Annotated in this window: 102 protein-coding genes, 2 tRNA genes and 2 pseudogenes (2 of these 106 cut by a window edge); 67 read left to right on the forward strand and 39 right to left on the reverse strand. The window is 66.5% G+C overall.

Translation table 11 applies throughout. The features are described 5' to 3' along the window. The 19 genes from U6958_RS26830 to U6958_RS26920 form a co-directional block, all read left to right on the forward strand. Nucleotides 1–3,154, forward strand: the 3' portion of a protein-coding gene (locus U6958_RS26830) for a Mur ligase (protein ID WP_074921708.1). 8 nt of this gene lie to the left of the window's left edge; 3,154 of the gene's 3,162 nt are visible here — the last part of the coding sequence; the start codon falls outside the window, past its left edge; the stop codon is at nucleotides 3,152–3,154. A 99-nt stretch (nucleotides 3,155–3,253) separates the two neighbouring features. Then, the gene (locus tag U6958_RS26835) at nucleotides 3,254–5,098 is read left to right on the forward strand and encodes a peptidase domain-containing ABC transporter (RefSeq protein ID WP_074921647.1); all 1,845 of its coding nucleotides are present in this window, start codon (nucleotides 3,254–3,256) and stop codon (nucleotides 5,096–5,098) included. Continuing rightward, nucleotides 5,095–6,492, forward strand: a complete 1,398-nt coding sequence (locus U6958_RS26840; RefSeq protein ID WP_016454541.1) for an HlyD family type I secretion periplasmic adaptor subunit — start codon at nucleotides 5,095–5,097, stop codon at nucleotides 6,490–6,492. Before U6958_RS26835 ends, U6958_RS26840 begins: the two co-directional genes overlap by 4 nt. Continuing rightward, entirely contained in the window at nucleotides 6,492–8,219 is a 1,728-nt protein-coding gene (locus U6958_RS26845) for a TolC family protein (RefSeq protein ID WP_074921649.1), read from the forward strand. Before U6958_RS26840 ends, U6958_RS26845 begins: the two co-directional genes overlap by 1 nt. Before the next feature lie 98 nt (nucleotides 8,220–8,317). Beyond that, nucleotides 8,318–8,494 (forward strand): Flp family type IVb pilin, encoded by a 177-nt coding sequence (locus tag U6958_RS26850; protein WP_074921711.1) that lies wholly within the window; start codon nucleotides 8,318–8,320, stop codon nucleotides 8,492–8,494. A gap of 4 nt (nucleotides 8,495–8,498) precedes the next feature. Continuing rightward, a complete protein-coding gene (locus tag U6958_RS26855) occupies nucleotides 8,499–9,065 on the forward strand; it encodes a prepilin peptidase (RefSeq protein ID WP_074921650.1) in 567 nt (188 codons plus the stop codon). 63 nt (nucleotides 9,066–9,128) lie between these two features. Then, a complete protein-coding gene (cpaB, locus tag U6958_RS26860; protein WP_244160473.1) occupies nucleotides 9,129–10,247 on the forward strand; it encodes a Flp pilus assembly protein CpaB in 1,119 nt (372 codons plus the stop codon). Nucleotides 10,248–10,271: 24 nt separating this feature from the next. After that, nucleotides 10,272–11,708: a type II and III secretion system protein family protein gene (locus tag U6958_RS26865; RefSeq protein WP_074921654.1), complete on the forward strand. Its 1,437-nt coding sequence runs from the start codon at nucleotides 10,272–10,274 to the stop codon at nucleotides 11,706–11,708. A 5-nt stretch (nucleotides 11,709–11,713) separates the two neighbouring features. Then, nucleotides 11,714–13,171 (forward strand): pilus assembly protein CpaE, encoded by a 1,458-nt coding sequence (locus U6958_RS26870; protein WP_074921713.1) that lies wholly within the window; start codon nucleotides 11,714–11,716, stop codon nucleotides 13,169–13,171. Between the two features lie 7 nt (nucleotides 13,172–13,178). Further along, nucleotides 13,179–14,501: a CpaF family protein gene (locus U6958_RS26875; RefSeq protein WP_074921656.1), complete on the forward strand. Its 1,323-nt coding sequence runs from the start codon at nucleotides 13,179–13,181 to the stop codon at nucleotides 14,499–14,501. Then, complete coding sequence (locus U6958_RS26880; protein WP_074921658.1) at nucleotides 14,498–15,460, forward strand: type II secretion system F family protein; 963 nt, start codon at nucleotides 14,498–14,500, stop codon at nucleotides 15,458–15,460. Before U6958_RS26875 ends, U6958_RS26880 begins: the two co-directional genes overlap by 4 nt. An 88-nt stretch (nucleotides 15,461–15,548) precedes the next feature. Next, on the forward strand, nucleotides 15,549–16,559 hold the full coding sequence (locus tag U6958_RS26885; protein ID WP_074921660.1) for a type II secretion system F family protein: 1,011 nt from the start codon (nucleotides 15,549–15,551) through the stop codon (nucleotides 16,557–16,559). After that, entirely contained in the window at nucleotides 16,556–17,473 is a 918-nt protein-coding gene (locus tag U6958_RS26890; protein WP_237426805.1) for a hypothetical protein, read from the forward strand. Before U6958_RS26885 ends, U6958_RS26890 begins: the two co-directional genes overlap by 4 nt. A gap of 10 nt (nucleotides 17,474–17,483) precedes the next feature. Then, a complete protein-coding gene (locus tag U6958_RS26895; RefSeq protein ID WP_074921663.1) occupies nucleotides 17,484–17,915 on the forward strand; it encodes a DUF3613 domain-containing protein in 432 nt (143 codons plus the stop codon). Between the two features lie 30 nt (nucleotides 17,916–17,945). Beyond that, a complete protein-coding gene (locus U6958_RS26900) occupies nucleotides 17,946–18,479 on the forward strand; it encodes a TadE/TadG family type IV pilus assembly protein (RefSeq protein WP_074921666.1) in 534 nt (177 codons plus the stop codon). Then, nucleotides 18,479–18,967 carry a TadE family protein gene (locus U6958_RS26905; RefSeq protein ID WP_074921668.1) on the forward strand — a complete coding sequence of 163 codons (489 nt, stop codon included), beginning with the start codon at nucleotides 18,479–18,481 and terminating at the stop codon, nucleotides 18,965–18,967. Before U6958_RS26900 ends, U6958_RS26905 begins: the two co-directional genes overlap by 1 nt. Nucleotides 18,968–18,979: 12 nt before the next feature. After that, nucleotides 18,980–20,884: a pilus assembly protein TadG-related protein gene (locus U6958_RS26910; RefSeq protein WP_074921671.1), complete on the forward strand. Its 1,905-nt coding sequence runs from the start codon at nucleotides 18,980–18,982 to the stop codon at nucleotides 20,882–20,884. Between the two features lie 42 nt (nucleotides 20,885–20,926). Further along, nucleotides 20,927–22,321, forward strand: coding sequence for a sigma 54-interacting transcriptional regulator (locus tag U6958_RS26915; protein WP_016450343.1), 1,395 nt, complete (start codon nucleotides 20,927–20,929; stop codon nucleotides 22,319–22,321). Nucleotides 22,322–22,355: 34 nt separating this feature from the next. Then, the gene (locus U6958_RS26920) at nucleotides 22,356–23,630 is read left to right on the forward strand and encodes a glycosyltransferase (RefSeq protein WP_203399850.1); all 1,275 of its coding nucleotides are present in this window, start codon (nucleotides 22,356–22,358) and stop codon (nucleotides 23,628–23,630) included. Nucleotides 23,631–23,682: 52 nt separating this feature from the next. Here the strand turns inward: U6958_RS26920 and U6958_RS26925 are convergent, their stop codons facing one another. Together U6958_RS26925 and U6958_RS26930 are read right to left on the reverse strand one after the other, a co-directional pair. Continuing rightward, nucleotides 23,683–25,125, reverse strand: coding sequence for an EAL domain-containing protein (locus U6958_RS26925; RefSeq protein WP_074921674.1), 1,443 nt, complete (start codon nucleotides 25,123–25,125; stop codon nucleotides 23,683–23,685). 15 nt (nucleotides 25,126–25,140) lie between these two features. After that, nucleotides 25,141–25,695, reverse strand: a complete 555-nt coding sequence (locus U6958_RS26930) for a hypothetical protein (RefSeq protein WP_074921677.1) — start codon at nucleotides 25,693–25,695, stop codon at nucleotides 25,141–25,143. A gap of 368 nt (nucleotides 25,696–26,063) precedes the next feature. Here U6958_RS26930 and U6958_RS26935 point away from each other — a divergent pair, with 368 nt between their 5' ends. The 7 genes from U6958_RS26935 (at nucleotide 26,064) to U6958_RS26965 (ending at nucleotide 33,788) form a co-directional block, all read left to right on the forward strand. Then, nucleotides 26,064–27,416, forward strand: coding sequence for a PAS domain-containing sensor histidine kinase (locus U6958_RS26935; RefSeq protein ID WP_074921679.1), 1,353 nt, complete (start codon nucleotides 26,064–26,066; stop codon nucleotides 27,414–27,416). Continuing rightward, nucleotides 27,401–28,735 carry a sigma-54 dependent transcriptional regulator gene (locus U6958_RS26940; RefSeq protein WP_074921682.1) on the forward strand — a complete coding sequence of 445 codons (1,335 nt, stop codon included), beginning with the start codon at nucleotides 27,401–27,403 and terminating at the stop codon, nucleotides 28,733–28,735. Before U6958_RS26935 ends, U6958_RS26940 begins: the two co-directional genes overlap by 16 nt. 173 nt (nucleotides 28,736–28,908) lie before the next feature. Then, nucleotides 28,909–29,577, forward strand: a complete 669-nt coding sequence (locus U6958_RS26945; RefSeq protein WP_074921716.1) for a hypothetical protein — start codon at nucleotides 28,909–28,911, stop codon at nucleotides 29,575–29,577. A gap of 96 nt (nucleotides 29,578–29,673) precedes the next feature. Beyond that, a complete protein-coding gene (locus U6958_RS26950) occupies nucleotides 29,674–30,021 on the forward strand; it encodes a DMT family protein (protein ID WP_012203978.1) in 348 nt (115 codons plus the stop codon). A gap of 11 nt (nucleotides 30,022–30,032) precedes the next feature. Beyond that, nucleotides 30,033–31,244, forward strand: coding sequence for an MFS transporter (locus U6958_RS26955; RefSeq protein WP_046987240.1), 1,212 nt, complete (start codon nucleotides 30,033–30,035; stop codon nucleotides 31,242–31,244). A 140-nt stretch (nucleotides 31,245–31,384) separates the two neighbouring features. Further along, on the forward strand, nucleotides 31,385–32,359 hold the full coding sequence (locus U6958_RS26960) for a DNA/RNA non-specific endonuclease (RefSeq protein ID WP_074921685.1): 975 nt from the start codon (nucleotides 31,385–31,387) through the stop codon (nucleotides 32,357–32,359). A 241-nt stretch (nucleotides 32,360–32,600) separates the two neighbouring features. Continuing rightward, nucleotides 32,601–33,788: an IS481 family transposase gene (locus U6958_RS26965; protein ID WP_012202818.1), complete on the forward strand. Its 1,188-nt coding sequence runs from the start codon at nucleotides 32,601–32,603 to the stop codon at nucleotides 33,786–33,788. Nucleotides 33,789–34,050: 262 nt separating this feature from the next. Here the strand turns inward: U6958_RS26965 and U6958_RS26970 are convergent, their stop codons facing one another. The 3 genes from U6958_RS26970 to U6958_RS26980 all read right to left on the reverse strand — a co-directional run bounded on the left by U6958_RS26970 (nucleotide 34,051) and on the right by U6958_RS26980 (nucleotide 35,414). Then, nucleotides 34,051–34,656: an ATP-dependent Clp protease proteolytic subunit gene (locus U6958_RS26970; protein WP_012203975.1), complete on the reverse strand. Its 606-nt coding sequence runs from the start codon at nucleotides 34,654–34,656 to the stop codon at nucleotides 34,051–34,053. A gap of 90 nt (nucleotides 34,657–34,746) precedes the next feature. Then, nucleotides 34,747–35,103 (reverse strand): SRPBCC domain-containing protein, encoded by a 357-nt coding sequence (locus tag U6958_RS26975; protein WP_034391021.1) that lies wholly within the window; start codon nucleotides 35,101–35,103, stop codon nucleotides 34,747–34,749. Further along, complete coding sequence (locus U6958_RS26980) at nucleotides 35,100–35,414, reverse strand: helix-turn-helix transcriptional regulator (protein WP_074924417.1); 315 nt, start codon at nucleotides 35,412–35,414, stop codon at nucleotides 35,100–35,102. Before U6958_RS26980 ends, U6958_RS26975 begins: the two co-directional genes overlap by 4 nt. 238 nt (nucleotides 35,415–35,652) lie before the next feature. Between U6958_RS26980 and U6958_RS26985 the strand changes: the two genes are divergently transcribed. Together U6958_RS26985 and U6958_RS26990 are read left to right on the forward strand one after the other, a co-directional pair. Continuing rightward, nucleotides 35,653–36,237, forward strand: a complete 585-nt coding sequence (locus tag U6958_RS26985; RefSeq protein WP_046240533.1) for a DUF4124 domain-containing protein — start codon at nucleotides 35,653–35,655, stop codon at nucleotides 36,235–36,237. Continuing rightward, nucleotides 36,238–36,537 carry a hypothetical protein gene (locus U6958_RS26990; RefSeq protein WP_074924420.1) on the forward strand — a complete coding sequence of 100 codons (300 nt, stop codon included), beginning with the start codon at nucleotides 36,238–36,240 and terminating at the stop codon, nucleotides 36,535–36,537. Between the two features lie 205 nt (nucleotides 36,538–36,742). Here the strand turns inward: U6958_RS26990 and U6958_RS26995 are convergent, their stop codons facing one another. After that, nucleotides 36,743–37,129, reverse strand: a complete 387-nt coding sequence (locus tag U6958_RS26995) for a hypothetical protein (protein ID WP_074924421.1) — start codon at nucleotides 37,127–37,129, stop codon at nucleotides 36,743–36,745. Between the two features lie 107 nt (nucleotides 37,130–37,236). On the opposite strand from U6958_RS26995, the gene U6958_RS27000 reads away from it, so the two are divergent. From U6958_RS27000 to U6958_RS27020, 5 genes and pseudogenes are all read left to right on the forward strand, one after another. Next, nucleotides 37,237–37,524 carry a hypothetical protein gene (locus U6958_RS27000; protein WP_208607097.1) on the forward strand — a complete coding sequence of 96 codons (288 nt, stop codon included), beginning with the start codon at nucleotides 37,237–37,239 and terminating at the stop codon, nucleotides 37,522–37,524. Between the two features lie 54 nt (nucleotides 37,525–37,578). Then, nucleotides 37,579–37,833: pseudogene (locus U6958_RS27005) on the forward strand (IS30 family transposase); the annotation flags it as partial. 52 nt (nucleotides 37,834–37,885) lie between these two features. Next, nucleotides 37,886–39,033, forward strand: a protein-coding gene (locus U6958_RS27010) for an IS3 family transposase (protein WP_089577556.1) whose coding sequence is annotated in 2 segments (ribosomal slippage) — nucleotides 37,886–38,147 and nucleotides 38,147–39,033 — 1,149 coding nt in all. Because the reading frame shifts where the segments join, the coding sequence is not laid out codon by codon here. Nucleotides 39,034–39,069: 36 nt separating this feature from the next. Continuing rightward, a pseudogene (locus U6958_RS27015) lies at nucleotides 39,070–39,981 on the forward strand (IS30 family transposase); the annotation flags it as partial. A 54-nt stretch (nucleotides 39,982–40,035) separates the two neighbouring features. After that, a complete protein-coding gene (locus U6958_RS27020) occupies nucleotides 40,036–40,293 on the forward strand; it encodes a hypothetical protein (RefSeq protein ID WP_143044709.1) in 258 nt (85 codons plus the stop codon). A gap of 594 nt (nucleotides 40,294–40,887) precedes the next feature. Here U6958_RS27020 and U6958_RS27025 read toward each other — a convergent pair. Then, on the reverse strand, nucleotides 40,888–41,052 hold the full coding sequence (locus tag U6958_RS27025) for a hypothetical protein (protein WP_350337290.1): 165 nt from the start codon (nucleotides 41,050–41,052) through the stop codon (nucleotides 40,888–40,890). An 819-nt stretch (nucleotides 41,053–41,871) separates the two neighbouring features. Here U6958_RS27025 and U6958_RS27030 point away from each other — a divergent pair. Then, a complete protein-coding gene (locus U6958_RS27030; protein WP_143044711.1) occupies nucleotides 41,872–42,207 on the forward strand; it encodes a hypothetical protein in 336 nt (111 codons plus the stop codon). A gap of 1,045 nt (nucleotides 42,208–43,252) precedes the next feature. After that, nucleotides 43,253–44,653: an ATP-dependent RNA helicase DbpA gene (gene dbpA, locus U6958_RS27040; RefSeq protein WP_074924129.1), complete on the forward strand. Its 1,401-nt coding sequence runs from the start codon at nucleotides 43,253–43,255 to the stop codon at nucleotides 44,651–44,653. A 162-nt stretch (nucleotides 44,654–44,815) separates the two neighbouring features. Here dbpA and U6958_RS27045 read toward each other — a convergent pair whose 3' ends face one another. Continuing rightward, complete coding sequence (locus U6958_RS27045) at nucleotides 44,816–45,763, reverse strand: LysR family transcriptional regulator (RefSeq protein ID WP_074924132.1); 948 nt, start codon at nucleotides 45,761–45,763, stop codon at nucleotides 44,816–44,818. A 66-nt stretch (nucleotides 45,764–45,829) separates the two neighbouring features. On the opposite strand from U6958_RS27045, the gene U6958_RS27050 reads away from it, so the two are divergent. The 3 genes from U6958_RS27050 (at nucleotide 45,830) to U6958_RS27060 (ending at nucleotide 47,612) form a co-directional block, all read left to right on the forward strand. Continuing rightward, the gene (locus tag U6958_RS27050; RefSeq protein WP_016450326.1) at nucleotides 45,830–46,612 is read left to right on the forward strand and encodes an SDR family oxidoreductase; all 783 of its coding nucleotides are present in this window, start codon (nucleotides 45,830–45,832) and stop codon (nucleotides 46,610–46,612) included. 84 nt (nucleotides 46,613–46,696) lie between these two features. Then, nucleotides 46,697–47,164, forward strand: coding sequence for a MerR family DNA-binding transcriptional regulator (locus tag U6958_RS27055; protein ID WP_074924135.1), 468 nt, complete (start codon nucleotides 46,697–46,699; stop codon nucleotides 47,162–47,164). After that, a complete protein-coding gene (locus U6958_RS27060; RefSeq protein WP_016450324.1) occupies nucleotides 47,157–47,612 on the forward strand; it encodes a PaaI family thioesterase in 456 nt (151 codons plus the stop codon). Before U6958_RS27055 ends, U6958_RS27060 begins: the two co-directional genes overlap by 8 nt. Before the next feature lie 99 nt (nucleotides 47,613–47,711). Here U6958_RS27060 and U6958_RS27065 read toward each other — a convergent pair whose 3' ends face one another. The 3 genes from U6958_RS27065 to U6958_RS27075 all read right to left on the reverse strand — a co-directional run bounded on the left by U6958_RS27065 (nucleotide 47,712) and on the right by U6958_RS27075 (nucleotide 52,904). Further along, nucleotides 47,712–48,944 (reverse strand): multidrug transporter MatE, encoded by a 1,233-nt coding sequence (locus tag U6958_RS27065; RefSeq protein WP_350337292.1) that lies wholly within the window; start codon nucleotides 48,942–48,944, stop codon nucleotides 47,712–47,714. A 504-nt stretch (nucleotides 48,945–49,448) separates the two neighbouring features. Then, on the reverse strand, nucleotides 49,449–50,564 hold the full coding sequence (locus U6958_RS27070) for a 3-deoxy-7-phosphoheptulonate synthase (RefSeq protein WP_043825515.1): 1,116 nt from the start codon (nucleotides 50,562–50,564) through the stop codon (nucleotides 49,449–49,451). Nucleotides 50,565–50,636: 72 nt separating this feature from the next. After that, the gene (locus U6958_RS27075; RefSeq protein WP_074924140.1) at nucleotides 50,637–52,904 is read right to left on the reverse strand and encodes a hypothetical protein; all 2,268 of its coding nucleotides are present in this window, start codon (nucleotides 52,902–52,904) and stop codon (nucleotides 50,637–50,639) included. A 176-nt stretch (nucleotides 52,905–53,080) separates the two neighbouring features. Between U6958_RS27075 and U6958_RS27080 the strand changes: the two genes are divergently transcribed. The 5 genes from U6958_RS27080 (at nucleotide 53,081) to U6958_RS27100 (ending at nucleotide 58,239) form a co-directional block, all read left to right on the forward strand. Then, entirely contained in the window at nucleotides 53,081–53,824 is a 744-nt protein-coding gene (locus tag U6958_RS27080; protein ID WP_016450321.1) for a GntR family transcriptional regulator, read from the forward strand. Further along, nucleotides 53,821–54,639, forward strand: coding sequence for a 3-hydroxybutyrate dehydrogenase (locus tag U6958_RS27085; RefSeq protein WP_017407177.1), 819 nt, complete (start codon nucleotides 53,821–53,823; stop codon nucleotides 54,637–54,639). The genes U6958_RS27080 and U6958_RS27085 overlap by 4 nt, the downstream gene beginning before the upstream one ends. Nucleotides 54,640–54,714: 75 nt before the next feature. Further along, nucleotides 54,715–56,031: a fumarylacetoacetase gene (gene fahA / locus U6958_RS27090; RefSeq protein WP_074924143.1), complete on the forward strand. Its 1,317-nt coding sequence runs from the start codon at nucleotides 54,715–54,717 to the stop codon at nucleotides 56,029–56,031. A 98-nt stretch (nucleotides 56,032–56,129) separates the two neighbouring features. Continuing rightward, nucleotides 56,130–57,710 carry an SPOR domain-containing protein gene (locus tag U6958_RS27095; RefSeq protein ID WP_074924145.1) on the forward strand — a complete coding sequence of 527 codons (1,581 nt, stop codon included), beginning with the start codon at nucleotides 56,130–56,132 and terminating at the stop codon, nucleotides 57,708–57,710. A 175-nt stretch (nucleotides 57,711–57,885) separates the two neighbouring features. Further along, nucleotides 57,886–58,239 (forward strand): I78 family peptidase inhibitor, encoded by a 354-nt coding sequence (locus U6958_RS27100; RefSeq protein ID WP_043792526.1) that lies wholly within the window; start codon nucleotides 57,886–57,888, stop codon nucleotides 58,237–58,239. 76 nt (nucleotides 58,240–58,315) lie between these two features. Here U6958_RS27100 and hemW read toward each other — a convergent pair whose 3' ends face one another. The 4 genes from hemW to U6958_RS27120 form a co-directional block, all read right to left on the reverse strand. Then, entirely contained in the window at nucleotides 58,316–59,560 is a 1,245-nt protein-coding gene (gene hemW / locus U6958_RS27105; RefSeq protein ID WP_046987791.1) for a radical SAM family heme chaperone HemW, read from the reverse strand. Next, nucleotides 59,557–60,159, reverse strand: a complete 603-nt coding sequence (rdgB, locus tag U6958_RS27110) for an RdgB/HAM1 family non-canonical purine NTP pyrophosphatase (protein ID WP_016450315.1) — start codon at nucleotides 60,157–60,159, stop codon at nucleotides 59,557–59,559. Before rdgB ends, hemW begins: the two co-directional genes overlap by 4 nt. A 99-nt stretch (nucleotides 60,160–60,258) precedes the next feature. Beyond that, a complete protein-coding gene (locus tag U6958_RS27115; RefSeq protein WP_016450314.1) occupies nucleotides 60,259–61,164 on the reverse strand; it encodes a PP2C family serine/threonine-protein phosphatase in 906 nt (301 codons plus the stop codon). Beyond that, a complete protein-coding gene (locus tag U6958_RS27120; RefSeq protein ID WP_016450313.1) occupies nucleotides 61,161–62,192 on the reverse strand; it encodes a serine/threonine-protein kinase in 1,032 nt (343 codons plus the stop codon). Before U6958_RS27120 ends, U6958_RS27115 begins: the two co-directional genes overlap by 4 nt. 89 nt (nucleotides 62,193–62,281) lie before the next feature. On the opposite strand from U6958_RS27120, the gene U6958_RS27125 reads away from it, so the two are divergent. The 4 genes from U6958_RS27125 (at nucleotide 62,282) to U6958_RS27140 (ending at nucleotide 66,440) form a co-directional block, all read left to right on the forward strand. Continuing rightward, the gene (locus tag U6958_RS27125) at nucleotides 62,282–63,175 is read left to right on the forward strand and encodes a YicC/YloC family endoribonuclease (RefSeq protein ID WP_017407182.1); all 894 of its coding nucleotides are present in this window, start codon (nucleotides 62,282–62,284) and stop codon (nucleotides 63,173–63,175) included. Nucleotides 63,176–63,219: 44 nt separating this feature from the next. Further along, entirely contained in the window at nucleotides 63,220–63,849 is a 630-nt protein-coding gene (gene gmk / locus U6958_RS27130; protein ID WP_016450311.1) for a guanylate kinase, read from the forward strand. A gap of 18 nt (nucleotides 63,850–63,867) precedes the next feature. Continuing rightward, nucleotides 63,868–64,071 (forward strand): DNA-directed RNA polymerase subunit omega, encoded by a 204-nt coding sequence (gene rpoZ, locus U6958_RS27135; RefSeq protein WP_016450310.1) that lies wholly within the window; start codon nucleotides 63,868–63,870, stop codon nucleotides 64,069–64,071. A 101-nt stretch (nucleotides 64,072–64,172) separates the two neighbouring features. Next, complete coding sequence (locus U6958_RS27140; RefSeq protein ID WP_016450309.1) at nucleotides 64,173–66,440, forward strand: bifunctional (p)ppGpp synthetase/guanosine-3',5'-bis(diphosphate) 3'-pyrophosphohydrolase; 2,268 nt, start codon at nucleotides 64,173–64,175, stop codon at nucleotides 66,438–66,440. 27 nt (nucleotides 66,441–66,467) lie between these two features. On the opposite strand, the gene U6958_RS27145 is transcribed toward U6958_RS27140, so the two are convergent. Then, the gene (locus tag U6958_RS27145; protein WP_074924147.1) at nucleotides 66,468–67,331 is read right to left on the reverse strand and encodes an NAD-dependent protein deacetylase; all 864 of its coding nucleotides are present in this window, start codon (nucleotides 67,329–67,331) and stop codon (nucleotides 66,468–66,470) included. Nucleotides 67,332–67,419: 88 nt separating this feature from the next. Between U6958_RS27145 and U6958_RS27150 the strand changes: the two genes are divergently transcribed. Further along, nucleotides 67,420–68,805: a lytic murein transglycosylase gene (locus U6958_RS27150; RefSeq protein ID WP_074924150.1), complete on the forward strand. Its 1,386-nt coding sequence runs from the start codon at nucleotides 67,420–67,422 to the stop codon at nucleotides 68,803–68,805. Between the two features lie 4 nt (nucleotides 68,806–68,809). On the opposite strand, the gene greB is transcribed toward U6958_RS27150, so the two are convergent. From greB to U6958_RS27165, 3 genes are all read right to left on the reverse strand, one after another. Further along, nucleotides 68,810–69,376, reverse strand: coding sequence for a transcription elongation factor GreB (gene greB / locus U6958_RS27155; RefSeq protein WP_016450306.1), 567 nt, complete (start codon nucleotides 69,374–69,376; stop codon nucleotides 68,810–68,812). Nucleotides 69,377–69,493: 117 nt separating this feature from the next. After that, nucleotides 69,494–69,570 (reverse strand) — tRNA-Arg (locus U6958_RS27160). Between the two features lie 169 nt (nucleotides 69,571–69,739). Next, nucleotides 69,740–69,816, reverse strand: a tRNA-Arg gene (locus U6958_RS27165). Nucleotides 69,817–69,999: 183 nt separating this feature from the next. Here U6958_RS27165 and U6958_RS27170 point away from each other — a divergent pair. Next, nucleotides 70,000–71,523: a PLP-dependent aminotransferase family protein gene (locus tag U6958_RS27170; protein WP_074924153.1), complete on the forward strand. Its 1,524-nt coding sequence runs from the start codon at nucleotides 70,000–70,002 to the stop codon at nucleotides 71,521–71,523. Between the two features lie 47 nt (nucleotides 71,524–71,570). Here U6958_RS27170 and U6958_RS27175 read toward each other — a convergent pair whose 3' ends face one another. Together U6958_RS27175 and U6958_RS27180 are read right to left on the reverse strand one after the other, a co-directional pair. Then, nucleotides 71,571–73,013 carry an amino acid permease gene (locus U6958_RS27175; RefSeq protein WP_016450754.1) on the reverse strand — a complete coding sequence of 481 codons (1,443 nt, stop codon included), beginning with the start codon at nucleotides 73,011–73,013 and terminating at the stop codon, nucleotides 71,571–71,573. Between the two features lie 124 nt (nucleotides 73,014–73,137). Then, entirely contained in the window at nucleotides 73,138–73,536 is a 399-nt protein-coding gene (locus U6958_RS27180) for a nuclear transport factor 2 family protein (protein WP_016450755.1), read from the reverse strand. A gap of 334 nt (nucleotides 73,537–73,870) precedes the next feature. Here U6958_RS27180 and U6958_RS27185 point away from each other — a divergent pair, with 334 nt between their 5' ends. Further along, nucleotides 73,871–75,292 (forward strand): FAD-binding oxidoreductase, encoded by a 1,422-nt coding sequence (locus U6958_RS27185; RefSeq protein WP_012203944.1) that lies wholly within the window; start codon nucleotides 73,871–73,873, stop codon nucleotides 75,290–75,292. A gap of 80 nt (nucleotides 75,293–75,372) precedes the next feature. Here U6958_RS27185 and U6958_RS27190 read toward each other — a convergent pair whose 3' ends face one another. Next, nucleotides 75,373–75,774 (reverse strand): group II truncated hemoglobin, encoded by a 402-nt coding sequence (locus tag U6958_RS27190; protein WP_047325961.1) that lies wholly within the window; start codon nucleotides 75,772–75,774, stop codon nucleotides 75,373–75,375. A 39-nt stretch (nucleotides 75,775–75,813) separates the two neighbouring features. Further along, a complete protein-coding gene (locus U6958_RS27195; RefSeq protein ID WP_074924155.1) occupies nucleotides 75,814–77,328 on the reverse strand; it encodes an MFS transporter in 1,515 nt (504 codons plus the stop codon). Nucleotides 77,329–77,533: 205 nt separating this feature from the next. Here U6958_RS27195 and U6958_RS27200 point away from each other — a divergent pair, with 205 nt between their 5' ends. Further along, the gene (locus U6958_RS27200) at nucleotides 77,534–78,415 is read left to right on the forward strand and encodes a LysR family transcriptional regulator (protein WP_047473008.1); all 882 of its coding nucleotides are present in this window, start codon (nucleotides 77,534–77,536) and stop codon (nucleotides 78,413–78,415) included. Nucleotides 78,416–79,189: 774 nt separating this feature from the next. Here the strand turns inward: U6958_RS27200 and U6958_RS27205 are convergent. Next, a complete protein-coding gene (locus U6958_RS27205) occupies nucleotides 79,190–81,724 on the reverse strand; it encodes an ABC transporter permease (RefSeq protein WP_074924161.1) in 2,535 nt (844 codons plus the stop codon). 84 nt (nucleotides 81,725–81,808) lie between these two features. Continuing rightward, on the reverse strand, nucleotides 81,809–83,029 hold the full coding sequence (locus U6958_RS27210; protein ID WP_043781105.1) for a porin: 1,221 nt from the start codon (nucleotides 83,027–83,029) through the stop codon (nucleotides 81,809–81,811). Between the two features lie 247 nt (nucleotides 83,030–83,276). Here U6958_RS27210 and U6958_RS27215 point away from each other — a divergent pair, with 247 nt between their 5' ends. The 3 genes from U6958_RS27215 to U6958_RS27225 are packed head-to-tail and all read left to right on the forward strand — an operon-like array spanning nucleotide 83,277 to nucleotide 86,221. Then, complete coding sequence (locus U6958_RS27215; RefSeq protein ID WP_074924158.1) at nucleotides 83,277–84,239, forward strand: tripartite tricarboxylate transporter substrate binding protein; 963 nt, start codon at nucleotides 83,277–83,279, stop codon at nucleotides 84,237–84,239. A 20-nt stretch (nucleotides 84,240–84,259) separates the two neighbouring features. After that, nucleotides 84,260–85,105, forward strand: coding sequence for a TauD/TfdA family dioxygenase (locus U6958_RS27220; RefSeq protein WP_016450763.1), 846 nt, complete (start codon nucleotides 84,260–84,262; stop codon nucleotides 85,103–85,105). Between the two features lie 57 nt (nucleotides 85,106–85,162). Beyond that, entirely contained in the window at nucleotides 85,163–86,221 is a 1,059-nt protein-coding gene (locus U6958_RS27225; protein WP_252653118.1) for a 3-keto-5-aminohexanoate cleavage protein, read from the forward strand. A gap of 4 nt (nucleotides 86,222–86,225) precedes the next feature. On the opposite strand, the gene U6958_RS27230 is transcribed toward U6958_RS27225, so the two are convergent. Genes U6958_RS27230 through U6958_RS27250 form a run of 5 tightly spaced genes read right to left on the reverse strand, consistent with a single transcriptional unit; the run spans nucleotide 86,226 to nucleotide 91,251 of the window. Further along, nucleotides 86,226–87,308 carry an AraC family transcriptional regulator gene (locus tag U6958_RS27230; RefSeq protein WP_046240896.1) on the reverse strand — a complete coding sequence of 361 codons (1,083 nt, stop codon included), beginning with the start codon at nucleotides 87,306–87,308 and terminating at the stop codon, nucleotides 86,226–86,228. Nucleotides 87,309–87,320: 12 nt separating this feature from the next. After that, a complete protein-coding gene (locus U6958_RS27235) occupies nucleotides 87,321–88,292 on the reverse strand; it encodes a quinone oxidoreductase (protein ID WP_074924423.1) in 972 nt (323 codons plus the stop codon). Nucleotides 88,293–88,331: 39 nt separating this feature from the next. Beyond that, nucleotides 88,332–89,300: a tripartite tricarboxylate transporter substrate binding protein gene (locus U6958_RS27240; RefSeq protein ID WP_047326123.1), complete on the reverse strand. Its 969-nt coding sequence runs from the start codon at nucleotides 89,298–89,300 to the stop codon at nucleotides 88,332–88,334. A gap of 14 nt (nucleotides 89,301–89,314) precedes the next feature. Then, entirely contained in the window at nucleotides 89,315–90,373 is a 1,059-nt protein-coding gene (locus U6958_RS27245; protein ID WP_350337293.1) for a 3-keto-5-aminohexanoate cleavage protein, read from the reverse strand. 29 nt (nucleotides 90,374–90,402) lie between these two features. Further along, on the reverse strand, nucleotides 90,403–91,251 hold the full coding sequence (locus U6958_RS27250) for a TauD/TfdA family dioxygenase (RefSeq protein ID WP_016454322.1): 849 nt from the start codon (nucleotides 91,249–91,251) through the stop codon (nucleotides 90,403–90,405). A 162-nt stretch (nucleotides 91,252–91,413) separates the two neighbouring features. On the opposite strand from U6958_RS27250, the gene U6958_RS27255 reads away from it, so the two are divergent. From U6958_RS27255 to nirD, 3 genes are all read left to right on the forward strand, one after another. Then, the gene (locus tag U6958_RS27255; RefSeq protein WP_016450063.1) at nucleotides 91,414–92,421 is read left to right on the forward strand and encodes an AraC family transcriptional regulator; all 1,008 of its coding nucleotides are present in this window, start codon (nucleotides 91,414–91,416) and stop codon (nucleotides 92,419–92,421) included. A gap of 251 nt (nucleotides 92,422–92,672) precedes the next feature. Next, nucleotides 92,673–95,189 carry a nitrite reductase large subunit NirB gene (nirB, locus tag U6958_RS27260; protein ID WP_074923674.1) on the forward strand — a complete coding sequence of 839 codons (2,517 nt, stop codon included), beginning with the start codon at nucleotides 92,673–92,675 and terminating at the stop codon, nucleotides 95,187–95,189. A 32-nt stretch (nucleotides 95,190–95,221) separates the two neighbouring features. Further along, nucleotides 95,222–95,563: a nitrite reductase small subunit NirD gene (nirD, locus tag U6958_RS27265; RefSeq protein WP_047468008.1), complete on the forward strand. Its 342-nt coding sequence runs from the start codon at nucleotides 95,222–95,224 to the stop codon at nucleotides 95,561–95,563. 41 nt (nucleotides 95,564–95,604) lie between these two features. Here nirD and U6958_RS27270 read toward each other — a convergent pair whose 3' ends face one another. Further along, a complete protein-coding gene (locus U6958_RS27270) occupies nucleotides 95,605–96,288 on the reverse strand; it encodes a hypothetical protein (protein ID WP_074923673.1) in 684 nt (227 codons plus the stop codon). A gap of 312 nt (nucleotides 96,289–96,600) precedes the next feature. Between U6958_RS27270 and U6958_RS27275 the strand changes: the two genes are divergently transcribed. Genes U6958_RS27275 through U6958_RS27285 form a run of 3 tightly spaced genes read left to right on the forward strand, consistent with a single transcriptional unit; the run spans nucleotide 96,601 to nucleotide 97,943 of the window. Next, nucleotides 96,601–97,200, forward strand: a complete 600-nt coding sequence (locus U6958_RS27275; RefSeq protein WP_350337294.1) for a hypothetical protein — start codon at nucleotides 96,601–96,603, stop codon at nucleotides 97,198–97,200. After that, nucleotides 97,184–97,594, forward strand: a complete 411-nt coding sequence (locus U6958_RS27280) for a GNAT family N-acetyltransferase (protein WP_046240900.1) — start codon at nucleotides 97,184–97,186, stop codon at nucleotides 97,592–97,594. Before U6958_RS27275 ends, U6958_RS27280 begins: the two co-directional genes overlap by 17 nt. Before the next feature lie 25 nt (nucleotides 97,595–97,619). After that, nucleotides 97,620–97,943, forward strand: a complete 324-nt coding sequence (locus U6958_RS27285; protein WP_046240901.1) for a hypothetical protein — start codon at nucleotides 97,620–97,622, stop codon at nucleotides 97,941–97,943. A gap of 121 nt (nucleotides 97,944–98,064) precedes the next feature. Here the strand turns inward: U6958_RS27285 and U6958_RS27290 are convergent, their stop codons facing one another. Continuing rightward, nucleotides 98,065–98,325, reverse strand: coding sequence for a hypothetical protein (locus U6958_RS27290; protein WP_350337295.1), 261 nt, complete (start codon nucleotides 98,323–98,325; stop codon nucleotides 98,065–98,067). A gap of 73 nt (nucleotides 98,326–98,398) precedes the next feature. Here U6958_RS27290 and U6958_RS27295 point away from each other — a divergent pair, with 73 nt between their 5' ends. The 3 genes from U6958_RS27295 (at nucleotide 98,399) to U6958_RS27305 (ending at nucleotide 100,579) form a co-directional block, all read left to right on the forward strand. After that, the gene (locus U6958_RS27295) at nucleotides 98,399–98,863 is read left to right on the forward strand and encodes a low molecular weight protein-tyrosine-phosphatase (RefSeq protein ID WP_046240902.1); all 465 of its coding nucleotides are present in this window, start codon (nucleotides 98,399–98,401) and stop codon (nucleotides 98,861–98,863) included. A 22-nt stretch (nucleotides 98,864–98,885) separates the two neighbouring features. Next, entirely contained in the window at nucleotides 98,886–99,653 is a 768-nt protein-coding gene (locus U6958_RS27300) for a hypothetical protein (RefSeq protein ID WP_074923671.1), read from the forward strand. A 248-nt stretch (nucleotides 99,654–99,901) separates the two neighbouring features. Beyond that, nucleotides 99,902–100,579, forward strand: coding sequence for a hypothetical protein (locus tag U6958_RS27305; RefSeq protein ID WP_244160562.1), 678 nt, complete (start codon nucleotides 99,902–99,904; stop codon nucleotides 100,577–100,579). 181 nt (nucleotides 100,580–100,760) lie between these two features. On the opposite strand, the gene U6958_RS27310 is transcribed toward U6958_RS27305, so the two are convergent. The 4 genes from U6958_RS27310 to U6958_RS27325 all read right to left on the reverse strand — a co-directional run bounded on the left by U6958_RS27310 (nucleotide 100,761) and on the right by U6958_RS27325 (nucleotide 104,746). Further along, on the reverse strand, nucleotides 100,761–102,599 hold the full coding sequence (locus U6958_RS27310; RefSeq protein ID WP_074923669.1) for a diguanylate cyclase domain-containing protein: 1,839 nt from the start codon (nucleotides 102,597–102,599) through the stop codon (nucleotides 100,761–100,763). Nucleotides 102,600–102,825: 226 nt separating this feature from the next. Beyond that, entirely contained in the window at nucleotides 102,826–103,491 is a 666-nt protein-coding gene (locus U6958_RS27315) for an SCO family protein (RefSeq protein WP_074923668.1), read from the reverse strand. A gap of 123 nt (nucleotides 103,492–103,614) precedes the next feature. Next, on the reverse strand, nucleotides 103,615–103,983 hold the full coding sequence (locus U6958_RS27320) for a DUF2946 family protein (protein WP_046240907.1): 369 nt from the start codon (nucleotides 103,981–103,983) through the stop codon (nucleotides 103,615–103,617). A 25-nt stretch (nucleotides 103,984–104,008) separates the two neighbouring features. Further along, a complete protein-coding gene (locus U6958_RS27325) occupies nucleotides 104,009–104,746 on the reverse strand; it encodes a YafY family protein (protein ID WP_244160561.1) in 738 nt (245 codons plus the stop codon). Nucleotides 104,747–104,832: 86 nt separating this feature from the next. Between U6958_RS27325 and U6958_RS27330 the strand changes: the two genes are divergently transcribed. Both U6958_RS27330 and pcaD read left to right on the forward strand, forming a co-directional pair. Then, on the forward strand, nucleotides 104,833–105,453 hold the full coding sequence (locus tag U6958_RS27330; RefSeq protein WP_046240915.1) for a hypothetical protein: 621 nt from the start codon (nucleotides 104,833–104,835) through the stop codon (nucleotides 105,451–105,453). A gap of 108 nt (nucleotides 105,454–105,561) precedes the next feature. Beyond that, nucleotides 105,562–106,326 (forward strand): 3-oxoadipate enol-lactonase, encoded by a 765-nt coding sequence (gene pcaD / locus U6958_RS27335; protein ID WP_074923666.1) that lies wholly within the window; start codon nucleotides 105,562–105,564, stop codon nucleotides 106,324–106,326. A gap of 57 nt (nucleotides 106,327–106,383) precedes the next feature. On the opposite strand, the gene U6958_RS27340 is transcribed toward pcaD, so the two are convergent. Genes U6958_RS27340 through U6958_RS27350 form a run of 3 tightly spaced genes read right to left on the reverse strand, consistent with a single transcriptional unit; the run spans nucleotide 106,384 to nucleotide 109,862 of the window. Beyond that, complete coding sequence (locus tag U6958_RS27340) at nucleotides 106,384–108,075, reverse strand: cobaltochelatase CobT-related protein (protein ID WP_074923665.1); 1,692 nt, start codon at nucleotides 108,073–108,075, stop codon at nucleotides 106,384–106,386. Further along, a complete protein-coding gene (locus U6958_RS27345) occupies nucleotides 108,065–109,042 on the reverse strand; it encodes an AAA family ATPase (RefSeq protein WP_074923664.1) in 978 nt (325 codons plus the stop codon). Before U6958_RS27345 ends, U6958_RS27340 begins: the two co-directional genes overlap by 11 nt. After that, nucleotides 109,035–109,862, reverse strand: coding sequence for an IclR family transcriptional regulator (locus U6958_RS27350; protein WP_016454304.1), 828 nt, complete (start codon nucleotides 109,860–109,862; stop codon nucleotides 109,035–109,037). The genes U6958_RS27345 and U6958_RS27350 overlap by 8 nt, the downstream gene beginning before the upstream one ends. Before the next feature lie 131 nt (nucleotides 109,863–109,993). On the opposite strand from U6958_RS27350, the gene xsc reads away from it, so the two are divergent. Further along, a complete protein-coding gene (gene xsc, locus U6958_RS27355; RefSeq protein ID WP_016454303.1) occupies nucleotides 109,994–111,805 on the forward strand; it encodes a sulfoacetaldehyde acetyltransferase in 1,812 nt (603 codons plus the stop codon). 212 nt (nucleotides 111,806–112,017) lie between these two features. Next, nucleotides 112,018–112,138 carry the 5' portion of a bifunctional enoyl-CoA hydratase/phosphate acetyltransferase gene (locus tag U6958_RS27360; protein ID WP_016450078.1) on the forward strand. 854 nt of this gene lie beyond the right edge of the window, so 121 of the gene's 975 nt are visible here — the first part of the coding sequence; it begins with the start codon at nucleotides 112,018–112,020; its stop codon lies beyond the right edge, outside the window.

A 112,138-nucleotide genomic window follows, 5' to 3' on the forward strand; every position in this document is an offset into this window, starting at 1 on the left:
GCAGCAATTGGCAAATGGCCTGGAGTACCTGGCACGGCACATGGTGTTGCTGCCCGAGCCCTACCCCGGCTGCATTCTTTTCTTCACGGTGGCGGCCGAGAACAAGGCCGCCTCCGTCTTCCATGTACGCGCCACCACGCTGGAGGCCGCCTGGCGCGAGGGGGCGACCCGCGTGCGCCAGTGGGCCTGGGCCCGCAAGCGCGATGAGGTCGATCTGCGCATCGACTGGGTCCAGGACATCACACCCCTGGAGGCGGACAGTCCCCTGCCCGATTGCCGTGCCTGGACCGAGATGCCCCTGCGCTCCCTTGCCCTGGCCGATGCCAGCCTGGAGCGCGCGCAGTTGCTGCACCCCTTGCTGCCCGATCCGCCCCAGGGTGGGGCTGCCGGCGCACCCGACGATGAGCCCCCCCTCCCACGCCCCCTGCATCCCCCCTGCCTGCTGCTGCACCTGCGCGGCATGTACATCAGCGGTGAGCATCCCGCCCTGGCCGTGCCGCGAACCGACCCGCCGCAGCAGCGCCTGTGGCCACACCTCGTGCCCGTGCACGCCGCGGTCCAGCAGCTGCTGGCGCAACAGGGCAAGGAAGGGAGCTGGCCCGGTTGCGAAGACGTGTGCGACCACCTGGGCGTGACCTACGCCCTGCTGCAGGCCCAGCGCCATGCGGGCAGCGCCGCACTGGCGCAGGCCATTGCGCTGGCCATGGGCCACGTGGAGCAGCGGCTGCAGCCGCTGCCCGGCGACTGCCTGTCCGGCGCGCTGGCCATGCTGGTGCTGGCCCGCCACCTGCGCAACAGTTTTGTGCTGGGGCCGGGGGCCGACAGCCAGGCCCGCGCCCGCATTCCGGCGCTGATGGACCCGCTGGCGGAAAGCCTGCTGTCCACCGCGGCCGCGTCGGCCAGCGCCACCAAGGCCGAGGCTGCGGCCCACGCCGATGCATCCCGCAGCGGCCAGCCCCTGCTGAGCTGGGCCGAACTGGCCATGCATGCCTATGCCAGCTCCCGCCCGCCCACCAGCGACAGCCCCACGCTGCGTGCGGCGCGCAGCGCCCTGCCCGAGACGGCCGTCCTGCCCGCCGCCTTCCTGCAGGCCGCGCTGCCGCCGCTGCTGCGCATGCCCGGCGGCCCCGATGACCGCCCTGGCGGGCAGGCCGACGACCCCTGCGCTCGCTGGATAGGCATTGCACTGGTCGAAAGCCTGCAGCTCGACGCTGGCCTGGAGCCACAGCCCACGGACCTGCTGCGCCAGTGGCAGATCGGCCTGCAGCGCCATCTGCAGGCCCTGGCCCAGCGCGCCATCTGGCCGGAACAGGCGCTGTACCTGCCGCCCGCCCGGCGCCGCCATGCCGCCTTTGCCGACGCCAGCCTGCGCCAGGTGCTGCAGTCCCCGCGCGAAATCGCCTGGCTGCTGGCATCCAGCCTGGCCGGCCTGGAGCTGCTGGACGCGCTGGCCCAGGCACTGCGCTCGGCTGCCAGCCACGCAGTGGCCGAAACCGAACCGGAGCACGAAACCGAAGGCGAAGGCGAAGGCGAGGCCGTGCCTGCGCAGGCCGGCAATGGCCCGGATGCGGACGGCAGCCCTGCCAGGGCCTGCTTGCCGGGGGCGCGCGACGGCGAGGCCGCGGGCCGGCCGGCTTTCTCGCCCGCGGCCGGGACCCTGTACCCGTCCATGTCCTGGGAAGGCCATGCACTGGCCGAGCTGATGAACGGACGCTGGCTGGATGCCCCGTCAGCGCAAGGCAGAGGTACCGGCACCTGCTGCGCGGGGCTGGACGCCAGCCGCCTGCACCATCAGCCCGGCGCCGCCGTGCTGGTGCGGCGTGCCGGCATGGCCCTGGGCGTGCAGGCCGCCGCGCTGCCCACGCTGCGGGCCTCGGCCCTGATCAGCAGCAGCCCGCAGGGCCTGCTGCACCATGGCGTGCCCGTGCTGCATGTGCCCGACATACAGGAAGGTTTGCGCAGCCTGGCGCAGGCCGCCCGGCGCCGCATCCAGGCGCCCGTGATCGCGGTCAGCGGCTGCGTGGGCAAGACATCCACCCTGGGCATGCTGCGCCAATGCCTGCAGGACGGCGGCGATGCACGGGGCGACGCCCTGCTGTCCCAGGGCACGGCGCTGCAGATGATCAACTGGAGCGAGGCAGCACCCTGCGCCCTGCTGGAGCTGCCATTGCAGGCACTGCGTGGAGATCTGCCGCTGATTGATCCGGACATTCTGGTTATTACTAATCTTTCAATTAATGACATCCCCAGTACTGGTGATTCCGAGCAGTGCGGACCGGCCGGTCTGTCCGCCTGCCGCAAATACGAGGCGCTGCAGGAAGTCGTGGAAGCCATGCAGCACATGCACAAAGGCAGTGCATTGGTGATCGAACAAGACATAGGTGAAAACCCGTGCATTATTGAGAATGCCCAACGCATGGGAATGCGTCTCATCACCTTCGGTCCGCATTCCAATGCGCAGGTCCGTGAAATGGGGTTTCACAATGGAAATCTGCAAATAAGCATAGACAACCGGCGCCTCGGGATTTCCCTGCAATCGGATGGCCACCACATGGCCCGCAATGCTCAGGCCGCGCTGGCCGCCATGCATGCGCTGGGCTATGCGCCTGCACAGGTCCAGGCCTCGCTCGCGCACTGGCGGCCGCTGATCGGCGCCGGCCAGCCGCAGCTGCTGCCCAGTGGGATCTGCCTGCTGGACCATAGCCTGAGCAACCACTTACTGTCCATGCATGCTGCTTTTTCCCAGCTGCAGGAGCACGCCCCCCATGTCAGCCGCAGGCTGATCGTGCTGGCCGGCATACAGCCGGGCCAGGTCAGCATGGACACTGCACAGCTGGCGCTGGAGCCGCTGGTGCGCGCGGCCCAGGCCCGGCGCGTGCTGCTGTACGGTGAGCCGCTGCGGCAGCTGGCGGCGGCGCTGGCAGATCTTCTGCACGTCAATTGGTATGACGATCTCAATCAATTGATCTGTTCACTTCTTCGTACAACCCATAAAGGCGACACGGTTTTGTTGGCAGGCCGCGCCACTACCAATCTGGCCCTGGCCGCAGATGCCATACGAGACAGTTTCAGTGGACACGGGGCCCACCTAATAGCATCCAGCCCCGCCATCCGCTTTGATCCACATCAAAATCAAATGAACATGCATTATTGATTGAATAAAACTTATAGAGGACTGTATATAACTCGCTACAGTATTTGGGAAACGAGCGCCTTTACATTTTGTAAAGACGTTTACTAAGCCCATCAGAACATGATCCGATACCTTCTTCCCCGCCAGTTGGCCAAGGCCACGGCGATGCCGTCGGGAACGGAGACGGTGGGGGCTTTTGCAACTGCCATCGCCGAGTCCTTCGACCGGGCCGCTCACCAGCTGCGCCGTGCCGCGTGGCTGTCCCTGCCCATCAGTGTGCTGGGCCTGTTGCCATCCATCTTCCTGCTGCAGGTCTACAACCGCGTCATTGCACGCGGCGGCACGGCCACGCTCACGGCCATGGTGGCCGGCGTGCTGTGCTTCCTGGGCCTGGAATGGTGGCTGCGCCGCCAGCGCGCCCGCGCCCTGCGCGAAGCCGGCGCCATGATCGACCGCGATGTCTCCCAGGCGCTGATGCATTCCATGCTGCGCCACCCGCTGGCCGCGCTGGAGCAGCGCTCTTCCAGCCAGTGGCTGCAGCTGTTCCGCGACGTGAGCGCCATGCGCTCGGGCATGTCCGGGGGCCTGGCGACCTCGCTGCTGGACCTGCCCATGGCCCTGCTGGCCCTGGTGGTCATCGGCATCATTGCCTGGCCCGTGCTGCCGGTGATCCTGGTGGCCATGCTCATCATGGGCGTGCTGGCCTGGTGGTGGGCCGACGAGGTGCGCAGCGGCCGCGTGGAGGAAATCGCCCAGGCCCGCATGCTGGACCGGGGCACGGCCGAAGTCTGCAACGCCCGCGCCACGCTGAAGGTGCTGGGCTACGACGCCGCCGCGCGCCAGAACTGGCAAAACGGCTATGACCGCTGGCTGGCCGAGAGCTTCGGCAAGAACGGCGAGATGGAAAACGCGCGCGAAGCCAGCACCGTGCTGCTGACGCTGTTCTCCATCGCGGTGATCACCGTGGGTGCCATTGCCATCAATGCGCAGTGGATGAGCATCGGCAGCCTGATGGCCGTGAACCTGCTGTCGGGCAAGGCGCTGGGCCCCATCTCGCAGCTGGCCAGCAACTGGCGCTCGCTGGCCCAGGCCAACGAGGCCGCACGCCGCCTGCAGTCCGTGCTGGAGGAGCCCGTCGAAATCACGGCCGAGACCGTGGACCTGCCGCGTCCCCAGGGCCGGCTGCGCCTGGACCAGGCCAGCTTCCACTATCCGGGCGGCCATGTGGCGCTGGAGCAGGCCTCGCTGGAGATCGGCCCCGGCGGGCTGCACGCCATCGTGGGGCGCAACGGCGCCGGCAAGTCCACCCTGGCCAAGCTGCTGGCAGGGCTCTACCAGCCCACGCAGGGCCGCATCTTCATCGATGAATACGACATGGCCCAGTTCCCGCGCGCCGAGCTGGGCCGCTGGATAGGCTGCCTGGCCCAGCAGGTGTACTGGTTCAGCGGCCCCATCGTGGACGGGCTACGCATGGTCAACCCCGATGCCGACGACCACAAGATCGTCACCGCCTGCCAGATCTCGGGCGCGCATGGCTTCATCAGCCGCCTGCCCCAGGGCTACCAGACGGTGCTGGGCGAAGGCGGCGCGGGCCTGTCGGCGGGCGAGCTGCGCAAGCTGGCCCTGGCCCAGCTGTTCCTGCGCAACCCCTCCGTGCTGATCCTGGACGAGCCCAGCAACGACCTGGACTTCGAGAGCGAAACCGCCCTGCTGCAGACACTGCGGCAGATTGCGCTCAAGCACACGGTCATCGTCGTCACGCACTCGCTGCGCGTGGCCTCCATGGCCCAGCACCTCTACCATGTGCGCGGCGATGGCGGCATCGAGCATGGCTCGCCCCAGCAACTGCTGCCCCAGCTGTTCGGCACGGCACGCGAGGCCGCCGTGCCCGCAGCGGCCCCCGCACCCGCAGACAAGGCCCCGCACCCCGACCAGCCCGCCGTGGCGCCGGAGCTTGCCTCATGAGAGCCGGCCGCTACGACGATCTGCCCCTGGTGCTGCGCCAGTCGCACCAGCCATCCCGCCCGCTCGAGGCCGGGCCGGCCGGGGCCGGCGCGGATGCATCCGGCGCAACGCCACCCGCAACGCCCCCCGTATCGCGCTGGGCAGGCCTGGCGCGCGGCAAGTGGCTGCTCGCCATCCCGGTCACCGCGCTGGTGATCACCGGCCTGTTCTATCCCGTGGAGAACGTGGTGGTGGCCAGCGGCCAGGTCATCCCCTCCGACCGCGTGCAGACCGTGCAGCATCTGGAAGGCGGCATCGTCACCGCCGTCCATGTGCGCGAAGGCCAGGCCGTGACCCAGGGCCAGCCCCTGCTGGAGATCGACCTGGGCGGCAACAGCCTCAACCTCGAACAGCTCACGGCGCGCATGGCCACGGCCCAGGCGGTCAAGGTACGGCTGGGCGCGGAAAGCCAGGGCAGGCCGCTGCAGCGCGCCAGTTTCCCGGCCGACCTGGACCCGCAGGTGGTCCAGGCCGAGCTGGGCGCCTTCTCGGCCCGCGCGCTGGAACACCAGGGCAGCATTGCCGCGGCCCAGGCCCAGCTGCAGCAGGCACGCGGCGACGTGGCCCAGGTCCAGGCCCGCATCGAGGGGCTGGAGACCAATCTGCGCCTGCACCAGCAGGAAGCCTCCATTGCCGGGCAGCTCGCCGCCGAGCAGCTGATCGGCCAGCTGGAAGTGCTGGACAAGCAGCGGGCGCTGGAGCAGGTCCGCGCCGAGCTGGCGGCATCGCGCCAGACGCTGTTCAGCAACCGCGCCAAGATCGAGCAGGCCCAGGCCAAGCTGCAGGAGACCCAGGGCGCCTTCCGCCGCCGCGCCTCCGACGAACTGGCCCAGACCGAACGCGAGCTGGCCAGCCTCAACGAAGACCTGGTGCGCGCCCGGACCCAGCGCACGCGCACCGCCGTGCTGGCGCCCACCAGCGGCTTCGTCAAGGGACTGCGCAGCTCGGGTGCAGGCTGGGTGGTCAAGCCCGGCGAGCCCATCCTCGAAGTCGTGCCCGACAAGGACGAGGTCATCGTCGAAGCACGCCTGAGCCCCGCCGACCGTGGCTACGTGCGCACCGGCCAGCCCACCCGGGTGAAGATCTCGGCCTACGATTTCCTGCGCTACGGCTCGGTGCCCGGCCAGGTCACCCTGGTGGCCGCCGATGCCGACCGCGACCCCAACCTGGCCGACTCGCCCTCGTACTTCCGCATCCAGGCCAGCCTGGAGCAGCCCTGGGTGGGCCGCACCGACAACCGCATCACCACCGGCATGCAGGCCGAGCTCGACCTGTTGCTGGGCCACGAACCCTTTATCTGGTACTTGCTGCGGCCCGTGCTGCGCATCCAGAGCGAAGCCTTCCGGGAGCCCTGATGCAAGGCCGCCCGTCCACTCCCACCACAGGCTGGCACGCCCGGCTGCGCCAGCTGCTGGCCGCTGCCTGCTGCGTATCGGCCCTGCAGGCGCTGCAGGCTGAGGCCGCGCCCATGGCGGCCGAGGAACCGGACCTGGCCACCACGGCTGCGGCGGGCACGGCGGACTCCGCTCACGCACCCGCACCTTCACCCGAACCCGCATCCGTCCCGGTACCCGACGCCGTGGTCCTGCGCCTGGCCCAGCAGCTCACGCCCGGCACCCTGGCCAGCGACAGCGGGCAGCGCCGCCTGCTCGATGCCCTCTACGCCCTGCTCGACGAATACCCCGACGTGCGCAAGGCGCGCGCCGCGCTGGAATCGGCCGGGCATGACGTGAACACCGCGCGCGGCGCGCGCTGGCCCACCTTCAAGGTGGGCACCAACACGGGCGATGCCAAGCTCCGCCGGGGCCGCGAGTCGTACACCGCCGTCAATGCCGAAGTGCGCATGGCCCTGCTCGATGGCGGAGCCATCGGCGCGGGCATCCGCTCGGCCGAATCGCAGGAAGCGGCCCAGGGCAGCGTACTCTACGGCACGCGCCAGAACGTGCTGCTGGAGGCACTGACCGCCCTGCTGGAGCTGCACCGCTTCGAGGACAAGGCGCGCGTGGCGGCCGAGTCGGCACGCATCATCGGCCAGCTCGCGCGCATCGAGGAGCGCCGCGCCGAACTGGGCGCCGTGGGCCGCAACGACCTGCGCCAGGCCGCCTCGCGCCAGGCCGGCGCCCTGGCCCAGCAGCATGCGCTGGAGTCGCAGCGCATGGATGCGCTGGCCCGCTTCACGCGCTACTTCGGCTTCACGCCCCAGGCCGGCTGGCTGCCCCAGCTCAATGTGCCCGAGCAATGGATGCCGGCCAGCGAAGACTCGGCCCTGCAGGCGTCCGAAGCCGTCAGCCCCGAGCTGCAGGAAATGCAGCAGCAGATCGAGAAGGCCCGCGCCGAAGTCGACCGCAGCAAATCCCAGCGCTTTCCCACCCTTGCCGCCGTGGTGGCCCACACGCGCGACCCCAGCGGCGTGCTCTATGCCGAGGGCACGCGCTACGGCGTGGAGCTGAGCTGGAACTTCGGCAACGGCTTCGAGCTGCGCGACCGCATCCTCAAGGCCATCAACGAACTGCAGGCCCAGGAAGCGCAACAGGAAACCGTGCGCCGCCAGGTGCGCGAGACCGCCTCCGCCGCCTGGGGCCGCACCCAGTCCGGCCGCCAGCGCGAAAGCCAGCTGGCCGACGCCGTGCGCGAGGCGCGCGCCGCCTTCGAGGGCCGCCGGCGCCTGCTCGAAGTCGGCCGCGGCAGCCTGGCCCAGGTGCTGGACGCCCAGCTGGACATGCAGCGCCTGCTGCTGGACGAGGCCGACGCCATCTACGACCAGCGCATCAACGAACTGCGCCTGGCGCGCACCACCGGCCGCCTGCTGCCGCAGGACCCGCCCGACCAATGGCTGAACGCGCTGTTCAGCACGCAAAAACCCATTCCAGCAGGTGGCGGCACGCCGGACCCCTCGCCCGGCACGGTGCCCGGCATGGCTCCCGGCCAGGCCCCCTCGCGCACCCGCCCCGACCCCATGGACGCTGCCGTGGCCACCCTGTCCGCCAGCGCCATGCCCCAACGAATCCAGCTGCGCCTTGAGCAGCAGTTGCGCCCCATTTCAGACGCTTTTCAAACCACCGCCGCGCGACAGCAGTGGTGAAGTGGGAAGCAGGGGTTCCCGTGCAGCGGCCGGCTTGGGCCCATCGCCAGCCGCTGCCATCGACAACGATGGGCTTTTGCAACCGAAAGGACGATGCCATGACCGACATCATCAAGAACTTCTGGAAAGACGAGGAAGGCGCCACCGCCATCGAGTACGGCTTGATCGCCGGCCTCATCGCCGTGGCAATCATCGTCGCCGTCGGCGATATCGGAGAAAAACTCAAAGCCTTCTTCGTCTACATCAACACCCAGCTGGGCACACCTCCAACCTGATGCGATGAACATCGACTGGCTTGCATCCCTGATTCTGCTGCTATGGCTGATCACCGTCGCCGTCATGGACTTGCGATACCGCAAGGTGCGCAACTGGATGGTTGTGCTGGGCCTCTTCGCGGGCACGGCAGCCTTGTTCAGCGGAGGCCAGCCGTTCCAGACGTCTGCTTGGAGCGGCTTGGCAGGCATGCTTGCGGCATTTGCCGCACTGCTGCCCTTCTACGCATTGCGCTGGATGGGCGCCGGGGATGTCAAGTTCGCTGCAGTCATAGGTCTGTGGACGGGGCTGGCCCCCCAACTGCTGTCCATATGGCTGGGAGGCAGCCTGCTGGCAGGCTTTCATGGATTGCTTGTTCTGTTCTGGCGCCGCCTGCAGCGCAGCTCCTGGGGGCTGCGGCTTATGGGCTGGCTGCCCGCGCCGCTGAGTGCCTTGCTTTCAGCGGATGGAAGCGGCCGCGCCTCACCGCCCGGCACGCTTTCACTATATCGGCCCGTACGCAGCATTCCCTACGCAGGCTATCTGTCCATCGCCGCCATCTGGGTGCTGTGGCGCATGGATGTCTCGCTGTAAAAAACACAAAGGCAGCATGACGGCAATACGCATTCCTCCCCTTTCAGGCCTGCAAGGCAGTACATGTCTTCACAGACCGCAGCGGACAGGTCAGCCTGCAGCCCTCTGTCATTTCACCGTTTTCAAGCCGCGGGAGCACAAGCCATGCATCTAACCAGAATTGTTGCTGGACTGCTGATCGTGTTGGCTATCGGTCTCGCATTCCTTGCCTGGATGATGGGCCGCCAACCCCAGCCCTCGCCTTCTGCAGGAGCGCCTGCAGCCAGCCCTCCCTCGTCGGTGGGCGGGAGAGCAGAACCGGCAAAGCAGCATGCCACCGTCGTCACGGCACGGCCCATCGCAGCTGGTCAGCGCATCACGGCCGACGACATCCGTCTGGTGCAGCACCCCTCGGCCACCGCTGACGGATTCAAGGATACGGCTGCCGTGTTGAACCGCACCACACTGGTAGCACTGGCTGCCGATGCACCACTGCTTGAGCAACATTTGATCAGCAGTCTTGCTTTGCAGCTCACTGCTGGACAACGCGCCCTGTCCATTGCCATCAAAGAACAGATGGCCGCTGGCCATCATGTGCGCCCGGGTGACTTCGTCGATGTTTTCTTCACACTGGATGGCCGCGCCGAAAGCTCTCCCGTGGACACACAGACGCGGCTTCTGCTGGCCCGCAGCCGCGTTCTGGCCTACGGTGCATCCAGTGTCGAAAATCCCCCACCTTCTGCAGCACAGCGCAAGGCTCAACAAGAGCAGGAAACCAGCAGCTCCGGAATGCGACGCAACAGCCGCGACGACCAAGGCCAGCGCCCAGAAAGCGCGCAAACGGCAGTTTTGGCAGTGCCACTGGAGGATGTGGAACGCTTGACCCTGGCGGAGAAATACGGCCAGCTCACACTGGCGTTGCGCCACCCGGACGATATGGCGGTGCCTGACCCATCGCTGTTCGCTGCCCTGCCCACGGCGCTGCAGCCGATTACCGGCCGCTCCGCAAAGAACCAGCCGCTCCAGGGTCCAGACCGTGCATTCGCAGGCTTGCGCTTCAAGGATCTGGCCACCGGTACGCCATCACGCGCGGCAGGCCGCACTGCGCCTTTCTCAGGAGGAGCTGCAAAGGTCTCGCAGCAGCCGCGTATTCGGGCCGTCGAGGTACACAGCGGCGCCACCGTACAGACAGTGAACTACTGACAACAGCAAGAAGAGGGAGCAATCATGCAGACGCCACGCCTCTCGCCACCCTTCGCATCCTTCGGCCAGTTCCCCTGGCGAACACAGGCTACCAGGATGCTGTGCTGCGCCACCGTTATGCAGGCCTGCCTGGGTCCGGCAGCGGCCCAAGCACAGGTGGACTCAGCGATGCAAGCGCTTCCTGCAAGCCCAACACAAGGACCACGTACCGACCAAATTCCTTCCAGCGATGCGCTGCAGCTAATAACCGGCCGGCAACATCTGCTGCAGTTGGGCCTGATACCAGGCCGTATCGCTGTCGGCGATCCCAATGTTCTAGATATCAAGGTACTGCGCTCGCCCGCCAGCAGTGGAGCGGACGATGCCCAATTGCTGCTTACACCCAAAGCCGCAGGCAGCACTACGCTGGTGGTCTGGCCCCAACGCAACGGCTCGCCACAAAACTGGCTGGTGCAGATCAAGGGCCAGCACCTGACACTGGACCGGCGCCTGTCATCCCTTCCCGAACATGCGCAAGCCCTGGCAGTGCTACGCCAAAATGCGCCCAGCCAGGCAACGTTGATAGACAACGCACAAATCTCTGTTGCCAGCAACACCGTACAGGTAGATGTCCAGGTGGTGGAATTCAAAAAAGCGGCCATGAGGCGCGCGGGCATCAACCTCACCAGCGGAGGAGCCAATAACCACGGTTTCAGTTTCGGGCTCTACACCCCAGGCACTAGCAGTGCCGGCACCGGCGGCAGCGACTCCGGCTCGTCGGCCATCTCCAGCGCCATGAACCTGGTGATGAATTTCGGCAAGGCCTTCAGTGGTGCGGGCATACGCGCCCAACTGGGCATCCTGGAAGGAAACGGCTTGGCTAGAGTCCTGGCCAAGCCCACTCTGGTGGCTCACACGGGCCAGAACGCCAGCTTCCTGGCGGGCGGCGAGCTGCCAATTCCCGTGCCGGCCCGAGACGGCAATATCGCCATTCGCTACAAAGAATTCGGTATCAAGCTCCAACTGACACCCACCATCCTGTCGGATGAGCGCATTGCGTTGAAGGTCGCACCCGAGGCCAGCGATCTGGACTTCAGTTCGGGCGTCACCATCGCCGGTGTATCCGTTCCCGCCGTACGGACACGCAGGGCTGACACCATGGTGGAACTGGCCAATGGCGAGAGCTTCATCATCGGCGGCCTGGTAAGCCGCTCGACCTCATCCAGCGTCAACAAGGTACCGCTGCTGGGCGATCTGCCGATCCTGGGGACCTTCTTCAAGAACCTCAGCTACTCCCAGGACGAAACGGAACTGGTGATTGTGGTCACGCCGCACCTGGTCCATCCCCTGCCGGCCACTACCAATCTGGACGGCCTGATGCCGGGTACCCAGTCCGAGCAACGCAACGCGTCCCAAGTCTGGGGCCCGTTCATCGCAGGTGGCATGAGTCCCAACTCTGCCCTGCCCGGTTTCTCGTATTGATATCCATGACAAGCAAGCCCATCGTCTCCGATACATCCGTCGCCCCACCAGGTCCGCCGGCCGTCGGCTCGCCCACTTCGCTGGAGACCTTGCTGGGCCTGCGTTCTTCGAATACGCAGACCGGCCAGACGGCAGCCCAGTCACCTCCATCCGTGCAGCCGCTGCAGGCACCGTCCCTGACGAAAATGCCTTCCGACCCCGACCTCCATGTGGAACTGCTGTTCATCCAGGCGGGCACGCCCGAAAGCACGTTGGCGCTGTCCTGGATGCAGCGCATGCTGGACAGCGCCCAGCTGCACACGGCACGCTTCAACGACAACGTGGCAGAGCAAGTTCAGCGCTACATGCCCCACGCGGTCTTCATCCACTTCGATCCCCTGTCCACCGACGAAGCGGCCCAGTTGGCGTCACAGCTGCATGTCTCCCATCCCCATCTGCCTTGCGTGGCAGTGGGTCGCACCAAGTATCCGCAATGCATGCTGGCAGCGTTGCGTGCAGGCGTGCAGGACTTTCTCGATGTGGACGGCCCCGTTCAGGCCGCGCACCAGACGGTGATCGATCTGATCAAGCGCGCGCCGACTTCAATGCCGAGCATGCCCAGCGCACCGCTGACCGCCATCATGTCGGCCCGCGCAGGCTTGGGCAGCAGCCTCATGGCCTCGCACCTGGCGTGGTACCTGCAAAAACGTCTGCACGGCACGACAGCCGTCCCCGGCCAGGACGCCACGCCCCGCGAAATCAGCAACGAGACCTTGGACGGACTGCTCATTGATCTGGGAAGCCCCAGTGGCGACTGCGGGCTGTACCTGGGCACATTGGGCGACTTCGACTTCATCGAGGCCGTCAACAACCTGCGCCGCTTCGACCGGCGCCTGGCCTCCACCGGCCTGTCACGCCACGAAAGCGGCCTGCGCATGCTCACGCTGCCGCGCCAGTCCAGCCGCCTGCGCGATGTCTCGTATGCCGACGTCGATGCCCTGCTGCTGCGCCTGCGCCAGTACTTCCGGCACGTGATTGCCGACCTGGGCGCCGTCGTCCCCACCCACCTGGCCATGCGCGTGGCGCTGCGCGCCAGCCAGGTCTGGGTGGTCTGCGACCAGAGCGTGGCCAGCGTGGTCTCCACCACCGAACTGCTGCGGCAGCTGGACGAGCAAAAGATCGAGCGCGATCGCATGCACCTCATCGTCAGCCGGCACGACAGCCAGCTCGAACTGGAGGCCCAGCAGATCGCCAGGCAGCTGCAGCTGCCGCTGCTGGCCACCATCCCCGAGCGCCGCCGGGAGCTGGCCCAGGCCGTCAACCAGGGCCAGCTGCTGCCCAGCCGCCTGCAGCGGGAGCCCTATGTGCAGGCCGTGGACAAGCTCGCCACCTTGCTGATCACCACCCACCACCAGGCCCATGCGGGCGATCAGGCCGCGCCCGCCCGCGGACTGAACCGTTTCTTCCACCGAACAAGAAGCTGAACGCACCATGACGACCACGGCTTATTCCCATCTGGCGGACGCACAGGCCAGCGAGTTCGAGCAAAGCGCGCTGTTCCTCGACCTGAAGAACCGCACGCACGAGCATTTGCTCAGCCGCATCGAGGAGCTGGGCGCCGAGTTCGGCCGCTGGTCGCAGGCTGCCATCGCGCAGTTCGTGCTGATGGAGCTGGACAGCTTCATCCGCCTGCACTCCGTGCCCGTCAACGAGCAGGAAGCGCTGCAGGTGGCGCGCGCCCTCACGCGCGAACTCACGGGACTGGGACCGCTGCAGCCGCTGCTGGAGGACCCCCGGGTCGAGGACATCCTCATCAACGGCCATGGCAACATCTACGTCTCGCGCGGCGGCGTGCTGCAGCGCGAGACCCTGCACTTCAAGGACGACGAGCATGTGCTGCGCATCGTGCGCCGCATCCTGGCGCCGCTGGGCCGGCGTCTCGATGAATCCAGCCCCATGGTCGATGCCCGCCTGCCCGATGGCGGGCGCATCAACGTCATCATCGAGCCGCTGTCCATCGACGGCCCCTCGGTCTCCATCCGCAAGTTCCGCAAGGACCCGCTGACGCCTTCCGAGCTGGTGCAGCTGGGCACCTTCAACCACGACATCTGCCGCATCCTGGAGATGGCCGTGCAGGCGCGCTGCAACATCCTGGTCAGCGGCGGCACCAGCTCGGGCAAGACCTCGCTGCTCAACGCGCTGGCCAGCTTCATCCCCTCCAGCGAGCGTATCGTCTCCATCGAGGACACGGCCGAGCTGGCCCTCAACCACAACCATGTGGTGCGGCTGGAAAGCCGCCCCGGCGGCTTCGACGGCTCGGGCCACGTCAGCATCCGCGACCTGCTGCGCAACAGCCTGCGCATGCGGCCCGACCGCATCATCGTCGGCGAAGTGCGCGGCGGCGAAGTGCTGGAGCTGCTGCAGGCCATGAACACCGGCCATGACGGCTCCATGGGCACCATCCACGCCAGCTCGCCGCGCGAATGCCTGTACCGCGCCGAAATGCTGGCCGGCTTCGCGGGCTTTCAGGGCAGCGAGGTCAGCCTGCGCCGCCAGATCGCCAATGCCGTGGACTTCATCGTGCAGATCGGCCGCCTGTCCAACGGCCGCCGCCGCCTGCTGTCGCTGACCGAGGTCACGGGCATGACCGACAACATGATCTCCATGCAGGAGCTGTACCGCTACGAGCCCCAGGTGGGCCCTGACGGGCAGGAGATCGACCACTGGGTCTCGCTGGGCATCTCGCCCCACTCGCCCAAGCTGCTGAGCTGGTGGCGCTCGCAGCAGCAGGCCTCAGGAGGAGGTATGAGATGACGACTCCCGCAACCCTGGTCCTAGGCGCCATGGCATGCCTGCTGCTGGCTCTGGCGCTGTGGATGTTCGCCCGCGCACGCCGACGGGAGCATGAGCAAACAATAAGCCGTCACCTAAGGCGCAGTCTTGAACGAGGCCGTGACCGGTCGTCCCCGACGATTAGCACACCCGTGCTTGCGCTGCCCCCCAAGGATGGCGGCTCACAACCTGCGCGCATTCCCGCAGCAGTGCAATGGATACATCGCAAACTGGGCGTGGACGCCTGGGGCCTTTCGCCCCGAACACCCGCAGTGCTGCTCGCCAGCGTTCTTACGCTGTTCCTGCTGGCCACAAGCCAGGGCGGGCTAGCAATCGGCCTGCTGGCCTTGGTGCTCTATGTGCTGCTGCTCATATTCTTCATATGGCGGCGCCTGACCATGCGGCGCAACAAGCTGCTTCAACAATTGCCCGGCTTCCTGGACAACATGGTTCGCATGATCTCGATTGGCAACTCGCCTCATGCTGCCTTCCAGTTGGCTTTGGGTAATGTTCCCGCTCCACTGGGCGATGCGCTTCAGCAAGCAGCCGCCATGCTGAGCGCCTCCCCGGATCTGGGACAAGCCATGGCACAGCTGGAGCGTTCCTGGCGCCTTCCCGAGTTCGGCTTGCTGGCAGCGGTCTTTCGGATGAGTGTGCGCTATGGCGGCCGCGCCGATCTTGTGCTGGAGCGTGTCTCGGCCTACATCCGGGACCGCCAGTCCGCCGAGCGCGAACTGCATGCTCTTTCGTCCGAAATCCGCCTGTCGGCCTGGGTGCTGGCGCTGCTTCCGGTAGGCGTAGGCGCCCTCATCATGATCCTCAATCAGGGCTACTTCCTACGCATGTGGAATGACGCTAGCGGACAGCGCATGGTCTTGCTTGCCATCGGCTTGGAAGGTGTCGGCGCACTGCTGCTGTATCGCCTCGCCCAGCTGAGATGAACCGGACACTGTTCAAGGACGTTGCCATGTGTCGCCCACTCCGCCGCCCCATGCGCTCTGGCCATGCCACATTGGAAAGACGCCGACCATGACTCCACAACAGCTATGGATCGCCAGCCTGTGTTTGGGCTCTCTCGGCACGGTCATGTGGGCCTGCACCATGGTCTGGAAGCTACAGCGCTCGCAGCAGGCTTCCAGTCAAGTCGAGAAGCTGTTGCATGCACGCGAACGCGCTGACGCCAATCCGCACGCAGCCCATGCGCTCTTTGGTTCTGCCACGGCCGACGCCGGACTGCTGAATCCGCCCACAGGGACCACCGTCCGATCCATATCGCCTCAAGCGCTCGCAGCCAGTCTGCAACCGCCGGCCTGGCTACAGACTGGATGGGCCCGGGTACTGCTGGCCGAAGAGGACCGCAAGCTGCTGGATCAGGCTGGTATAGCCCTGCGCAGTGGCAGCGTTTTCTACGTTACAAGCCGTCTTCTGCTGGCTTTGGCTTTTCCGCTGCTGGCTTTGGCCGTTCTGCGGCCCAACGACACCTATGCCGTGTTCTATGGTTTCCTGGGCCTCAGCCTGGGCCTGATGCTTCCCAAATGGCTTGTCCGGGCCAAAGCACGGCAACGGCGCGAGCAAGTCGTCGAGGAGTTGCCATTGTTCGTCGACCTGCTGCGGCTTCTGCAAGGCGTGGGCCTGAGTATTGACCAGAGCCTGCAGATTCTGGCCAGCGAGTTCTGCAGCGTGCTGCGCGTCATCAGCGGCGAGTTGGCCCTGGCCAACCAGCTCTACAGCAGCGGCCGCACGCGTGAGCAGTCATTCCAGCGGCTGGCCAATCTCAGCGCAGATGACGACATGAGCGCCGTGGTCAATCTACTGACCCAGGTGGACCGCCATGGTGGCGCCGTGCAAGAGCCGCTCAAGGAATTCAGCATCCGTTTGCGCGAAAAGCGCCAAGCCCGCTTCAAGGAAAAGATAGGCGCGATCACCGTCAAGATGACCGGTGTCATGGTCCTGACGCTGCTGCCTGCCCTGCTGGTCATCACCGCAGGCCCCGGCTTTTTGGCAGTCATTCGCGCCCTCTCGAGCATAGGAGGAGCATGAACATGTATCCATACAAACAATCCCTTCCGCGCAACTGGGCAGCACTTGCCACAGCCCTGGCGCTCCTGCTAAGCGGGTGTGCCAGCAAGGGGCCCGAGGGCTACGGCGTGGCACCACAGCCAACTTCAGCCGCCCCGACCCCACAACAGACGTCCAACGCGGAGCAGTCGGCTCAAATCGATACTGCCCAGACCTATCTGGATTTGATTGGTCAAATGCAGCAAGCAGGCCAGTGGTATGCGTCGCTTGCACATGCCGATGCATTCGAGCAGCAGTTCGGCGCCAACCCGGAGTCGCGCATGCTGCGCGCGGACGCCATGCGTAATACCGGGCAGTTCACACAGGCAAGGCAAGCCTACATGGCACTGCTCGATGGTGGCTCTGCCGCACGCGCCAGGCGCGGGCTGGGTCTTCTTCATGCCGTCCAGGGTCAATACGCTCAGGCCGTGGATCAACTGGAAAAAGCGCGCCAGCTCAATCCCATAGATGCCAATGTGCTCAGCGATCTGGCCTACGCCCACATGCTTGATGGACAGCTGCCCTTGGCGCAGATGCCCATGCTGCAAGCCGCTCAATTGGCGCCCGGCAATGCTCGCGTGCAACTGAATCTGGCTCTGTACTGGCTGGCCTGCGGCAACCAGGGTGAGGCATCGCGGCTGCTGCAAAAGCTGTCCCAGCCTCCGGCGAGAGGAGCGCTCCCGCTGATCGACCAGGAATCGTTGCAAACGCTGCAGACCCAGTTGGCACAAGTACAGGAGGCGGTACGCGCCCGCGCCATTGCCACCTCACAGCCATCTCACCCGCAGCCCGCTGCTGCGCGCAAACACCCGGCAGCCACCGCACTGCCCATTGCCGCAGGTTCGCCTATCAGCCCTCAGCCTCAACCCGGCACAGCCGGCCCCCCCCCACTGTGAGGAAACAGCCATGCAATGCATTGAACGCAAATTCACCCTTGACGCCAAACGCCTTGCAGGGCTATGTGCCACGCTGCCACTGCTTGGCCTGATGCTGATGTCTCCCAAGGCATTGCAAGCGCAGCAATTGGTTGACCGTACCGTAACCCCTGTGCAAGTGTCTGCCGTGCTCACTGCAGAGAGCACGGCAGCCGCTGCTCCAACTTCCCCAGACACGGCCCCAAAGTCCATGCTGGCGCATCTGCCTATTCGGCAGATCGTCATCGGCGATGCCACGGAACAGCTCCTGGCCCTACAACGCTCCGCCAATGGCGAGCGTCAACGCACCATAGACGCTGCTCAGGCTACGCGTAGCTATCAGCGCTACCTCAAGAGCTTCGAGAGCGAGATACCGGCCAACTACACCACCGGCATAGATACAGGCGTGGCCTCGACACGCTGAGACCGTATATCCCCTTGGGCCACAAGCATCATGACCACGCAAGCGCATCCCCTCTGCATTGACCGGCCTTGCCGGCAGCGCGGCGTGTACGCACTGGAGTGGGCCATCATTTTCCCTGTGTTCTTCGTGCTGCTGTACGCCATCGTCAGCTATGGGTTGACTTTCTTCGTTCGGGAGTCGATGCAGTTCGCCGTCGAGGAAGGGGCGCGTGCCGCGCTCAGATATCCCGTGGGAGTCAACGCGCCGAACTGGCTTCATAGAAAACAGGCCGCCATCGCTTCGGTACAAAAAATGCTGGCTTGGCTTCCGGACGATTTGAAACCTGCAGTAGCGGATATCCAGTTCACGGTGTGCCACCTCAGCGATACCACCTGCTTTCAGAACAGTCCGCTGAACAACAATCTGGCCTGCGATATCGGCACACCCTGCCTCATCCTCATTTCTTACAGGATAGAGAACTACCCCAGCAAAGCCATTGCGCCATCGATTGCCGGAATCAAAATCATTCTTCCCAACAGCCTGACAGCCAGCGCCGCGCTGCTGGCGGACAGGAGGATGCTGTGATGCGCCAACGGTCTGCCAGTCCATCCTTAATCCGGACACAGAGTGGTATCGCCGCACTGGAGTTTGCGTTGATTGCAGCCTTGATGATCTCCATGCTGATGGGCCTCTTGGTCTGGTGGCGCTACTTCCAAGCGCACCAAGCCGTCACCCGTGCCGTGGGAGATGGTGCGCGGATCGCCCATAGCCTGATCTCCACGGGCGCCAACTACCCCTGCACTATTCCCAGTGCTACCGCGAACCGAACCATCATTCAAGACAGGGTCTCGCAAGTGGCGCGCCTGGGATTCCAGAGAAGCTCTCTACCGGATGATTCTCTGGTGATGGGCCCTTTCGAATGGACTTGCCCTTCTTCCGCAAGCTCCCCGCCAGGCAGCTTTTCTTTCAAGATCAGCTACCAGCTTGCCCCTTTGCTTAGCAACACCTTTTTCATCAATGAACCGCAGCGAATCAGCGAACAAAGCGTGGTGCATTTCAGGTATGCGCCATAAAGAGAGGCTGCCATGCGAATCTATCCGCCCTCCATTCAGAAAATAGGCTTGTTCAAAGACAGGGGAACCCTGTTGATACAGTTCGCCCTGCTTCTAGCCGTGCTCATAAGCATTCTCGGAACGGCGCAAATTGGCTACATGTATTACGCCAAGCGCGATCTGCAACGGATCGCGGATCTTGCTGCCCTGGAAGCCATCAGTGCGCTCGTGGACCCCTCCACTTGCACGGCTGCAGAGGCTGCGGGAATGAATAGCATCACCACCCAGTGGAAATGGCCGGCAGGGGTGTCTCCTGCCCCGCTGCAGCAAAGCGTGCGCTGCCTCAAATGGAGCAGGGATGCCGGCCCAGCCTTTGGGGCAGCACCCTTCAATGCAGTACAGGTTCGGCTGAGAGGCAAAAGCCTGCAACTATTGCCTTTCCTGGGCAACAGAGAGATCTATGCCGAATCCATCTCGGCGATTCCAGATGACCCTATTGCGGCTTTTTCCCTAGGTTCCGGCGTGGCCAGGCTGGATGAAGGTGCACTCAATCGTCTGCTCACCATGCTGTTGGGAACGAATGTCAATCTGAGCTTGGCGGACTACCAAGGGCTTGCCAACACCAAGGTCAACCTCCTGGGATTGAAGGAGGCGTTGAACATCTCTGCAGGCACCTATGAGGAGCTGCTTAATGCCGATGTGCTGCTGACCAAACTATTGGAATCCAGCATCAGTGTCATACAGAACTCTCCTGGCAGCGACACCGCAAACATCGCAATAGCTGCGCTGGACAAGCTTCTGACGCTACCCATCGCAGTCAATATCCAAAACACCGTCATCTCCCTGCTGAAGGCTCCTGGCCAGAACGGTTTACTCGACATCGGTCTCTTCAAAGACAATCCGATGTCCGCACTGATCGCTGATGTTAGTGCCCTGAGCCTCCTGATGGTGGGATTGCAGGTGGCCAACGTGGACTCTGCCGCCACTTTGCAGACCGGTATCGACCTGAAGCCGCTGGCCGATGTAGCGATCAAGGCAAAAATCATAGAACCACCAGTCATCGCAGTGGGCCCTCCCGGCTACGACAGCACGGGCAAACCCCGAACCACGGCGCACACTGGTCAGATACGCACCTTCTTGGATATCAAGGCCCTCACGCCGGTGGCGGGTAAAACCAGCCTTCTCGATCTGAACCTGCTGCTGGCCAGCGTCAAGGTATCCATGCCTGCGGGCCAGTTGGTCAACCTACCGCTTTATGTCGAGGTGGGATCGGCAGACGGCAGGCTCGAAGAAGTCATCTGCAGATACGAAGGTAACAAGCACCGTGTCCGCATTGATGCCAGGCCTGGCCTGGCGCATGTGTTCCTGGGCAATGTGCCTGCGGCGCTGACCAACACCACTACGCCATGGGAAAACCTGACCAAGGAAAAATTTCATCTGTTGAGCCTGAAGCTGGATATCAAGCTGCTCCTGGGACTGATCCCCGTGGTCGAAGCACCTATTGCCCTGAAGGCGAAGCTGGACCTCCCTGTCAATGCACCTGGGGCTTATTCCAGCCTTTATTACGACTATGAAAAAAGCAAGCCCCGAGCCGAGCAAACGCTTATCAAAAGCGTGGGTATGAAGCAGCAGCTGGGCCAATCCATCGGTAACGCCATCAATGCAGGTTTGCTGGAAGTGGAGCTCGATACCTCGGGGCTGAAGTTGCTAGGCCTGGACCTGGGACTCGTGAGCAGCATCGTTGATGGCCTGGTCAATGGCCTCGTTGGCATCGTCAGCGGCGTTCTGGGGCTGCTCAATGTGGTGCTGATGCCGGTCCTGGCCTTGTTGGATGGAGTGTTGCTTGGACCGCTGCTTGAAGCGCTTGGGATCCAAGTCGGGTACGCAGACGTCGAGCTGCTTTGGGCCGATTGCAATTACGGCGTCATCGTTCAATAGCAGCGCATTCAATCTTTGAAACAACCAAAAAGCGAGACTCAGGTGAATCTGGACGAGCTGGTCATCTATGTGTGGGAAGGACAGGCCGACATCGCCGAGCGGGTGGAGCGCTGCGTGCTCAACCTGGGCGTGGACGTGGTGCGCGCCGACGGGCTGACCCTGCCCGCCGACACCAGCGAGCTGGGCAATGCGATCGCCGTGGTCAGCGTCTCGGTGCTGGAGGGCGCGCGCTTCACGCGCCAGGGCGTGGAGGGCACCTTCGGCATGCCCGTGCTGTGGGTCAGCGCCAAGCAGCGCGACGCCAACGCCGGCACCTATGCCATGGAGTACTCGCATGTGCTGCCCTTCGACTTCACGGGGGCCGAGCTGCGGGCCATGCTGGTGCGCATACTGCGGCGCATGCAGAGCAACCAGCGCCAGGTGCAGCGCTCGGAGGACATCATCGCCGTGGCCGACTGCATGCAGCGCCTGCTGCGCGACGTGGACACCTTTGCCGACTGCGAGCACAGCGTGCTCATCATCGGCGAGACCGGCGTGGGCAAGGAGCGCATTGCCGAGCGGCTGCACGAGCGCAACAACCGCTACGGCCAGGGCCCCTTCGTGGTGGTCAACTGCGGCGCCATCCCGGACGGGCTGTTCGAGTCCCTGTTCTTCGGCCACGCCAAGGGCTCGTTCACGGGCGCGGTCAATGCCCACAAGGGCTATCTGGAGCAGGCCAACGGCGGCACGCTGTTCCTGGACGAGATCGCGGACCTGCCGCTGTACCAGCAGGTCAAGCTGCTGCGCGTGCTGGAAGAGCGCGCCATCACGCGGCTGGGGTCGGCCGCCGCCGTGCGGCTGGATTTCCGGCTGGTGGCGGCCACCAACAAGCCGCTGCGCGGGCTGGTGCGCGAGGGACGCTTCCGGGCCGACCTGTTCTTCCGCCTGGCCGTGATCGAGCTGCAGATCCCCAGCCTGGAGGAGCGCGGCGAGGCCGACAAGCTGGCCATCTTCCACGCCATCCTGCACAAGGTGGTGGGCGAGGCCACGATGAAGGAGCTGGGCGAGCCGCCCTTCTTCATCCTCGACGCCGTGGCCCAGATGTACTTCCCCGGCAATGTGCGCGAGCTGCGCAACCTGGCCGAGCGCATCGGCGTGGCCGCCCGCCAGACGCGCGACTGGAACGCCGACGGCGCCACGCAGCGCATCCTGCAGCACGCCCAGGCCCTGTCGGCCACCACCTTCCCGCCGGACGCCGGCGCCGCCGAGCCCCTGCTGGCCGACCGCAGCAACTGGGACATGGACGAGCGCAACCGCATCATCGCGGCGCTCAACACCAATGACTGGAAGCGCCAGAACACGGCCCAGCACCTGGGCATCAGCCGCAAGGTGCTCTGGGAAAAGATGCGCAAGTACCAGATCAGCGACGGCGAGCCCGAAGTGCCCGTGCCGGGCTGAGCACGCCCTCCGACACATCCCATCCCCCCACGCCATGGAGACTTCCACGAACATGCAGGACAAGCCGGTCATCATCTTCGTCAGCGCCGTCTACCCCAGCCAGTACAGCCTGCTGTGCAGCCACCTTCGCGCCAGCGGCGCGGCCGACAGCTGGTTCATGACCATGCCCGGCCATGCCGAGAACTACGCCAGCCAGTGCGACCACCTGCTGTCGTTCCGGCCCGATGGCGACATCGTCGGCCCGCAAAGCTACTACTACTCCAGCAAGGTGGAGCGCTCGGCGCGCATAGGCCGCGGCCTGCTGCAGGGCCTGCAGGCCTTCGAGAAGGAAAAGGGCAAGCGCATCGACGTGGTGGTCGCCCACTCGCTGTGGGCCGCGCCCAACCTGCTGTACGGCGAGATCGATGCCGCCATCGTCAGCTACATCGAATTCCCCAGCTACCGCGTGCACGGCAACGAGCCCGACTACCCGCCCGACCTGTCCCAGCGCCTGGCCGACCGCAACATGGAAATGCTGCACTACCACCAGGTGCTGTGCAGCGACCTGACCATCGCGCCCAGCGCCCATGCGCGCTCGCTGTTCCCGCCGCTGCTGCAGGAGCGCGTGGCCGTGCAGTTCGAGGGCTTCGACATCCAGGCCCCTGACGAGCAGGCCGAGCCGGTGCCGCGCCAGGACGCGCGCTTCACCGTGGCCTTCTCATCGCGCGACCTGTCCAGCTCCAAGGGCTTCGAGACCTTCATGCGCCTGGTCGACCGCCTGGTGCGCGAGGGCGATGGCCAGCAGATGCGCTTCATCGCCCTGGGCGACCCCACGGCCGTGACCTACGGTTACGAACAGCAATGGGTGGAGCGCCGCTACCAGGGCAAGGTGGCCAGTTTCCGCGACCATCTGCTGCAGATCCACCCGGCCGCACAGGTGGTGGAGTTCCCGGGCAAGCTGCCGTACGACGAGTTCGCGCGCACCCTGGCCTCGGTGGACCTGTTCCTCTACCCGCTGCGCTACGGCGTGGCCAACTGGGGATTGATGGAGATCCTGGCGCGCGGCGGCTGCGTGATCGGATCGAACTGGGGCTTTGTGCCGGAGCTGGTGCAAAACGACGTCAACGGCCTGCTGCTGCCCGACAGCGACGACGCCTGGATCGGCGCCATCCGCCAGCTGCGCGACGACCCGGCCCGGCGCCAGCGCTACAGCCGGGCCGCGCGCGAGACGGGCAAGCGCTTTCACATCTCCAACGTGGCACCGCGCTTCATGGACCTGTTCCGCCTGGCCATGGCGCGGCGCAAGGCGAGCCCGCTGATGCTGGAGTAAGGTGCAATGCGGGCCGGGCTCGGCCTGCGTTCAGGTGCGGGCCCTTGCGCCCTTAGGCGGCGGACAGCGCCGATGCAGGGGCCCCGACAGTCCCGACAGCCCCGACGGCCCCGCCAGTCCCGCCGTCGGCAGCCGAAAGAGCCGTCACGCGGTCCATGCCACTCCAGCTCAGGGCCATGCTCAGTGCCATGTCCAGCGCGTCGCCCTCCTGCGCCTCGGACGCCTGCAGCACCTCCAGCACATCGGCCACGCACACCACCTGGTCGAGCAGCCCATGCAGCGATGGCCGGGCTATGAAAAACCCCTGCACGCCATGCGCCCCCGCAAGCGCCACGGCCTCCATGCCCTGGGCGGACTCCACGCCTTCCACGATCACGCAGGCGCCGCGGTCGGCGCACAGGCTGATCAGGCCCTGCAGCATCCGGGCCGACGGCCGGGACTGCAGGCTCTGGTCCAGCACGGACTTGTCGATCTTGACGATGTTGGCGCGCAGCTTGCCCAGGATGTCCAGGCCGCCGCGCCGGGGAACGATATCGTCCAGCGCCACGCGCACGCCCAGGATCTGCAGGTGCCGCACCAGGCCCAGCGCGGCCTTCTCGCAGGGGAAGACACCGGTCTCGGTGATCTCCAGCACCAGGCGCTGGGCGATCTCGGGCCGCTCCTCCAGATAGTCGAACACGCCTTCCCACCAGGCCTCGTCGCAGAACGAGGCGGCCGACAGATTGCAGCCCAGGCTGTGGCCGGTCTTCATCTCCAGCGCCCCTATCACCGACCACAGCACGCTGCGGTCCAGCCGCGCGGCCAGGCCCAGCCGCTCCAGCGCCTCGATGGCATGGGGCACGGCATAGTTGTCGTAGGCAGAGAACACGCTGCGGCGCAGCAGGCACTCGTGGTAAAGCGTGCGGCCCGTGCCGGTCCCACTGCCTCCCCCTGCCATGCCCCCGGGCTCCAGCAGCGTCACGGGCTGGAATGCCAGCGCCAGATGGCCCAGCCGCAGATCGTCCAGCAGGCGGCCCGCCAGCTGCATGTCGGCCTGGTAGCCCTTGACGAGCCTGGCGGGCATTCTGCGCACCGCCATGTCCTGGCCGCCCGCCGTGGCGTGGCCCTTGCCGCGTATCTCGTGCAGCCCCGCGAAGGAGACGCAGCCCAGCGCCTGCACCTCGGCCCGCAGATAGGCCTGGCGCGAGCCGTGCACCACGGGCTCGCTCACCAGGGCGGACTCCAGCGCATGCATCCAGCCATGCCGGGCATGATGGCCGGGCAGCACCGTGTCGGCCAGCGTGCGGGGGTCGAACCCGCGAACCAGCAGCGTATCGCCCGCGCGCTCCAGCGATTGGGCATCAATGCCCAGGCCCTTGAGCCGGTCCATGCAGGCCTGCATGGCCTCGTCGCAGAAACCGTTGCCATAGACGCTGCGCCAGGCCTGCAGGGGCGGCAGCCAGATGGCCAGATCCAGGGGCATGTCGCTGTGCGAGGGTTCGATGATGTCGTGCATGGTGAGCGCCTTCGTTCAACGGCCTGCAATGGGTTGTGAATAGCAGTGAAATCCGATCGCCCTGCGCCCCCGGCCGGCCGGCCCGCCGCCGAGCATGCCGGCATCCACGGCCGACAGCGCCAGGTCCACATGGCCGGCCACCAGGTCAAAGACCACCGAGCAGGCATCCGCCTTGCGGCTGAAATACGCCAGCGTGGCATCCGTTCCGCCGGCAAAGCTGCCCAGCAGCGCCTGCCCGTCCTGCTCCTGGAACACCGCCTGCGCGCTGCCCTGCTGCGGCACGATGACCCGGTCGCCCTGCTGCAGCAAGGCGCCGGCCTGCGCCACGATCACATCGCTGCGCCGCACGATGCGCACGCCCTCGCTCACCCGCGTGAGCAGCGCCACCGGCGCCGCCTGCGCCACCTGCGCATTGGGGCTTCCGTCGCCCGCCTCGCGCGCAGCGGTGCGCGGCAAGGCGGCAGACGCAAACGACGCGGGTACGTTCAACGGCTTGCTGCGCGCCCTTTCCGGGTAGGCGCGCAGTCGCGGCAGGGGCATGCCTGCAAACGACAACGAGACAGCGGCCATGGTTTCTCCTCCGAAAGACAGCGATCAATGGGGCGGCCGGCGCAGCACACGGTTTTCCAGACACTGCGACAAGCTTTTTGCATCCTGTTGCAACAAGCGTGCCATGGGCCTGGACGTCTTCATCCAACGCAAAGCCATCTGTAACCTATTGATTTATTTGGGCACCCAAGCACAGCCACCACCGTGTCACCCTGCGGCGTTACGTGCGATGTCACGTAACGCCGGCACGCCACGGCGTTACTTTCACGGCGGCCGCGCAGGACGACGCTGCCCTGGCTGCCAGGCGCGGCCCCCCTTTCGGTGTATGTTCCAGCGCATCACTTCAGGAGCCGGCCCTGTCCCCGCAAAAGTCCATCCAACGGGATCTGGTGATCCTCTGGCTCACCATCTCGGCCGTCGCCCTGGTGCTGGCGTGGCTGCTGTTGCTGTTGACCCGGCAGGGCACCGAACCGCAGATTACCCGCGCCCGCGACGCCGCAGGCGTCAGCTGCAGCGCGCTGCAGGCCGGGGCCGCGCGCATGGGGCTGGCGGGGCTGACGGCAGATACGCCATCTGCCCAGGCCCGGTCCGCCGCGCAGGCCGTGCTGGACCTGGCGCTGCGCGAGCGCCCCGGCATGGAGGGCGGCTTCTGGCGCGAGGGCCCCGGCGTGGTGGCCTATGCGTTTCCCACCTATGACGGCTCCGGCATCAAGCGCGATGCGCCCAGTGCGGAGATGGAGCGCATCGCCTCCACCGCCCAGCGCGCACGGGACAGCGCCGGGCTGGTGACCGACCTGCGCCCCGGCCTGCGCGAGGCGGTGGTCTTTGCCGCCTGCCCGGCCCAGGCGGACGCACCCGGGCTGGTGGCCTGGACACTGATGCGCGTTCCCCTGATCAGCGCCGACGTGGTCAACCCCCTCATCCTTGCCGTGAGCCTGCTGCTGGGCATGGTCCTGGTCTCGGGCCTGTGGCTGGGCAGAATGCTGCGGCGCTGGCAGCGGCAGTCGGCACAGATGGAGCAGCAACTGCTCGGCGCCGAACGGCTGGCCACCCTGGGCCGGCTGTCGGCCGGCCTGGCGCACGAGATCCGCAACCCGCTGGGCACCATGCGCATGAAGGCCGAGAACGCCCTGGCCGCGCCCGAGCCACTGCGGCAGGCCCGCAGCCAGGGCGCCCTGGAGGCCGTGCTGGCCCAGACCGCGCGCCTGGAAGACCTGGTATCGAGCCTGCTGGCCTTGACCCAGCCCTTCCGCGTGCACCCGGAGCCCGTGGACCTGCAGCAGCTGCTGGACGAAAGGCTCCAGGCCCATGCAGAAATGGCCCAGGCCAGCGGCGTGCAGCTGGCAACGGCGGTGTCCGCCGGCCTTGCCCGGGACCTGCGGGAAGGGCGCCGCCCGCTGCTGGACCCCGCACAGATGGCCCGCGCGCTGGACAATCTGCTGCTCAACGCCCTGGCGCACACGGCGGACGGCGGCCGGGTGGAACTGGGCGCGGACCGGGACGCCAAAGGCTGCCTGCGGCTGTGGATTGCCGATGACGGCACCGGCATCGCGGCCGAACTGCGCGACACGCTGTTCGAGCCCTTCACCACCGCACGCCCCGGCGGCACCGGGCTGGGATTGGCGCTGGTGCGCGAAATCGTCCAGGCCCACGGCGGCCGGATCGCCCTGGCCAAGACTGCACAAGGCAAGACTGCACAAGGCACCCGCATAGAAATGGAATTTCCATGGCCCGCATCCTGATCGTGGACGACGACACGGCCTTCCGTGAAAGCCTGGCCGAGATGCTGGGCGACCTGGGCCACGCAGTCAGCGCGGCGCCCACGGTGGCGGCGGGGCTGCAGGTGCTGCAGGGCGGTTCGGTGGATGTGGCCATCGTCGATCTGCGCATGCCCGGCGAGGACGGGCTGGCCTTCCTGCGCAAGGCCCGCGGCCTCTCGCGGGCGCCCTGCATCATGCTCACGGCCTATGCCAGCGGCAGCAACACCATCGAGGCCATGCGCCTGGGCGCTTTCGACCACCTGACCAAGCCCATTGCCAGAACCTCGCTGGTCGAGGTGCTGGAGCGCGCATTGCTCAGTGCCGGCCAGGCCGGCAGCCCCGAGAACGTGGCGCAGAACCAGGAGCCGGAAGGCGATGACGCCGAACTGGTCAGCGGCAGCGAGGCCATGCGGCAGGTCTTCAAGCGCATCGGCCTGGCGGCGGACAGCGACGCCACCGTGCTGGTGCTGGGCGAGACCGGCACGGGCAAGGAACTGGTGGCACGCGCCCTGCACCGCAACAGCGCCCGGGCGGAACGCCCCTTCGTGGCCGTCAACTGCGCCGCCATTCCGGCAGACCTGATGGAAAGCGAACTCTTCGGCCATGTGAAGGGCGCCTTCACGGGCGCTGCCAGCGACCGCGCCGGGCGCTTTCGCGAGGCGCAGGGCGGCACGCTGTTCCTCGATGAAGTGGGCGACATGCCGCTGCCCACGCAGGCCAAGATCCTCCGGGCGCTGCAGGAGCGCGAGATCACGCCCGTGGGCGCCAGCCGGGCGCTGCCCGTGAACGTGCGCATCATCGCGGCCACGCACCGCGACCTGCCGGACGCCGTCAGGCAGGGGCGCTTTCGCGAGGATCTCTGGTACCGGCTCCAGGTCGTGCCCGTGCACCTGCCGCCGCTGCGCGAGCGCCTGGGCGACGTGCTGCTGCTGGCCGAGCATTTCCTGCGCCAAGGCGGCGGCGCCTCGCCCAAGCGCCTGGGGGCCGACGCCGCGCGCCTGCTGCTGGCGCACGACTGGCCCGGCAACGTGCGCGAGCTGCGCAACGCCATGGAGCGCGCGGCCCTGCTGTGCCCCGGGCCGGTCATCGGGCCCGAGCACATCGGCCTGCAGCCTGCGGCGGCGAACGGCCCCGCCATCGACTGGAACGGGCCGCTGGCCCCAGCCGTCGCCCAGCTGGAACGTGAAATGGTCACGCGTGCCCTGGCCGCAACCATGGGCAACCGTGCCGAGGCCGCACGCCGCCTGGGCCTGTCGCGCCAGCAGCTGTACCGCAAGCTCGCGGAGTTCGGCCTGGGTTGAGGCAGCAGCGGGGACAGGCGCCGCCTGCGGTGTCCGGATGGGTGACACCCCCTGTCGCCATCTCGGACACATGGCCCGCTTCAGCGACCGCAAGCCCTTGATTTCATGAAGTTTCCGGATGGCATGGCGCTTGCATTGGACTGTGCATGTCCATCGCCAACCCAGGAGCCATCATGACCCGTCTCACCCTTTCTTCCGCCGCCCTGTGGCTGGGTGCCAGCGCACTGAACGCGCATGCCGCCCCGCCCCTGCCTGCCCACGGCCCTGGCGCGCCCCACGCGGCCATGCCGCACGCGCAGGCCGTGCTCGAGAGCCCAGTCGCCCGGCTGCTCACCAACCCTTACGGGGAAGTGGACGGGCTGCGCCTGACCGATGGCACGGTGGTCCGGTTCCCGCCCCACATGGCCGATGCGCTGACGACCGCCGTGAAGGTGGGCGACACGGTGCGCATCATCGGCCGCAGCGAAGCCGGTGGTGCGGTCAAGGCAGACGCCATCGTGAACACCGCCACCGGCCAGACCGTGTATGACCAGCCACCGGAGCCCGGCCGCGCCCGCCCCATGCCCCCGCACCTGCGCATGGCCGGACTGCAGACGCAGCAGGCCCAGGGCCGCATCGAGGCCGTTCTCACCGGCCCGCGCGGCGATGCCAACGGCGTCATCCTGTCCGACGGCGCCATCGTGCGCTTTGCCCCCCATGCGCTGCAGCAGCCGCTGCAGCCGGGGCAGCTTCTTGCCGCCTCGGGCCTGGGCACGCGCAACGCGCACGGCACCTCGCTGGAGGCCACCAGCATGGGGGCCAGCCTGTCGGACCTGCAGCCGCTGTACGACCGCGCGCGCTGATGCCACCGCCCGGTCCCCGGGGCCGGGCGGGTTCCTGCCCCTTCCTGGTTTCCTGCTTCCCTGCTGCCCTGCTCTCCCGCTTTCACCGAACCCGCCATGTCCCCCAAGATCGCCCCCGTCCTGCTGCTGCTGATCTCCAACGTCTTCATGACCTTCGCCTGGTACGGGCACCTGAAGTTCGAGAACCGCCCGCTGTACCTCGTCATCCTGGTGAGCTGGTTGATCGCGCTGGCCGAGTACTGCTTTGCCGTGCCCGCCAACCGGCTCGGCCATGAGGTCTACAGCGCGGCCGAGCTCAAGACCATCCAGGAGGTGATCACGCTGGTGGTGTTCGCCGTCTTCTCCGTGCTCTACCTGGGCGAGAAGCTCACCCTCAACCACCTGGTGGGCTTCGGCTTCATCTGCCTGGGCGCCTTCTTCGTGTTCAAGGGCCCCTTGCGCTGAAGGAAGCCGCCATGCACCGCACACACCACCATGCGCGGCGCTGGCTGCCGGGGCTCCACTTCTTCCTGGCCGACGTGCGCGACGGCCTGGGCCCCTTCCTGGGCGTCTTCCTGCTCGCCCAGGGCTGGCGGCTGGACGACATCGGCTACGTCATGGCCCTGGGCGGCATCACGGGCATGCTGGCCACCACGCCGCTGGGCGCGCTGGTCGATGCCTCGCGCCGCAAGCGCAGGCTGCTGGCAGCGGCCATCGCCCTGCTGCTGGCGGGCAACCTGGCCATCTGGATCGCACCGTCGCTGGCCGTGACGGCGGCATCGCAGGTCATCACCGGCGTGGTCGCGGCCTTGATCGCCCCCTGCCTGCTGGGCATCACGCTGCAGATCACCGGCCATGCGGACCTGCCCCGGCAACTGGGCATCAACGAAGCCTGGAACCACGCCGGCAACGTGGCCACGGCCGCACTGGCGGGGGCCATGGGCCTGCGCTGGGGACTGCCTTCCGTCTTCGTGCTCATGGCCTTGATGGGCTGCGCCTCGCTGGCCTGCCTGGCGCTGATGCGGCTGGATGAAACCCCGCAAGGCACGCCGCCCCCAGAGCAGGCCGGGCCTTGCGCACCCGGCCTGATGCACGTGCTCACGGGCACGCCGGCGCTGCGGGTGCTGGCCGTGGCCATGCTGCTGTTCCACCTGGGCAATGCCGCCATGCTGCCGCTGCTGGGCCAGGCCGCCGTGGCGCGCGGCCATGCCAACCCCAGCGGCTTCACGGCGCTGACCATCATCGTGGCGCAACTGGTCATGATCCCCATGGCCCTGCTCGCCGGGCGCCACGCCCAGCGCAGCGGCTACTGGCTGCTGGTCAAGGCGGCCCTGCTGTCGCTGCCGCTGCGCGGCCTGGTCGCCGCCACCTGGGATTCGGACTGGGCGCTGATCCCCGTGCAGGTGCTGGACGGCGTGGGCGCCGGGCTGCTGGGCGTTGCCCTGCCGGGCCTGGTCGCGCAGACGCTGCGCGGCACCGGCCACGTCAACGCAGGCCTGGGCGCCGTGATGACGCTGCAGGGCCTGGGCGCGGCCGCCAGCCCGGCACTGGCGGGCTGGATCGCGCAGCGCTTCGGCTTTGATGCGGCCTTTCTTTCGCTGGGCGGCATCGCGGTGCTGGCCCTGGCGCTGTGCTGGTTCGGCGCACCGTCCGAACACCGGGCGGCCCGTCTCCAGCCCAAGGCCTGAGGACCGGCAGCGCACGGCTCGCTTTCGGAGCACCTGGACACATTTGGGGGCCTGGAAACATAGGAGAATTCCTAGGACCCGAACCAGAACCCGCGCCATTGCGGACTTGCCTCCCTGCGGCCAGCGCCTGCCGCCCCCGAATGACAGTCAAGAACAAGAAGCCTTCCGCGCGCAAGCGCAGTTCCTCCCCCGCCTCCAAGAAGAAAGCCTCCGGCCGCAGCGGCCGCAGCGGACTGTGGCGCTCCGTGATCGCCGCCGTGGTCGCGGCAGCGGGCACCTTCCAGATCGCCAGCTGCAGCCTGGACCCGAACTGGCATCCCAAGCTGCCCGAGCCGCCCCTGCTGTCCACCCTGCCCATCCCCGGGCTGGAGCACCTGCGCAAGCAGCCGGAGACAGGTTCGGGCACGGCCTCCGGTGGTGGCAGCCCGCCTGCCGGCAGCCTGGCCACGGGCTTTTCGCACTGCCGCGATTTCTTCCCCGGTGGCGAGCCCCCTGCCCTGCAGGTCCAGCCCCTTCAGCGCGAGCTGTGCTTCAGCGCCTTCGCCGTGCTGCACAGCGGACAGACCAAGACGCCCGTCTTCGTGGTGGAGCGCCTGAACCGCCAGTTGCTGGAGCAGGGCCAGGGCCTCAAGCGCAGCGACAAGTTCTATGCCGATGCCCGCCTGCCCCGCGCCGAGCGTGCCGAACTGGACGACTACCGCCGCTCCGGCTACTCGCGCGGCCACATGGCGCCGGCCGGCGACATGTACTCGCCCGAGGCCATGGCCCAGAGCTTCAGCCTGGCCAACATGGTTCCCCAGGACCAGACCCACAACGGCGGCGTCTGGAGCAAGGTCGAGCAGGACACGCGCCGCTACGCCCAGCGCGCCAAGGGCGATGTCTACGTCTTCACCGGGCCGGTGTTCGACGGCCAGCCGCTGACCATCGGGCCGGGCAAGGTCCATGTGCCCAGCCATATCTTCAAGCTGGTCTACGACGCGAGCACGGGGCGTGCCTGGGCGCACTGGCAGGCCAATAGCCCGGATACGCGGATGAGTGCGCCCATCAGTTATGAGGAGTTCACTCGGAGGACGGGGATGCCGTTGTTGGCGGGGGTGATGAGGGGGCGGGGTTAGCGTTTCGCGCTGGTTGCTGGCGTGGGGTGGGGGTCCTGTTTTTGACCCTGCCGGGGGGGTGTTTTTCGAGGCCGGGTCTCGGCCCGGCTGCCGACTGCCCTTTCTTGATTCGCCAAGAAAGGTCAGATCAAAGAAGGCGACCGGTACGACTCACACTCATAGGTGACACATCAGTACAAGGACATGGGTAACAGATCCAAGCTTGGCAGCTGGAGCCAACAGCAGCCAAGGAGCGATCACCATGCCCTGGAAGGAGTGCGCACCCATGGACGAGAAACTGCTCTTCATAGCCGACCACCTGCGCGGTGGTGCGCCGCTGAGCGAGCTGTGCAGGCGCTACGGCATCAGCCGCAAGACGGCCTACAAGTGGGTTGAGCGTTACCGCCAACTGGGCATGGATGGATTGCAAGAACGCAGTCGCAGGCCCCACGGGAACAATCAGGCGATCAGCTATGCACAGCGCCGGGCCATCATTGAGCTGCGCACGCAGCAAAGGTCACAGATGGGGCCCAAGAAGCTGCACGCTTTGCTCCTGCAGCGCTGGGGCCCACAGGAGACACCCAGCAAAACCACCATCTACAACGTGCTGAAGGCTGAGGGGCTTGTTTGCAGCAGGCGTGTACGCAGACGCTCGGTGCCTACGGCCCAGCCCTTGCGAACGAGCAAGCAGCCCAATGGGGTGTGGAGTGCAGACTACAAAGGCCAGTTCAAGACAGCCGATGGTCACTGGTGCTATCCATTGACCATCATGGACCACGCCAGCCGTTATTTGCTGGCCGTGCATGTCTACGACAGCCCCAACTACGAGGATGCCAAACGCAGCTTCGAACAGGTGTTTCGGCAATACGGACTGCCCGAGCGCATACGCAGTGACAACGGTCCGCCGTTCGCGACTACTGGCGTGGCGGGCCTGTCACGCCTGGCGATATGGTGGATAAGGCTGGGCATCAGGCCGGAGCGCATCGAGAGGGGCAAGCCACAGCAAAACGGTCGCCACGAGCGGATGCACCGCACGCTCAAGCATGCCCTGGGCAAAGAGCCTGCGGCGGACAAAGCGGCATTGCAGATGCAGCTCGATGCCTTTGTGGAGCACTACAACCAGCAGCGCCCGCATGAGGCCTTGCAGCAAAGCATGCCGGCCCAGCATTACAGCGACTCGACCAGGCCATACCCCTCAAAGCTACCCGAGCTGCAGTACCCGAAGCATTGGGAAAGGGTTCGGGTCAGCCACAACGGCTTGATCTACTGGCGAGCGCTGCGGGTCTACATAGGCTACCTGCTGGCGGGGCAGTGGATCGGGATGCAGGAGGTGGCCGCTGGCCAGTGGGATGTGTATCTGGGGCCGGTGCGACTGGGCTGCTTCAACGAAGAGGATGTGCGAGGACCGCAGAAGGACTATGTGAGCTTGAAGTGTTACCCATGTCTGTGAGCTGAGTTGTTACCCATGTCCTTGACACGTACAACCCGGATGTCCGCGACCCTCCGCTTCGCTGCGGGCAACCTGCGTCGTGGCGGTTGCGGGGTTTGCCGCAGAACTCGCTTTGCGCTTCGCGCGCCGCTCAAACAACTGCGGCAAGTCAGTTGACGAAGCAGTCCTGTCCTTCGGCAGGACTGCAACCCCGCAACCACCACGCCGCAGGCGCGGACATACGGGAGTGGGGAGAAAGGCAGCCGCTCGCTGGCGCGGCGGCTCAGGGGGTTGCCGTGCGCCGGTCCAGGACCTTGTCTATCAGGCCCCATTCGCGGGCTTCTTCTGCGGTCATGAAACGGTCGCGGTCCAGGTCGCGTTCCACCTCTTCGTAGCTGCGGCCGCAGTGCTGTGCGTACAGGCGTGTCACGCGGTCCTTGGTGCGCAGCATTTCCTCGGCATGGATGCGGATGTCCGAGGCCTGGCCCTGCACGCCGCCCAGCGGCTGGTGCACGTGCAGGCTGGCGTTGGGCAGGGCCATGCGGTGGCCGGGCTCGCCGGCCATGAGCAGGAAGGATCCCATGGAGCGCGCCGTGCCCATGCACAGCGTGTGCACGGGTGACTTGATGAATTGCATGGTGTCGTACATGGCCAGCCCGCTGGTGATCACCCCGCCCGGCGAGTTGATGTAGAGGTGAATGGGCTTGTCAGGGTTCTCCGCCTCCAGGAACAGCAGCTGCGCGCAGACCAGGGCAGAGACCGCATCGTTGACCTCGCCGTTGAGAAAGATCACGCGGTCGCGCAGCAGGCGCGAGTAGATGTCGAAGGACCGCTCTCCGCGCGCCGACTGTTCGACAACCATGGGGACGAGCATCATCGATTCGCGCATGGGCGAACTCCTGTGTGTGGTGGTGAAAAAAAGAAAGGGCTGCGGCCCTGCGCCGCACGCCCCGTTGCCGGGGCCCTCAGGTCGCGTGTATCAGGTCGCGTACATCAGGAAGCCGCCGTCATTGGCCGCTTCCCTGGCGGGCTGCACCCGCGCGTCGGTCAGCACATGGACGATGCGCAGCAGCGTGCCGCCATCGGCGCCGGGGCTGATCTGCAGGTCCACCGTGCTTTCCAGAAAGGGAGGCTCCGCCTCGCGCAGCCGCAGGCGCAGTTCCTGCTGCGGCACCTGCTGCAAAGGCTCGGCATGCTCGGTGCCCGGCAGCCACTGCGCGCGCAGCTCGGGAATGCTCAGCGCGCGCCAGACCTTCTCGGGCGGGGCGTCCAGCGCGTACTCCTGCACCAGCTCGCGGGCCGCATCGTCGGTGTCCATATTGCTCATCTTGTTCATTGGTCCATGTCCTTGAGCAGGCCCTTGAGTGCATCCACGCGCTGCGGCCAGTAGGCGCGGTACTTCGCCAGCCAGCCCGCAATCTGCGCCAACCCTTCGGGATCGACCTCGTAATGCATGAAGCGCCCCTGCCGCTGCTCGCTCACCAGCCCCGCATTGCGCAACATGGCCAGATGCTGGGACATGGCCGACTGACTGATGTCCATCCCCTCGCGCAGCGCGCTGGCATGCATGCTGCCAGCGGCCAGCTTCTCGAAGATGGAGCGGCGCGTAGGGTCGGCCAGGGCCTTGAAAATGTCGTTCTCGGGCATGGCGACACTTTAGCAACCACTTATTTCAAATGCAAGCGGCCCATGGCAAACGTCACCGACAAGGCCTGCTCAAGGAAATCTGGCTCGGCAGGTGAATTGGTGGGTTGAAGTGGCTGACGTATAACCGCTGCACGGGGCCGAAAAAGAGTCAGGAAACCCGTCATTTCCAGCCCCGCAGCGCATCGGCAATACCGAGGGCAAAGGCTCGCAGCAGCCAGTTCACTTCATTGGAGACTCAATGGCCCATGCATCCATTGGCGGCGGCAATCCTGCAATCCGCACTGCCCTCAAGCCAACCCGAAACAAGACCGCCCTGCTGAAAAGCCTGCTGTGGATGGGGGCAGCAGCCGGCCTGGCCCCCGATGCCCAAGCCGTCATGAAATGCCTTAGCGATGGAAAAACCTGGTACCAGGATGCCCCTTGCCCGCAAGGCACCACCGCCAAGCCCATGCAACTGGACCCGCCCCCTGCATCCTCCAGGCCTTTGCGGGATGCGATGCCGACCGAGCCCGCCACCAAGCCCGCGTCAGCCCCCGCACCACAGGCTGTATCGCCCTCCTCCATGCTGGAGGAAGAAGCGCGCATGTGTCTTGACTGGTACCAGAAAAAGGCCGGCCTGCCCCCGGGCGCCACGTACCTGAGCGCCACCAAGGATCGCCGGGTGGTGACCCTCGTGATTGCCGCCCCCGTTTCCATGACAAACCACACGGGAGCCAGAGTGCAGGGCACGACGCAGACGCCAGCTTCCTGCGAGATCAACGGCGGCAAGATCGATGACGGATGGACGCGCACTCATGCCAGGCGTGGCAACTGGATTCAATGAATGCAGCCCCGCAGCAAAACTTTGAAATTCAACCCAATGGACACGCGCATCCTGCTTTTGCATCTGGAGCACCCGCTGCAAGCCTATTCAGGCAGTGCATCGCCCGTTGAAATCGTCCTGGCCGGCCTGGGCTACGAAGCCTCCGACTACTGGCCGGGCCTGGCCATCGAATGGCTGGAGCAAGGTGCACCAGTGAACGCTGATGTGCTTCAAGCGCTGGCCCGGGTATCTGAAAACAAGCACATTTCCCAACGGATTCGGCATCGCAGCTTCGCCGTTCTGCGCCGACATAAGGCGTAGCTGCATAGGGAACGGTTGCCAACGCCAAGCCTCTAGCGTCGCCAAAAAAAGCCCAATCAGTACGAGCCTGCAGCGACGAGCATGGCTCTGTTCAAAACTCCGTCGCCACAGTGCACGAATTCATGGCTCCGGCGAACTGCAGCCTCCCAACGCACGCAGATTCCCTGCATGTGAAGCGCAGGCAACATGTTCGCGCACTCACCCATCACGACACCGCAGCAGACAAGCCCTCATCCGCAAACCGCTTGGCCGCCTTGAGCAGATAGCTCACGGCATAGAGGATGGGGTCATCGGCCTCATCCCCATTCAGATGGTCCACCACCTCGATGGCATAGCCCAGATTCACCGCCGTGTCGTGCAGCAGGCCCAGCAATTCCTTGTCCTGCGGCTCCAGCGACTGCGCCTGATCGGCCTTCACGTAGTAGATGCGCAGCAGATCGCGGCACACGCAATTGATGGCCGTGACCTTGTGGCGAGCGAGCAGGTCCAGCACATCCAGCGCGGCGCCCATGTGCAGGACGGCGTCAATGGCGAGGTCGTCGAGCCGAGGCGCGGCAGAAGCAGCCGTTGAAGGATCGGGATGATGAGGCATCCTGCGATGCTCGTTGAATCGGCGAGGGGCGTCTCTACGGAATTCGTAGAACGGAAGGCAAGGTGCGATGATTGTTTTCGGCTTGGATGCGACGATGGCGGCCACCCGTGGAAATTTCTCACCGGATTGCGCAAGTCCTCGGCGTGCCGACTGCCTACCTTGACTGCGAGGACGATGATCTTGCTGAAGTGATCCTGGCGTGGAGCAAGCTGGCTCGCTGCGGTCGGGCGCAGGAGAAAAAAGCTGTATTGGGGTTGGTGGCTGGGCGGCAGGGGCGAATCAACTGCAGCCCCGATGACGGCATGTTGGCAGGATTAAGCGGCGAGAGATCGCTGGCTGCGTATCGATATCTCGAAGGGAGGCTGTTCTTCTCAGACGACGGCAAGCCACTGTGAATTCAACCGGTCGATGCAACACAATGACTGCACCTGGCGCAAGGAGTGCTGGCCATGAAGCAACGACCTCGGATCTACTACACCGAAGCACAGAAGGCGATGATGTGGGATCGCTGGAGCAAGGGCGATACCCTGCACCAGATCGGCAAGCTGTTCGATCGGCCACATACCTCCATTCAGAACATCCTGGCCGCAACCGGCGGAATCCGCCCGCCAGCGCGCCATCGATCACGATTGGCACTGACTCTCGCTGAGCGCGAGGAGATCTCGCGGGCATTGGCTGCGGGCGAATCCATCCACTGGGCTGCTGCCGGTTTCGATGACACCTTGTTAAGGTGGCAGATGAAACCGGAGGTGGTTAATGGAGAGAAGAAGGACATTCAGTCGCGAGTTCAAACTCGAGGCGGTCAAACTGGTCGTTGAGCGTGGCGTGTCTGTGGCCCAGGCAGCCAAAGACTTGGACGTTCACGAGAACGTGCTGCGCAAGTGGGTGCGTGAGCTGAGGCAGGAGCCTCAGGAGGCGTTCCCTGGCAACGGCAAACAAAAGGCGCAGGATGCTGAGATAGCACGGCTGCACAAGGAAGTGGCCAAGCTCAAGATGGAGCGCGACATATTGAAAAAAGCCGCGGCCTACTTCGCGAAGGAGTCGATGTGAAGTTCGGCTTCGTGGCGAAACACCGAGGGGCCTGGCCGGTCAATCTGATGTGCGAGGCGCTCGGTGTCTCGCGAGGCGGCTTCTACGCCTGGCTCACACGACCCAGGAGCCGGCGTAGCCTCAGCGACGAGGTGCTGGGTGCGCAAGTGCATCAGAGCTTTGTACGCAGCGACCGCACCTACGGCGCACGCCGTGTGTGGCACGACGTGCTGGAGCAAGGCCAGACCTGTGGGCTGCATCGTATTGAGCGGCTCATGCGGGAGCAGGCGCTGCGTGCGAGACCGCGAAGGCGTGGACTACCCAAGGACCGTGGCGCGCGTGGTGCTGTGGCTGACAACGTGCTGGACCGTCAGTTCCAGGCAGATGGTCCGAACCAGAAATGGGTGGCCGACTTCACCTATATCTGGACGGCAGAAGGCTGGCTTTACGTAGCTGCGGTACTGGACCTGTACTCCCGTCGAATCGTGGGCTGGTCGATGCAGGAGAGCATGACCTCGCAGCTCGTGGTGGACGCGCTGATGATGGCTGTGTGGCGCCGGGGCAGGCCAGTGGCACTGCTGCACCACTCGGACCAGGGTAGCCAATACACAAGCGAGCACTTCCAGAGGCTGCTGGACGAACAGGGCATCACTTGCAGCATGAGTCGGGCTGGCGAGGTCTGGGACAACTCGGCCATGGAGAGCTTCTTCAGTTCTCTGAAGACCGAGCGCACGGCCCGTAAGGTGTACAGGACACGAGGCCAGGCCCGCTCAGATGTGTTCGATTACATCGAGTGCTTCTACAACCCGACGCGTCGGCATTCGACGCTCGGATATCTCAGTCCCGTACAGTTCGAGCAAGCTCAAGAAGCTTAGGTCGGTGTCAACGAGACCGGCAGCAGCCCACACTGCGTTGCCGCGCGCTTGGGGCGAGCTGCATCCACTGTCAGCCGTGAGCTTCACCGCAACGGTGGCAAGAGTTGCTACAGGGCTGCGCGCGCCGATGAAGCAGCCTGGGAGCGTGCGCACCGCCCCAAGCCTTGCAAGCTGGCGAGCAATCCAGCCCTGGCGCAGATCGTGGCTGGCAAACTGCAGCATCGATGGTCGCCTGAGCAGATCGCCGGTTGGCTCAAACGGACCTACCCAGAGCAAAGGAGCATGCAGGTGTCCCACGAAGCCATCTATCGCACGCTCTTTGTCCAGACGCGGGGCGCTTTGAAGAAGGAGCTTCTGGAGCATTTGCGGCGCACCAGAGGCATGCGTCGTTCACGGCACTACACGCAAAAGACCAGTATCCATGGCCGAATCGTCGGTGCCGTCCCCATCAGCGAACGTCCGGCCTGTATAGAAGATCGGGCCGTGCCAGGGCATTGGGAAGGAGACTTGCTGTTCGGCGATGCTCATAGCCAGATCGCGACCTTGGTGGAGCGACACACGCGCTATGTGATGCTGGTCAAGCTGGTGGACAAAGACTCGTACACCGTGGCTGCGGCCCTAGCCAGACATGCCAGGAGCCTGCCGCATGAGCTCTACCGCTCCTTGACCTGGGATCGCGGCTCGGAAATGGCGGGGCACAAGCGCTTCACGTTGGCGACCGACATCCAGGTCTACTTCTGCGACCCGCACCATCCATGGCAACGGGGCACCAACGAGAACACGAACGGGTTACTCAGGCAGTACCTTCCCAAAGGCCTGGATCTGTCGGGCTACTCACAGGAGAGCTTGGATGCGATTGCAAGGCAGTTGAACCAGCGTCCCAGGAAGACGCTGGGGTTCAGAACACCTGCTGAAATGTTTGATGAGTGTGTTGCGTTGACCGGTTGAATCCACCACCAGAAGCAGCCGGTCAGCCTTCAGCCCGAGTATCCTAAGACCCATATGTTCGAAGTGACGTCAGATATTCTTGCCACCGCCCGCTCGGAGCTAACAGCAGGTCGGCCTTCAGTGGCATTGCGAGCTATTGCACGGCGCTTTCAGCTCGAACGCACTGATGTTGCATGGGTTGCGGCAGACATATTTCAGAACATTGCAATACCCGAAGTCCAAGCCCTTTGGCACTGGGATATGGCAGGATACGGCAAGGGTCATACAGACGAAGAAATTGACAGTCTGCTCGGCCACCTTGTCGTTAAGTAAAAATAGGCGCGCTTGCAAAGTACAGTATGCGACTAAAACCTGATCTTCACCACCATCTCCCGGCATCATGAATAAAGATCTCCTCTTTTTTGCACTCGTTGCTGTAGTGTTCTTAGGGGTTTTCGTCTGGGACCGTTGGAATTACCGGAAAGCAAGGAAGATCATCTCCTCCTGGAATTGCTTTCGTTGCGGCGCAAACTTGGGTCCTATGCAATCCGTTTTTATTTGTGTAGCTGGAGGTCCCGGTTCGGCCACTTCAGCACGTGTATGCCAAAAATGCGCAAAGCGTGATTCGCGCATCTGGTGGGCAGGCATAGCACTTGTCAGCATCCTCCTTGTAGCGACCGGTGTCTTCTTGGCATGTTCAGGGGGCCATTGAGTGCGCTTCCGGTATTGTGCTGAAGCGATCGCAGAATCGGTGTGTTCCTGCTCTTTCCTTCTGGCCGGTCGAGTTCGGCCAAAACCGGCAGCTCACCATCCCCGTACAAAAGAGCCAAAGGCGGACGATTGCTGGCCATGAAGCAGCAGCAATTGGCTGCTAAGCAAATTGCATCCAGAGATCCGGAAACCGAATTGACACGAGCCTTCAGGAATTCATCGAGCCACCACATCCAGGCGCGGCACCACCTCATCGTCATCGCCGGACAGCAGCTCAAAGGCCTTGAAGACCGCGCGCTCGACGCGCTTGACCAGGTCTTCGTCGCTGAAGATCCCGGGGTACGTCTTGCGCAGCCTGCTGCTGACCTTCATGTTGGTCACCAAGCCTCCATAAGGGCGGACATCTTTTATTCAGAGGCATCCGTTTAGCACAAACGTCAAACATCCGAACGTCAATCTCGATTATGCTGCCGTCTAAATCCAGTTAATCCTATGAGCCTCGACACATCCATTCCTTGCTTTCCAGAGCTAGACGACTGGCCGTTCGCCCCAACCCATCCAGTGCGAGTCGCTGCTCATGGCCGATATCGAGATTCTGGTCCTCAAGGGAGCACTTACTATGTTGATCTCAAAGATTTCGATGATAGATGCATCCCTTTTTTCTTCGAGCGCTTTCTCGGTCGTCTCTGCTACGGATCATCATATGAAACCGGGGAAGATGCGGCCTTCCTTCGACGCGGGAGGCGTATCGAGCAAGAAGCGATCCTCCTTATCGAAGATCTAGCCACAAAATCCCCGCAGTACGAGGAATTATTGGAGAAGATAAGGCATGCAAAAGTGTGGACCGCTGGAATTTAAGTAATCATTCAATCCCACACCGCTTCGTGGCTTAACTCATGTATTAGTTGCTCATCTGCAACGGGTTGCCAGAGAAGGTTTTGCGGCGCCCTGCCGGTAACGTCGCGGCGCAGGCCAGCACGCAGGTACGGCGCTTGAGGCGGTTCTGTCAGGGATCTATAGCGTGTCATGAGCTTTGGTTCGCCGCCACTGGTAGGCGAGTAGAGTTCGGCGGTGCCCTCAAGCCCTATCCAACCGACGTCAGTGATGAAGAGTGGAGCTTTTCTGCGTCGTACCCCGCCCTGATGGATCGGCACGCGTTTCCCGAGCCAATCCATCCTTAATTCATTTGAGGAATACAAAATGTGGTCTCCAGCCAGTATCGACCAATTGCAGGAATATCGGATTGCGTTGTGCCAAGCGCCTGACGGCGCTCGTACACATGCGCTGCAACTCGCGACAGAAGCGCAGACACCGGAGCACACTGTTTTTATGACTAAAGTCGTTCCTACGGAACTACTTTTGAGAGGTAATTTGCGAGCAATCTCAAAGGCTGTCACCTTAACCAACGGTCAACGATATTGGGTAGACCCGCATGGGGTTTGGCTCACCTTGGAAGAACTTGATGCACTCGAAAGCGATGACGACTCCGAAGTTCCCTGGATCAATGGATTGCCTGCTCTTTTTGCGCCGAAATAGGAGAATATCATCCATCAACCATCTAATAGATGATTATCCTCAATGACATGTTATTGCACGTTATTTATTCGCTCCGATGACCGCTCGGAACTTACTTCCGAAGTATTTCTGCAATCTTCACTGGAGAATTTCGATTTTACAGATGAAGAATCTCCAGAGCGACGCCAGACACGAAAACGACTAGACGCAGCTGGAATCCGAAGGCGACCCGATCTGCCTAGGTATGGATGGGTTTTAGAAACGAACGGTAAGGTTCACAGTACAAGCATAGAGGATCATATTAAATCCTTGCTAAGCTGCCTGAATAATGAAAGACGCCTTGGCGATTTGAAATCAATGGGCTATAAATATTATTTCTCAGTCTTCTGGGGCGGAAATGGGACGGGAGGCGGTCCATTTATCACAAGCGAAACTTCGGCCCTACTCGCCGAGCATGAAGCCGAAATAGAGATTTGCTTCTATTATGAAGATGCGTCGTAGTTTAACGAAGGCGGCTTCGTCGCCAGGCTCATCGGCACGCACGATCGGAAGGTCTGGAAAGAGCTGACCTGTCATGGTTAAGCAATGGGATTGGCCGCTTTCGTCTTCTCGGCTGGCGGCTGCAGCCCGTCGGGCAGCCGGCAGATGCCCTGACGTTGCTACGTGGCCTCCTGGCGGGCCAGGTCGGAGCCTTATCGAAAGACGAATCGGGTGACGCCCCGCAGGCGCTGCTTGACATCGCCGTGAGAGGCGCACAGGACAAACGTCAGTTGCCCCGCTTATTTCTCCACCACCACGGCCGAACTGGAGTGTCCGCCCCTGAAAGAACACCAACGGGCTGCTGCTCCGAAACCTGCCCAAGGGCACTGATCCGAGCGTGCGCAGCCAGGACGCCGCCGACGCCAACGCCAGCAGCCCCACGACAGACCTCTTGCCATCCATGCCGTCAACACCCCGCTGGCCGTCTTCTCGCACATGCCGGCAATGGCCCAGCAAGCCCCTGTTCTTTCTCAGTGACCAGCGTGCCGCGCCCCGGCCCTGAGAGCGCCAAAACTAAAATGCCGCCATGACTGCACCCTCGGCTTCCCCCCATTCCTTCGACAAACTTGCGCTTTCGCCTGCGACGCTCGCCAATCTTGAGCGGCTCGGCTACCTTGAAATGACGGCGATTCAGCTCGCCAGCCTGCCCCCTGCGCTTGAAGGCAAGGATGTGATCGCCCAGGCGAAGACCGGCAGCGGCAAGACCGCAGCCTTTGCCCTGGCGCTGCTGGCCAAGCTGGATACGCGCAATTTCTCGGTGCAAGGCCTGGTGCTCTGCCCCACCCGCGAGCTGGCCGATCAGGTGACGACCGAGATTCGCCGCCTGGCGCGTGCGGAAGACAACGTCAAGGTGGTGACCCTGTCCGGCGGCGTTCCGCTGCGCGGCCAGAACGCGAGCCTTGAGAACGGCGCGCACGTGGTCGTGGGCACGCCCGGCCGTGTGATCGATCACCTGGACCGGGGCAATCTGAACCTTGATTCGCTGAACACCTTGGTGCTTGACGAAGCAGATCGCATGCTCGACATGGGTTTCGTCGATGACATCGCCAAGGTCGCCAAGCAGTGCCCCCCGCAGCGCCAGACCTTGCTGTTCTCCGCAACCTACCCTGAAGGCATCGCCAAGCTGGCCGCGCGCTTCATGCGTGACCCGGTCACGGTCAAGGTCGCCGCGCAGCACAGCGGCGAGCAGATCGAGCAGCGCTGGTACGAGGTGGACAAGGAAGAGCGGCTGCCTGCGGTGGCTCGCCTGCTGGAGCATTTCCGGCCCGAGAGCACGCTGGCCTTCTGCAATACCAAGGCGCGCTGCCGGGCCCTTGCCGAGCTGCTGCAGGCCCAGGGCTACAGCGCGCTGGAGCTGCACGGCGATCTGGAGCAGCGTGACCGTGACCAGGTGCTGGTGCGCTTCGTGAACGGCAGTTGCTCCGTGCTGGTCGCCACCGATGTGGCGGCTCGCGGGCTGGATGTGACCAACCTGGGCGCCGTCATCAACGTGGACATCACGCCCGACCCTGAAGTGCACGTGCACCGCATCGGCCGCACAGGCCGCGCCGGCCAGAAAGGCCTGGCCCTGAGTCTTGCGACGATGGACGAAATGGGCGCGGTCGGAAACATCGAGCAGATGCAGGGCAGCCCATCCGTCTGGTATCCGCTGGACGAGCTGACGCCGACTCCCGGCGGCCGGCTCCTGCCATCCAAGGCCACCATCCACATCAATGCCAGCCGCAAGGACAAGATCCGCCCGGGCGATGTGCTGGGCGCGCTCACCGCAGACCTGGGCTACACCCGCGAGCAAGTGGGCAAGATCGACATCAACGAGTTCGCAACCTATGTGGCCGTGGACCGCAAGATTGCGCATGACGTGGTTGCCCGGCTCAATAGCGGAAAGATCAAGGGGCGAACGGTGAAGGCGCGCTTGCTCAAGGATTGAGCGGTTGCAGGCGCCGAGGCACGAACGACCACAACGGGTCGTTTCGCGCCAGCCACTGCCCATTCTTGTTTCGTTGGGATCAACGCCCAACGATGCTCCTGGCTGCTCACCGGGTCCGTCGGCCGCGCCCTCGCCTTGAAAGGGCAGGAAAGACCGGGCCTGTCATGACTGCGCGGCAGGGTTGGCCGCTTCGGCTTTTTCTGCGGGCGGCTGCAGCCCTTCGGCCAGCGCCACGCCCAGCGCGTCGATCACTGCCCGCACGCCCGGCACGTTGCGGCGGTCGCGGTGATAGGCCAGGTACACCGGGCAGGACGGCAGTGGCGCATCCACCTCCAGCCGTGCCAGGCCGGGCACGGCATGGGCCATGGCGTCGGGCAGCAGGCAGATGCCCTGGCCTTGCTCCGTGGCCTCCTGGCGGGCCAGGTCGGAGGCGGCTCGAAAGACGAACCGGGTGGCGCCCCGGCTGGCCAGCCACAGGTTGGAGGCGTCCTGCCGGCCGGTGGCCAGGTCCTGTCCCACGAAGTCGTGGCTGGCGAAGTCCTGCACGCGCAGGCGGCGACCCGGCAGGCGCTGCTCGACATAGCCGTGCGAGGCGTACAGGCCAAACGTCAGTTGCCCCGCCCATTTCTCCACCACCACGGCCGAGCTGGAGCGCCCGACCCGGAGCGCGACGTCCACTTCGCGCCGCCCGACATCCGTGAAGCGCGACTCCACGGCCACTTCGATATGCAGCCCGGGGTGCGCGCTTCTCAACTGCGAGAGCACGGCGGTCACCGGCTTCACGAAGCCTTCGCCCATGCTGACGCGGATGGTGCCGGTCAGCGCATGGGCCTTCTCAGCGGGCCGGTCGTCGCGCTTGATGCCGCCCAGTCCCAGCTCGAATTGCTCGGCCAGCTCCACCAGTTCCATCGCATCGGGCTCGACCGTCGTCCCTGCGCTGCTGCGGTGTACCAGGGCGCGGCCCAGGGATTGCTCCAGCGCCTCGATGCGCCGCGCGACGGTGGAGGTGGACAGGCCCAGGGCAGCGCCTGCGGCCAGCAGGCTTTGGTGGCGGTGAAGCGCCAGGAGCACGCGCAGGTCATCCCAGGTGGTGGGCGGTTGGTTTTTCATGAATGCAAATCAGCTTACCAGCGCTGCCCATTCCCAGGCGGGCCCCCCGTCGCAATACTCGAGTGCATGAAAACCCCTTTTGATTTCTCCCAGAAAACCGTCCTGGTGACCGGCGCCTCCATGGGCATCGGTGAAGTATTCGCCAGGGAGCTTGCCCGCCGTGGCGCCAAAGTCGTGCTGATCGCGCGCAGCCGCGACAGGCTCGAGAAGCTCGCCCGCGAATTGCCCGGCGCCGAATTCCTGGTGGAGGACCTGGCCGCACCCGGGGCGGCCCGGCGGGTCTTCGAGGCCGTCAGCGCCAGGGGCCTGCTGCCGGACCTGCTGGTGAACAACGCCGGCTTCGGCACCCACGGCAGGTTTGATGAACTGGCGCTGGACATACAGCGGGAGGCCATCGACCTGAATGTGGGCGCCCTGGTGGAATTGACGCACCTGTGCCTCCCCGCACTGGAGCAGCGCCAGGGCGGCGTCATCAACATCGCCTCCACGGCAGCGTTTCAGCCGGTCCCGTACATGGCGGTCTACGCCGCGACCAAGGCCTTTGTCCTTTCGTTCAGCGAAGCGCTCTGGGCCGAGTACCGGCCGCGCGGCGTGCGCGTGCTGGCGTTGTGCCCGGGCGCTACCGACACGGCGTTCTTCGCCCGCGCCGGCGAGGCCGCATCCTTCGGGAAAAAAGCATCCAGCGAAGACGTGGTTCGCCTGGGGCTGAAAGCCTTCGACGACAACCGCGCATCGGTGGTGCACGGCTGCGCCAACTACCTGACGGCCCTGGGCGGGCGCATTGTCACTCGCGAGTTCATGGCCCGGTTCACGGCGCGCGTGATGAGGCCTGCCGCGCAGCCGGCTTGAAGACGACTGGCAAGAGACAGCGATAGAAAAAAACCTGTCCCCTTCCCAACCCTAGCCCAGCACGAGCCTTGCTAGCCTTGGCACATGCTGATCTCCGAACTCGCCCGGCTCACGGGCGTCTCCATCCACGCGCTGCGGCACTACGAGCGCGCGGGCCTGCTCAAGCCCCGGCGCCTGCCCAATGGCTACCGCGACTATCCGCGCTCGGCCCGGCGCGAGGTGGTGTTCATCGCCATGTCCCGCGCGCTGGGGTTCGGGCTGCCGCGCATTGCGGAGAACCTGCGCGCCTGGCGTGCGGGGCGCATAGGCCCCGGTGACCTGGCCGATGCCGTGCAGCAGCGCGTGCAGGAGATAGACGAACAGATCGCCGCGCTGCAGGCCCAGCGCGCCCAGGCCCTGGACCATGTGCAGTGGCTGCGCGCCCGCCAGGCCGAGCGGGATCTGGCGCAGACGGCACCGGCCCCATCCAACGCACCCGACAAACCCGCCGCGCCCTGGCCGCGCGTGCGCCGTGCCGCTTCACCCACCACGAAGGAGACAAGCCATGACTGAGCCGACCACCCACCCCACCCCATCCACCCAGGCGCTGCAGAACGCCGTGCTGGCCATGCCCATGGCGCGCACCCTGGGCCTGCGCTTCGTGCGTGCCGAGCCCGGAGCCACCGAGCTGGAGATGCCCATTGCCGATGCCCTGTGCTTTCAGCCGGGCCAGTTGCAGGCCACGGCGGTCTTTGCGCTGGGCGACTTTGCGGCGGTGTCGGCCGCAGGTTCACTGCTGCCTGCCGGCTGGGCCAATGCCACGGTGGACGGCAGCGTGAAGCTCTTCGCCCCCGCACGCGGCACCCACCTGCGGGCGCGCGGCCGCGTGGTGGATGCCGGCCGCGTGCTCAGCATCTGCGCAGCCGACCTGTTCGCGGTGGCCGAGGATGGTCATGAAACGCATTGCGCGACCTGGCTGGGCACGGCGCGCAATCTGGAGCCCAGGCCCGTGCGGGCCTGAGGGCGCCCCCGCCGCCTCCCCACCCCGTATGTCAGCGCCTGCGTCGTGGCGGTTGCGGGGTTGCCGAAGGACAGATCACCTCGCCTAGGGCCACCACTGCTACAGGCTCTGCTTCAAGCCAATCTTCTCTTCGGATAGGGAATCTCGCCTGTTGCGGATAAGCAGGACCAACAGCGCACCGGACAGGAGAGAAGAAAATGAGAAAACATAATTGATCATGGAATAACTGGAGCCATGAAACCACAATGACATCGGGGCAAAAAACACCAATGCGTAAACAACCCAAAAAATGATTCTTGACGACCAATAAAGACCTAGCCCACCAGAAATTGCTGCCGCATAGAAAAACCCCACATCCGTAATTCCTTTGCACACCAAGGAAAGGAACCCCTCCCCGACAATTTGATAACCATTGGCCATCGATATTTCATAGAACAGCATGAATACAAACAATGCAACAGCCGGAATAATGGCACAATAAATCATCAATGAAGAAGAATCTTTGATGAACTGAAATTGCACTGCCCATCTTCCACGATTTTTTGATATCTCCATCGCCAGAAGAGCACAGACTCCCATGGCAGGCAGTTCTGCCAAAAGCAATATGACAGAAGCTTGGGATTGAATTGCAGAATACATTGCACCCAGCCCTGCAACAGACATTGACAATATATAGAGCAGATATTTTCCAAAGAAAGAATTGGCATAACCAGGAATCAAAACGGAAAATATTCTTCTGCCAGGCAATCCACGAAAATTGAATGAAAATCTGAATTGACAGTATTTCCGCATCAAAGCATATGCGGCAATGGAAAAAATGATGTCACTGAACAGATAGGCAAGAGCGACCGAGTCATCACTCATCCACTCATTCCTCCCAAGCAGCACCAGCACAACAATCACACAGGCTGCATGGAAAAAAACCTGCCACATTCTGAATTTTGCAACGATGGCAGTATGTGATCTTGACTCAAGAACGCAGCTACATACATTGATGATTCCGAAGAATGGAATACACAGAATTATCAATCTTGCCTGCGATACGGCCCCATTTAATAGTTCCTCTGGCAAACCGGATATCAGGGTTTTCGAGATAACAGGAAGCCAATACACCAGAATAAAACAAAACCCGGTGTATAGGAGGACAAGCCAAAGCAGCAAACTGATGAGTGAGTCTGACTGCTCCTTATCTTTGCTGGCAGCCATTTCCGAAAAGAAGATGGCGCCAATACTCGCCGGCAATACAAAGAAAAGTGAAGCAAAGGAAAGAGCTATGCTGAATTGGGCAACAAGAGCAGGGCTATGGAAACTAATGGCAAAAATGGTGACCATGGAGGCAAGCGGCGGGGCGGAGCGCCTAACTACGAGGTCAAATACCCGCTTTGCATCACCAGGCCTCATACCTATCCCTCCTCCGCAGAATCAAAACCCATGATATATGACCCGAATTCTTTGAAATGAAGATCCTGGGTTACGTTGAAGCCGCCATTCATTATTCATTGCCCGCCATCCCTGTCACTGCGGAATATGGACAAACATATCGGCGCAATCCTTGAGATACACTGGATGTAACAATAGAAAATCTCTTGAGCCGATATAAAAATCAATCATTCAATGCGAAAATGCATGACGCAATCGGACTGGTCTGAAAAGCGTGATGCGGGCATGCGCTGCCCCAGCATCTGAATGAGATCTCGCAGTCTGCCGACCCTGTCTTTACATCGGCGACCTGTATGCACGCCACTGCGCTGTAGCGGTTGCAGCATTGCAGTCCTGCCGAAGGACAGGACTGCCCCATTGCCTGACGCGGGCCCAAAACAGACCCGGCCAGTCAACTCACCCCCGCAGCTTCGCCCGCCGCGCCTTCACCGCCGCAGCCAGCTGCTCCAGCACAGGCACAGTCTGCTCCAGGCTGATGCAGGCATCGGTCACGGACACGCCATGCGCCAGCGGCTGGCCGTCCACGATGTCCTGCCGCCCTTCCTGCAGGTGGCTTTCGATCATCAGCCCCGTGATGCGGGCATCGCCACCGGCGATCTGCTGGGCCACGTCGGCCGCCACGTCGATCTGGCGGCGGTGCTGCTTGCTGCTGTTGGCGTGGGAGACATCGATCATGACCTGCGGGCGCAGGCCCGCACCTTCCAGCAGGGCGCAGGCGGCCTGCACATGCTCGGCGCCGTAGTTGGGCTGCTTGCCGCCGCGCAGGATGACGTGGCAGTCGCCATTGCCGCGGGTCTCGAAGATGGCGGACTGGCCCATCTTGGTCATGCCCATGAAGGCGTGGGGCGCGCTGGCCGCCTGGATGGCATCGCTGGCCACCTTGACGCCGCCGTCCGTGCCGTTCTTGAAGCCCACGGGGCAGGACAGGCCGCTGGCCAGCTGGCGGTGGCTCTGGCTTTCCGTGGTGCGCGCGCCGATGGCGCCCCAGCTGACCAGGTCGCTGATGAATTGCGGCGACAGCAGGTCCAGGAATTCCGTGCCCACGGGCAGGCCCAGGGCCAGCACGTCCAGCAGCAGGGCGCGGGCCATTTCCAGGCCTTCGTTGATGGCGAAGCTGCCGTCCAGGTGCGGGTCGTTGATGTAGCCCTTCCAGCCCACGGTGGTGCGGGGCTTCTCGAAGTAGACGCGCATGACCACGAGCAGCTCGCCGGCCAGGGCGTCGGCCTGGGCCTTGAGCTGGCGCGCATAGTCCATGGCCTGGTCGTGGTCGTGGATGGAGCAGGGTCCGACGACGACGATGAGCCGGTCGTCCCGGCCCTGCAGCACGTCCGAGATGGCGGCGCGGCTGGTTTCCACCAGTTGCTGCGCGGCTTCGGGCGCGGGCAGCCATTCCTGCAGCAGGGCCGGGGTGATCAGGGGGCGCACGGCCTTGATGCGCAGGTCGTCGATGCGGGTGGTGTCGTGCGTGCTCAGGGGCACGGCACTGCGTTGTACGTGGGTGGGGGTGGTCATGGCGCTATTGTCGCGCCTTGAGGTTTCCCGACCGGGGCGGGGCAAGTGGCTTGCTCGCCCCTTGGCATCGACTTACTGAGCCGCCGCTGCAGGTGCCGGTGCCGGTGCTGGGGCCGCTGCCGCTGCTGGCGCAGGCGCAGGTGCGGACTCTGGCGCAGCCGGCACAGCGGCCGGTGCCGCGCCATACTGCCAGCCGGCGGGCAGCAGGCCATCGACCCAGTGCAGGCGCCAGGCCATCAGTGCCAGCAAGGCCACCACGGCCAGCGCCACCAGGGTGTTGCGCAGGCCGTTGCCTTCCGCATAGGGGTCGCCCGCCGTGCGCCGTGCGCCCACCGGCACCTTGGCGGTCTGCGACAGGCTGCGGCCCAGCGGCAGGTTGATGCGCATGCGGCCGTTGATGGCCCAGCCGCTGGCGTCCAGGATGGGACCCAGGCTGCGCTGGCGCAGCTTGAGCCAGGCAATCATCATGCTGGGCCCGGAGATGGCGGCAATGAGGCCGACCAGGGCCACGGGAATCCAGGGCCCCAGGTCGATGAACTTGCCGAAGATGCCCACCAGCACGGCGCTGATGGAGCCCAGGGCCACGCCCAGGGCGGCCACGGTGCCCACATCGGTCTTGCGCGGGGCGGCGGCCGCCGTGGCTGTGGCGGCGCTGGCCGCTGCGGTGCCGGGCGCCGTGACCAGCTGGCCGGCCTGCGTGCCCAGGCTGGCGGTCACGCCCTCCTCCTTGGCCGAGGCGCGCTTGGCCACCTGTTCCTCCACCATGCGCAGGAATTTCTTGTAGGGCAGGAAGAAGGCCTGGCCGATGCTGGTGGGGTTCTCGATGAGCTTGACGATGGTGGCGTCCCAGTCGTTGCCTGCGCGGTCATAGAACACGCCGTTGCGGCCCACGAAGAGAAAGTCCACATCGCCCGCCGTGAAGGCCGCGACGATGGCTTTCTTCTTGCCCTCGCGCCGGAGCTCGCAGTAGGCCAGGCAGGTCTTGGCGCGGCCGGCCAGCGCGGCATGGGCAGCCGTGTCGCTCACTTCCACGGTCAGGTCGCAGCTGCGGGCATCCAGGTAGAGCGTGCCGGCCTGGAAGGCCGCGCCCTCGCGCCGGTAAAAGAGGCTGAACGAGACGAAGTTGTTGAGCAGCGCCAGCAGGTCGCGCTGCAGGCGGATGAGCTTTTCCAGCGCCACGGCCTGCAGGCTGTGTTCCTTCTCGGACTCGTCCTGGGCGATGAGGTCCAGCAGCGCGGCTTCCTGGCCGCCGTCCAGCAGCGCCTGCACCTCCTGTTGAGACAGGGCATCGAGCGGCGTGGCGGGCCGGGCCGCCAGCCATTGGCGGCAGGGCTGCAGGGCGGCCTTGACCTGCTCCCACTGCGCGGCGGTGATCTCCTGCAGGTCTTCGCCCAGCACGGGCTGCACGGCCTGCTCGCGCAGGGCCTGCAGCGCGCCGGCCCATGCGGGGTTGACCCCCTGCGTCAGCGGCAGCGCGCGATCGGCCGCCACGGCGGCCAGCGGCAGCGCGGCAATGGCCTGGGCGCCGCTGTCCAGCACTTCGCGGCCCAGGGCGGCATAGCCCTCCACGGAGGGGTTGAGCGGGTCCTGCGCACGCGTGTCGAAGGCGGCCAGGCGTGTGCGTGCGAAGAAGTCGTCCACCTTGGCCTGCACCGCGTCCACGGCGCGGGCGGCGGCCAGGGCCTGGTCGCGCTCGGCAATGCCGCAGCCCAGGGCCTCGGCGCCCGCATGCCAGTCGCGCAGTGCGCGCAGGTCCGCATAGAAGGCCTCTGCCTGCTGGCGCGCGATGCCGGCCACGCCGTCGGCGCCGGCAGCGGTGCCGTAGGCCTTGCCAATGCGTTCGATCAGCTCGGCCAGTGCCTTGTCGCCCTCGGCCGTGGCGGGGCTGACGATGCCGTCGCCATTGAAGCGCATGGCCGCCAGGGAGGCCAGGCGCTCGCGCACCTGGGCCAGACTCAGCGCGGCGCCGCCGGCCTGACCGGACAGGGCCAGCATGCGCTCGGCCTCGGCATGCAGCAAGGCGCCCTGCTCGCTGTCGCGCTCCAGGCTGGACAGTTGCAGCACGTCGCCGCCATCGGCCAGCACCTGGGGGTCACGCACGCGCGCCACGGCCCATTGGCAGGCGGCGATCAGTTCGGGCGGGCGGATGCGGCCGTCCTTGTCTTCGTCGATCAGGTCCAGCGTGTCGCTGTCGAACTCGATGCCGCGCGTGGGGCAGGCCAGGGCCACCCACAGCTTCTGGTCCAGCTCGCCGATGTGCGCAATGTCCTGCCCGGTGCGGATGACCACCTGGTCCACTCCACCGGCGCGAAAAAACTCCCAAGCATGTTGCTGCTGCATGAAATACCCAACGGCCGCTCTGGCCAACGTTCGAAAAACGGAAAAAGGGCCGCAGTTTAAAAGTCATTCGGCCTGTCCAATTGAAGACATTTGTCAACGACGGGCGTCAGTGCAGGCTGTCAGGGCTATTGCTTTGTGCAAAAATAAAAGCACTGAATAGATACTTTATTGCCTTCATGCCCTCCAACTCCACCGCGTCGGCCCCTCAACAAGGCCGGGACAAGCTGCACCTGCAGCTGGCGCGGCTGTTCCGCAGCAAGGTGTCCACGGGCGCCTGGCCCGTAGGCAGCGCCATTCCCACGGTGCAGGAGCTGCAGGCGCTGCATGGCGTGTCGCGCACCACGGTGCGCATGGCGCTGGGCGCCCTGGTGGCAGAGGGCCTGCTGCTCACGCGCAAGCGCGGCGGCACGCGGGTGATTGCGGCGCCCTACAAGCCGCCGTCCTTTCTGCTGCCCACCAGCTGGAAGGAGCTGGTGGCCTTTGGCGCCCACATCGGCCAGATCACCCTGCACACCGGGCGCGACTGCCTGCCGCCGATTCCCGAAGGCTTCCCCGACGTGGGCCGCATGGCCCCCGCCTACGTGCACCTGCTGCGCGTGTACGACCATGACGCGGCGCGGTTCTGCCTGTCGCAGCTGTACCTGGAGCAGGAACTGTTCCCCGAGATCGAGGCCCAGCTGCAGCGCAGCTCCCTGGCCGTGGCCCTGAGCAGCGACCCCTCGCGCATTGCCGTGGCGCGCCAGCACCTGAGCGTGGCGCCGGCCGACGAACTGGCCGCCGAGCACCTGGGCGTGGCCCTGGGCACGCCGCTGATGCAGGCGCTGCGCTGGGCCTGCAATGCCGACGGGCTGCTGATCTACTGGGCGCGGGTGCGCTTTCTCAGCGAGTACGTGCATATGGAAATGGATCTCCTGAAATGAACCCCACCCCCTCCACCCCGGCCAGCCGTCCGCATGCGGGCCGCGTGGCCTGGATCACCGGCTCGACCAGCGGCATCGGCCTGGCCGTGGCGCGCCATCTGGCCAGCGAGGGCGCGGCCATCGCGCTGCATGGCCAGGCCGCCGCTTCTGCCGAGACCGATGCGCTGGTGCGCGAGATCGCCCAAACGCATGGCGTGCCGGTGCGCCACTACGGGCTGGACCTGCGCGACGGCAGCGCCATCGCTCCGCTGGCGCAGCGCATTGCGGCCGAGATGGGCGCCATCGACATCCTGGTCAACAACGCAGGCATGCAGCATGTGAGCCCGCTGCTCGAATTCCCGGCCGGCAAGTGGGACGAGCTGCTGGCCGTCAACCTGTCGGCGCCCTTCCACGCCATCCAGGCCTGCGCGCCGCAGATGCTGGAGCGCGGCTGGGGCCGCATCATCAATATCGCCTCGGTCAGCGGGCTGGTGGGCGTGGCGCGCAAGCCGGCCTATGTGGCCAGCAAGCACGGGCTGATCGGCCTGACCAAGTCGGTGGCGCTGGAGTTCGCCACCACGCCCGTGACCTGCAACGCCATCTGCCCCGGCTGGGTGCTGACGCCGCTGGTGCAACGGCAGATCGATGCGCTGGCCGCGCGCGAGGGGCTGGATGCCGACGCGGCGGCCCGCCAGCTGCTGGGCGCCAAGCAGCCCTCCCAGGCCTTCGTGACCGTGGAGCAGGTGGCGGCGCTGGCCGGTTTCCTGGCCAGCGAGCAGGCCGCCCAGGTGCGCGGCGCACATTGGAACATGGACGGCGGCTTTGCCGCCGCCTGAGCCGGCCACGCCTCGCCCTGCCCCGCCAAACCCCTTTTCATACCAACGACAGACAAACCCAACCAGGAGAGACAGATGTCCTTGAACGAAACCCATGACGCAGGCCTGCGCAGCTGGGTGGCCTCGGCCAACACCGGCGCCAGCGACTTCCCCATCCAGAACCTGCCCTACGCGGTGTTCCGCCGCGCAGGCAGCCAGGAGGCCTGGCGCGGCGGCGTGGCCATCGGCGACCAGGTGCTGGACCTGGCGCGCGCCAGCGCCCTCAAGGCGCTGGGCGATGCCGTGCAGCCGCAGCTGGAGGCCGCTTCGCAACAGCACCTGAACGGCTTCATGGCCATGGGACCTGCCGCCTGGTCGGCCCTGCGCCTGGCGCTGTCGCGCGCGCTGCGCGAAGGTGCTGCCGCGCAGGACGCCCTCAAGGATTGCCTGGTACCCCAGGCCGAGGTGGAGTACGCCGTGCCGGCCCAGGTCGGCGACTACACGGACTTCTATACCTCGGTACACCACGCCACCAACGTCGGCAAGCTGTTCCGCCCGGACAACCCGCTGATGGAGAACTACAAGTGGGTGCCGATCGGCTACCACGGCCGTGCGTCCAGCCTGCGTGTGTCGGGCGTGGACTTCCGCCGCCCCATGGGCCAGCTGAAGGCGCCCGACGCCGCCGCGCCCGCACTCAAGCCCTGCGCACGCCTGGACTATGAGCTGGAGATGGGCATCTACACCGGCGCCGGCAACGCCTGGGGCGAGGCGATTTCCATGGACGAGGCCGAACACCACATCTTCGGCCTGTGCCTGCTCAACGACTGGTCGGCGCGTGACATCCAGGCCTGGGAATACCAGCCGCTGGGCCCCTTCCTGTCGAAGAACTTCGCCACCACGGTCTCGCCCTGGATCGTGACGCTGGAGGCGCTGGAGCCCTATCGCACGGCGTTCACGCGGCCCGTCGCAGATCCCCAGCCCCTGCCCTACCTGAGCTCGGCCGCCAACTCCGAGCGCGGCGCGTTCGACGTGCAGTTGAGCGTGGCGCTGGAGACCGGCCGCATGCGCGCCGAAGGCCAGGCCGCCCAGCAGATCACCCACACCAGCTACCGCCACGCCTACTGGACCATGGCCCAGCTGGTGGCCCACCACAGCGTCAACGGCTGCGACCTGCAGCCCGGTGACCTGCTGGGCACGGGCACGCTGTCCGGCCCCACCTCCAGCGAGGCCGGCGCTCTGCTGGAGCTGACCGAAGGCGGCAAGAAGCCCGTGGCGCTGGCCAATGGCGAGAGCCGCACCTTCCTGCAGGATGGCGATGCCGTGATCCTGCGCGGCTGGTGCGAGAAGCCGGGTGCCGCGCGCATCGGCTTCGGCGAGTGCCGCGCCACGGTGCTGCCCGCGCGCCAGGGCTGACAGCAGCCTCCAATCGATCGGGCGCGATGGAGTCGCCCGATCGATAGCCACGAATGTCGTGATTCCGACAGCCACGAGTGCATGACACAATTGCTGACATGCCCGCCCCATCGGAAGAAGCCCTCTCAGCACCTCCCGCCACCATCGACTTCGGAAGGCAGGCGGCCCCTGCACGGCAGGAGCCCGCCTTTGCCGAGCCCGGCAGTGCCAGCAGGCCCGACACGGCCGACTCTCCCAAGAGCCCCAGCAAACTGCCGCCCTCGATAGCCAGCGCCTTCGCCGCCGCAGCCTACGCGCTGCAGCACGGCGATGACGGCACTGCCCCCAACGAGCGGGCAGGCGCCGGCGCACATTCCGGCGCCACCAGCTTCACGGGCGGACAGGGCACCGGCCTGATGCCGGGCCTGTACGCCAGCCTGATTGGCGAGCCCTCACGCGACTACTACCTGCGCCTGTTCGAGCGCTTCGACGCACTGGGCAAGCCCCTGCCCACCTGGAACCTGGCCGCAGGCCTGTTCACCCTGCCCTGGTGCGGGCTGCGCGGGCTGTGGCAAGAGGGCGGCCTCTACGCGCTGGCCGCTGGCGGCACGGGCCTGGTCTGGGGCCTGCTGCTGCGCCCCGCGCTGGGCCTGCCCCCGGCCATTGCCCACGGCATCGATGCCACGCTGGTGCTGATGGCGATTGCCATTCCCGGCCTGGGCGCCAATGCCCTGTACTGGCACCATGTGCGCCGCCTCACACTGCAAGCCATTGGCGAGGCTCCCAACATGGCTGCAGCGCACGAACGCCTGGCCCGCCGCGCGGCCACGCCCTTGCGCAAGCGCCTGGCCGTGGCGGCCGGTGCGGTGCTTGCCGCCGCTGCGGGTGCCGGCATCTGGGCGCTGTCGGGCACGCCACATTTCATGGCGGCACAGACCGAGGTGATTCCGTCCGAAGCCGTACCGGCCGCTGCACCAGTTTCGCCAGCTGCACCAGCCGTGGCGCCAACGCCCGCCGCAGTCGTAGCTGCCGTTGAAACGCCAAGGACGGAACTGGCGCCAACACCCGCCCCCACTCCCGCACCCACGCCCCAGCCGCAAGAGCCAGTCGCCCAGGCCGAGGCGCGCCCTGATCCGCAAGCGCCCTTGCCCGCTGCCGGCAGCACCGTCTCCGGCACGGTCGAACCCATGCCCGTAGTAGCAGCGGCCGGCGCTGCGGGTACCGTCGCTGCCACTGCAGCGGCAGCCATTCCCGTCAAGGCCGCGTTGGTGCCAGCCAAAGCACCTGCGCCTGCGCCAGCGTCCGTGCACGCAGCCACTCCAGCGCCCGCCAAGCCCTCCAAGGTGGCGGCTGAAACCAAACCAGCCAAGCCTGCCAAGCCTGCCGAACCCGTCGCAAAGGCCCCGGCACCTGCCAAGCCTGCCTCGGCGGCTCTGGAGCCGGGCAACTACTACATCAACATCGGCGTGTTCTCTGAAGCCGCCAATGCCGGGCGCGTGGTGGAGCGGCTGGAGAAAGCCAAGCTGCCCACGCTCAGCCAGACCCTGCACAGCAACAAGGGCGAGATCGTGCGCGTGCGCTCGGGCCCCTTTGCCAAGCAGCGCAGCGCCGATCAGGCGGCGGCCAGGATACGCGCCATGGGCCTGGAGGCCACGGTCTTCCACCACGCCCCCGCGGAAGGCCGCAGCGCGCGGCGGTGATGCCCTGGCAGCACCTTGGCAATGCCTTCGTGATGCCTTTGCTGCCGCCTGTTACTTCCGCATGCCAATGGCACCGCCCGAGCCCGGCTAAGGTATGCGGCGTTGTCCGAGGCGATGCGCCAGCGCCCGCCCTGATACTGCGCAGCACACACCCCCTGAATTGAGGAGACAGACCATGCCGACGATCACCACCCCAGCCCTGCACCGCCGCCTTGCCGCCCTGGCCCTGCTGGGCGCCACCACCCTGGTTGCGGGTTGCGCCGGCATGGGCAATCCTTTTGGCGGCAGCAGCGGCGGCGCGGCGCAAACGGCCCCGCGCCCCGTGCAGGTCTGCAATGCGGCATCGGCCCAGTCCTTCGTGGGCAAGAGCAATACCTCGGCCACGCTGGAGGCCGCCCGCAAGCAGTCGGGCGCCTACATGGCCCGCGTGCTGCGCGAAGGCCAGCCAACGACGATGGAGTTCAACCAGGAACGCCTGAACCTGGTGGTCGACGGCACAGGCCGCATCGTGGCCGTGCGCTGCGGCTGATCGCCGACCGATTGCGCGGTGGCGCTGGATGAAGAAAGGACGCCGAGGCGTCCTTTTTCAATCGTCGTCGGCCCGCTCACTCGGCCAGGAACAGCTCCTGCAGGTCGCTGAGGAAGTCAAAGCCCCGCTCCGTGGGCACCACCCGGCCCAGGTCGCGCGTGATCAGGCCCTTGGCCTGAGCGGCGTCCAGTCCCTTGGCGATGGACGACAGCGGCAGGCCCGTGCGCTCCATGAAGTCCTGCAGCGCAAAGCCTTCGCGCAGGCGCAGCGCGTTGAGCATGTACTCGAAGGGCAGGTCGGCGCGGCGCACCTCGCCGTCCTGCGCCAGTGGCGCGCCGGCCAGGGCCTGGTCCATGTAGCGAGCGGGATCGCGAAAGCGCACCTGGCGCACGATGCGGTGCGCAAAGCTGAGCTTGCTGTGCGCGCCCGCGCCAATGCCCAGGTAGTCGCCGAACTGCCAGTAGTTGCGGTTGTGCCAGCACTGGTGGCCCTCACGCGCATAGGCTGATATCTCGTAGCGCTGCATGCCTGCGGCGGCGGTGCGCGCGGTGATGCGGTCCAGCATGTCGTAGGCCAGGTCGTCCTCGGGAATGGCCGGCGGGAACTTGGCGAAATACGTATTGGGTTCGATGGTCAGGTGATAGACCGACAGGTGCGGCGGCGCGAAGGACAGGGCCACGTCCAGGTCACGCGCCAGGTCCAGCTCGGTCTGGCCGGGCAGCGCGTACATCAGATCGATGTTGAAGGTCTCGAAGCTGTCGGCCGCCTCGCGCACGGCCGCACGCGCCTGGGCGCCGTCGTGCACGCGGCCCACGGCCTGCAGGAAGCGGTCGTCGAAGCTCTGCACGCCAATGGACAGCCGCGTGACGCCGGCCGCGCGAAAGGCGCGGAAGCGGTCGGTCTCGAAGGTGCCGGGGTTGGCCTCCATGGTGATCTCGCAATCGGCCTCCATGCGCAGGCGCGCGCGGATGGCAGCCAGCAGCCGGTCGATGGCCTCGGGCGAGAACAGGCTGGGCGTGCCGCCGCCGATGAAGATGCTGTGCACGGTGCGGCCCCAGATCAGCGGCAGCGCGCTCTCCAGGTCGGCGACCAGGGCGTCGACGTAGCGGTCTTCGGGCAGCTCGGGGCCGTCGCGGCCGTGCTCGTGCGAGTTGAAGTCGCAGTACGGGCACTTGCGAATGCACCAGGGCAGGTGCACGTACAGCGACAGCGGCGGCAGGCTGCCCAGCTGCAGCGTGCCGGGGCGCATGTAGTGCTGGATGTCGCGCTGCACGGCGGCCTGGGCGCCGGCGGCCGCATCCTGGGGCTGGATGGGAATCATCGCACCCAGCGCTCGCGCACGAGTTCGATCATCTGCAGCGTGGCGCGGCCGCGGTGGCTGTGCGCGTGCTTCACGGCCGGGTCCATCTCGGCGAAGGTCTGGCCCAGCTCGGGGATGTACATCACGGGGTCGAAGCCGAAGCCCTGCGTGCCACGGCGCTCGGTGGTGATCTCGCCGAGCACGCGGCCCATGGCGATCAGCGGTTCGGGATCCTTTGCGCTGCGAACGCCCACCAGGGTGCTGACCATGGCGGCGCGGCGGTCGGCCACGCCCTGCATCTGCTCCAGCAGGGCGCGCACGTTGTTGTCATCGCTTTTCTCGTAGCCGAACTGCGTGCAGTAGTAGGCCGTGTCCACGCCCGGCAGGCCGCCGAAGTGCGAGACGCACATGCCGGCGTCGTCGGCAATGGCGGGCAGGCCGGTGCGCTCGGCTGCAAAACGGGCCTTGGCCAGCGCGTTCTCCACAAAGGTGCAATGCGGCTCGGGCGCCTCGCCCTCGAACAGGTCGCCCTGGCGGATCAGCTCCACCCCCAGCGGGGCGAACATGGCTTGCAGCTCGGCGAGCTTGCCGCGGTTGTTGGAGGCCAACACAATCTTCATCGTAGAAATCCATTCGGGCGCCCGTGCGCCCTTTGTCGTCAATAGGTTCGGTAGTCCATGCGCGCCAACGGCACCGCTGCCGCGGGCCGGCAGCGGCATTCAGCGCTTGAACTGGCGCTCGGCCGAGCGGCGTATCGCTTCGTTGATCTCGGCGATGGAGCGCTCGATGGCCGCGTCGTCGAGCTCATCTTCCAGGTCTTCGATTGCCCCGCCCTGGATCGTGGATTCAAACGCGTCGTTCTCGATGTCCTGGGTGGAGATGCCCATGGTGGACTCGAAGGCGTCTGGCGTCTCCCACTCCATGGCAATGGCCGTGACGTTGTCGCTGGCATCGCCCGCATTGCGCAGCGCCGTATCGACCAGCTGGGGAATGGCCTGGGACACGGTGCGGCCGTGCAGGGTGCGCAGCAGGTGCCCTTCGTCCACGCTGCCCCACAGGCCGTCGGAGCACAGCAGCAGCTTGTCGCCCTGCTCCAGCCGGCGCGGCTCGGTCACGTCGTAGATGGGCTTGGACGGAGAGCCCAGGCAGGTGAACAGCACGTTGCGGCTCGATGTCTTGAGCTGGGCCGCGATCTCGCCCATCTCCAGATAGGAGTGATCGCGCGTGCGCACCAGCAGCTCGCCGCCGCGAACCAGGTACAGGCGCGAGTCGCCGCAATGGATCCAGGTGATCTTGCCCTTCTGGATGACGGCGGCGACCAGCGTGGTGCGCGGCGTGTCGATCATTCCCTTGGCGCTGGCATAGCGCAGGATCTGCCGGTGCGCGTGCAGCAGCGCATCGACCAGAAAGCCCTGCGGATCTTCGAGCAGCGGCTTGGCCTGGCGCTGGAAATGCACGGACATCACCTGCAGCGCCAGCTGCGCGGCGACCTCGCCTTCGGGATGGCCGCCCATGCCGTCGGCCAGCACGAAGAGCACGGCTTCCCGCGTGTAGCAGTAACCCATGCGGTCTTCATTGAGCGCACGGCCGCCGCGGCGGCTCAGCTGGAATACCGAAAACCTCATGGCTTGCGCTCCTGGCCCACGGCTGGCAGGCCCGCTGCGCCGCTGATCTTTTGCATGTTCTTCTTGGCGTCGGTCACCAGCGTGTCCAGCTGCAGGCGCATGCGCTCGGAGACGCTGAGCTTGGTGTAGCGACGCTCGCCTTCGCGGCTCAACTCCTTTTGCAGCGCAAAAACCGACTGCGGACGCGATCCCGGGTCCACGGCCATGCACCACTCGACCACCTCGATGAGATTGTCCGAATACACGCCGCGCAGCTTGGTCAGCGCCAGCGTGAGCCGGTCCTTGTCCTGGCGCTGCGGCGCCTCGTTGGGCGGAAATCCCTGCATGCAGGCATAGATGCAGGCGCCGATGGCGTAGATGTCGGTCCAGGGCCCCAGCGATGCGTCGCGGCGGTACATCTCGGGCGCGGCAAAGCCCGGCGTGTACATGGGGCGGATGAAGTTGCCTTCCTTGGACAGCACCTCGCGCGCCGCGCCGAAGTCGATCATCACGGCACGGTCGTCATTGGTGATGAAGATGTTGGCCGGCTTGATGTCCAGGTGCAGCATCTTGTGCTGGTGCACGATGCGCAGGCCGCGCAGCACCTCGTCGAACAGCGAGCGAATGGTCGATTCGCGGAACACCTTCTCGGCCTTGAGCTCGCGCGCGGTGACGACGAAGTCCTGCAGGGTGGCACCCTCCAGGTAGTTCATCACCATGTAGACGGTTTCGTTCTCGCGAAAGAAGTTGAGCACGCTGACCACGGAAGCGTGCGAGATCTGCGCCAGTGAACGCCCTTCCTCGAAGAAGCTCTTGAGGCCCAGGCGGTACAGCGAAAGTTTTTCGGGCGCCACGGCGGGCTGCAGCTCTCCGGGGGCACGGGTGGCCAGCGAGGCGGGCAGGTATTCCTTGATCGCCACCTGCTTGCCCTCTGCATCCAAGGCCAGGTAAACGACGCCGAAACCGCCGGAAGCAAGCCTGCGCACCACCCGATAGCCGCCGATCGTGCTGCCTGGCGGCAATGGCGCCGGCTTGATCTTGGAAGACATTTTTCTCCGGTGAGTCTCAGGGATGGGGCGAAACCCGGATAATCGGGCAATTGCAAGCATCCATCAAAAGTCCAATGCCAGTTTACAGCATGACCGGATACGCCAGTGCCCAGCACGGCGCGTCCGAAGAAGATGGTGGAGCGTCGGGCCGCAACAGCCGGCTCGGTCTGGAGATCCGCTCGGTCAACAGCCGCTTCCTGGATCTTTCGTTCCGCCTGCCCGACGAACTGCGCGCGCATGAGCCAGCCTTGCGGGCCCTTTTGACCGCCCGCCTCAAGCGCGGCAAGGTCGAGGTGCGCGCCGCCATCGACAACGACGACGGCAACTCCCTGCCCGACCCCTCCACCGCCATGCTGCAGCGCCTGGCCATGCTCCAGGACACTGTCCAGTCCTGGCTGCCCGACGCCCGCAGCCTGTCCGTCTCCGACGCCCTGCGCCTGGCCAGCGGCAGCGGCAACTCGGCCGTTGACTGGAGCAGCGTGCTGCCCACGCTGGCAGAGCAGGCCCTGACCGAACTGCTGGAGGCCCGCGCCCGCGAAGGCAAGCGCCTTGCCACCATGCTGCTGGACCGCATCGCGCAGCTGCGCAAGCTCGCGGCAGATGCCACGCCCCTGGTGCCCCAGCTCGTGGAGCAGCAGCGCCTGCGCTTCATGGAGCGCTGGAAGGAAGCGATGGCCCTGGCCGAAGGCGCCGTGGCGCCCGAAGCCGCCCAGGACCGCGCCCTGACCGAGGCCACCGCCTTTGCCATCCGCATCGACGTGGCCGAGGAAGTCACCCGCCTGGACTCGCACCTGGACGAGATCCAGAGCCTGCTCAAGAAGGGCGGCGAGATCGGCAAGCGCCTGGACTTCCTGATCCAGGAACTGCACCGCGAAGCCAATACGCTGGGCTCCAAGTCCGCCACGCTGGAGCTGACCCGCATCAGCGTGGACATGAAGGTGCTGATCGAGCAGATGCGCGAGCAGGTGCAGAACATCGAATAAGCCCAACACAGATGCCCATGCGTGAACACACTGCGCAAAATTCCATGGATTACCCCGGAAACCTCTTTGTCGTCTCGGCCCCCAGCGGGGCCGGCAAGTCCAGCCTGGTGCGCGCGCTGCGCGAGTTCGATGCGCGCGTCTCCCCTTCCGTCTCCCACACCACGCGCGCGCCGCGTGGCCAGGAAAAGCACGGCCGCGAGTACTACTTCGTCTCCGACCAGGAGTTCGACGCCATGGTGTCGAACAACGCCTTCGTCGAATGGGCAAACGTGCACAGCCGCCGCTACGGCACGGCCAAGAAGGCGCTGGAAGAGCGCATCCAGGTCGGCACCGACGTGCTGCTGGAGATCGACTACCAGGGCGCACTGCAGGTCAAGCAAGCGTTTCCGAACGCCGTGCTGATCTTCATCCTGCCGCCCAGCTGGGACGAGCTGCGTGCCCGCCTGGAAAACAGGGGCGAGGACGCGCCCGAGGTGATCGAGCTGCGCCTGAAGAACGCGGCCGAGGAGATGGCCCAGGTGGCGAAATTCGACTTCGTTATAATCAACGAATTGTTCGAGAGCGCACTGTTTGATCTCAAGACGATCATCCACGCCCAGCGCCTCAAGTATGCGGCTCAGCGCAGCCGCCGCGCAGAGACCTTCGAGTCTCTCAATATTTCTGAACCCAACTGACGTTTCCCGGAGATCCTGATGGCACGCATCACTGTTGAAGACTGCCTGGAGCAGATCCCTAACCGCTTCCAGCTCGTGTTGGCCGCCACTTACCGCGCACGCATGCTGAGCCAGGGTCACACGCCCAAGATCGAAACCAAGAACAAGCCCGGCGTCACCGCGCTGCGCGAGATCGCCGAAGGCAAGGTCGGCATCGAGATGCTGAAGAAGGTTCCGGGCTGATTTGCTGCAAAGCAACACAATGGCCCCACAAAGAGCACCGCACAGCGGTGCTTTTTTTACATGAAGCCTGCACAAACCAGCATGCACGCTACATTTAAGTCATGAAAGCGGCCTTGACTTCGTTCACAGCCCCCTCTGATCCCGTACCGCCACCCCGGCCCGAGCGCATGTCTGCAGAGCAGGCAACCGCCGTGTCGGCCAATGCCTTTGCCGGACTGATGGAGCACCTGGGATACCTGGATGCCACCAGCATCGAGCAGGTGCGCGAAGCCTATGCCTTCGCCGACCAGGCCCACAGCGACCAGTGGCGCAGCAGCGGCGAACCCTATATCACCCATCCCATCGCGGTCACGGCGCTGTGCGCGAGCTGGAAGCTCGACGCCCCGGCCCTGATGGCCGCGCTGCTGCACGATGCGATGGAAGACTGCGGCGTCACCAAGGCCGATCTCGCCCAGCGCTTCGGCCAGGACGTGGCCGAGCTGGTCGACGGCCTCACGAAGCTGGACAAGCTGCAGTTCAACACGCGCGAAGAGAACCAGGCGGAATCCTTCCGCAAGATGCTGCTGGCCATGGCGCGCGATGTGCGCGTGATCCTGATCAAGCTGGCCGACCGCACCCACAACATGCGCACCATGGGCGACATGCCGCGCAGCAAGTGGGGCCGCATCTCGTCGGAAACGCTGGAGATCTACGCACCCATCGCCCACCGCCTGGGGCTGAACCAGACCTACCGCGAGCTGCAGGACCTGGCCTTCCGCCACCTGCATCCCTGGCGCTACGCCACACTGGAAAAAGCCATCGCCCGCTCGCGCAAGCGACGCCGCGACCTGGTTCAGCGCGTGCAGGACGAGGTCAATGCCGAGTTCGCCGGCGCGGGGCTGCAGGCCCGCCTTGCCGGCCGTGAAAGCACGCTGTATTCGCTCTATCTGCGCATGGAGAAGAACCAGCTGAGCTTTGCCAAGGTGACGGACATCTACGGCTTTCGCATCATCTTGCCGCGCGTGATCGATTGCTACACGGCGCTGGGCGTGCTGCACCAGATGTACAAGCCCATGCCGGGCCGCTTCAAGGACTACATCGCCATTGCCAAGAACAATGGCTACCAGTCGCTGCACACCACGCTGGTGGGCCCCTCGGGCGTGAACATCGAGTTCCAGATCCGCACCGAGGAAATGCACATCGTCGCCGAGGCCGGCGTGGCCGCCCATTGGCTCTACAAGGCCCAGCCCGGCCACGATTCCGAGCAGCTGGGCACGCAGTGGCTCCAATCGCTGCTGGACATCCAGAACGAGACGCGCGATGCCGCCGAGTTCTGGGACCACGTCAAGGTGGACCTGTTCCCCGACGCCGTCTACGTGTTCACGCCCAAGAGCGAGATCATGGCCATGCCGCGCGGCGCCACCGTGGTGGACTTCGCCTATGCGATCCACAGCAAGGTCGGCAACCACATGACCGCCGCGCGCATCAACAACGAGGAAGTGCCGCTGCGCACCGAACTCAAGAGCGGCGACGTGGTGCAGATCGTCACCTCCGAAGACGCCACGCCCAACCCGGCCTGGCTGGGCTTCGTCAAGACCGGCCGCGCGCGCTCCAAGATCCGCCATTACCTGAAGTCGGCCGCGCAAAGCGAATCGGCACGCCTGGGCGAGAACCTGCTGGCCCAGGCCATGCGCGCCGAAGGCATGGACGCCGTGCCGCCGGCCGATGAAGCCAACCAGGCGCTGTGGGACGAAGTGCTGCGCATGGCAGGCAGCCGCAGCCGCGCCGACCTGATGGTGGACATCGGCATGGGCCGGCGCATTGCATCGCTGGTGGCCTCGCGCCTGACGGCGCTGATGGCGCGCCACGGCCACCGGCCCGACGCCCTGCTGCTCACGCGCGAACGCTTCAATGCCAGCAACCGGCCTTTCCAGGGCGCCGTGCTGCTGGACGGCTCCAACCAGGGCTCCATCCACTACGCGCAGTGCTGCCGGCCCGTGCCGGGCGACGCCATCGTGGGCTATCTGGGCAGCGGCGAAGGCCTGATCGTGCACCACGCGCAATGCAAGATCGCACAGCGCCTGCAGGAAAAGGACAGCGACCGCTTCATCGTCGTGGAATGGGCAGATGACATCGATGCCGCGCGCCTTTTCGAGGCCCGCATCGTCGTCACCGTCAACAACGGCAAGGGCGTGCTCGCCCGCGTGGCAGCCGAGCTGGCCGGCGCCGAAGTGGACATCCTGCGCGTGGACATGGCCGACGAGGCCGCCATGAGCACCACGGACCTGTGCTTCGTGATCTCGGTGCACGACAACCAGCAGGTGGAGTCCGCGCTGCGCAACCTGCGCCGCGTGCACTCGGTGGTGCGCGCATCGCGCGTCATCCCCTGAACACTGCCCCGCTCCTGCGGGGCTTTTTCATTGCTCCAGGTCCTGGGCCAGCTGCTGCAGCAACGGGCCGCAGTCCTGCTCGATCTTGAGGGCCAGCAAATCCTCGGAGCGCATGCGGCCCTGGTTGATGGCGGCCACCGGCTTGCCCTGGGCCACGGCCTCATGCACGAAGCGCAGGCCTGAATACACCATCAGCGAAGAACCGGCGACCAGCAGCCCGCCGGCCTGCTGCAGCATGGCGCGCACGGCCTGCACCCGCTGGCTGGGCACGCCTTCCCCATAGAACACCACATCGGGCTTGAGCACGCCGCCGCAGTGCGGGCAGGCCGGCACGTCGAAGCGGCTGAAGTCGCGCCCCTCCAGATCGGCATCGCCGTCGGGCGCGGCCTGGGCGCTCAGGCCGGCCCAGCCGGGGTTGCGCTCCAGCAGCATGGCCTGCAGCACGGCGCGCTCCATGCCGGTGCCGCAGCCCATGCAGCGCACGGCGGCGATGCGGCCGTGCAGGTCGATGACGCCATCGCTGCCTGCCGCTGTATGCAGGCCGTCCACGTTCTGGGTGACCAGACCGGCCATCCATCCGCGCTGCTGCAGCAGCGCCAGCGCCTCATGGGCCGGGCCGGGCCGGGCCTGCGCCATCACGGGCCAGCCCAGCAGGCTGCGCGCCCAATAGCGCTGGCGCGTGGCATGGCTGCCCATGAAGGCCTGCAGCGTCACCGGCTGGGGCCGCTTCCACTGCCCCGCCGCATCGCGGTAGTCCGGAATGCCCGAGCCTGTGCTGCAACCTGCGCCCGTCAGCACCAGCCAGCGCTGGCCAGGGCGCAGCAGGGCACGCAGCGCCTGCGCGGCATCCTGCACAGGCGGGGACAGGGAGGGCGATGGTGCAGCAGTCATGGGAGCACAGCATAGCGATCCATGGATGGCTTGGTGCGGAAACACCGTGTTGCATTCAGCGCCAGGGCGCAGCGGAGACAATGGCTGCATGCCCCACGCACATGCCACCGCCCCCGTCCCCAGCAACGCCAACGGCCCCCACATGCTGACCCGCGCCGGACTGGCCACCGCCCTGACTGCCGCTCTGCTGGCCGGCTGCGCCTCCCGACCTGCGCCCACGCCGGTGCCAGCGCCAGCTTCCGCTGCGGCAAACTCCACGGCTGCGGCCGCCCCTGCCGCGGCGGCACAGGCCGGCCCGGCCGCAGCGCCTGCTGCCGAGGCAAGCGGCGCGCAAGAGGCGTCCCAGCAGGCCGAGGCCGCCAGCTTCGAGGCCTGGAAGCGGGACTTTGCGCGCAAGGCGCTGGAGGCCGGCATCTCCGCCAAGACCGTGAGCAGCGCGCTGGAGCCGGCCCGGCTGCAGCGGCGCGCGGTGCAGCTGGACCGCTCGCAGCCCGAGTTCACGCGCACGCCCTGGCAGTACCTGGACAGCGCCGTCTCGGCCCAGCGCATTGCCCAGGGCCGCACCAAGCTGCGCGAAGCGGCCGCACCGCTGCAGGCGGCCAGCCAGCGCCATGGCGTGCCGGCCGAGGTGATCGCCGCCATCTGGGGCATGGAAAGCAATTACGGCAGCAACTTCGGCAACTTCCCCACCGTCGATGCGCTGGCCACCCTGGCCTTCGACGGCCGGCGCGCGGCCTGGGCTCAGAAGGAGTTGCTGGCCGCCCTGCGCATCATCGACAACGGCGACATCGACGCGGCCCACATGATCGGCTCCTGGGCCGGCGCCATGGGCCATACGCAGTTCCTGCCCTCGGTCTTCCTGGCCTATGCAGTGGATGCCGATGGCGATGGCCGCCGCGACATCTGGGGCAGCCTGCCCGATGTGACGGCCTCCACGGCGAACTACCTGGCCCATTCGGGCTGGAAGACGGGCGAGCCCTGGGGCGTGGAAGTGCGCCTGCCGGCAGGCTTTGACCATGCACGCGCCGAGACCAGCGTGCGCCAGGACAGCGCGCAATGGGCGGCCGAGGGCGTGCAGGCCGTGGACGGCTCCGCCCTGCCCGCCATGGCCGATGCCAGCGTGATCGCACCGGCCGGCGCGCGCGGGCCGGCCTTCATGGTGGGCGCCAACTTCCGCACCATCCTGCGCTACAACAACTCCGTGAATTACGCATTGGGCGTGGGCCTGCTGTCGCAGCAGCTGGCCGGTGGCCCGGGCGTGCAGGCGGCCTGGCCACGCGATCTGGCCCCGCTGTCGCGCGAGCAGTTGCGCGCCTTGCAGGCCGCGCTCAACGACCGGGGATTTTCGGCCGGCACGGCCGATGGCGTGATGGGGCCGGCCACGCGCGCGGGCCTGCGCCAGTTCCAGCAAAGCCAGGGCCTGGTGGCCGACGGCTACCCCACGCTGGAGCTGCTGCAGAAACTGCAGCCCTGAACGCTCACCCGGCGGCGCTGCCCGGTTCCGGGTAGGTGACGTCCAGCACTTCCAGCGTGCGCACACCTGCGGGGGTGGGCAGGGCCACCTCGTCGCCCACACGGGCCTTGAGCAGGGCGCGCGAGACGGGTGCGATCCAGCTGACCTGCTGGCGTGCGCTGTCGGCCTCGTCGATGCCCATGATGGTGATGGTGCGCTCCTCGCCCTCGTCATCGACATAGGTGACGGTCGCGCCGAAGTAGATCTGCTCGCTGCCGGCATGCACGGAGGGATCGACCACCTCGGCGATCTCCAGCCGCTTGGTCAGAAAGCGGATGCGCCGGTCGATCTCGCGCAGGCGCTTCTTGCCGTACAGATAGTCGCCGTTCTCGGAGCGGTCGCCATTGCTGGCCGCCCAGTGCACGATCTCCACGATGCGTGGACGCTCGTTGTCGATCAGGTCCAGCAGCTCGCCCTTGAGCCGCGCGAAGCCCTGGGGCGTGATGTAGTTCTTGCCGCCCGGCGGCAAGGGCGGCAGGCCGACTTCATCATCGTCGTCGCCGTCGGATTCCTTGGTGAAAGCCTTGCTCATAGGGAGCCGATCTTCACACAGATCACCGCAGCAGGCGAAGACGCCGAACAAACCTCGACACCAACTGAGCACAAACGAAAAAGCCTCAGAACTTTGCAGTTCTGAGGCTTGTCGTTTTGGTGCGGCTGGCAGGAATCGAACCCACGACCCCTTGGTTCGTAGCCAAGTACTCTATCCAGCTGAGCTACAGCCGCCAAGCTTTGAATTATAGCGTGCTTTTTGAACGCCTACGGAAAACCATGAAAATATCGAAAAATAACCGTTGCCCAGCGCCTGAACCATTGCCACGGCCTCTGTGCGGGCCTGTGCGGGCGCCTGAAACGAAAAAGCCTCAGAACTTTGCAGTTCTGAGGCTTGTCGTTTTGGTGCGGCTGGCAGGAATCGAACCCACGACCCCTTGGTTCGTAGCCAAGTACTCTATCCAGCTGAGCTACAGCCGCCAAGACAACGATTGTATATCAATTTCCGGCCTCTCCGCAAAAATTGCAACCATCGCAAACTCCGGGCCCCGTGGCGCACCGCGCTGGCCTATATTGGCCGGTCGCGGATGCAGGCCCTGCCCTGCACCTGCGCGGGAGACAAACACAGCGAGCGGCCCGCCGCAGCGGCGGGAACGACAAGACATGACAGACAAGCGCGCGGCCACGCAGCCGCAACCGCCCGAGGGCGCCATGTGGGGGCAGCTGTTTCGCCGCAGCGCCCGCCCCTCCCTGAGCCTGCAGGGCCAGATCCGCGAGATGCTGGTCGATGCCATCCTCTCGGGCATCCTCGCACCCGGCGAATCCATTCCCTCCAGCCGCGAGCTGGCGCGCCACCTGGGCGTGGCACGCATCACCGTGGTGCTGGCCTACCAGCAGCTGGCCGAGGAAGCCTTTTTGCTGAGCCGCCAGCGCAAGGGCCACTTCATCCATCCCGACGTACTCAAGGGGCGCACGCCGGGCGGCGCTGCGGCCAGCAGCCCCCCTGGCGAAGGCCGCCGCACCGACTGGTCGCGGCGCCTGTGGCTGCTGCCCAGCCAGCAGCGCAGCATCGTCAAGGAAGAGGACTGGCAGCGCTACCCCTATCCCTTCCTGTATGGCCAGTTCGACAAGGAGCTGTTTCCCACGGCGGCTTGGCGCGAATGCTGCCTCAAGGCCCTGGGCGTGCTGGACATACGCCAGTGGGCGCCCGACCAGATCGCGCGCGACGACGAGATGCTGATCCAGCAGGTGCAGACCAAGATCCTGCCGCGCCGCGGCGTCTGGGCCTCGGCCGACGAGCTGATCATCACCGTGGGTGCGCAGCACGCCCTCTACATGGTGGCCGACCTGCTGATGCGCGAGGGCACGGCCGTGGGCATCGAGGAGCCCGGCTACCCCGACGCGCGCAACATCTTCAGCAGCCGCACCTCCCAGGTCATCCCGCTGCCGGTGGACGGCCAGGGCCTGCCGGTCACGCCGCTGCTGCGCCAGCTGGACTACCTCTACGTGACGCCCAGCCACCAGTGCCCCACGGGCGTGACCATGCCGCTGGCCCGGCGCGAGGCGCTGCTGGAGATGGCCGAGGCGCACGACATCATCCTCATCGAGGACGACTACGAGAGCGAGAGCAGCTTCGACGGCCAGCCCATCCCGGCACTCAAGAGCCTGGACCGCAGCAACCGCGTGATCTACGTGGGCAGCCTGTCCAAGAGCCTGGCGCCGGGCCTGCGCGTGGGATACATCGTGGCCGCACCAGAGCTGATACGCGAGCTGCGTGCACTGCGCCGGCTCATGATCCGCCACCCCGCCACCTTCGTGCAGCGCACGCTGGCCATGTTCATCTCCCTGGGCCATTACGAGGCCCAGCAGCGGCGACTGGCCCAGGCGCAGAAGGAGCGGCACGCAGCCCTCACGGCCGCCATGGCCGAGCATGCGCCCGGCTGCCGCATCACGCCCGTGCGCGGTGGCGGCTCGTGCTGGGTGCAACTGCCCGACCACATTCCTGTCGATGCCCTGGCGCAGCGTGCCGCCGCGCACGGCGTGCTCATCGAGCCCGGCGATGTGTTCTTCGCACGCCCGGGCACGCCCGGCAGCTACATGCGCATGGGCTACCAATCCATACCCGCCAACGACATCGGCCAGGGCGTGAAGGCCCTGGCCGATGCGATCCGTGAGGAGCAGCAGTAACGCAAGGAATGGCCGGGACCGGCCCTGCCGGTCCCGTCGCCCCCGGGTCAGTACTTCTGCGGCTCGGGCCGCGCAGCCTCGGACAGCGATGTCACCACGGGCGCCACGCCGCGCTGCAGGAACTGCCGCACGGCGTAGGCCAGCAGCAAAATGCACAGGCTGGCCACGCCCAGCGCCAGCGGCGTGCGCTGCTCGGGGATGAAGGCCATGGCGATGACGATGGACAGCATGCCGAAGATGGCGAACCAGGTCAGGTACGGATAGCACCACATGCGCACCTTGAGCTGGTGGGGCGCCTCGCGCTCCAGCCGGGCGCGCAGGCGCAGCTGCGAGATGGCGATCAGGATGTAGACGAAGATCGCCACCGTGCCGTAGGAGTTGACCAGGAAGGCGAACACCTTGTCGGGCGACACATAGGACATCACCACGGCGCCGTAGCCGAACAGCGTGGCCACCAGGATGGCCCGCGTGGGCACGCCATTGCGGCTGACCTTGGCCAGCGCCTGGGGCGCGTCGCCGCGCCGCGTCAGCGCGAACAGCATGCGAGATGACGCATACAGCCCCGAGTTCAGCGCCGACAGCACGGCCGTCAGCACGATGGCATTCATGATCTGCGCGGCGGCCGGCACGCCCATGGTGTTGAGCGCGCTGACATACGGCGTGGCAATGCCGCCCGCATTCCAGGGCACCAGGCAGGCCACCAGGAAGATGGAGCCCACATAGAACACCAGCACGCGCGTGATCACCGAGTTGGTCGCCTTGGCCACGGCCTTCTGCGGCTCGGCCGTCTCGGCGGCGGCAATGGTCACGATCTCGGCGCCGAAGTAAAAGCCCGTGGCCGCCACCGCCCCGGTCAGCACGGGCACGATGCCGTTGGGCATGAAGCCGCCGTTGCCGGTGAGGTTGCCGAAGTGCATGCCCTGCGAGGCGGGCGTCAGGCCCAGCACGTAGACGCCGGCCACGAACAGGAAGACCACGATGGCCGCCACCTTGATGGAGGCGAACCAGAACTCGAACTCGCCAAAGGACTTGACCGACACCAGGTTGGTCAGCGTCAGCATCACCAGCAGCACCAGGCTGATGCTCCAGTTGGGCACATCGGGCAGCCAGTAGCGCACTAGGTCGGCTCCGGCCACGGCCTCCAGCGCCACGACGATGACCCAGAAGTACCAGTACATCCAGCCCGTCAGAAAGCCTGCTAGCCGGCCCACGCCGGGGCGGTCGCGCCAGGCCTCTCGCGCAAACTCGTAGAACGAGCCTCCCCCGGGCATGGAGCAGGCCAGCTCGCCCAGCATGCGCATGACCAGGACCACGAGCAGGCCCGTGATGAGGAAGGAAAGAATCGCGGCCGGCCCGGCCGACTTGATGACGACGCCGCTGCCCACGAACAGCCCGGCACCGATGACGCCACCGAGGGCGATCATGGTCATGTGGCGTTCCTTGAGCCCGTGCGAAAGCCCCGGTGAAGAGGCGTGCTGATTTCCGATCATGTCTTGTCTCCTGTTTTATTCAGGCGCCACGGCTGATGCTCTGTTGTGGTGGCTGCGCAGGTGCGCGCCTTGCCGTGGCGTATCCGGTGTTCCCGGTGGCACGGGGCCGCAAGGCCCCGCGCCGTCAGGCGGCCGCCACCGGCGGGCGGTCCTTGCGGAAGGCGTTCTTCACGGCGATCTTTCCGTCCTTGAAGGTGAAGACATCCACCATGCGCGCTTCCACGCGCAGGCCGTCGGCCTTGGTGCCCTTGAAGGTGCTCTCGGACACGCCACGGTCGCCCTGCACGAAGTGGTCTCCATCGAGCCAGGCCGCATCGGGAAAGGCCTGCCAGGCCATCTGGAAGCCCTCGCGCACGGCCTGGCGGCCGATGAAGCTGCGGCCCATGAGGTCGGGGCCGGCCACGGCGTGGAACTCGCATTCATCGGCCATGAAGTCCATCAGGGCCTCGATGTCGTGGCGGTTCCAGGCCTCGGCGAAGCGGGCCAGGAACTGTGCGTCGGGAGGGTTGGTGTCTGCGCTCATGCTGTCTCCTTGTCTGTGGTGGGTCCCACGGCGCCGGGCCCGGGCAGGGCCGCCGCGCCGCGTCATCGAAATGTCGATGGGCCATGGTAGGTAGCAGGCACACGGACCCGTTAGAACCAGATGCCATCAATCGTTAGGTCCAGGCGCGCGCACCGGCCGCCGCTGGCTCTATCGAAAGCTGGGCTGTGGCGCTAACTGGCTCCATGGCCTGCTGGCTATGCTGATTCCATCGTCGGTGCACCGCCTTGCAGGGCTCGCCGGCACTGGCCCCATTCCACCGAATCCATAGCAAAAAGCGGCAGATCCCAAGCCGCCGCACCAGGAGACATCCGCCATGAAAGCCGAGGACATCCGCCCCAGCCACCTGCGTCCCTACGACCCTCAGTACGACCCGCTGGTGGCTGCCAACCCGGGCCACGGCACGGGCTATGCGCCCACCTACTGGGTCGGCACGGCGGGACGCCCGCCAGACGATGACGGCCCGGTCACCGGCGACATGGACGTGGACGTGGCCATCGTCGGCTCGGGCTTCACGGGCCTGGCCACGGCCCTGTTCCTGGCGCGCGAGCACGGCATACGCGCCGTGGTGCTGGACGCCAACCAGACCGCCTGGGGCTGCACCAGCCGCAATGGCGGCCAGGGGCAGAACGCCAGCGGGCGCCTGTACCGCTCGCAGTGGATCGCACGCTGGGGCAAGGACGTGGCGCTCAAGCTCGACGCCGAGATCCGCGAGGGCTTCCAGACCTTCAAGGACCTGGTGGCCGAATTCCCCGAGTGCGAGCCCCAGCCCGGCGGCCACCTCTACATCGCCCACCGCGAAAAGAAGCTCGATTTCCTGCGCAACGAGACCCAGATCATGCGCGAGGTCTTCGGCTACGACGCCCGCATGCTCAGCCCCGAGGAGCTGCGCCGCGACTATGTGAACGATGCCGACAGCCATGGCGCCATGCACGAGCCCGACGGCATCGGCGTGCACCCGCTCAAGCTGGCCTTCGGCTACCTGCGCAAGGCGCGGGAGCTGGGCGTCAAGGTGCACCCGGCCAGCCCGGTGCTGGGCGTCGAGACGCGCAACGGCGTGCACCACCTGCGCACGCCCGGCGGCACCGTGCGGGCGCGCGCCGTGGGCTTTGCCACGGGCGGCTACACCAGCAACGCCCTGCATGGCAGCCTGCGCTCCAAGATCATGCCCATCCTCTCGAACTCGCTGGTCACGCGGCCGCTGACCGAGCAGGAGCTGGAGGCCACCGGCTTCAAGACCACCCAGGTCATCACCGACACGCGCACGCTGCGCTTTTACTACCGCCGCCTGCCCGACAACCGCGTGCAGATCGGCAGCCGCAGCGCCGTCACGGGTGCCGATGCGCCCAACCCCATCCACATGGCCAAACTGGTGGACGGCCTGCACCGCAAGTTCCCGGCGCTCAAGGGCATCACCATCGACTACTCCTGGTGGGGCTGGGTCGATGTGAGCCACGACATGATGCCGCGCGTCTTCCAGCCCGATCCGGCCCAGAGCATCTTCTACGCCGTGGGCTATGGCGGCAACGGCGTCTCCTTCTCGGCCCACGCGGGCCGTCGCATGGCCGAGCGCATCGCAGGCCGCCAGAGCAAGACCTTCGAGCTGCCCATCTACAACTCGGAGCTGGAGTATCCGAACGTCTTCAACATGGTGCGTTCGCCCGCGTTTGCGCCGTTTCGCCGGTTGGGGCAGCGGTTCCTGTACCACTGGTACTACATGCGCGACGAGAAGCTCTGACACCGGCTCCGATTGCTGCTTGGGCCGGCCTCCCGCAGGGGCCGGCCCTTTTTTTCAGCAGCGCCGGGGGCAGCCACCTGCTACCGGTTCCGCATCCAGTCGGCCGTGTTCATGAAGCTGGCCTTGAGGCGAACGCGCAGCTCCTCGGGCACGCCGGTCTCGCCCATGGCCTGGTCCATGCAGGCCACCCACTGGTCGCGTTCCAGGATGCCGATGGAAAACGGCATGTGGCGCATGCGCAGGCGCGGGTGTCCGAAGCGATCCTGGTAATGGTCAGGGCCGCCCAGCCAGCCGCACAGGAACCAGAACAGCTTCTGGCGCGCGTCGGCCAGCGTGCTGCCATGGGCGGCACGCAGTTCGGCATAGCCGGGCTCCAGGTCCATCAGATCGTAGAAACGGTCCACCAGGGCCTGCACCCTGGGCTCGCCGCCGATCCATTCATAGGGGGTCTGGGGCGCGTTGTTCTGGGATTCCTCGGACATGACTGGAAGCGGCTGGCGGCTGAGTGAAACCCGCGATTGTCAGGCATGTGCCATGTCCGTGCTTGCGTGCGTGCCGGCCCGCAAGAAGGCATACACGCCCAGCGCCGTCAGCACGGTGATGCCAGCCAGCACATCGAGCAAGGTGGAAAAGGCCTGGCCATACGCGGCCAGCACGGCCGATGCAGGCAGGCCGGGCAGCAGCGACAGCGCGCCGGCGAGATCCCCCGTCACCAGCAACTGCGCGGCCGGGCCGGTGGCCGCCAGCGCCTGCGGCGCCAGTGGGGCAGCCAGTGCCGACAGCCGCCATGACAGCAGTGCCGCCAGGCCCGCGCCCACCAACGCCAGCGCAATGCCCTCCCCCGCCACGCGCACCGTGCTGAAGATGCCCGTGGCCATGCCCGCGCGCTCGCTGGGCACCACGCTCACGGCCAGGCCATCCATCAAACCCCAGGGCAGCCCGATGCCCAGGCCTATCAGCAGCAGCGGGGGCGCCATCTGCGCAAAGGCCGTGCCCGGCGCGCACCCGCCCAGCCACAGCAGGCCCGCCGCGCACACCAGCAACCCCGCCAGGCACAGCAGCGCGGCCGAGATCCAGCGTGTGAGCCAGCCCGCCAGCAACGGCACGAACAGCATGGGCAGGGACAGCACAAACATCAGCTGCCCCGCCTGCAGCGGCGCCATGCCCTCCACGCCGATGAAGCGCACCGGCAGCAGCACCAGCAGCACCACGAAGGCATAGGCCGGCGCGCCCGCCAGCAACTGCACGCCAACGAAACGCGGATAGCGAAACAGCGACAGGTCCAGCATGGGCTGCCCCGTGCGCTGCTGCACGCGCCGCTCCACGGCCACAAAGGCCGCCAGCGCCAGCGCGGCGCCGGCCAGCGGCAGCAGCGTTGCAGCGCTGGACCAGCCCGCCTCCGGCCCCTGCAGCACGCCCCAGGTCAGCAGCGCCAGGGCTGCGGTGAACAGCAGCGCACCGGCCCGGTCCAGCCGCTGCGCCTGCGGATTGCGCGACTCAGGCATGCAGCGCAGTCCCAGCACCAGCGCGGCCAGCGCCACGGCGGCCACGCAAAGCACCACGCCGCGCCAGCCCGCCACGCCCAGCAACCAGCCCGACAGCAACGGACCGAAGGCCAGGCCCACGCCGAACGACGTGCCCACGCCACTGAAGGCACGCATGCGTGCCGTCCCGTCGAACACCTGGGCCAGCGCCGCCGTGCCGCCCGCCAGCGCGGCCGCCGCGCCCAGGCCCTGCAGCGCACGCAGCAGGTTGAACACGACGATGGCCCCCTGCCCGCCCAGGCAGGCCTGGGCCAGCGCACTGGCCAGCACCACGCCCAGCCCGGCCAGGAAAACGCGCCGCCGCCCGTGCAGATCGGCCAGCGCGCCGGCCGCCATCAGCGTGGCGCCAAAGCTCAGCATGAAGGCATTCGTCACCCAGTTGAGCGCCAGCGGCCCGCCGCCCAGCGCCTCGCGCAGCGCAGACAGGGCCACGGCCGGCCCGGTAAAGCTCAGCGGCATCGCCAGCGCTGCAAGGCAGACCGACAACAGCACCCAGACCGGGGATGCATGCGGTCGCGCTGTGCCGTGGAGCGCACCCGGTGCGCGGGAAGAAGTCAGGCAGGAGGACATGGTTGGCAAGGCTTTCGCAATTTCCCGGCCGCACATGGCCAGGCATGCATGAACGATAAAAGCGCTGCAATGCCGTGAAAATAGGCGCCAGACTCCCCACACTCCCAATCCCAGGTTGGCAATCGACATGGACAGCTTCAGCGGACTCGAATCCTTTGTGCGTGCAGCCGACCTGCTGAGCTTTGCCGAGGCCGGGCGCGCCCTGGGCATCTCGGCCTCGGCCGTCGGCAAGAACGTGGCGCGGCTGGAACAGCAACTGGGCCTGCGCCTGTTCCAGCGCACCACGCGCCAGGTGCGGCTCACGCAGGAAGGCGCGCTGTTCCATGAGCGCTGCCGCCGCATCCTGGATGAACTGCACGATGCGCGCGCCACCATGCAGGCCGCCGCCGAGGCGCCGCGCGGACGGCTGCGCGTGAGCCTGCCCACCATCGGCTACCGCTTCCTGCTGCCCGTGCTGCCCGAGTTCCAGGCCCTGTACCCGGAGGTTGACCTGGACCTGGACTTCAACGATCACCTGGTGGACGTGGTCGAGGCCGGCCTGGACGTGGTCATCCGCAGCGGCGAACTGGCCGACTCGCGCCTGGTAGCGCGCCGGCTGGGGCCGTTCCGCTTCATCCTGGCCGGCTCGCCCGCCTACCTGGCGGCACGAGGCATACCGCAATCCCCCGCCGAACTGGCACAGCACAGCTGCCTGCGCTACCGCTTCCTGAGCAGCGGCAAGCTGGAAGAGTGGGTGCTGCCCGGCATGCCGCCCCACCTGCCCGCCGCCCTGGTCTGCAACAACATGGAAGCCATGCTGGGCGCGGCCGTGGCGGGCATGGGGCTGGCCTATATGCCGGACTTCCTGGCGCGGGATGCACTGGGGCGTGGCGAACTGCAGCGGGTGCTGGCGGAGGACCTGACGCACACGGGGCAGTTTTCGGCGCTGTGGGCGTCGAGTCGGCAGTTGTCGCCTAAGGTGAGGGCGTTTGTGGATTTTGTGGGGGAGAGGCTGTTCAAGGAGTCTTGAACGGGGCCGTCCCCTGCTGTTGCTCGTTCTTGTCCCTGCTGTTGCTCGTTTCTGCCCCTGCCGGGTGGTTGTTTTTCGAGGCCGGGTCTCGGCCCGGCAGCCGACTGCCCTTTCTTGATTCGCCAAGAAAGGTCAGATCAAAGAAGGCGACCCGAATGTCCGCGACCCTCCGCTTCGCTGCGGGCAACCTGCGTCGTGGCAGTTGCGGGGTTCGCCGTGAAACTCTCTTCGCGCTGCGCGCTACGTTCAAACATCACGGCGAGTCAGATCACGAAGCAGTCCTGTCCTTCGGCAGGACTGCAACCCCGCAACCACCACGCCGCAGGCGCTGACATACGGGGAGTTTGCCCGGGCCTTCGCTTCGCTCGGCCCCTGGTTTGAAGCCGAACGCAGTGATGGCGCCGGCTGTTGGCTGTTGGCTGTTGGCTGTTGGCTGTTGGCTGTTGGCTGTTCCCCAGCCTCCCCCCCTTCTGTCCACGCCTGCGTTGGGCGGGATGCGGGGTGGCAAGCCTGCCGAAGGACAGGCTTGCTTCGTTGTCTAGCTCGCCGTGATGTTTGAGTGAAGCGCGCAGCGCGTAACGAGTTTCACGGCGCACCCCGCATCCCGCCCAACGCAGGTCGCCCCGTAGCGAAGCGAAGGGGTCGTGGGCAGTTTGGGGCGCGCTTCTTTGCCTACTTTCTTATCGCGCGATAAGAAAGTAGGTCGGCCGCCGGGCCGAACCCCGGCCTCGAAAAACAACCACCCGGCAGGGACAAAAAACAGAACCCAAAGACCTACTCAGCCACCTGCCTCAACGTATCCATCACAGGCCTCCTCAACACCTCCCGCAACGCCCACCACCCCGCCATCCAGGCCAGTAAGGCCCCGGCAACAGCCCCCGCCAGCGGAGCCCACCAGGGCACGGTCCAGTTGAACTCGAACACCCAGCGCGCCAGGGCCCAGCCCACGGCACCGGCCGCGCAGCTGGCCAGGAAACCCGCCAGCAGGCCCACGCCCGCCAGCTCGGCGCGCTGCACCTGCGCCAGCAGCCGGGCCTGGGCACCGACGGCGCGCATGATGGCGTACTCGCGGGCGCGCTCCTCGCGCGTGGCGGTGACGGCGGCGAAGAGCACGACCAGGCCGGCTGCCAGGGTGAAGCCGAAGAGGAACTCCACCGCGCGTATCACCTGGTCCAGCACGCGCTGCACCTGGGCCAGCGTGGTGCTCAGGTCCACGTTGGTAATGTTGGGAAACTCGCGCACCAGGGCGTTGTCGAAGCCCGCCACGTCCGGCGCGCGGTAGGCGGCCAGGTAGCTGACGGCCACGTCGTCCAGGTGGTCCACGGGATAGATCACGAAGAAGTTGGCCCGCATCGATCCCCAGTCCACCTTGCGCAGGCTGGTGATGCGCGCCTCGCTGGGCACGCCGCCCACGTCGAAGCCCAGCGTGTCGCCGAGCTTGAGGCCCAGGGTCTCGGCAATGCCGTCCTCCACGCTGATCTCGCCCTTGGCGCCAGGCGTCCAGGTGCCCGCCGTGATCAGGTTGTGCGCGGGCGCCTGCGCCGTGGTGGAGAGGTTGAACTCCCGGTCCACCAGGCGCTTGGCACGGTCTTCGCTGAAGTCGTCGGGGCTGACCGGCTTGCCGTTGACGGTGACCAGACGCCCCCGGATCATGGGGAACCAGTCATAGGAGGTGACGCCAGCCTTGTCCAGCGCCGCGCGGAAACCGTCGGCCTGCTCGGGCTGCACGTTGATGACGAAGCGGTTGGGCGCATTGGCCGGCGTGGCCTGGCGCCAGCTGCCGATGAGGTCGGTACGCAGCAGCACCAGCAGCATGAGCGCCAGCAGCCCCACGGCCAGGCTGCTGATCTGCACCACGGCATAGGCGGGGCGCGCGGCGATCTGGCGCGTGGCCAGCACCAGCCAGCGCGGCGCCGTGCTCTCGTGCACCAGGCGGCGCAGCACCTGCACGGCCAGCCAGCCCAGGGCCGCGAACAGCAGCACGGCCACGGCAAAGCCGCCCACGGCGATCAGGCCCAGCTTGATGTCGCGGCTGGCCGCCAGCAGCAAGGCCGCAAAACCGGCCACGCCCACGGCCAGCACCACCACCGAGGCAGGCTTGAGCGCGCCCAGGTCGCGGCGCATGACGCGCAGCGGCGGCACGCGCGCCAGCTGCAGCACGGGCGGCAGGCCAAAGGCCAGCAGCAGGGTCAGCCCCATGCCCACGCCGAAGGCGGCAGGCCACAGGCCCGGTGCGGGCAAGGCGGTTTCCACCAGCCCGGCCAGCAGCAGCACGAAGACATGGTGGATGGCCCAGCCCAGCAGCACGCCAGCGGCGCTGGAGGCCAGGCCGACCAGCACGAACTCCACCGTATAGGCCCCTGCAATGCGCCGCTGGCTCTGGCCGAGCACGCGCAGCATGGCCGAGGCGTCGAGGTGGCTGTTGGCAAAGCCGCGCGCAGCCAGGGCCACGGCCACGGCCGACAGCAGCGCCGCCAGCAGGGCGACCAGGCTCAGGAATTTCTCGGCGCGGTCCAGCGTCTGGCGCATCTCGGGGCGGCCGCTGTCCAGCGACTCCACGCGCACGCCATGCACGCCGGGCGCCTTGGCCTGCTGCTCGGCCCAGACGCGGTAGCGCTGCACGGCCGCCTCGGAGCCATCACCCGCGCCGGCCACGGCCAGGCGGTAGGTGATGCGGCTGGCCGGCTGCACCAGGCCTGTGGCGGCAAGGTCGGCGGAGGTGATCATCACGCGCGGCGCAAAGTTCATGAAGCCCGCGCCCCGGTCGGGCTCGATGGAGATGATGCGCGCCACGCGCAGTTGGGCGTCGCCCAGCAGCAGCATGTCCCCCACGCCTATGCCCAGCGACTCCAGCAGCGGCGCATCGACCCAGGCCTCGCCCCGCGCCGGTATCTCGCGCGTGGCCCGGTCGGCCGCGCCGGGGGCATCGGCCACGCGCAGGTTGCCGCGCAGCGGATAGCCTTCGGGCACGCTCTTGAGCGCCACCAGGCGGCTCATGCCGCCTTGCGCGTCGCTGGCGCGCGCCATGGTCGGGAAGCTGGATGTCTCCAGGGCCTGCAGCCCTTCGGCGCGTGCGCGCTCGGCAAAGGCCGGCGCCGTGGGGTTGTCGCCGACCACGACCACGTCGCCGCCCAGCAGCTGGCGCGCATCGCGCTGCAGCCCCGCCTGCAGCCGGTCGGCAAAAAAGCCCACCGAACTGAGCGCGGCCACGGCCAGCATCACGGCGACGATCAACAGGCGCAACTCGCCCGCGCGCAGGTCGCGCCACAGGGTGCGCCAACCCAAGGTCCATGCAGAAGATCCATTCATGCCGCGCAGATTAGCGCAGGCGAAGATGGGCACCCGGGCGCCACGGCTATTGGCACGGCCGCTCAGGACTATTGGCGCGGCCGTTCAGAACATCAGCCGCAGGCCCAGGTCCAGCCCGAGCGCGCCGGCCGGCTGCATGCCGCCCGTGGTCAGGTAGCCGGGCTGGGGCAGGATGGCCGGGTTGCTGACCACCAGCGGCGTCACGCCCATCACGCCCGGGTTGTTGCGCCCGTTGCCCACGCTGATGCGTGACACCGTGGCGTACAGCGCCGTGCGTTTGGACAGCGGGTGCACATAGCCCAGGGCGAGCTTGTTCACCGAGGAATCGCCGTCGGCCAGGCCCTGGCCATTCCTGAACTGCACACGTGCATAGGAGGCGCGCAGCGCCCCCTGGCCCACGGGGATGTTCACGCCGGCCAGCACGCCCAGGTAGCGGTCGTTGATGGCGGCCAGCGTGCCGGCGTCGCGCCGCTCGTTGCGCACGCCGGACCATTCGCCAAAAAGCTTGACGGGGCCGAAGTCATAGGAGCCGCCCAGGTTCAACGAGCGGATCTTTTCCGCGCCGGCGCCCGAGGTGCCCAGGGTGTTCTCGCCATAGCCCAGCGCCACATCGGCCGCCCCCATGGCCCAGCCGATGCGGGCACCCGCGTAGCGCCCCCGCTTCGAGCTGTTCTCGGGGAAGGCGTACATGGCCTGCCCGTAGACGCCGCCCAGGCCCGGCGGCAGGAAGTAGCCGATGGAGTTGCCTGCGCGCAGATAGGTGTCCGTGCCCGCCGACAGCCCGCCGCCCAGCAGGCCGCCCGTGGCCAGCGCGCGGGCGATGGCCAGGTTGCTGTTGACCACGGCGATCAGGTTGGTGCCCACGCCGTTGACGGTGAAGGGGTCGAAGGCCCAGTCGTTCAGAAACGAAGGCGTGTGGTCGCGCCCCATGCGCAGCTCGCCCAGGCGCCCGGACAGGCTGATGGTGGCGCGCCGCCCGAAGTTGAGCGCGCCGCCGCCCGTGTCATTGGCCACCGGCGCCTCCAGCCACAGGCCGGCCATGAGGCCGCCGCCCAGGTCTTCGCTGGCGCGTATGCCGATGCGGCTGGCCAGGTTGCCCGAGGGCGACAGCGCCCAGGTGCTTTGCCGCGCCGAGCGCGCGGGGCCCGCGTCCCAGGAATCGCTGCGCACGCTGTAGCGGCTGATGCCGGCGTCCATCACGCCGAACAGCGTGACCGAGGTGGGCGCTTGGGCGGCGGCCGCGCCTGCCAGACACAGCAGGCCCAGCGCGTGCAGGCCGCAGGGATGGGGGTGAAGTCGGGGCATGGGGGTCTCCTGTTCATCGTGGGGGCTGGCGCGGTCCTGCGCCACGAATCGACTCTAGGAAAGCCATCGCGCCGCTTCTTGGCAGTTCATGCCAACGGCTTTGCAATTCACGACATGCGCGGGTTGCCCTGGTCAGGGTTGCCATGGATTTGTCCCAACAAGGCAAATGCCTGTCCCCCAATGGCAATTCCCGGGACAGCGGGCTTTCGATACTGGATGCCAGAACACGGAACAAGGAGACACGGACATGAGACTGCCCCACGCCATCGCCACGCTGCTCGCGGGCTGCGCCATCGCCATCGCCGGCACGGCCTGGAGCCGCCAGCCGCTCAGGCTCATCGTGCCCGCACCGCCGGGCGGCACCATGGACATCGTGGCGCGCGTCGTGGGCCAGCAGCTCGCGTCTGAAACAGGCCAGGCCGTGGTGATAGACAACCGCCCGGGCGCGGGCGGCCTGCTGGGCATGCAGACCCTGCTGCAGGCGCCCGCCGACGGGCAGACGCTGCTGGTGGGCGCAAGCAATCTGCTGGCCGAGATCCCCCATGTGATCAAGATGCCGTTCGATCCGCTCAAGGACCTGGTGCCCCTGGCCTCGCTGGCCCGCTCGGGCGTGGTGCTGGTGGCCGGGGCCAGCCAGCCCGCCCAGGACATGCAGGAGCTGCTCGCGCAGCTCAAGGCACGCAAAGGCCAGACCAGCTTTGCCAGCTACAGCCCCGGCACCGTGTCGCACTACGCCGGCCTGATCCTCAGCGACAAGGCGGGCCTGGACCTGCAGCACGTGGGCTACGCGGGCTCGTCGCCGGCCGTGCAGGCCCTGCTGGGCGGCCAGGTGGACGTCATGTTCGACGGCATGCTGACCTCGGTGCCCCTGATCAGGGCCGGCAAGCTGCGTGCCTACGCGTTTTCCGGCCCCCGGCGTTCGCGCCACCTGCCCCAGGTGCCGACCACCGCCGAACTCGGCTACCCCGAGCTGCAGTTTCGCGGCTGGGTGGGCCTGATCGTGCCGGCCCGCCTGCCGCCCGAAACCATGGAACGCCTGCGCGCCGCCATCGGGAAAGCGGCCAGCGCGCCGGCCGTGCAGCAAAAACTCTCCGACGTGGGGCTGGAGCCCGAGGTGCTCACCGACACCGCCGCACTGCAGCGCGAGACACGCCAGATGTCCGAGCGCAACGCCGGCATCGTGAAGAAATACCAGATCACCGCGAACTGACTTCCAGGGAAACACCGACCATGCAGATCCGACAGATCACCCCCGCCATCGGCGCCGAAATATCCGGCATCCATCTCGGCGATGCCGCACGCGACGCCGCACTGTTCGCGGACATCCGCGCCGCGCTGCTGACCCATCGCGTGCTGTTCTTCCGGGACCAGGACATCACGCGCGCCGAACATGTGGCCTTTGCCAGCCGCTTCGGCCCACTGGAGGACCATCCCGTGGCAGGCAGCGATCCCGAGCACCCTGGCCTGGTGCGCATCTACCGCAGCGACGATCCGCACAGCTACGAAAACACCTGGCACTGCGATGGCCTGTGGCGCCCCAACCCGGCCATGGGCGCGGTGCTGCGCTGCATAGAGTGCCCGCCGATCGGCGGCGACACCATCTGGGTCAACATGGTCAAGGCCTACGAGGAGCTGCCCGAGAGCATCAAGCGCAGCATCGACGGCCTGCGCGCCAAGGCCGGCATAGAGCACACCTTCGGTGCCGTGATGGCGCCCGAGGCGCGCGCTCGGCTGGCCAGCGAGCACCCGCCCGTGGAGCATCCCGTGGTGCGCACCCACCCCGAGACCGGCGAGAAGCTGCTGTTCGTGGGCGCGGGCTTCAGCACCCACTTCGTCAACTACAGCACGCCCGAGAACGTGCGCCACGGCATAGACAAGGCGCCCGGCGCCGCGCTGCTGATGAACTACCTGATCAGCCGCGCCACGATTCCCGAATACCAGGTGCGCTGGTCCTGGAAGCCCGGCGACGTGGCCGTCTGGGACAACCGCAGCACCCAGCACTACGCGCTCAACGACTACTACCCGGCGCCCCGCCGCATGGAGCGCGCGGGCATCGTCGGCGACATCCCGCGCTGAGGCCCTGCACAGACTCTTCCCACACCTACCCCTCACCCCCACCCACCGGAGCGTCCCATGAATTTTCTCGATGGCCACCTGTTCCCCGAAAACCAGCAGCCCCTGATCATCACGGCAGCCCCCTATGCGCCGGGCTGGCTGCCCGGCGATTTCCCCGAAGACATTCCCGTGACCATGGACGAGCAGATCCAGAAGGCCGTGGACTGCTACAACGCCGGCGCCACCGTGCTGCACCTGCATGTGCGCGAGCTGGATGGCAAAGGCAGCAAGCGCCTGTCGAAGTTCAACGAGCTGATCGCCGGCGTGCGTGCGCGTGTGCCCGAGATGATCATCCAGGTGGGCGGATCGATCAGCTTTGCTCCCGAGACGGACGGCGCGGCCGCCAAGTGGCTGTCCGATGACACGCGCCACATGCTGGCCGAGCTGGAGCCCGTGCCCGACCAGGTCACGGTGACCGTCAATACCTCGCAGATGAACGTGACGGAGCAGGCCGAGGACGCGGACTTCAGGGGCACCTCGCGCGAGAATCCCGCCATCTTCGACGCCTACAAGGAGATGACCGTGCCCGCCCAGCCCGGCTGGGCCGAGGAGCACATCCGGCGCCTGTCCGCCGCCGGCATCCAGAGCGCCTTCCAGTGCTACAACATCAACAGCTTCGAGTCGGTGGAGCGGCTCATGCGCCGCGGCATCTACAAGGGCCCGCTGGTGATGAACTGGGTGGCGATCGGCGGCGGCATGGACGCGCCCAGCATCTACAGCCTGGCCCACTTCGTGCGCGCCGTGCCCGACGGCGCCGTGCTCACCGTGGAAAGCAATGTGCGCAACGTGCTGCCCGTGAACATGATGGGCATCGCCATGGGCCTGCACGTGCGCTGCGGCACCGAGGACTGCCTGTGGAACCAGTCGCGCAGCGCCAAGGCCAGCACGGTCTCCCAGATCGAACAGCTGGTGCGCATCGCGCGCGAGTTCGGCCGCCCCATCGCCACGGCGCAACAGGCGCGCGCCATCAGCAAGATTGGCGTGTTCTACGACACCCCCGAAGAGACATTGGCGGCCAACGGCTTCGCGCCCAACCGCAACGGCGGCAACCAGGGATTTCTGCGCAAGACCGCCTGACGCACTAGGCCTCGCCAACCCGTCCCTGCCCCCGCCTGCGCCAGTCCGAGACGCTGGCGCCGAAAGCGGCCCGGAACCAGTGGCAAAAGCCGCTGGGCGCGGCAAACCCCAGCAGGCCCGCCACCTCGCCCAGGGGCTGGCCACCGTCTTGCAGATGGCGCAGCACCAGTTCCCTGCGGAGGGTGTCGAGCAGCGCAGAGAAAGTCTGCCCCTCCGCAAGCAGGCGGCGGTGCAGCGTGCGGCGGTCCATTCCCAGGTGGCGCGCCACCTGCTGGGCCGTGCAGCGGCCGCCCGGCAGCAATGCAATGATCAGCTCCCTGCAGGCCGCCTGCATGCCTTCGCCCCGGCTGCGCAGCGCCTGCTCCAGATGGCTTCGCGCAAAGCGCGCAACGCCCGAGCCCTGCGCCTGGCCGCATTCGCGCAGCAGTTGCAGGTCCGCCAGGCGGCAGACCATGCCGTTGAAAGGCTGGTCAAACAAAGGGGTCACGCCGAAGAAGGCACGGTGGGCCGATGCATCGGCCGGTGCGCGGTGTACGAAGCTGACCTGCTGCGGGCGCCACTGGGCACCGATCAGCTCGCGCAGCACGCGAAACATCACGCCCACCGCCAGCTCCATGGACTGGCGCATGGCCATGCCCGCGATGGGCACCAGGTCCTGGCGCACCAGCACCCCGGAGCCCGCGTCCTCAATGCGTACGAACATGCCTGCACTCAGCAGCTTGAGGTAGCGGCACAGCGTGTCCAGCGCCTGGCGCGGCGTGGGCTCTTGCTGCAGCACAAGGCTGATGGGGCCCAGGTGGGACAGGCTGCGCCGCGCCGCCAGGCGCAGCGCGAAATCCTGCGTTCCCGTGGTGCGCGCGGCCACCTCCAGCAGCTCGCGCACGGCATGGATGGGAATCAGCGTCTCCGGGTCGTCGAGCAGGCGCGCCGACAGTCCCGCCGCGCGCACAAGGACGGCGGGATCATGGCCCAGGCTTTTCACCAGGTCGGCATAGCCATGCAGGCTGGCACTGCGGATAAGGCCGCAGGTGACGGGCCTGCGGCCTGCGGCCGCGGTGCCGATGGCATGGAGCGCAGGGGTCTGCATGGCAGGTCCATTTCAGGGAATCAGCACCGTCGCGCCCGTGGTGCGGCGCGACTCCAGCGCCTGGTGCGCCTGGGCCGCATCGGCCAGCGCAAAGCTTTGCTGGGGCTCGCTGGCGATGCGCCCGGCCAGCACATGGTCGAACAGCTCGCGCGCCATCTCCAGCATGTGGGCGCGCGGCTGGATGTAGTGCACCATCGCGGGCCGCGTCATCCAGATCGAACCCTTGGCGGCCAGCAGCTGGGAGTCCACCACCACCGAGCCCGACGAGGTGCCGTTGCTGACCAGCCGGCCGCGCGGCTGCAGGCAGTCCAGCGAATCCATGAGCGTGTCCTTGCCCACCGAGTCATAGACCACGGGCACGCCCTTGCCGCCCGTGATCTCCATCACGCGGTCCACGATGCGCTCGCGCGAGGTCACGATGACGTGGGCGCAGCCGTTGGCGCGCGCGGCGGCGGCCTTCTCGTCGGTGCTCACCGTGCCGATCATGGTCACGCCCAGGGCACGCGCCCACTGGCAGGCGATCAGCCCCACGCCGCCGGCCGCCGCGTGGTAGAGGATGGTTTCGCCCCCCTGCAGCGGATGGACCTGGCGGAACAGGTACTGCGCCGTCATGCCCTTCATCATCAGCGTGGCCGCCGTGCGGTCGCTGATGCCGTCGGGCAGCGGGATCAGCACATCGGCCGGCATCACGCGCACATCGCTGTAGGCGCCCTGCGGGCCCATCAGGTAGCCCACGCGGTCGCCGGGCCGCACTTCGGTCACGCCCTCCCCCACGGCCTCGACCACGCCCACGGCGTCCGAGCCCAGGCCGTTGGGCAGGGCCAGCGGATAGCGGCCCGTGCGGAAATAGATGTCGATGAAGTTGACGGCGATGAAGCTGTGGCGCACGCGCGCCTGGCCGGGTCCCGGCGCGCCGGCCTCGGCATGCTCCAGCCTGAGCACCTCGGGGCCGCCGGTGGTATGAAAGCGTATGGCCTTTGCCATGGAGTCTCCTTGTGTAGCGCCTGCGTGAGGCGCCCTGCATCAGTTGAGCCGGATGTCGAAGTTCCGGACGATCTCGGCATTGCGGTCGAACTCGGTGCGCAGGTCGGTGGACATCTGCTCCAGCGAGCGATCGCCTTCTACGGGCTCGAAGCCCGTGCCCGCATAGCGTTCGCGCACGGCCTTGCGGGCGTTGACCCGGGCCAGCGCGCCGTGGATCTTCTCCAGCAGCGGGCGCGGCGTCTGCGCCGAGGCGAACACGCCGCTCCAGTTGCTGAAATCCACCTCGGGGTAGCCCAGCTCGGCCAGCGTGGGCACCTGCGGGTAGTCGGGCAGCCGGCTCTTGTAGGCCACGGCCAGCAGCCTGACCTTGCCGCCCGCGATCAGCGGCTTGGAGGTGACCGATCCGTCGAACATCAGCGGGATCTGGTTGCCCATGACCTGGGCCAGCGCGGGGGCCGAGCCAGGGAAGGCCACATGCTCCATGTCCAGGTGGGCCCTTCTGTTGAGGATGGCGCCCGCGTACTGCGAGGCCGTGCCCTGGCTGTACGAGGCGAACGACAGCGTGCCCGGGTGGGCCTTCACGTAGGCGATGGCCTCGGCCCCGTCGCGCGCGGGAAACTGCGGCGAGGCGATGAACAGCATCACCGAGCGCGCCATCTGCGCCACGGGCCGCACGTCCCTCATGGGGTCGAAGCCGACCTTGAGCACATGGGGCACCTCGGTGAGGATGTTGGTCACCGTCACCAGCAGCGTGCTGCCGTCGGCCGGCTGGGACAGCATGTGCTTGACGGCGATGGCGCCACCAGCGCCGGGCCGGTTCTCGACGATGACGGGCTGGCGTATCTCCTGCGCCAGCTGGTCGCTGATGATGCGCGCGAACACATCGATGGTGCCGCCGGGCGGCGCCGGCACGATGAGCCGGACCGGCTTGTCGCCGAAGGCGTGGGCGCCACCGGCCAGCAGCGAGGCGGCCAGGGCGATGGCCGTCCAGAGGGGCATGCGTTGCATCATGGGCTCCCGGTTCAGGCGGCCTTGCGCAGAAATCCCTGCTGGGCGCCGTTGCGGTTGGGCGCGAAGCCGTTGGCCGCCAGCGTCTCGTCCACGGTGCCGTAGAACTGGCCGATCCGGCAGATCTCCCGCGCCTGCTGCGCCGTGGCAATGGGGCGGCCGAACTCGCCTGCGATGCGCACCAGCTGCTCGATCTGCGCCACCGTGCCCATCTTGGCCGTGCGGCGCTGGTTCCAGAGGTTGTCCTCGGTGCCGCAGCGCACATGCAGGCCCATGGCGATGCCCATCATGTTCACGGGCAGCACGTTGAGCACCGAGCTTTCCACGGTGAGCACGGCGCCGTCGGGCACGGCGCGCACGAAGTGGGCCAGGCTGTAGATGCTGGGCGCGTCCATGCCGCCGCCGATCGCCACCCAGTTCATCACCAGCGGGCCCTTGTAGATGCCGCGGCGCATGAGCCGCTCCACCGACTCGAAGCTGTTGATGTTGTAGCACTGGAAGGCGCTCTGGATGCCGGCGGCCGACAGGCGCCGGATGTGCTCCTCGGCCCAGCCGGGCTGGGCGGGCACGGTCATCTCCCTGTAGGCATTGAAGACGGCCGGGTCCTCCATGGAGGTGCCGCGTATGTCGCGCGCATCGAACTGCTCCAGGAAATTCATCTGCGAGGTATTGACGGTCACCGTGACCTGGTCGGGCACGGGCTCCAGCTCGGCCAGCATGTGGCGCGTGTCGTCGGACAGCCACTTGGCGGCCGCGCCGTCCGTCTCGGGAGCAAAGCTGATCGATCCGCCCACCTGGATGATCATCTCGGGCACACGCGCACGCACGCCGGCGATCAGCTCGTTGAACTTCGACAGGCGCTTGCTGCCTTTGCCATCCAGCTCGCGCACATGCAGGTGCAGCACGGTGGCGCCGGCGTTGTAGCAGTCCACGGCCTTCTGGATCTGCTCTTCCATGGTCACGGCGATCTCGCCGGGAAAGTCCGAGGGCAGCCACGAGGGCGCATAGGGCGCGGCCGTGATGATCAGGGGCTGCTGGTTTTCGGGGAACAGGTGGCCGTCGAGAAAGTTCATGGCATGTCTCCTTGTGTCGTGATCGTGGTTCAGAAGGTCGGCGTGCCGACGATGCCCGCGCGCTCCATCTTCCGGTGGCTGGGCGGGTAGTCCATGGCCGCGTAGTGCTGGGTGGCGCGGTTGTCCCAGATCGCCACGCTGCCCGCCCGCCAGCGCCAGCGCACCTGGTACTCGGGGATGGCAGCCTGGCCGATCAGGTACTGCAGCAGGCCGGAGGCGCCCTGCGTGAAGTCCTGGCCCACGCGCACATTGGCGGGCGTATGGAAATTGGTGAAATGCGTGGTGAAGCCGTTCACGAACAGCACCTTCTCGCCGGTCTCGGGATGGGTGCGGACCACGGGATGCTCGGCATCGGGGTACTGGGCCTTGAGCGCCAGCCGCCTTTCGATGGGCATGGCCGCACCGAACGTGCATTCGATGCTGTGGCGCGCGCGCAGCGGCGCGATCAGCGCCTTGACGGCGTCCGGCAGGCGTTCGTAGGCCAGCGCCATGTTGGCCCACAGGGTGTCGCCGCCCACGGGCGGGCATTCCACGCAGTGCAGCACGCAGCCCATGGGCGGCGCCTCGCGCCAGGTGGCGTCGCAGTGCCAGGAATTCTCGTAGCGGTCGTTGGGCTGCTCGGGCGTCCTGTAGATGCGCACCAGGCCCGGATGCTCGGGGTCGCTGCCGGCCACCGGATGGTCCTCCAGCTCGCCGAAGCGCCGCGCAAAGGCCACGTGCTCGGCGCGCGCCAGGCCCTGGTCGCGCAGGAAAAGCACCTTGTGGCGCAGCAGCGCTGCCCGGATCTCCGAGAAAAGCGCGTCGTCGCGCACCGCGTCGGCCAGCCGCACGCCGAGCAATTCGGCGCCGATGGCGCATGTCATGGGCTCTATGCGCATGCCTGTCTCCTGTCATTGTTGTGAAGGCCCGTGGCGGCACGGTCCGCCCGGCGTGGGGCCGGTCTCTGCAATGTAGGAAAACCCGGTTCCGCGGACTATGCAAGCCATGCCATCCTCTTTGCATTTCGTGCCACCAGGCCACGGACTGACAGGAGGGCAAGCATGGTCACCATGGTGCGCGCGGCGGCCTTGACCCATTTTTCGGACGTCATGCGCGAACTGGGCGGCGACCCCGACAAGGCACTGCGCCAGGCCGGCCTGCGGCCCGCGCTGCTGCGCGAGCAGGACCAGCTGATCGACGTGGCCATCGTCGCGCGCCTGCTGGAAGACGCGGCCCAGTCCACGGGCTGCGAGTCCCTGGGCCTGCGCATGGCCCGGCACCGCCAGCTGTCGAGCTTCGGCGCCGTGAGCCTGCTGCTGCAGCACCAGCCCACGCTGCGCCATGCGCTGGACACGCTGGTCGCGCACATGCACCTGGTCAACGAATCGCTGCTGATCCACCTGGAGGATGCAGGGGACATCGTCATCCTGCGCGAGGACTTCGTCCTGCACGGCGCCATGCGCCAGTCCGTGGAACTGGCCATCGGCGTGCTGTGGCGCATGTGCGAGGCATTGCTGCGCGAGCGCTGGCGGCCGCAGGGCGTCAGCTTCAGCCACGCGCCACCGGCCGACCTGTCCGAGCACCGCCGCATGTTCCGCTGCCGCATCACGTTCGGCGCCGAGTTCAACGGCATCGCCTGCCGCGCCGCCGACCTGGACGAGCCCAACCCGCTGGCCGACCCCGCGCTGGCGCGCTATGCGCTGCGGCTGGTGGAGGCCATGCCGGCCCACCGTGCCGCCTCCGTGGGCCATCAGGCGCGCCGGGTCATCTACCTGCTGCTGCCCTCGGGCAACGCCACCTGCGCAGGCGTGGCGCAGGGCATGGGGCGCAGCCTGCGCACGCTGCAGCGCGAACTGGACCGCGAAGGCCTGAGCTTCAGCGAGCTGCTGACCGAAGTGCGCCACGAACTGGCCCTGCGCTACCTGGACCATCCCCACTACAGCGTGGGCCAGGTCGCCGCCATGCTCGGCTATGCCAGCCACAGCGCCTTCACGCGCTGGTTCGCTGCGCAATTCGGTTGCGCGCCCGAGGCCTGGCGCAGCCGCGCGCAGGGACTGCCTCGCGCCTGACGTACCCAGCGTTCCTGGCGCACCTGGCGGACCTGGCGCACTTGATCGCACTTGACGCACCACCACGGCGCACCCCGCCCCTGCGCGGTGCGGCGGGCGCATTGCGGTGCACGCTGTCTGCGCACCAGACAGCGTGCACCACGGGCAGGCACCGCGCAGCGGTGCTGGCACGGCACTTGCATTGGCAGCCCTGACCCGCCGGCCCTGGCCTGCGGCCCGCAAAACACTGGATGCGCAACGCAGGACGCCAGATGAACATCGTTGTGATCGGCCACGGCATGGTGGGCCACAAATTTCTCGAGCAGCTGCATGCCCTGGGCGTGGCAGACGCGAACGTCACTGTGCTGTGCGAGGAGCCGCGCGCCGCCTACGACCGTGTTCACCTGTCGGAATTCTTCTCCGGCAAGAGCGCCGAGGACCTGAGCCTGGTGGCGCCCGGCTTCTTCGAGGCCAGCGGCTTCACGCTGCGCCTGGCGGCCAGGGCGGCAGCCGTGGAGCGGCGCGAGCGCACCGTGACCACGGCCGATGGCGAAGTCATCCCCTACGACAGGCTGGTGCTGGCCACGGGCTCGGCGCCCTTCGTGCCGCCCGTGCCGGGGCGCGACCGGCCGCACTGCTTTGTCTACCGCACCATCGAGGACCTGGAGGCCATGCAGGCATCGGCCGCGCGCTCCAGAACCGGCGTGGTGGTGGGCGGCGGCCTGCTGGGCCTGGAATGCGCCAAGGCCCTGCGCGACCTGGGCCTGGAGACCCATGTGGTCGAGTTCGCCCCGCGCCTGATGGCCGTACAGGTGGACGACGGCGGCGGCCGCGTGCTGCGCAGCAAGATCGAGGACCTGGGCGTGCAGGTGCACACGGGCCGCAATACGCTGGAGATCACCGACGGCGCCACGGCACGCCACCGCATGGTGTTTGCCGACGGCACGCACCTGGAGACGGACATGATCGTCTTCTCCGCCGGCATACGCCCGCGCGACGAGATCGCCCGCCAATGCGCCCTGGCCATAGGCCCGCGCGGCGGCGTGGCCGTGGACGACCATTGCCGCACCAGCGACCGCAGCGTCTACGCCATTGGCGAATGCGCCTCCTGGCGCGAGCAGACCTTCGGCCTGGTGGCACCCGGCTACGACATGGCGCGCGTGGCGGCACGCCACATTGCGGGCGAGGCCGAGGCCGCCTTCGGCGGGGCCGATCTCAGCACCAAGCTCAAGCTCATGGGCGTGGATGTGGCCAGCATCGGCGACGCACAGGGCAAGACGCCGCGCAGCCGCAACTACCAGTTCATCGACGAGCGCAAGCAGGTCTACAAGAAGATCGTGGTCAGCGAGGACGGCCGCCAGCTGCTGGGCGCCGTGCTGGTGGGCAATGCCGATGAGTACGGCACGCTGCTGCAGATGACGCTCAACAGCATCGCGCTGCCCGAAGAGCCCGAGTTCCTCATCCTGCCCTCCAGCGACGGCAAGGCCAGGCCCGGGCTGGGCGTGGACGCCCTGCCCGACACGGCGCAGATCTGCTCGTGCAACAACGTCACCAAGGCGCAGATCTGCGCGGCTGTGGGCGAAGGCGCCTGCACCATGGCCGAGCTCAAGTCCTGCACCCAGGCCGGCGCCACCTGCGGCGGCTGCGTGCCGCTGGCCACCCAGGTCATGAAGGCCGAGATGGCCCGGCGCGGCATGGCCGTCAACAACCATGTCTGCGAGCATTTCCCGCACTCGCGCCAGGAGCTGTACCACTTGGTGCGTGTGGGCGGCATCAAGACCTTCGACGAGCTGCTGCACCGACACGGCAAGGGCCTGGGCTGCGATGTCTGCAAGCCGCTGGCCGCCAGCATCCTGGCCTCGTGCTGGAACGAGTTCGTGCTGCAGCCCCAGCTGGCCAGCCTGCAGGACAGCAACGACTACTACCTGGGCAACATCCAGAAGGACGGCAGCTACTCCGTGGTGCCGCGCATGCCCGGCGGCGAAGTCACGCCGGACGGCCTGATCGCCGTCGGCCAGGTGGCCAAGAAATACGGCCTGTACACCAAGCTCACGGGCGGCGCCCGCGTGGACCTGTTCGGCGCGCGCGTGGAGCAGTTGCCACTGATCTGGGAGGAGCTGATCGCGGCCGGCTTCGAGTCCGGCCATGCCTACGGCAAGTCGCTGCGCACTGTCAAAAGCTGCGTGGGCTCCACCTGGTGCCGCTACGGCGTGGACGACAGCGTGGGCCTGGCCGTGCAGCTGGAAAACCGCTACAAGGGCCTGCGCGCGCCGCACAAGATCAAGTTCGGCGTCTCGGGCTGCACGCGCGAATGCGCCGAGGCCCAGGGCAAGGACGTGGGCGTGATCGCCACCGACAAGGGCTGGAACCTCTACGTCTGCGGCAACGGCGGCATGAAGCCGCGCCATGCCGAGCTGATCGCCTCCGACCTGTCCAAGGACAGGCTGCTGCAGCTCATCGACCGCTTCCTGATGTTCTACGTGCGCACGGCCGACCGCCTGCAGCGCACCAGCACCTGGCGCGAAAACCTGGAAGGCGGCCTGGACTACCTCAAGGACGTGGTGGTCAACGACAGCCTGGGCCTGGGCGCCGAACTCGAGGCCCAGATGCAGCATGTGGTGGACACCTACCAGTGCGAGTGGAAGACCGCCGTCACCACGCCCGAAGTGCGCCAGCGCTTTCGCAGCTTCATCAACAGCGACCAGCCCGACGAGCACATCGTCTTCGTGCAGGAGCGCGGCCAGATCCGCCCGGCGCGCGCCGAGGAGCGCAGCGAGGCCACGGCCTGACACCCCCTAGAGACCCGCGACAAGGACCCGCCATGGCACATGCCTCCCAAGAACACTGGCTGCCCGTTTGCGCCACCCAGGACATCGTCCCCGACACGGGCGTCTGCGCCCTCGTCCAGGGCCGCCATGTGGCGGTCTTTCGCATCGGCGACGACCGCTTCTACGCCATAGACAACGTGGACCCGCGCTGCGGCGCCAGCGTGCTCGCGCGCGGCCTGGTCGGCAGCCTGGGCGAGCGCGTCGTCGTCGCCTCGCCCATCTACAAGCACCACTTCGACCTGGCCACCGGCGAATGCCTGGAAGCGCCCGAACACTCCGTACGCGCGCATGCGGTGCGCAGCGAGAACGGGCAGTTGATGGTGGCGCTGCATTGAGATTCGTGCGGAGCACAGCCGCCCAGGAAGGTCCTGCGTGCCTAGCTTCCCACACCATCCCTGCGCCGTTGCCACGCTGCAAGACCTGCCACGCCGCCCATCAGCGCCAGCAGCGCAGGCCACCCCAGCAGCGGCACCGCCACCGGGCCGGGCTGCGGGGGAATGTAGGGTTGCATGCTCCAGCTGCCTTGGGCAGGCGAAAAAGTGAATCCTGTACCACCATCAAGCACCTGGCTGCACACATTGCCATTCAACAAGACGCATGTGGTGTCCGAATGGTCACCAGCGATGTCCCCCGAGCCTGAGGCGATATTGAAAGCGTCCACCGGCTGGCCTGGGACATGGGGCGCAGCGGGTGAAACCATCGCCAGGTTCCAGGCAGTGATATTGCCGCTGCCATCGGTAGAAACCTTGAAGCGCGGCGGATCACCGATCGAAATACCAGCCAGGATCTGTGCATTGGCCTGCGTATAGGTATTCACGCCGTCGCTGAACGACCAACTGCTGATCGGGTAGGACGTTCCCGGGCCGATGACGATGTCCGTCTGGCTGGCCGGCAGGGACGCAGGCAGGACCATTGAGCCGCTGATGCCCATGGCGGTGGTGTAAGGCGCATGGGCATCGTTGTAGTTGACGCCGGCATAGGTGTACTGGGTATCCGCCAATGCGAGGCCAAGGCCCGAGAAGGAAAGGCACACACTGGCGGCAAGAGCTTTTATTTTCATCAACTTTTCCTTCAGATATCTAATAAAAACAATAAAACAGCCTGAATAAAACAATTACCCAAATCTATTAACTCAAGCACAGACGCCAAAATATATTCTGAAAATTCCAGAGATAACAATTGATTTGCTCAATAAAAAATCAGTCAATTAATGACTGGCGCCCGTTGATACCTTGAGCGTTCAATACACTTTTACGTGCCTGGAAAGTCGGGGCACATGCTTGATGCCTTTGTTGCGCCGTGACCGAAGAATCCGCACTGGCGTGCAAGATGGCGCTGCATTGGATTCGGCACCTGCCCACGGCGCGGCACCATGAAATCCGCCCGACAACGCCCGACCGGCAGGCTCAGGCGTAAAAGGGCAGCAACGCCAGGCACACGAACCCTCATTCTTTGCTTCGGCATCCTGGGCACGCTTGTGTTCGGCGCAGCCTTCGCCCTGTCGTTTTCCTCGCCATTGCTGGCCGAGAGCCTGGGCAAGGAGATCATCTGCATCGAGATCGAGCGCAGGCTGGGCATCCAGCTGGATACGCTGACAGGCTCGCGCATGGCGGACCTGGCCCAGAAGGCGCTGGGCAGGACAGATAGAGAGATCGCCGCAGTGCGGCGCGAGATCGAGGCCGGCATTCCCGACAAGCTGGCTTCGGTCATGACCGACATGCGCCGCGCCGACTGCGAATGCCGCAAGCGCAAGGCCGTCTACGCGCAGCAACGCCAGGCCACCCAGCTGGCATCGCCGATCCAGATGCGCGCCCGGCTGGTGGAACTCATCGAGTCGGCCTACCACCAGACCACGGCCAGCCTGGCCGAAGGCTCTGCCGTGGGCATCGGACAGACGCCTGCCTATGATGGCGCTTTGCCGATCCTCCGATATGCCCCTGGCGTCCTTACCATCCATGAACTACCGCATTGAAGACCACGTCCCCACCGTCCAGGACTACATCCAGATCCGGCTGGCTGCCGGCCTGAGCCGCAAGTCGCCCGAGGCGGCCGCCATCGGCCTGAAAAACGGCCTGTTCAGCGTGATCGTCTATGCCGATGCAACGCCGGTTGGCATAGGCCGCGTGATCGGAGACGGTGGGTGCTTCTTCGAAATCGTGGACATCGCCGTCATCCCCGAGCACCAGAAAAAGGGCCTGGGACACCTCATCATGCAGCGCCTGATGCAGTACATCCACGGCAATGCCCTGCCCACGGCCTATGTCAGCCTCATGGCCGACCACGGCACGCCGGAGTTCTATCGCCGCTATGGGTTCGAACCCTCCCTGCTGCCCAAAAAGGCGGGCATGTCCTTGCGCATTGTTTGACTGCAGAGGCCCGATCAAGACAGAGATGAACAACAAACTGAGAGCAGCGGCAGTGATCGCCGCAGCGTTTTTGGCCGTTGCCTTCCTTGTACCCGCGCCGAAAAGTGTGCCGCTCACCGAGCGCTATCCCGGTCCGTGGAGAACTGATTTCAGCCGAGACATCACCATCGCGCTGGGCAAGAACCAAGCTCTCGGCTGCGTGCAATTCCAATACCGGGAGAGCCGCCTGGATCCAGGCGAGTACCTTGTGTACTGCAATGATCGGGGCATGTGGAGGTCCTATCTGGTCTGGATCCCGTCGCAGAAGATCACCGGGCCGCACATGATTGATGCATCGATTCCGCCGTGATCGAAGAATCCGCACTGGCATGCAAGATGGCGCTGCATTGAGTTCAGCCACGTCCCATGCCGGCGGCGCGGCACCATGAAATCCGCCCGACAGGGCGCCTGCCCGTGCCCGACCTGCGGGCTCAGGCGTACAAGGACAGCAACGCCAGGCACACGATGACCACGATGGCCGCCGTGATGAGCATCACCCTGAAGCCGCCGTCGCTGCTGCGCAGCAACCGCAACTCCAGCAGGGCCGCACCCACCCGGGCCATCCAGAAACAAAGCAGTTCCACCATGGGCGCAGCATAAGCGGCCCGGCAGATCAGGTGCGGGGCGTGGAAAATGCCGGCGAGCGCCTGGGCATCGCAGGCCATCCAGATGTCGTGAAGCCCGTTACCCACAGGGAGATTTATGGAACAGATTCGGGAACAGTCAGCTGACCGCAGGCCAGCCACCAAGAGGAAAAGAATCCTCATGGTCTGCACCGGCAACATCTGCCGCAGCCCCACGGCCCACGGCGTGCTCGAGAAAATGGTGGCCGACGCGGGCCTGGCGGGCCGCATCGAAGTGGACTCCGCAGGCACGCACGGCTACCACGTGGGCGAGGCACCCGACCGCCGCTCCCAGGCCCATGCCGCGCGGCGCGGCTATGACCTTTCGCAGCAGCGCGCGCGGCAGCTGCGGGCCGAGGACTTCACGGCATTCGACCAGGTGCTGGTGATGGATGGCGCCAACGAATCCGCCGCGCGCAGGATCTGCCCCGAGTCCGAATGGCACCGCGTACAGCGGCTGACGGACTTCTGCACCGAGCACTCCGCACGCGAAGTGCCCGACCCCTATTACGGCGGCGACCGGGGTTTCGAGGACGTGCTGGACCTGGTGGAGGACGGCTGCAGGGGGCTGCTGGCCACGCTGGGCATGGCGCCGCAAAAGCGCTGACAAGCCACTGCACTGCGACGATATGCGGGCTCTCATCCTGGTTTTCGGCATCGTGGGCACGGTTCTGTTCGGATCGGCCTTCGTGCTCTCGTTTTCCTCGCCATTGCTGGTCGAGAACCTGGGCAAGGAGATCATCCGCATCGAGATCGAGCACAGGCTGGGCACCCAGCTGGACACGCTGACAGGCTCGCGCATGGCGGACCTGGCCCAGAAAGCGCTTGGCAGGACAGATAGCGAGATCGCCGCAGTGCGGCGCGAGATCGAGGCAGGCATTCCCGACAAGCTGGCTTCGGTCATGACCGACATGCGCCGCGCCGACTGCGAATGCCGCAAGCGCAATGCCGTCTACATGCAGCAGCGCCAAGCCACCCAGCTGGCATCGCTGATCCAGATGCGCGCCCGGCTGGTGGAATTCATCGAGTCGGCCTACCACCAGACCACGGCCAGCCTGGTGCGGGAGTTCAGGGTCTTCACTGCGTCCAATGCGCTGGTGTTTCTGGCCCTGGTGGGCGTGACGGCGCGACGCAGGCGGGCGGGGCTGCAGCTGGCACTGCCCGCCATCGTGCTGGTGACCGTCTCAGCGGTGACTGCCATGCTGTATCTGTTCGCACAGGACTGGCTGCACACCATTGTGTTTGGCAGCTACATCGGCCTGGCCTACATGGCCTATCTGGCCTTTGCCATCGCGCTGCTGTGCGACATCGCATTCAACCGGGCACGCGTGTGCACACGGGCCATCAACGGCCTTGCGTCGTCTTTTGGCTCGGCATTCGAGGTCTTGCCTTGTTGAGCCCACGGCCCCACTTGCCCCGGCACCACGGCCTCCATAGCCCTCCCCACCCGCCACCACAATCCGCCCCTTGCCCGCACGCTTGGCCGCGTGGGCACCGAAGGTGCGCGCATGCTGCTGCAATGGATGCGCGCAGAGGCCGGGGAATCGCCAAGCCTGGATCTGGGTCATGAGCTGGTGGTGCGACAAAGCAATTGACTGGCTGATGCCTGGCTATCCATTCGCATATTGAGATAGAGTTCGGCGGCTTGGCCATTCCCGCCCAAGCCATTCTTCTCCACTGCACCTGTGCAATGGAGATTTTTCATTTCAATCCATCTTCAAAGAACATGAACACCATTGCATTGGGAGGACGCCTGCGACCGCAAGGCCCAATCCGGACTCGCCGGATCATGGCCGCCTTGCTGGCTGCGAGCGCTGTACTGTGTGTGCCGAACGGAGCATCGGCGGCCGAGAACGATGCACTATCTGCCTCTCTGGCTGCATTCGGTGATGCCGCTGCGGCAAGACGCCTGGAGGACCAGATCGCGGATCTTGTGAAAAAGCGCAATCAGGCGGGCATGACCAAGCTGGTGGGGCAGATCGCGCAGAACGATGGGGCTTTCATGGAAAAGATGGACAGCCTGACGCTGGCCAAAAATCGCGTTCCTGATCCTGAAATGGCCAGGATTGCCATGGCCCTCGGCCCTTGCCACCATGCCGGTTTTCTTCTCAGGAAAATGGCCTTCGCCCTTGCCGATGGTCAGGCAAAGCCCATCATTCGCAATGGGGTGATCATGATTGACGGCACGCACATGGACGATATGTATGCCGAGCAAATGTCGCGCTGTGAAAGGCTGGCCAAGCAGCCCATGCGGAAAATCAAGATAGGTTCCATGTGCTCCGTCAATGGCTCGGGCTGCGACGAGGATCCGGATATGGATTGAAGAGGCCGAGCGCTGAAAAGCGAAAGCAAGAAAAGAAAAGGCCGGGTCTGCCGCCCGGCCTTTGGTGACCGCCCCGGCGGTGACTTTTGGTTCGGCATTCAAGGCCTTGCCTTGTTGAGCCCACGGCCTCCTCCGCCCAGACAACTGCCGCAATCACAACGGCGGCATAGCCCCCAAGTCCCTACCCGCCCGCCACCACCACCCTCCCCTTGCCCGCGCGCTTGGCCGCATACATGGCCTCGTCGGCGCGCTGCAGCAGCTGGGTGGTGTTTTCCCGGGCGGAATTGAGGGCGATGCCGATGCTGGCGCCGACCTGGACGGTGGCACCGTTTTCCAGGCGGATGGGCTGGCAGATGGAGGCCAGGCAGCGCTGCATGGCCTGAAGGGCGTCGTTGGCCGAGGCCAGTTCGCCCAGCAGCAGCACGAATTCGTCTCCACCCATGCGGGCCACGCAGTCGGTTTCGCGGGCCTGGGTGGTGAGGCGGCGGGCGACGATGCGCAGCACTTCGTCGCCGGCATCGTGGCCTTCGGTATCGTTGATCTGCTTGAAGCCGTCCAGGTCCATGAAGCAGACGGCCAGTTGCCCCGGTCCGCAGGCCTGGGCCAGTTCGCGCTGCAGCCGGGCCTGCAGTGCGCGGCGGTTGGCCAGGCCGGTCAGCACGTCGTGCAGCGCCTGGTGCTGTGCGGCTTGCTCGTCACGCTTGAGCGCGTCTATGTCCACGAAGACCCAGATCGATTCGCCGTCGGCCAGGCCTGCGCCGCTGACATCGACCCAGAGCAGGCTGCCATCGCTGGTCTTCAGCTGCATCTGGGCATGGCATTTGCCGCTGGAGCGCAGTGCACCATAGGCCAGCTCGCCGGAGCGTTCATAGGTTTCCTCATCCGGGTAGAGGATGCGCGCCGAGGTGCCCTGCAGCTCGCCGGCCGGGCGCTTGAGCATGCGCTGCAGGGCCTGGTTGGTCCACAGCAGCCGGCGCTCGCGCAGGCGGGCGATGCCGATGAGGTCGTTGTCCATGAACAGTTCCTGCTGGCGCAGCAGCTCGGCAAGCCGGATGCGCGCCACGCGCTCGCGCTGCTGCAGCAGGTAGAGGCTGACCGAACCCAGCGCGATCAGTGCCATGCTGAGGCCCGTGAGTGCCCAGGCGCGCCAGGCCGATGCACGCCATGCGGCCAGGTAGCTTTGTGTGCCCAGGCCCGTGAAGACGGTCAGGGGATAGCCGGCCAGCCGCTGGTAGGCCGTGATGCGCTCCACGTCGTCCATCACCGTGGGCGTGATGTACCAGCCGCTGTCCCGGTTGCCGGCCAGGGCATGGTGGTACTCGCTGGAGACCGCAGAGCCGCCAATGCCGGCCACCGACCACGGATCGGCCGCCGAGTAGCGGGCCACCAGCAGGTCCTTGTCCGAGCGCAGCGCAATGGCGCTGTCGGGCCCGAAGGCCTGGCGACGAAACAGCGACTGGAAATGCGTGGCCGAGACCACGGCATAGACGATGCCCTTGAAATCCCCGTCCCCGGACTGCAGCCGGCGTGCCATCACGATGGCCCATTTGTTGAAGGAATGGCTGACCAGCGGATCGGAGATCACCATGCGGTCGGAGTGGCGCGCGCGCTCGAAGTAGCTGCGGTCGGCCACGGAAAACGGGGGCTCTTCCTCGTTGGCCGTCAGCAGCACCTGGCCCTTGGCGTCGGTCACGCGCAGCGCGGTGACGAAGGGCAGCAGGGCACGCTGCTCCTGCAGGATTTCATAGAGGGCGAGGGCCGCCACATCGTCGCCGTCCAGGCCCCGGCTGCGGTAGCGGCCTGCCACGGTGGCCAGTGCGTTGTCCACCAGCCGCATCTCAGCCGTCAGCTCCAGGCTCAGGCTGCGGGCCTGGTTCTGGGTGACAGCCACGCCCAGGTCCAGGTCGGCCTGGTGGTTGGCGCGCAGGCTCAGCCAGGTGGCCAGGCCCAGCAGGCCGGCGACCAGCAGGTTGCCAAGCACCAGGCGCCGCAGCACCTTGTCAGAAAGAAGCGTCTTCATGGCGCCGGGTGTCCCTTTCCGTCTGGCTGGATGAGCGTCCGGGTGGATGGAGCCGCACATTTTTAGCACAAGGACGGGACGATCCAGACAAGGTTTTGACCGATGGCAACGGCGCTCGCGCCGCTGGCGTACCTTCACCTCCGCAAGAATGGTCGCTGCCTGGGCCAGGGCGGGGGCCGCTGCGCAAAGGCCTGTTGCGCCGGCCACCTGAGAAAGTGCAGAGCCGTCATGCAGCCTGCAGGATCTGCCGCAGGTCGGCTGCGCAGTCCTGTGCGTCCTGCTCATGGCGGAACGCCACGCGCAGCCGGCCCTCGGGATCGAAGACATAGGTGATGGCCGAGTGGTCCATGGTGTAGGACGCACCCGTGGGCACCTTCTTGTAGAAGACCTTGAATTCCCTGGCGACCTCGGCCGTCTGCGCCTCGTCACCGCGCAGCGCGACAAAGCCGGGATCGAAGGCGCCCACATAGGCCTTGAGCACCTCGGGCGTATCGCGCTCGGGGTCGATAGTGATGAAGGCCACGGCCAGGCGCTGGCCATCGGGCCCCAGCAGCTGGCGTATTTCCAGGGCGCGCGTCAGCGTCGTGGGGCAGACATCGGGGCATTGGGTGAAGCCGAAAAAGACCATCAGGGCCTGGCCCTTGAAGTCGGCCAGCGTGCGCTCGCGGCCATCGGCATCGCGCAGGCGGAAGTCCCGGCCGTACTGGGCGCCGGTCAGGTCTATGCCCTTGAACGGTACGGCGGCGGGCTTGCAGCCGGCCAGCAGCGCCAGTGCGGCCAGGCCGCCGCCAAGGCAGGCACGGCGAGACAGGGCGACGGAAGCAACGGATGGGCGGGTCGAAGAAAAATCGGCGGCGCGCTGCGGCGCCGCATGGCAATCGGAACGGAACATGGCATCCCTGCGTGGAATCTTGGCGAAGCCGCGCCGCCAAGGCTGCGCCCGGCCGGTGCGGCAATGTTCTGAGACAGGCCAGCGGCCAGACAGCGCGGGACAGCGCTGCAAGCAGCCAAGGGCTCAGGCGATCAACATCAACAAGGGAGGCCCGCGCGGCGGCAGCGGCGCGCCGACCAGGGAGGCAATGCGGGCAGAGACGATGGGCTGCAGCGCGCGGCCCATCGGCTGCAGTTGCGCCCAGGAGGGAGGGATATGCGCCGGCGGCGGCGTCACCGCCAGGCACAGAGGGCAGTCCAGCGAATGCTGGGCAGACACCGCCTGTCCTTCTTCACCGTTGACCACGACCAGCCTGACGCTGCCGCCAGCCGTGCAGACCAGCTCCATGGCCTGGGGGTGCACCAGGGGCGATGCAATGGCCAGGCCCAGCGTCAGCGCGAACCACGCCATGACCAGGCGGGCCAGTGGGACGGAGTTGCGCAGGGCTTGCATGGCTGGGGATTATGGGGGCAGGCCGTCACAGGGCCACGCCGACCTCGTCGCAGGCGGCCCAAAACCGGGCCGGGTCGCGCACCTGAAAACGCTGTCCGCCGCGACGCGCCTGCACGATGCGGTCCAGCCGGAAGGTGCGCACGCCCTCGCGCTCGCAGTCCCAGGCCAGCAGGCACCAGAACGGCCAGGCCAGCAGCAGACATTGCGGCTCCACCACGCGCTCGCTGCGGCGCTGGCGTCCGTCCAGGTAGGTCAAGGCCAGCATCCATTGCTGTGCAAATGCCTGGTAGACGCTGGCGCGCGCCTCCACGCCCTGCGCACGCTCGCGCAGCGAAGCCTGGACTTCGACGGACACCGGCGAGGCCACGCGGATGCGCTGGCGCAGTTGCGCGATATCTGCGCGATCGGCCGGCGCAAAGCAGCGCGCGAACTGGCGGCGCAGTTCGCTATGACGCCCCGCCAGCGACAGGCCCAGGGCTTCCGACAGCGCCAGGGACATCAGCAGCTCCAGTGCGTCGTCACCCCGCAGGGTCACGCGGCCGGAGGGCCAGCGATGGACCACGCGGACACCACCGCCCCTGCCCGAGGAGCTGTCCAGCTCCCAGCCCTGCTGCCTGAGCAACGACAGGTCGCGCGCCAGCGTGCGCTGGCTGACGCCCAGTTCCTCGGACAGCGCCGCCACGCCGTGCACGGCGCCATCGGACAGGCGCTGGGAAAGGGCGTCAAGCCGGGACAGACGGGCGGGCAGCGTGCGCGGTTTCATGGCCGGCATCATGGCGCAATTGACAGCCATTGAATGGCAGCGATGCAGGGACCATGGGCGGCATGTTCAATCCACGGAGAAATGCCATGCAAGTCATCGAATGGGCAGCGTTCAGCCTGCTGCCCGGTGTGACGGAAAACACCCTGCTGCAAGCCGCCAGCGCCATGCAGCACCAGTTCCTGGATGTGCAGGGCGGATGCCTGTCACGCCATCTGGTCCAGCTGGGCCAGGGGCGCTATGCGGATGTCGTCACCTGGCAATCACAGGAGGCTGCCCGTGCCGCCCTGGCGCAGGCCGGCCGGTCGGCTGCCTGCGCGGCCTACTTCGGGCTGATGCGCGTGGAGCATCCTCCCTTGCTGGGCGCCAGCGTGTTCAGCCACGGCGGGGAACGTGGGCTGCCGCAGGGCATGGAGTTCTCGTTGTTCCGGCTGCGCCCCGGCGCCGATTCCCATGCCTTGGCCACCGCCGCGCACCGCATGGCCGATGGCCTGTACCGGAATGAGCCCGGCTTCACGGCCCATGGCGTGATGCGCAGCGCCCACGACCCCGGCCTGTATGCCGACGTGGTGCTGGCCGATAGCGCCGGCCGCGCCCACCAGCTGTGCAGCAAGTGGGGCCAGGGACCGTTCGATCCGGCCTGCCAGGACTATCTGGAACTGATCGCGCCGGGGTCGGCACAGCTGCAGTTCTGGGACAGGGTGGCCTGAGCGCCGCCATCGCCGCGCCTTGGCCGGATGCCGGATATGCGTGGTATCCGTATCCGCCAGCCTGCACCGGCCATCCCATAATCACCTTTTCCCCAAGCAGTGACCGCCATGTCGAAACTCCATGTTGTGCAGCAGGGCCAAGGCCCGGCCCTCGTTCTGAGCCACGCGCTCGGTTGTGACCTCCAGATGTGGGACGGCGTGGCCCAGGCCCTGCAAGACCGCTTCACCGTGGTGCGCTACGACCACCGGGGCCATGGCCGCTCGCCCGCCATCGGCGAGGCCTTCGACATGAACGACCTGGCAGACGACGCCGCTGGCGTGATCGAGGCGCTGGGCCAGGGGCCGGTGCACTTCGTGGGCCTGTCCATGGGCGGCATGACGGCCCAGGCCCTGGCAGCGCGTCATCCGGCGCTGGTGCGCAGCATCACCGTCGCCAATTCGGCCAGCTACTACGACGAGGCCGCGCGCGCAGGCTGGCAGGCGCGCATTGCCACGGTGCGCGCCCAGGGCGTGGCCGCGATTGCCGATGGCGCCATGCAGCGCTGGTTCACGCCCGAATTCCGCGCCGGGCAGGCCGCCCGAGTGGCAGCCTTGCGCGCCGGGCTGGAGGCCACGGCGGCCGCGCCCTATGCGGCGGCCTGTGCGGCCGTGGGCGGCATCGATCTGCGCGAGAGCAACCGGCGCATCGCCTGCCCCACGCTGGTCATTGCAGGCAGCCGCGACGAGGCCACGCCCCCTTCCCTGTCCGAAGACATGCAGGCGCAGATTCCGGGCGCGCAGCTGGTGTCGCTGCCCGCCGCGCATTTGAGTGCCGTGGAAATGCCGGTGGAATTTGCGCAGTTGGTGAGCGACTTTGTCGCGCAGATCCGCTAGATCTGCCGTCCTGCCCGGACGAAATGGTCGCTGAGCGACGCCGCTAGCAGGCCGGCATCACGGCCGGCAGATCAACTCCGCCACGTCCATCAGCAAGGCCTCATCGATCTGCTCGCGCAGGTCCACGGCCAGCCTGCGCCGGTAGAACACGCCCAGGTCCAGGCCCACGCCCAGCGCGCGGATCTGCACATCGCCCGCGCGCTCGTGCCGGGCGATGACCTGGCGCAGGTGCTGGTCCAGGTAGTGCTCGTCGTTGGCCTGGTGCGTGGCCGTGTCCATGGGGCAGCCGTCCGAGATGACGAGCAGGATGCGGCGCTGCGCGGGCCGCGCCAGCAGCCGCTCGCAGGCCCATTCCACGGCCTCGCCGTCCACGCCCTCGCGAAACAGGTCGGGCCTGCGCAGCGCGGCAATGCCGTGGCGGGCGTGGCGCCAGGGTTTGGCGGCATCCTTGAAGACGATGTGCAGCCGCTCGTTGAGCCGGCCCGGGATGTAGGGCTGGCCCGCGCGCTGCCAGTCGCGGCGGGCGCGGCCGCCGTTCCAGGCCTGGGTGGAAAAGCCCAGCACGTCCACCGGCACGCCGGCCATGGACAGCGCGCGGCCCAGCAGGTCCACCAGCAGGGACAGCGGGCGCGCATGCGCCTTCATCGAGCCCGAGCAGTCCAGCAGGAGGGCCACGGCCGCATCGCTGACGGGGCGCGGCAGCTCGTTCCTGAAGATGGCGCGCTGCTGCGGATCGCTGACCAGTTGCGCCAGCCGGCTTGCATCCAGGTGCCCATCCTCCAGGCCGAACTGCCAGCCGTCGTGGCGCGGCACGGCCAGGCGCTGCTGCAGGTGGCGGGCCAGCAGGCCCGCATGCAAGCCGCTGCGCGCCAGTTCCTCATCCATCTGCTCGCGGAACTCGGCCAGTTGCGCGGCGCGGATCAGCTCGGTGGCCTGCGCCTCGCGGTCATAGGCGCGCGTGAACACGCGGTAGCTGTGGGCCGAGCCGGCCCAGGCGCGGCTGTCGCCGCTGAGCGCCACGGGCGGCGCATCCAGGCTTTGCGATTCAAAGTGCAGCGGCAGCGCGAAGCTGCCCCGCCGGCGCGGCCCGCCAGCGCCGCGCGGCGCCTCTTCCTGGGCTGACCGCACGGCCTGGCCCACCCAGCGGCTGATGGCCAGGGCCGGCGCAATGAAGGCCTGCTGGTCCTGCCGGTGGCGGCGCAGCAGGGCCCACTGCGCGCCCAGTTGCGCCGACAGGCCGGCGCGCGTGGCCTCGGCCAGGTCGGCCAGGGCATCGGGCGGCTCATGGCCGCTCAGGCGGCTCCAGGCGGTCAGCGCCACGGTGAACAGCAGGATACCCAGGCTGCTTTCGGTCAGGCCCGAATCGGCAAAGGCCTGGCTCCAGTGCACAAAGCGCGCATGCAGGTTGGCGCGTGCACCGGGCCATTCCTCGGGCGCCAGGCTTTCCACGCGCAACTGCTCCAGCAGTTCGAACACCAGCCGCTCGACTGGGTCGCCGGGCAGGTGGCGCGCGTGCAGCGCGGCATCGCTCAGGCGCAGGCGCAGGCTGGCACCGTCGAGCAGGCCGCGCTGGTCGGCCAATCGGGCCGGCACATCGGATTGGTGGGCCGCTGCCAGCACCACGGGCGCCGTGCCCCGGTACAGCGTCTGCCCACTCCATTGCAGCGAGGCATCGCCCGCCATGGCGCGCAGCAGCGCGCCGCCCCAGGCCTCCATGCGCGCCAGCGAGGGGGATGCCTCAGCAGGCATGGGCGGGCTCGTCGCGCAGCGCCAGTTCCTGGCCGAAGCAGCGCTGGAAGTACTCGGCCACGATGGCCCGCTCGGCCGGCTCGCACTTGTTGAGGAAGGACAGCTCGAAGGCCAGCCGCAGGTCATGGAAGATCTGCGCGTTCTCGGCCCAGGTGATGACGGTGCGCGGCGACATCAGCAGCGACAGGTCGCCCACGGCAAAGCCCTTGCGCGTGAGCGCGGCCAGCGCCACCATGGCGGCCACCTGCTCGCGCCCCTGCGGCGTGGCAAACTGCGGCACGCGCGCCAGCACGATGGCGGCTTCCTCGGCCGGTGCCAGGTAGTCCAGGCTGGTGACCAGGTTCCAGCGGTCGAGCTGGGCGTGGTTGAGCATCTGCGTGCCGTGGTACAGGCCGCTGAGGTTGCCCTGGCCCAGGGTGTTCATGGTGGCGAAGAGGCGGAACTGCGCATGCGGCTGGAGCACGCGCTTTTGGTCCAGCAGGGTGAAGCTGCCCTCGCGTTCGAGCACGCGCTGGATGACGAACATCACGTCGGGCCGGCCCGCGTCGTATTCATCGAAGACCAGGGCCACGGGCCGCTGCAGCGCCCAGGGCAGGATGCCTTCCTGGAACTGCGTGACCTGGCGGCCCTCCTGCAGCACGATGGCGTCCTTGCCCACCAGGTCCAGCCGGCTGATGTGGCCGTCGAGGTTGACGCGCACGCAGGGCCAGTTCAGCCGCGCCGCCACCTGCTCGATGTGGGTGGACTTGCCCGTGCCGTGCAGCCCCTGGATGACCACGCGCCGGTTGTGCGCAAAGCCCGCCAGGATGGCCAGCGTGGCCTGCGGGTTGAAGCGGTAGGCCGGGTCCACGGCCGGCACATGCTCGCTGCGCTCGGCAAAGGCCTGCACCTGCATGTCGGTGTCCAGGCCGAAGGTCTCGCGCACGCCAAGCGTGCGCGTGGGATGCATCAGGGTCAGCTCAGTCATCGTCAGGGGCTCCCGGGGGGACTTCGTCGTTGATGCGCGCAATCGCCTCGGCCGCCGCGCGCAGTTGGGGAAGAAAGGACAGCGCCCGTTCGCGCGTGAAACGCATGATGGGCGCCTGCACGGCCAGCCCCATATTCGAGGGGCCGCCCTGGATGGAGGGCACGAGCACGCCCAGGCACAGCAGGCCGGGCAGGAATTCCTCGTTGTCGAAGGCATGGCCCTGGGCGCGCACCTGGTCCAGTTCGGCGTCCAGCGCGTCAAAGGCCGTCAACGTATTGGCCGTGAAGCCTTCCAGCGGCACGGCCGACAGCAGCCGCCTGCGCTGCGCGGGCGCCATCTGGCTCAGGAACAGCTTGCCCGTGGCCGAGCAATGGGCCGGCACGCGCGAGCCCGGGTGCAGATAAAAGCGCAGCGGCGCGGGCGTCTCCACGCGGTCCAGGTAGAGCACCTCGCTGCCCGAGAAGGCGGTGATGTTGCAGCTCTCGCCGATGTCGCGCACCAGTTGCGCCAGCACCGCGTGGCGCGCGCCATGCGTGGTGTTGTTGAGCAGCACGCTTTCGGCCAGCCGCATCAGGCGCCGGCCCGTGCCGTAGTGCCGGCCATTGCCCTCGCGCTGCAGGATGCCCGCGCCTTCGAGCTGCTGGAGCATGCGGTGCATGGTGGGCTTGGGCAGGCCTGTCTCCTCGACCATGGTCTGCAGCGTGAAGGGCTCGTTCTTCTGCGCAATGGCCTCCAGCAGCGCGAACAGCCGCAGGTTGGGGGTATCGCCATCAATACGGGCAGGGACAGGGTCTCGGGTGTTCATGGTGTTGGCCATCATATGTTTTTCAATTTTTCGAGTCAATTTGTTCCGAAAAAAGAAATTTGTTTGACATCAAGGCGAAATCACACCTAGACTTGCGCCGTAATTTCTTTTTTCGGAACTTAAAGTTCCACTTTCAAGGAGACAACATGACTGCAGCCAACAATCGTACGGTGGTCGAAGGCGTCCAGAAGATGACCCCTTCCGAAGCCTTTGTGGAGACCTGCGTGGCCAACGGCGTCACGGAGATGTTCGGCATCATGGGCTCGGCCTTCATGGATGCCATGGACATCTTCGCGCCCGCCGGCATCCGCCTGATCCCCGTGGTGCACGAGCAGGGCGCGGCCCACATGGCCGACGGCTATGCGCGCGTCTCGGGCCGCCACGGCGTGGTGATCGGCCAGAACGGCCCCGGCATCAGCAACTGCGTGACCGCCATTGCTGCCGCCTACTGGGCCCACAGCCCCGTGGTCATGATCACGCCCGAGACCGGCACCATGGGCATGGGCCTGGGGGGCTTCCAGGAAGCCAACCAGCTGCCCATGTTCCAGGAGTTCACCAAGTACCAGGGCCATGTCTGCAACCCCAAGCGCATGGCCGAGTTCACGGCCCGCTGCTTTGACCGCGCCATCTCCGAGATGGGCCCCACCCAGCTGAACATTCCGCGCGACTACTTCTATGGCGAAGTGCAGTGCGAAATCCCCAAGCCAATGCGCGTGGAACGCGGCTCGGGCGGCGAAAACAGCCTGCAGGCCGCCACGGAACTGCTGGCCACGGCCAAGTTCCCCGTGATCCTGGCCGGCGGCGGCGTGGTCATGGGCGATGCGGTCGAGGAGTGCCGGCAGCTGGCCGAGCGCCTGGGCGCACCCGTGGTCACGGGCTATCTGCGCAATGACGCCTTCCCCGCCAAGCACCCGCTGTGGGCCGGCCCGCTGGGCTACCAGGGCTCCAAGGCCGCGATGAAGCTCATCGCCCAGGCCGACGTGGTGATCGCGCTGGGCTCGCGCATGGGCCCCTTCGGCACCCTGCCCCAGCACGGCATGGACTACTGGCCCAAGAACGCCAAGATCATCCAGGTCGAGGCCGACCACACCAACCTGGGCCTGGTCAAGAAGATCTCGGTGGGCATCCACGGCGACGCCAAGGCCGTGGCACGCGAGCTGGGCCGCCGCCTGCAGGGCCAGACCCTGGCCTGCGACGCCACCAAGGCCGCGCGCGCCGACACCATCGCCACCGAGAAGGCCGCCTGGGAGAAGGAGCTGGACGAGTGGACGCATGAGCGCGACCCCTACAGCCTGGACATGATCGAAGAGGCCAAGGGCGAGCGCACGCCCACGGGCGGCAAGTACCTGCACCCGCGCCAGGTGCTGCGCGAGCTGGAGAAGGCCATGCCGCCGCGCGTGATGGTCTCCACCGACATCGGCAACATCAACTCCGTGGCCAACAGCTACCTGCGCTTCGACGAGCCGCGCAGCTTCTTCGCGCCCATGAGCTTCGGCAACTGCGGCTATGCCCTGCCCACCATCATCGGTGCCAAGTGCGCGGCGCCCGACCGTCCGGCCATTGCCTACGCCGGCGACGGCGCCTGGGGCATGAGCATGGTGGAGATCATGACCGCCGTGCGCCATGACATTCCCGTCACGGCCGTGGTCTTCCACAACCGCCAGTGGGGCGCGGAGAAGAAGAACCAGGTGGACTTCTACAACCGCCGCTTCGTGGCCGGCGAGCTGGAAAGCGAAAGCTTCGCGGCCATTGCCAGCGCCATGGGCGCCGAGAGCATCGTGGTCGACCAGATCGAGGACGTGGGCCCGGCGCTGCAAAAGGCCATCGACCTGCAGATGAACCACGGCAAGACCTGCGTGATCGAGGTGATGTGCACGCGCGAACTGGGCGACCCGTTCCGCCGCGATGCGCTCTCCAAGCCCGTGCGCTTCCTCGAAAAGTACAAGGACTTTGTCTAACCCCCTGAGGCGCTGACGCGCCTTCCCCCTCTCTACCCGCTGCGCGGGGGAGGGGGACGACACCCTCGGTGCGGGGCGGCCCTTCCTCGGTGTCCCTGGGATGGGCCGCGCCGGTTTCATGCGCCTGGGTGAAGCGCAAGGCCCTCGAAAGCCGATTCCCAGATTCCCTGCGTTGCTCGCGCCGGGCCCTGTACTTTCCCGCAGGAGCTTTCATGGTCCCCCCACTTTCACTTGCCGTGGCCGCCGATGATGCGCCCGCCACGCCCCGTCCCCATCTCCAGCACTTGCTCGACCAGGCCAAGGCGCAAGGCCCCATTCCCGTGGCCGTGGCCT

The organism is Delftia lacustris (genome assembly GCF_040267515.1).
GTDB classification, from domain to species: Bacteria; Pseudomonadota; Gammaproteobacteria; order Burkholderiales; family Burkholderiaceae_C; genus Comamonas; species Comamonas tsuruhatensis.

Excerpts from the sequence above, each read along its gene's own strand:
- U6958_RS27145 (WP_074924147.1), bottom strand. The coding sequence starts at position 67,331 with ATGACTGCTGCACCATCGCCCTCCCTGTCCCCGCCTGTGCAGGATGCC.
- U6958_RS27320 (WP_046240907.1), bottom strand. The coding sequence starts at position 103,983 with ATGCAAGCCCTGCGCAACTCCGTCCCACTGGCCCGCCTGGTCATGGCG.
- U6958_RS27120 (WP_016450313.1), bottom strand. The coding sequence starts at position 62,192 with ATGTCTTCCAAGATCAAGCCGGCGCCATTGCCGCCAGGCAGCACGATC.
- gmk (WP_016450311.1), top strand. The coding sequence starts at position 63,220 with ATGGATTACCCCGGAAACCTCTTTGTCGTCTCGGCCCCCAGCGGGGCC.
- U6958_RS27225 (WP_252653118.1), top strand. The coding sequence starts at position 85,163 with ATGAATTTTCTCGATGGCCACCTGTTCCCCGAAAACCAGCAGCCCCTG.
- U6958_RS26895 (WP_074921663.1), top strand. The coding sequence starts at position 17,484 with ATGCAATGCATTGAACGCAAATTCACCCTTGACGCCAAACGCCTTGCA.
- U6958_RS27050 (WP_016450326.1), top strand. The coding sequence starts at position 45,830 with ATGAAAACCCCTTTTGATTTCTCCCAGAAAACCGTCCTGGTGACCGGC.
- U6958_RS27150 (WP_074924150.1), top strand. The coding sequence starts at position 67,420 with ATGCCCCACGCACATGCCACCGCCCCCGTCCCCAGCAACGCCAACGGC.
- U6958_RS27175 (WP_016450754.1), bottom strand. The coding sequence starts at position 73,013 with ATGATCGGAAATCAGCACGCCTCTTCACCGGGGCTTTCGCACGGGCTC.
- U6958_RS27060 (WP_016450324.1), top strand. The coding sequence starts at position 47,157 with ATGACTGAGCCGACCACCCACCCCACCCCATCCACCCAGGCGCTGCAG.
- U6958_RS27295 (WP_046240902.1), top strand. The coding sequence starts at position 98,399 with ATGGTCTGCACCGGCAACATCTGCCGCAGCCCCACGGCCCACGGCGTG.
- U6958_RS27075 (WP_074924140.1), bottom strand. The coding sequence starts at position 52,904 with ATGCAGCAGCAACATGCTTGGGAGTTTTTTCGCGCCGGTGGAGTGGAC.
- U6958_RS27085 (WP_017407177.1), top strand. The coding sequence starts at position 53,821 with ATGAACCCCACCCCCTCCACCCCGGCCAGCCGTCCGCATGCGGGCCGC.
- U6958_RS27020 (WP_143044709.1), top strand. The coding sequence starts at position 40,036 with ATGTTCGAAGTGACGTCAGATATTCTTGCCACCGCCCGCTCGGAGCTA.
- U6958_RS27280 (WP_046240900.1), top strand. The coding sequence starts at position 97,184 with ATGAACTACCGCATTGAAGACCACGTCCCCACCGTCCAGGACTACATC.
- U6958_RS27065 (WP_350337292.1), bottom strand. The coding sequence starts at position 48,944 with ATGGTCACCATTTTTGCCATTAGTTTCCATAGCCCTGCTCTTGTTGCC.
- U6958_RS27275 (WP_350337294.1), top strand. The coding sequence starts at position 96,601 with ATGAAATCCGCCCGACAACGCCCGACCGGCAGGCTCAGGCGTAAAAGG.
- U6958_RS27235 (WP_074924423.1), bottom strand. The coding sequence starts at position 88,292 with ATGGCAAAGGCCATACGCTTTCATACCACCGGCGGCCCCGAGGTGCTC.
- U6958_RS26910 (WP_074921671.1), top strand. The coding sequence starts at position 18,980 with ATGCGAATCTATCCGCCCTCCATTCAGAAAATAGGCTTGTTCAAAGAC.
- U6958_RS26880 (WP_074921658.1), top strand. The coding sequence starts at position 14,498 with ATGACGACTCCCGCAACCCTGGTCCTAGGCGCCATGGCATGCCTGCTG.
- U6958_RS26885 (WP_074921660.1), top strand. The coding sequence starts at position 15,549 with ATGACTCCACAACAGCTATGGATCGCCAGCCTGTGTTTGGGCTCTCTC.
- U6958_RS26975 (WP_034391021.1), bottom strand. The coding sequence starts at position 35,103 with ATGAACAAGATGAGCAATATGGACACCGACGATGCGGCCCGCGAGCTG.
- U6958_RS26970 (WP_012203975.1), bottom strand. The coding sequence starts at position 34,656 with ATGCGCGAATCGATGATGCTCGTCCCCATGGTTGTCGAACAGTCGGCG.
- U6958_RS26850 (WP_074921711.1), top strand. The coding sequence starts at position 8,318 with ATGACCGACATCATCAAGAACTTCTGGAAAGACGAGGAAGGCGCCACC.
- pcaD (WP_074923666.1), top strand. The coding sequence starts at position 105,562 with ATGTCGAAACTCCATGTTGTGCAGCAGGGCCAAGGCCCGGCCCTCGTT.
- U6958_RS26875 (WP_074921656.1), top strand. The coding sequence starts at position 13,179 with ATGACGACCACGGCTTATTCCCATCTGGCGGACGCACAGGCCAGCGAG.
- hemW (WP_046987791.1), bottom strand. The coding sequence starts at position 59,560 with ATGATTCCCATCCAGCCCCAGGATGCGGCCGCCGGCGCCCAGGCCGCC.
- U6958_RS27200 (WP_047473008.1), top strand. The coding sequence starts at position 77,534 with ATGGACAGCTTCAGCGGACTCGAATCCTTTGTGCGTGCAGCCGACCTG.
- U6958_RS26920 (WP_203399850.1), top strand. The coding sequence starts at position 22,356 with ATGGAGACTTCCACGAACATGCAGGACAAGCCGGTCATCATCTTCGTC.
- U6958_RS27210 (WP_043781105.1), bottom strand. The coding sequence starts at position 83,029 with ATGCCCCGACTTCACCCCCATCCCTGCGGCCTGCACGCGCTGGGCCTG.
- U6958_RS27100 (WP_043792526.1), top strand. The coding sequence starts at position 57,886 with ATGCCGACGATCACCACCCCAGCCCTGCACCGCCGCCTTGCCGCCCTG.
- U6958_RS27245 (WP_350337293.1), bottom strand. The coding sequence starts at position 90,373 with ATGAACTTTCTCGACGGCCACCTGTTCCCCGAAAACCAGCAGCCCCTG.
- U6958_RS26985 (WP_046240533.1), top strand. The coding sequence starts at position 35,653 with ATGGCCCATGCATCCATTGGCGGCGGCAATCCTGCAATCCGCACTGCC.
- U6958_RS26890 (WP_237426805.1), top strand. The coding sequence starts at position 16,556 with ATGAACATGTATCCATACAAACAATCCCTTCCGCGCAACTGGGCAGCA.
- U6958_RS26835 (WP_074921647.1), top strand. The coding sequence starts at position 3,254 with ATGATCCGATACCTTCTTCCCCGCCAGTTGGCCAAGGCCACGGCGATG.
- U6958_RS26855 (WP_074921650.1), top strand. The coding sequence starts at position 8,499 with ATGAACATCGACTGGCTTGCATCCCTGATTCTGCTGCTATGGCTGATC.
- U6958_RS27255 (WP_016450063.1), top strand. The coding sequence starts at position 91,414 with ATGGTCACCATGGTGCGCGCGGCGGCCTTGACCCATTTTTCGGACGTC.
- U6958_RS27140 (WP_016450309.1), top strand. The coding sequence starts at position 64,173 with ATGAAAGCGGCCTTGACTTCGTTCACAGCCCCCTCTGATCCCGTACCG.
- U6958_RS27300 (WP_074923671.1), top strand. The coding sequence starts at position 98,886 with ATGCGGGCTCTCATCCTGGTTTTCGGCATCGTGGGCACGGTTCTGTTC.
- U6958_RS27310 (WP_074923669.1), bottom strand. The coding sequence starts at position 102,599 with ATGAAGACGCTTCTTTCTGACAAGGTGCTGCGGCGCCTGGTGCTTGGC.
- xsc (WP_016454303.1), top strand. The coding sequence starts at position 109,994 with ATGACTGCAGCCAACAATCGTACGGTGGTCGAAGGCGTCCAGAAGATG.
- fahA (WP_074924143.1), top strand. The coding sequence starts at position 54,715 with ATGTCCTTGAACGAAACCCATGACGCAGGCCTGCGCAGCTGGGTGGCC.
- U6958_RS27190 (WP_047325961.1), bottom strand. The coding sequence starts at position 75,774 with ATGTCCGAGGAATCCCAGAACAACGCGCCCCAGACCCCCTATGAATGG.
- greB (WP_016450306.1), bottom strand. The coding sequence starts at position 69,376 with ATGAGCAAGGCTTTCACCAAGGAATCCGACGGCGACGACGATGATGAA.
- nirB (WP_074923674.1), top strand. The coding sequence starts at position 92,673 with ATGAACATCGTTGTGATCGGCCACGGCATGGTGGGCCACAAATTTCTC.
- U6958_RS27350 (WP_016454304.1), bottom strand. The coding sequence starts at position 109,862 with ATGATGGCCAACACCATGAACACCCGAGACCCTGTCCCTGCCCGTATT.
- U6958_RS26845 (WP_074921649.1), top strand. The coding sequence starts at position 6,492 with ATGCAAGGCCGCCCGTCCACTCCCACCACAGGCTGGCACGCCCGGCTG.
- U6958_RS27055 (WP_074924135.1), top strand. The coding sequence starts at position 46,697 with ATGCTGATCTCCGAACTCGCCCGGCTCACGGGCGTCTCCATCCACGCG.
- U6958_RS27185 (WP_012203944.1), top strand. The coding sequence starts at position 73,871 with ATGAAAGCCGAGGACATCCGCCCCAGCCACCTGCGTCCCTACGACCCT.
- U6958_RS26840 (WP_016454541.1), top strand. The coding sequence starts at position 5,095 with ATGAGAGCCGGCCGCTACGACGATCTGCCCCTGGTGCTGCGCCAGTCG.
- U6958_RS26925 (WP_074921674.1), bottom strand. The coding sequence starts at position 25,125 with ATGCACGACATCATCGAACCCTCGCACAGCGACATGCCCCTGGATCTG.
- U6958_RS27285 (WP_046240901.1), top strand. The coding sequence starts at position 97,620 with ATGAACAACAAACTGAGAGCAGCGGCAGTGATCGCCGCAGCGTTTTTG.
- U6958_RS27070 (WP_043825515.1), bottom strand. The coding sequence starts at position 50,564 with ATGACCACCCCCACCCACGTACAACGCAGTGCCGTGCCCCTGAGCACG.
- U6958_RS26965 (WP_012202818.1), top strand. The coding sequence starts at position 32,601 with ATGCCCTGGAAGGAGTGCGCACCCATGGACGAGAAACTGCTCTTCATA.
- U6958_RS27230 (WP_046240896.1), bottom strand. The coding sequence starts at position 87,308 with ATGCAGACCCCTGCGCTCCATGCCATCGGCACCGCGGCCGCAGGCCGC.
- U6958_RS27125 (WP_017407182.1), top strand. The coding sequence starts at position 62,282 with ATGACCGGATACGCCAGTGCCCAGCACGGCGCGTCCGAAGAAGATGGT.
- U6958_RS27180 (WP_016450755.1), bottom strand. The coding sequence starts at position 73,536 with ATGAGCGCAGACACCAACCCTCCCGACGCACAGTTCCTGGCCCGCTTC.
- U6958_RS27250 (WP_016454322.1), bottom strand. The coding sequence starts at position 91,251 with ATGCGCATAGAGCCCATGACATGCGCCATCGGCGCCGAATTGCTCGGC.
- U6958_RS27095 (WP_074924145.1), top strand. The coding sequence starts at position 56,130 with ATGCCCGCCCCATCGGAAGAAGCCCTCTCAGCACCTCCCGCCACCATC.
- cpaB (WP_244160473.1), top strand. The coding sequence starts at position 9,129 with ATGTCTTCACAGACCGCAGCGGACAGGTCAGCCTGCAGCCCTCTGTCA.
- U6958_RS27240 (WP_047326123.1), bottom strand. The coding sequence starts at position 89,300 with ATGCAACGCATGCCCCTCTGGACGGCCATCGCCCTGGCCGCCTCGCTG.
- U6958_RS27270 (WP_074923673.1), bottom strand. The coding sequence starts at position 96,288 with ATGAAAATAAAAGCTCTTGCCGCCAGTGTGTGCCTTTCCTTCTCGGGC.
- U6958_RS27205 (WP_074924161.1), bottom strand. The coding sequence starts at position 81,724 with ATGAATGGATCTTCTGCATGGACCTTGGGTTGGCGCACCCTGTGGCGC.
- U6958_RS26945 (WP_074921716.1), top strand. The coding sequence starts at position 28,909 with ATGACCCGTCTCACCCTTTCTTCCGCCGCCCTGTGGCTGGGTGCCAGC.
- U6958_RS26995 (WP_074924421.1), bottom strand. The coding sequence starts at position 37,129 with ATGCCTCATCATCCCGATCCTTCAACGGCTGCTTCTGCCGCGCCTCGG.
- U6958_RS26960 (WP_074921685.1), top strand. The coding sequence starts at position 31,385 with ATGACAGTCAAGAACAAGAAGCCTTCCGCGCGCAAGCGCAGTTCCTCC.
- nirD (WP_047468008.1), top strand. The coding sequence starts at position 95,222 with ATGGCACATGCCTCCCAAGAACACTGGCTGCCCGTTTGCGCCACCCAG.
- U6958_RS27045 (WP_074924132.1), bottom strand. The coding sequence starts at position 45,763 with ATGAAAAACCAACCGCCCACCACCTGGGATGACCTGCGCGTGCTCCTG.
- U6958_RS26990 (WP_074924420.1), top strand. The coding sequence starts at position 36,238 with ATGCAGCCCCGCAGCAAAACTTTGAAATTCAACCCAATGGACACGCGC.
- U6958_RS27030 (WP_143044711.1), top strand. The coding sequence starts at position 41,872 with ATGTGGTCTCCAGCCAGTATCGACCAATTGCAGGAATATCGGATTGCG.
- U6958_RS27170 (WP_074924153.1), top strand. The coding sequence starts at position 70,000 with ATGACAGACAAGCGCGCGGCCACGCAGCCGCAACCGCCCGAGGGCGCC.
- U6958_RS27215 (WP_074924158.1), top strand. The coding sequence starts at position 83,277 with ATGAGACTGCCCCACGCCATCGCCACGCTGCTCGCGGGCTGCGCCATC.
- U6958_RS26900 (WP_074921666.1), top strand. The coding sequence starts at position 17,946 with ATGACCACGCAAGCGCATCCCCTCTGCATTGACCGGCCTTGCCGGCAG.
- U6958_RS27330 (WP_046240915.1), top strand. The coding sequence starts at position 104,833 with ATGCAAGTCATCGAATGGGCAGCGTTCAGCCTGCTGCCCGGTGTGACG.
- rpoZ (WP_016450310.1), top strand. The coding sequence starts at position 63,868 with ATGGCACGCATCACTGTTGAAGACTGCCTGGAGCAGATCCCTAACCGC.
- U6958_RS26865 (WP_074921654.1), top strand. The coding sequence starts at position 10,272 with ATGCAGACGCCACGCCTCTCGCCACCCTTCGCATCCTTCGGCCAGTTC.
- U6958_RS27115 (WP_016450314.1), bottom strand. The coding sequence starts at position 61,164 with ATGAGGTTTTCGGTATTCCAGCTGAGCCGCCGCGGCGGCCGTGCGCTC.
- U6958_RS26950 (WP_012203978.1), top strand. The coding sequence starts at position 29,674 with ATGTCCCCCAAGATCGCCCCCGTCCTGCTGCTGCTGATCTCCAACGTC.
- U6958_RS27080 (WP_016450321.1), top strand. The coding sequence starts at position 53,081 with ATGCCCTCCAACTCCACCGCGTCGGCCCCTCAACAAGGCCGGGACAAG.
- dbpA (WP_074924129.1), top strand. The coding sequence starts at position 43,253 with ATGACTGCACCCTCGGCTTCCCCCCATTCCTTCGACAAACTTGCGCTT.
- U6958_RS27325 (WP_244160561.1), bottom strand. The coding sequence starts at position 104,746 with ATGAAACCGCGCACGCTGCCCGCCCGTCTGTCCCGGCTTGACGCCCTT.
- U6958_RS27315 (WP_074923668.1), bottom strand. The coding sequence starts at position 103,491 with ATGTTCCGTTCCGATTGCCATGCGGCGCCGCAGCGCGCCGCCGATTTT.
- U6958_RS26930 (WP_074921677.1), bottom strand. The coding sequence starts at position 25,695 with ATGGCCGCTGTCTCGTTGTCGTTTGCAGGCATGCCCCTGCCGCGACTG.
- U6958_RS27340 (WP_074923665.1), bottom strand. The coding sequence starts at position 108,075 with ATGCCTGCTGAGGCATCCCCCTCGCTGGCGCGCATGGAGGCCTGGGGC.
- rdgB (WP_016450315.1), bottom strand. The coding sequence starts at position 60,159 with ATGAAGATTGTGTTGGCCTCCAACAACCGCGGCAAGCTCGCCGAGCTG.
- U6958_RS27345 (WP_074923664.1), bottom strand. The coding sequence starts at position 109,042 with ATGACTGAGCTGACCCTGATGCATCCCACGCGCACGCTTGGCGTGCGC.
- U6958_RS26940 (WP_074921682.1), top strand. The coding sequence starts at position 27,401 with ATGGCCCGCATCCTGATCGTGGACGACGACACGGCCTTCCGTGAAAGC.
- U6958_RS26870 (WP_074921713.1), top strand. The coding sequence starts at position 11,714 with ATGACAAGCAAGCCCATCGTCTCCGATACATCCGTCGCCCCACCAGGT.
- U6958_RS26955 (WP_046987240.1), top strand. The coding sequence starts at position 30,033 with ATGCACCGCACACACCACCATGCGCGGCGCTGGCTGCCGGGGCTCCAC.
- U6958_RS26905 (WP_074921668.1), top strand. The coding sequence starts at position 18,479 with ATGCGCCAACGGTCTGCCAGTCCATCCTTAATCCGGACACAGAGTGGT.
- U6958_RS27220 (WP_016450763.1), top strand. The coding sequence starts at position 84,260 with ATGCAGATCCGACAGATCACCCCCGCCATCGGCGCCGAAATATCCGGC.
- U6958_RS26980 (WP_074924417.1), bottom strand. The coding sequence starts at position 35,414 with ATGCCCGAGAACGACATTTTCAAGGCCCTGGCCGACCCTACGCGCCGC.